Annotated in this window: 97 protein-coding genes, 1 rRNA gene and 1 riboswitch (1 of these 99 running past the window's edge); of the genes, 72 read left to right on the top strand and 26 right to left on the bottom strand. The window is 45.9% G+C overall.

Annotated features, from left to right (window positions below; translation table 11 throughout):
- The 3 genes from rrf to J2X75_RS27805 form a co-directional block, all read left to right on the top strand.
- Positions 1–95: ribosomal RNA gene (gene rrf / locus J2X75_RS27795) — 5S ribosomal RNA — on the top strand; the annotation flags it as partial.
- A 224-nt stretch (positions 96–319) separates the two neighbouring features.
- Positions 320–1,825: an alpha/beta hydrolase family protein gene (locus J2X75_RS27800; protein ID WP_310342462.1), complete on the top strand. Its 1,506-nt coding sequence runs from the start codon at positions 320–322 to the stop codon at positions 1,823–1,825.
- Between the two features lie 336 nt (positions 1,826–2,161).
- Positions 2,162–3,169 carry a ketoacyl-ACP synthase III gene (locus J2X75_RS27805; RefSeq protein WP_310342465.1) on the top strand — a complete coding sequence of 336 codons (1,008 nt, stop codon included), beginning with the start codon at positions 2,162–2,164 and terminating at the stop codon, positions 3,167–3,169.
- A 175-nt stretch (positions 3,170–3,344) separates the two neighbouring features.
- Here J2X75_RS27805 and J2X75_RS27810 read toward each other — a convergent pair whose 3' ends face one another.
- Positions 3,345–5,279, bottom strand: a complete 1,935-nt coding sequence (locus J2X75_RS27810; protein ID WP_310342467.1) for an amidase family protein — start codon at positions 5,277–5,279, stop codon at positions 3,345–3,347.
- Between the two features lie 372 nt (positions 5,280–5,651).
- Between J2X75_RS27810 and J2X75_RS27815 the strand changes: the two genes are divergently transcribed.
- The 24 genes from J2X75_RS27815 to J2X75_RS27930 all read left to right on the top strand — a co-directional run bounded on the left by J2X75_RS27815 (position 5,652) and on the right by J2X75_RS27930 (position 33,006).
- Positions 5,652–7,781, top strand: coding sequence for a DNA topoisomerase III (locus J2X75_RS27815; protein ID WP_310342470.1), 2,130 nt, complete (start codon positions 5,652–5,654; stop codon positions 7,779–7,781).
- Between the two features lie 159 nt (positions 7,782–7,940).
- On the top strand, positions 7,941–8,078 hold the full coding sequence (locus J2X75_RS27820; RefSeq protein WP_167483854.1) for a hypothetical protein: 138 nt from the start codon (positions 7,941–7,943) through the stop codon (positions 8,076–8,078).
- Positions 8,079–8,204: 126 nt separating this feature from the next.
- The gene (locus J2X75_RS27825) at positions 8,205–8,468 is read left to right on the top strand and encodes a DUF1294 domain-containing protein (RefSeq protein ID WP_017690702.1); all 264 of its coding nucleotides are present in this window, start codon (positions 8,205–8,207) and stop codon (positions 8,466–8,468) included.
- Between the two features lie 168 nt (positions 8,469–8,636).
- Positions 8,637–9,071, top strand: a complete 435-nt coding sequence (locus J2X75_RS27830) for a universal stress protein (RefSeq protein ID WP_047840488.1) — start codon at positions 8,637–8,639, stop codon at positions 9,069–9,071.
- 270 nt (positions 9,072–9,341) lie between these two features.
- Positions 9,342–9,443, top strand: a riboswitch (purine riboswitch).
- A 193-nt stretch (positions 9,444–9,636) separates the two neighbouring features.
- Positions 9,637–10,122, top strand: coding sequence for a 5-(carboxyamino)imidazole ribonucleotide mutase (purE, locus tag J2X75_RS27835; RefSeq protein ID WP_310342482.1), 486 nt, complete (start codon positions 9,637–9,639; stop codon positions 10,120–10,122).
- Positions 10,119–11,321 carry a 5-(carboxyamino)imidazole ribonucleotide synthase gene (gene purK, locus J2X75_RS27840; protein WP_310342485.1) on the top strand — a complete coding sequence of 401 codons (1,203 nt, stop codon included), beginning with the start codon at positions 10,119–10,121 and terminating at the stop codon, positions 11,319–11,321. Before purE ends, purK begins: the two co-directional genes overlap by 4 nt.
- On the top strand, positions 11,318–12,616 hold the full coding sequence (gene purB, locus J2X75_RS27845; protein ID WP_036668399.1) for an adenylosuccinate lyase: 1,299 nt from the start codon (positions 11,318–11,320) through the stop codon (positions 12,614–12,616). The genes purK and purB overlap by 4 nt, the downstream gene beginning before the upstream one ends.
- 235 nt (positions 12,617–12,851) lie before the next feature.
- Positions 12,852–13,724, top strand: coding sequence for a phosphoribosylaminoimidazolesuccinocarboxamide synthase (locus J2X75_RS27850; RefSeq protein ID WP_310342490.1), 873 nt, complete (start codon positions 12,852–12,854; stop codon positions 13,722–13,724).
- A gap of 570 nt (positions 13,725–14,294) precedes the next feature.
- The gene (gene purS / locus J2X75_RS27855; protein ID WP_017690695.1) at positions 14,295–14,540 is read left to right on the top strand and encodes a phosphoribosylformylglycinamidine synthase subunit PurS; all 246 of its coding nucleotides are present in this window, start codon (positions 14,295–14,297) and stop codon (positions 14,538–14,540) included.
- A 4-nt stretch (positions 14,541–14,544) separates the two neighbouring features.
- Entirely contained in the window at positions 14,545–15,234 is a 690-nt protein-coding gene (purQ, locus tag J2X75_RS27860) for a phosphoribosylformylglycinamidine synthase subunit PurQ (protein WP_124118546.1), read from the top strand.
- Complete coding sequence (gene purL, locus J2X75_RS27865) at positions 15,212–17,455, top strand: phosphoribosylformylglycinamidine synthase subunit PurL (protein WP_105602022.1); 2,244 nt, start codon at positions 15,212–15,214, stop codon at positions 17,453–17,455. Before purQ ends, purL begins: the two co-directional genes overlap by 23 nt.
- Positions 17,440–18,918, top strand: a complete 1,479-nt coding sequence (gene purF / locus J2X75_RS27870; protein WP_124118548.1) for an amidophosphoribosyltransferase — start codon at positions 17,440–17,442, stop codon at positions 18,916–18,918. Before purL ends, purF begins: the two co-directional genes overlap by 16 nt.
- Positions 18,919–18,921: 3 nt before the next feature.
- On the top strand, positions 18,922–19,365 hold the full coding sequence (locus tag J2X75_RS27875; RefSeq protein WP_310342496.1) for an immunity 26/phosphotriesterase HocA family protein: 444 nt from the start codon (positions 18,922–18,924) through the stop codon (positions 19,363–19,365).
- A gap of 129 nt (positions 19,366–19,494) precedes the next feature.
- Positions 19,495–20,535, top strand: coding sequence for a phosphoribosylformylglycinamidine cyclo-ligase (gene purM, locus J2X75_RS27880; protein WP_310342499.1), 1,041 nt, complete (start codon positions 19,495–19,497; stop codon positions 20,533–20,535).
- Complete coding sequence (purN, locus tag J2X75_RS27885; protein ID WP_310342501.1) at positions 20,535–21,152, top strand: phosphoribosylglycinamide formyltransferase; 618 nt, start codon at positions 20,535–20,537, stop codon at positions 21,150–21,152. The genes purM and purN overlap by 1 nt, the downstream gene beginning before the upstream one ends.
- Before the next feature lie 334 nt (positions 21,153–21,486).
- Entirely contained in the window at positions 21,487–23,034 is a 1,548-nt protein-coding gene (gene purH / locus J2X75_RS27890) for a bifunctional phosphoribosylaminoimidazolecarboxamide formyltransferase/IMP cyclohydrolase (RefSeq protein ID WP_145326175.1), read from the top strand.
- Positions 23,035–23,163: 129 nt separating this feature from the next.
- Positions 23,164–24,429 (top strand): phosphoribosylamine--glycine ligase, encoded by a 1,266-nt coding sequence (gene purD, locus J2X75_RS27895; protein ID WP_310342507.1) that lies wholly within the window; start codon positions 23,164–23,166, stop codon positions 24,427–24,429.
- 718 nt (positions 24,430–25,147) lie between these two features.
- Entirely contained in the window at positions 25,148–26,485 is a 1,338-nt protein-coding gene (locus tag J2X75_RS27900) for a hemolysin family protein (protein WP_310342508.1), read from the top strand.
- A gap of 277 nt (positions 26,486–26,762) precedes the next feature.
- Complete coding sequence (locus tag J2X75_RS27905) at positions 26,763–27,845, top strand: hemolysin family protein (protein ID WP_036606063.1); 1,083 nt, start codon at positions 26,763–26,765, stop codon at positions 27,843–27,845.
- 253 nt (positions 27,846–28,098) lie between these two features.
- On the top strand, positions 28,099–29,049 hold the full coding sequence (locus tag J2X75_RS27910) for a ring-cleaving dioxygenase (RefSeq protein ID WP_397384413.1): 951 nt from the start codon (positions 28,099–28,101) through the stop codon (positions 29,047–29,049).
- A 14-nt stretch (positions 29,050–29,063) separates the two neighbouring features.
- The gene (locus tag J2X75_RS27915; RefSeq protein ID WP_124118641.1) at positions 29,064–29,669 is read left to right on the top strand and encodes an alpha/beta hydrolase; all 606 of its coding nucleotides are present in this window, start codon (positions 29,064–29,066) and stop codon (positions 29,667–29,669) included.
- A 298-nt stretch (positions 29,670–29,967) separates the two neighbouring features.
- Complete coding sequence (locus tag J2X75_RS27920; RefSeq protein ID WP_310342510.1) at positions 29,968–30,858, top strand: alpha/beta hydrolase; 891 nt, start codon at positions 29,968–29,970, stop codon at positions 30,856–30,858.
- Between the two features lie 253 nt (positions 30,859–31,111).
- Positions 31,112–32,404 (top strand): threonine ammonia-lyase IlvA, encoded by a 1,293-nt coding sequence (ilvA, locus tag J2X75_RS27925; protein WP_310342512.1) that lies wholly within the window; start codon positions 31,112–31,114, stop codon positions 32,402–32,404.
- The gene (locus tag J2X75_RS27930) at positions 32,404–33,006 is read left to right on the top strand and encodes a GNAT family N-acetyltransferase (protein WP_310342513.1); all 603 of its coding nucleotides are present in this window, start codon (positions 32,404–32,406) and stop codon (positions 33,004–33,006) included. The genes ilvA and J2X75_RS27930 overlap by 1 nt, the downstream gene beginning before the upstream one ends.
- A 149-nt stretch (positions 33,007–33,155) precedes the next feature.
- On the opposite strand, the gene J2X75_RS27935 is transcribed toward J2X75_RS27930, so the two are convergent.
- Complete coding sequence (locus J2X75_RS27935; RefSeq protein ID WP_310342515.1) at positions 33,156–34,124, bottom strand: hypothetical protein; 969 nt, start codon at positions 34,122–34,124, stop codon at positions 33,156–33,158.
- 316 nt (positions 34,125–34,440) lie between these two features.
- Here J2X75_RS27935 and J2X75_RS27940 point away from each other — a divergent pair, with 316 nt between their 5' ends.
- Entirely contained in the window at positions 34,441–37,596 is a 3,156-nt protein-coding gene (locus J2X75_RS27940) for a stalk domain-containing protein (protein ID WP_310342517.1), read from the top strand.
- Positions 37,597–37,889: 293 nt separating this feature from the next.
- Complete coding sequence (locus J2X75_RS27945) at positions 37,890–38,795, top strand: AraC family transcriptional regulator (RefSeq protein WP_310342520.1); 906 nt, start codon at positions 37,890–37,892, stop codon at positions 38,793–38,795.
- 36 nt (positions 38,796–38,831) lie between these two features.
- Here J2X75_RS27945 and J2X75_RS27950 read toward each other — a convergent pair whose 3' ends face one another.
- Positions 38,832–39,635 carry a DUF1129 family protein gene (locus J2X75_RS27950; protein ID WP_310342523.1) on the bottom strand — a complete coding sequence of 268 codons (804 nt, stop codon included), beginning with the start codon at positions 39,633–39,635 and terminating at the stop codon, positions 38,832–38,834.
- 412 nt (positions 39,636–40,047) lie between these two features.
- Between J2X75_RS27950 and J2X75_RS27955 the strand changes: the two genes are divergently transcribed.
- The 3 genes from J2X75_RS27955 (at position 40,048) to J2X75_RS27965 (ending at position 42,255) form a co-directional block, all read left to right on the top strand.
- Positions 40,048–40,281 carry a hypothetical protein gene (locus J2X75_RS27955; RefSeq protein ID WP_047840502.1) on the top strand — a complete coding sequence of 78 codons (234 nt, stop codon included), beginning with the start codon at positions 40,048–40,050 and terminating at the stop codon, positions 40,279–40,281.
- Positions 40,282–40,535: 254 nt separating this feature from the next.
- Complete coding sequence (locus tag J2X75_RS27960; protein ID WP_310342525.1) at positions 40,536–41,366, top strand: alpha/beta hydrolase; 831 nt, start codon at positions 40,536–40,538, stop codon at positions 41,364–41,366.
- Positions 41,367–41,469: 103 nt separating this feature from the next.
- Positions 41,470–42,255 (top strand): DODA-type extradiol aromatic ring-opening family dioxygenase, encoded by a 786-nt coding sequence (locus tag J2X75_RS27965; RefSeq protein WP_192135986.1) that lies wholly within the window; start codon positions 41,470–41,472, stop codon positions 42,253–42,255.
- A gap of 167 nt (positions 42,256–42,422) precedes the next feature.
- Here the strand turns inward: J2X75_RS27965 and J2X75_RS27970 are convergent, their stop codons facing one another.
- Together J2X75_RS27970 and J2X75_RS27975 are read right to left on the bottom strand one after the other, a co-directional pair.
- Complete coding sequence (locus J2X75_RS27970; RefSeq protein WP_017690673.1) at positions 42,423–42,635, bottom strand: hypothetical protein; 213 nt, start codon at positions 42,633–42,635, stop codon at positions 42,423–42,425.
- 156 nt (positions 42,636–42,791) lie between these two features.
- Positions 42,792–43,334 (bottom strand): DoxX family protein, encoded by a 543-nt coding sequence (locus J2X75_RS27975; RefSeq protein ID WP_091019780.1) that lies wholly within the window; start codon positions 43,332–43,334, stop codon positions 42,792–42,794.
- 338 nt (positions 43,335–43,672) lie between these two features.
- On the opposite strand from J2X75_RS27975, the gene J2X75_RS27980 reads away from it, so the two are divergent.
- The 4 genes from J2X75_RS27980 (at position 43,673) to corA (ending at position 47,954) form a co-directional block, all read left to right on the top strand.
- Positions 43,673–44,746, top strand: a complete 1,074-nt coding sequence (locus J2X75_RS27980; RefSeq protein WP_310342529.1) for a DUF3048 domain-containing protein — start codon at positions 43,673–43,675, stop codon at positions 44,744–44,746.
- Between the two features lie 316 nt (positions 44,747–45,062).
- Positions 45,063–45,683: a DUF47 domain-containing protein gene (locus J2X75_RS27985; RefSeq protein WP_017690670.1), complete on the top strand. Its 621-nt coding sequence runs from the start codon at positions 45,063–45,065 to the stop codon at positions 45,681–45,683.
- 14 nt (positions 45,684–45,697) lie between these two features.
- A complete protein-coding gene (locus J2X75_RS27990; RefSeq protein ID WP_036668387.1) occupies positions 45,698–46,687 on the top strand; it encodes an inorganic phosphate transporter in 990 nt (329 codons plus the stop codon).
- 307 nt (positions 46,688–46,994) lie between these two features.
- A complete protein-coding gene (gene corA, locus J2X75_RS27995; RefSeq protein WP_036668386.1) occupies positions 46,995–47,954 on the top strand; it encodes a magnesium/cobalt transporter CorA in 960 nt (319 codons plus the stop codon).
- 125 nt (positions 47,955–48,079) lie between these two features.
- Here the strand turns inward: corA and J2X75_RS28000 are convergent, their stop codons facing one another.
- The 4 genes from J2X75_RS28000 to J2X75_RS28015 form a co-directional block, all read right to left on the bottom strand.
- Positions 48,080–48,550, bottom strand: a complete 471-nt coding sequence (locus J2X75_RS28000; protein ID WP_307539919.1) for a MerR family transcriptional regulator — start codon at positions 48,548–48,550, stop codon at positions 48,080–48,082.
- Positions 48,522–49,250, bottom strand: coding sequence for an SDR family oxidoreductase (locus J2X75_RS28005; RefSeq protein ID WP_307539917.1), 729 nt, complete (start codon positions 49,248–49,250; stop codon positions 48,522–48,524). Before J2X75_RS28005 ends, J2X75_RS28000 begins: the two co-directional genes overlap by 29 nt.
- A gap of 245 nt (positions 49,251–49,495) precedes the next feature.
- Positions 49,496–50,584, bottom strand: coding sequence for a DNA alkylation repair protein (locus J2X75_RS28010; RefSeq protein ID WP_310342536.1), 1,089 nt, complete (start codon positions 50,582–50,584; stop codon positions 49,496–49,498).
- Between the two features lie 133 nt (positions 50,585–50,717).
- On the bottom strand, positions 50,718–51,353 hold the full coding sequence (locus J2X75_RS28015; RefSeq protein ID WP_310342539.1) for a tyrosine protein kinase: 636 nt from the start codon (positions 51,351–51,353) through the stop codon (positions 50,718–50,720).
- A gap of 452 nt (positions 51,354–51,805) precedes the next feature.
- Here J2X75_RS28015 and J2X75_RS28020 point away from each other — a divergent pair, with 452 nt between their 5' ends.
- Both J2X75_RS28020 and J2X75_RS28025 read left to right on the top strand, forming a co-directional pair.
- Complete coding sequence (locus J2X75_RS28020) at positions 51,806–52,096, top strand: YerC/YecD family TrpR-related protein (RefSeq protein WP_017690665.1); 291 nt, start codon at positions 51,806–51,808, stop codon at positions 52,094–52,096.
- Position 52,097: 1 nt separating this feature from the next.
- Positions 52,098–52,910 (top strand): sirohydrochlorin chelatase, encoded by an 813-nt coding sequence (locus J2X75_RS28025; RefSeq protein ID WP_310342541.1) that lies wholly within the window; start codon positions 52,098–52,100, stop codon positions 52,908–52,910.
- 118 nt (positions 52,911–53,028) lie between these two features.
- Here J2X75_RS28025 and J2X75_RS28030 read toward each other — a convergent pair whose 3' ends face one another.
- Positions 53,029–53,598 (bottom strand): TetR/AcrR family transcriptional regulator, encoded by a 570-nt coding sequence (locus J2X75_RS28030; protein ID WP_310342545.1) that lies wholly within the window; start codon positions 53,596–53,598, stop codon positions 53,029–53,031.
- A 168-nt stretch (positions 53,599–53,766) separates the two neighbouring features.
- Here J2X75_RS28030 and J2X75_RS28035 point away from each other — a divergent pair, with 168 nt between their 5' ends.
- Both J2X75_RS28035 and J2X75_RS28040 read left to right on the top strand, forming a co-directional pair.
- On the top strand, positions 53,767–54,693 hold the full coding sequence (locus J2X75_RS28035) for a ketopantoate reductase family protein (RefSeq protein WP_307539907.1): 927 nt from the start codon (positions 53,767–53,769) through the stop codon (positions 54,691–54,693).
- Between the two features lie 85 nt (positions 54,694–54,778).
- Positions 54,779–55,180 (top strand): DUF4395 domain-containing protein, encoded by a 402-nt coding sequence (locus J2X75_RS28040; protein WP_310342549.1) that lies wholly within the window; start codon positions 54,779–54,781, stop codon positions 55,178–55,180.
- A gap of 95 nt (positions 55,181–55,275) precedes the next feature.
- On the opposite strand, the gene J2X75_RS28045 is transcribed toward J2X75_RS28040, so the two are convergent.
- On the bottom strand, positions 55,276–55,992 hold the full coding sequence (locus J2X75_RS28045; protein ID WP_310342551.1) for an NPP1 family protein: 717 nt from the start codon (positions 55,990–55,992) through the stop codon (positions 55,276–55,278).
- A gap of 525 nt (positions 55,993–56,517) precedes the next feature.
- On the opposite strand from J2X75_RS28045, the gene J2X75_RS28050 reads away from it, so the two are divergent.
- Positions 56,518–57,399 (top strand): diacylglycerol kinase, encoded by an 882-nt coding sequence (locus J2X75_RS28050; protein ID WP_017690659.1) that lies wholly within the window; start codon positions 56,518–56,520, stop codon positions 57,397–57,399.
- A 29-nt stretch (positions 57,400–57,428) separates the two neighbouring features.
- Positions 57,429–59,198 carry a 23S rRNA (uracil(1939)-C(5))-methyltransferase RlmD gene (gene rlmD / locus J2X75_RS28055; protein WP_310342555.1) on the top strand — a complete coding sequence of 590 codons (1,770 nt, stop codon included), beginning with the start codon at positions 57,429–57,431 and terminating at the stop codon, positions 59,196–59,198.
- A 112-nt stretch (positions 59,199–59,310) separates the two neighbouring features.
- On the opposite strand, the gene J2X75_RS28060 is transcribed toward rlmD, so the two are convergent.
- Positions 59,311–60,249 carry a ketopantoate reductase family protein gene (locus tag J2X75_RS28060; protein WP_310342557.1) on the bottom strand — a complete coding sequence of 313 codons (939 nt, stop codon included), beginning with the start codon at positions 60,247–60,249 and terminating at the stop codon, positions 59,311–59,313.
- A gap of 148 nt (positions 60,250–60,397) precedes the next feature.
- On the opposite strand from J2X75_RS28060, the gene J2X75_RS28065 reads away from it, so the two are divergent.
- Positions 60,398–60,988, top strand: a complete 591-nt coding sequence (locus J2X75_RS28065; protein ID WP_310342559.1) for a TetR/AcrR family transcriptional regulator — start codon at positions 60,398–60,400, stop codon at positions 60,986–60,988.
- Between the two features lie 216 nt (positions 60,989–61,204).
- Here the strand turns inward: J2X75_RS28065 and J2X75_RS28070 are convergent, their stop codons facing one another.
- Positions 61,205–62,983 (bottom strand): leucine-rich repeat domain-containing protein, encoded by a 1,779-nt coding sequence (locus J2X75_RS28070; protein ID WP_310342562.1) that lies wholly within the window; start codon positions 62,981–62,983, stop codon positions 61,205–61,207.
- 403 nt (positions 62,984–63,386) lie between these two features.
- On the opposite strand from J2X75_RS28070, the gene J2X75_RS28075 reads away from it, so the two are divergent.
- Positions 63,387–65,351, top strand: coding sequence for an ABC1 kinase family protein (locus J2X75_RS28075; RefSeq protein ID WP_310342564.1), 1,965 nt, complete (start codon positions 63,387–63,389; stop codon positions 65,349–65,351).
- Positions 65,352–65,405: 54 nt separating this feature from the next.
- Here J2X75_RS28075 and J2X75_RS28080 read toward each other — a convergent pair whose 3' ends face one another.
- Positions 65,406–65,612 (bottom strand): DUF2536 family protein, encoded by a 207-nt coding sequence (locus tag J2X75_RS28080; protein ID WP_105602092.1) that lies wholly within the window; start codon positions 65,610–65,612, stop codon positions 65,406–65,408.
- 388 nt (positions 65,613–66,000) lie between these two features.
- Between J2X75_RS28080 and J2X75_RS28085 the strand changes: the two genes are divergently transcribed.
- Positions 66,001–66,975, top strand: a complete 975-nt coding sequence (locus J2X75_RS28085; protein WP_310342568.1) for a tRNA dihydrouridine synthase — start codon at positions 66,001–66,003, stop codon at positions 66,973–66,975.
- Between the two features lie 89 nt (positions 66,976–67,064).
- Here the strand turns inward: J2X75_RS28085 and J2X75_RS28090 are convergent, their stop codons facing one another.
- Positions 67,065–68,120, bottom strand: a complete 1,056-nt coding sequence (locus J2X75_RS28090) for an ankyrin repeat domain-containing protein (RefSeq protein ID WP_310342570.1) — start codon at positions 68,118–68,120, stop codon at positions 67,065–67,067.
- A gap of 252 nt (positions 68,121–68,372) precedes the next feature.
- Between J2X75_RS28090 and J2X75_RS28095 the strand changes: the two genes are divergently transcribed.
- Entirely contained in the window at positions 68,373–68,942 is a 570-nt protein-coding gene (locus J2X75_RS28095; RefSeq protein WP_017690631.1) for an SF0329 family protein, read from the top strand.
- 170 nt (positions 68,943–69,112) lie between these two features.
- The gene (locus J2X75_RS28100; protein WP_310342573.1) at positions 69,113–70,279 is read left to right on the top strand and encodes a cobalamin-independent methionine synthase II family protein; all 1,167 of its coding nucleotides are present in this window, start codon (positions 69,113–69,115) and stop codon (positions 70,277–70,279) included.
- 200 nt (positions 70,280–70,479) lie between these two features.
- On the opposite strand, the gene J2X75_RS28105 is transcribed toward J2X75_RS28100, so the two are convergent.
- Together J2X75_RS28105 and J2X75_RS28110 are read right to left on the bottom strand one after the other, a co-directional pair.
- Positions 70,480–71,055, bottom strand: coding sequence for a GNAT family N-acetyltransferase (locus tag J2X75_RS28105; RefSeq protein WP_310342576.1), 576 nt, complete (start codon positions 71,053–71,055; stop codon positions 70,480–70,482).
- Positions 71,056–71,096: 41 nt separating this feature from the next.
- Complete coding sequence (locus J2X75_RS28110) at positions 71,097–71,864, bottom strand: TVP38/TMEM64 family protein (protein ID WP_091019743.1); 768 nt, start codon at positions 71,862–71,864, stop codon at positions 71,097–71,099.
- Positions 71,865–72,023: 159 nt separating this feature from the next.
- On the opposite strand from J2X75_RS28110, the gene J2X75_RS28115 reads away from it, so the two are divergent.
- Together J2X75_RS28115 and J2X75_RS28120 are read left to right on the top strand one after the other, a co-directional pair.
- On the top strand, positions 72,024–72,716 hold the full coding sequence (locus tag J2X75_RS28115; RefSeq protein WP_307539876.1) for a response regulator transcription factor: 693 nt from the start codon (positions 72,024–72,026) through the stop codon (positions 72,714–72,716).
- On the top strand, positions 72,709–74,052 hold the full coding sequence (locus J2X75_RS28120) for a HAMP domain-containing sensor histidine kinase (protein WP_310342581.1): 1,344 nt from the start codon (positions 72,709–72,711) through the stop codon (positions 74,050–74,052). The genes J2X75_RS28115 and J2X75_RS28120 overlap by 8 nt, the downstream gene beginning before the upstream one ends.
- Before the next feature lie 201 nt (positions 74,053–74,253).
- On the opposite strand, the gene J2X75_RS28125 is transcribed toward J2X75_RS28120, so the two are convergent.
- Positions 74,254–75,789 carry a carboxylesterase/lipase family protein gene (locus tag J2X75_RS28125; protein WP_310342584.1) on the bottom strand — a complete coding sequence of 512 codons (1,536 nt, stop codon included), beginning with the start codon at positions 75,787–75,789 and terminating at the stop codon, positions 74,254–74,256.
- An 81-nt stretch (positions 75,790–75,870) separates the two neighbouring features.
- Between J2X75_RS28125 and J2X75_RS28130 the strand changes: the two genes are divergently transcribed.
- Entirely contained in the window at positions 75,871–76,680 is an 810-nt protein-coding gene (locus tag J2X75_RS28130; RefSeq protein WP_310342588.1) for a helix-turn-helix domain-containing protein, read from the top strand.
- A gap of 2 nt (positions 76,681–76,682) precedes the next feature.
- Here the strand turns inward: J2X75_RS28130 and J2X75_RS28135 are convergent, their stop codons facing one another.
- A complete protein-coding gene (locus tag J2X75_RS28135) occupies positions 76,683–76,886 on the bottom strand; it encodes a hypothetical protein (RefSeq protein ID WP_074093540.1) in 204 nt (67 codons plus the stop codon).
- On the bottom strand, positions 76,887–78,050 hold the full coding sequence (locus J2X75_RS28140) for a glycoside hydrolase family 27 protein (protein WP_310342594.1): 1,164 nt from the start codon (positions 78,048–78,050) through the stop codon (positions 76,887–76,889).
- Between the two features lie 516 nt (positions 78,051–78,566).
- Between J2X75_RS28140 and J2X75_RS28145 the strand changes: the two genes are divergently transcribed.
- Together J2X75_RS28145 and J2X75_RS28150 are read left to right on the top strand one after the other, a co-directional pair.
- Positions 78,567–79,274 carry a DNA alkylation repair protein gene (locus tag J2X75_RS28145; protein WP_310342597.1) on the top strand — a complete coding sequence of 236 codons (708 nt, stop codon included), beginning with the start codon at positions 78,567–78,569 and terminating at the stop codon, positions 79,272–79,274.
- A 222-nt stretch (positions 79,275–79,496) separates the two neighbouring features.
- Positions 79,497–80,669 carry a DUF4317 domain-containing protein gene (locus J2X75_RS28150; RefSeq protein WP_307539860.1) on the top strand — a complete coding sequence of 391 codons (1,173 nt, stop codon included), beginning with the start codon at positions 79,497–79,499 and terminating at the stop codon, positions 80,667–80,669.
- A 222-nt stretch (positions 80,670–80,891) separates the two neighbouring features.
- Here J2X75_RS28150 and J2X75_RS28155 read toward each other — a convergent pair whose 3' ends face one another.
- Complete coding sequence (locus J2X75_RS28155; protein ID WP_310342601.1) at positions 80,892–81,839, bottom strand: AraC family transcriptional regulator; 948 nt, start codon at positions 81,837–81,839, stop codon at positions 80,892–80,894.
- 171 nt (positions 81,840–82,010) lie between these two features.
- On the opposite strand from J2X75_RS28155, the gene J2X75_RS28160 reads away from it, so the two are divergent.
- The 9 genes from J2X75_RS28160 (at position 82,011) to J2X75_RS28200 (ending at position 95,318) form a co-directional block, all read left to right on the top strand.
- Positions 82,011–83,030, top strand: coding sequence for a glycoside hydrolase family 88/105 protein (locus J2X75_RS28160; protein WP_310342604.1), 1,020 nt, complete (start codon positions 82,011–82,013; stop codon positions 83,028–83,030).
- Positions 83,031–83,043: 13 nt separating this feature from the next.
- Positions 83,044–85,224 carry a 1,3-beta-galactosyl-N-acetylhexosamine phosphorylase gene (gnpA, locus tag J2X75_RS28165; RefSeq protein ID WP_310342607.1) on the top strand — a complete coding sequence of 727 codons (2,181 nt, stop codon included), beginning with the start codon at positions 83,044–83,046 and terminating at the stop codon, positions 85,222–85,224.
- A 210-nt stretch (positions 85,225–85,434) separates the two neighbouring features.
- Positions 85,435–86,283: a GNAT family N-acetyltransferase gene (locus tag J2X75_RS28170; RefSeq protein ID WP_310342610.1), complete on the top strand. Its 849-nt coding sequence runs from the start codon at positions 85,435–85,437 to the stop codon at positions 86,281–86,283.
- A 198-nt stretch (positions 86,284–86,481) separates the two neighbouring features.
- Positions 86,482–88,284: a cache domain-containing sensor histidine kinase gene (locus J2X75_RS28175; RefSeq protein WP_310342612.1), complete on the top strand. Its 1,803-nt coding sequence runs from the start codon at positions 86,482–86,484 to the stop codon at positions 88,282–88,284.
- Positions 88,285–88,295: 11 nt separating this feature from the next.
- Entirely contained in the window at positions 88,296–89,870 is a 1,575-nt protein-coding gene (locus J2X75_RS28180) for a response regulator (protein WP_310342614.1), read from the top strand.
- A gap of 175 nt (positions 89,871–90,045) precedes the next feature.
- On the top strand, positions 90,046–91,719 hold the full coding sequence (locus tag J2X75_RS28185) for an extracellular solute-binding protein (RefSeq protein ID WP_310342617.1): 1,674 nt from the start codon (positions 90,046–90,048) through the stop codon (positions 91,717–91,719).
- Positions 91,720–91,854: 135 nt separating this feature from the next.
- Positions 91,855–92,829, top strand: a complete 975-nt coding sequence (locus J2X75_RS28190; RefSeq protein ID WP_127546794.1) for an ABC transporter permease — start codon at positions 91,855–91,857, stop codon at positions 92,827–92,829.
- A gap of 15 nt (positions 92,830–92,844) precedes the next feature.
- Positions 92,845–93,744: a carbohydrate ABC transporter permease gene (locus J2X75_RS28195; protein ID WP_310342620.1), complete on the top strand. Its 900-nt coding sequence runs from the start codon at positions 92,845–92,847 to the stop codon at positions 93,742–93,744.
- A complete protein-coding gene (locus tag J2X75_RS28200; RefSeq protein WP_310342623.1) occupies positions 93,741–95,318 on the top strand; it encodes a glycoside hydrolase family 43 protein in 1,578 nt (525 codons plus the stop codon). Before J2X75_RS28195 ends, J2X75_RS28200 begins: the two co-directional genes overlap by 4 nt.
- 110 nt (positions 95,319–95,428) lie before the next feature.
- Here the strand turns inward: J2X75_RS28200 and J2X75_RS28205 are convergent, their stop codons facing one another.
- Positions 95,429–96,373, bottom strand: a complete 945-nt coding sequence (locus J2X75_RS28205) for an alpha/beta hydrolase fold domain-containing protein (RefSeq protein WP_310342626.1) — start codon at positions 96,371–96,373, stop codon at positions 95,429–95,431.
- Positions 96,374–96,567: 194 nt separating this feature from the next.
- Here J2X75_RS28205 and J2X75_RS28210 point away from each other — a divergent pair, with 194 nt between their 5' ends.
- The 3 genes from J2X75_RS28210 to J2X75_RS28220 all read left to right on the top strand — a co-directional run bounded on the left by J2X75_RS28210 (position 96,568) and on the right by J2X75_RS28220 (position 99,995).
- Positions 96,568–96,897, top strand: a complete 330-nt coding sequence (locus tag J2X75_RS28210; RefSeq protein ID WP_017690603.1) for an ArsR/SmtB family transcription factor — start codon at positions 96,568–96,570, stop codon at positions 96,895–96,897.
- 166 nt (positions 96,898–97,063) lie between these two features.
- On the top strand, positions 97,064–98,839 hold the full coding sequence (locus J2X75_RS28215; protein WP_310342630.1) for a SulP family inorganic anion transporter: 1,776 nt from the start codon (positions 97,064–97,066) through the stop codon (positions 98,837–98,839).
- Between the two features lie 166 nt (positions 98,840–99,005).
- Positions 99,006–99,995, top strand: coding sequence for a phosphotransferase (locus J2X75_RS28220; RefSeq protein ID WP_310342632.1), 990 nt, complete (start codon positions 99,006–99,008; stop codon positions 99,993–99,995).
- A 112-nt stretch (positions 99,996–100,107) separates the two neighbouring features.
- On the opposite strand, the gene J2X75_RS28225 is transcribed toward J2X75_RS28220, so the two are convergent.
- Complete coding sequence (locus J2X75_RS28225) at positions 100,108–101,100, bottom strand: DUF4003 family protein (RefSeq protein ID WP_310342635.1); 993 nt, start codon at positions 101,098–101,100, stop codon at positions 100,108–100,110.
- 71 nt (positions 101,101–101,171) lie between these two features.
- Complete coding sequence (locus tag J2X75_RS28230) at positions 101,172–101,537, bottom strand: DUF6713 family protein (RefSeq protein ID WP_017690584.1); 366 nt, start codon at positions 101,535–101,537, stop codon at positions 101,172–101,174.
- 378 nt (positions 101,538–101,915) lie between these two features.
- Between J2X75_RS28230 and J2X75_RS28235 the strand changes: the two genes are divergently transcribed.
- From J2X75_RS28235 to J2X75_RS28245, 3 genes are all read left to right on the top strand, one after another.
- Positions 101,916–103,295, top strand: a complete 1,380-nt coding sequence (locus J2X75_RS28235; RefSeq protein WP_307539830.1) for an amino acid permease — start codon at positions 101,916–101,918, stop codon at positions 103,293–103,295.
- A 278-nt stretch (positions 103,296–103,573) separates the two neighbouring features.
- On the top strand, positions 103,574–104,476 hold the full coding sequence (locus tag J2X75_RS28240; RefSeq protein WP_310342641.1) for an SDR family oxidoreductase: 903 nt from the start codon (positions 103,574–103,576) through the stop codon (positions 104,474–104,476).
- A gap of 253 nt (positions 104,477–104,729) precedes the next feature.
- The gene (locus J2X75_RS28245; protein ID WP_310342644.1) at positions 104,730–105,725 is read left to right on the top strand and encodes a cysteine peptidase family C39 domain-containing protein; all 996 of its coding nucleotides are present in this window, start codon (positions 104,730–104,732) and stop codon (positions 105,723–105,725) included.
- Between the two features lie 69 nt (positions 105,726–105,794).
- Here J2X75_RS28245 and J2X75_RS28250 read toward each other — a convergent pair whose 3' ends face one another.
- Positions 105,795–108,311, bottom strand: coding sequence for a transglutaminase domain-containing protein (locus J2X75_RS28250; RefSeq protein WP_310342646.1), 2,517 nt, complete (start codon positions 108,309–108,311; stop codon positions 105,795–105,797).
- 303 nt (positions 108,312–108,614) lie between these two features.
- Here J2X75_RS28250 and J2X75_RS28255 point away from each other — a divergent pair, with 303 nt between their 5' ends.
- Together J2X75_RS28255 and J2X75_RS28260 are read left to right on the top strand one after the other, a co-directional pair.
- Positions 108,615–109,034, top strand: a complete 420-nt coding sequence (locus J2X75_RS28255) for an ester cyclase (RefSeq protein WP_310342648.1) — start codon at positions 108,615–108,617, stop codon at positions 109,032–109,034.
- A 129-nt stretch (positions 109,035–109,163) separates the two neighbouring features.
- Positions 109,164–111,542, top strand: coding sequence for a GH36-type glycosyl hydrolase domain-containing protein (locus J2X75_RS28260; protein WP_310342650.1), 2,379 nt, complete (start codon positions 109,164–109,166; stop codon positions 111,540–111,542).
- 186 nt (positions 111,543–111,728) lie between these two features.
- On the opposite strand, the gene J2X75_RS28265 is transcribed toward J2X75_RS28260, so the two are convergent.
- Positions 111,729–112,484: a GNAT family N-acetyltransferase gene (locus J2X75_RS28265; protein ID WP_310342653.1), complete on the bottom strand. Its 756-nt coding sequence runs from the start codon at positions 112,482–112,484 to the stop codon at positions 111,729–111,731.
- A gap of 153 nt (positions 112,485–112,637) precedes the next feature.
- Here J2X75_RS28265 and J2X75_RS28270 point away from each other — a divergent pair, with 153 nt between their 5' ends.
- From J2X75_RS28270 to J2X75_RS28280, 3 genes are all read left to right on the top strand, one after another.
- Positions 112,638–113,300, top strand: coding sequence for a M48 family metallopeptidase (locus tag J2X75_RS28270; RefSeq protein ID WP_310342655.1), 663 nt, complete (start codon positions 112,638–112,640; stop codon positions 113,298–113,300).
- A gap of 253 nt (positions 113,301–113,553) precedes the next feature.
- On the top strand, positions 113,554–113,955 hold the full coding sequence (locus J2X75_RS28275; protein WP_307539816.1) for an iron chaperone: 402 nt from the start codon (positions 113,554–113,556) through the stop codon (positions 113,953–113,955).
- Positions 113,956–114,158: 203 nt separating this feature from the next.
- Positions 114,159–115,343 carry the 5' portion of a glycosyltransferase family 39 protein gene (locus J2X75_RS28280; RefSeq protein ID WP_310342658.1) on the top strand. The gene runs 387 nt beyond the window's last position, so only the first 1,185 of its 1,572 coding nucleotides appear in the window; its start codon is at positions 114,159–114,161; the stop codon falls past the right edge of the window.

Below are 115,343 nucleotides of genomic sequence, written 5' to 3' on the forward strand. Positions count from 1 at the left end.
TTCCACACGTACCCATCCCGAACACGACCGTTAAGCCCTCTAGCGCCGATGGTACTTGGACCGCAGGGTCCTGGGAGAGTAGGACGCCGCCAAGCAATAGGAAGAACACACTTGATGATATCGAGTGTGTCTTTTTTTGTTTATCTAATTTGATCTATGAAAGAGGAACAGCTCACATTTGTTGGGCTGTTTCTTATGACCCTCTCACTTCACTTACACGATTGTAAGGCAATTGCAAGATAGATCAATATTATCAACTCAGTGGCTCCTGTATACTAATCCTATCCATCGATGGGGTTGAATTTCAGGGGGAGTTGGCGTGAGGTTATTTGAAATCCTATTATTCTTCTCTAGTGTATGTTTATTGGCATTTTTGTTCATTCCCAATCAACGTATACGAAGAACAGCTTTGCTCATGACAAGCGGAGTCGGCTTTATTATTTTAGTGATACATTTTCTAGTTGAAGGATACAGGATTCAGCTTGTATTCTTATACGGATTTACGACCCTGATGTTCATGTTTTCTCTTATAAAAGTTGTTCGAACGCAGAAAGGAGTGTGGCCAGCCTCCCGAATTCCTAGAGTGCTTGGTCCCCTTTTTATTGCAATTGGGCTAATCGCTACAGTCTGTTTCCACTATGTGTTTCCGGTTTTTGACCTTCCAGCACCAACTGGCAAGTTAAAAGTAGGCACACAAGTCTTTCATTTCGTCGATCCAAACCGGGAGGAGACATTCGGGGAATCAGAGACAGGCAAGAGAGAATTAATGGTTCAGGTGTGGTATCCGGCTGAAGCTGGCACTGGGAAGTATACTCCATTTATCCCTAATCCCCGAATCTTATCTTATATGGCGGAGAATTATGGCCTTCCCGGGTTTACTTTTCAACACCTGCAGTATGTATCCAGTCATGCTTACTTGGCGACTGAAGTCTCTTCAGTTCAGGGCTCATACCCATTGATTCTTGCAAATCCCGGTTTTGGTTCCTCCAGGTTTCTTCACACGTCACAAGCCGAAAATCTGGCGAGTCACGGATATATCGTGGCAGTGATCGACCACACCTATAATACATTTGCAACCGAGTTTCCGGATGGTCAAATCACGACCAGTACAACCAGCGATTTGTTTTCACCCGAACATGATTACAGAACAGAAAGAGAAAACCGTGACAAGTTGGGAAAAGTGTTAACCGACGATGTGGTGTTTGTGCTTGACCAATTCGAACTGATTCAATCGGGGAAAATTCCAAGTCAGCTAAAAGGGAGGGTGGATGTGGGTCATATAGGAGTGTTCGGTCATTCCATTGGAGGAGCGACGGCCTATGATGCTTCTTACGATCCACGAATAAAAGCTGGGATAGACCTTGATGGAGGACTTTATGGTCTGCATGACAAAGAGGGCCTGCGGAAGCCGATTTTGTTCATGAACTCGGAAAGTGGATACGAAAAATTAAAAATGTTGATCGATCACCGAGTCTACACGGATGTTGAACTTGAGCGTATGGGTAATACAAGAGAGTGGGTGGATAAAGAAAGGAAAGACAAAAAGTTGGAGCTTGATCGGATGCGTAAAACCGTTGCCGCAGGGGGACAAGTTCTATATATCGATAATGCGGAGCATTTAAATTTTACAGACGTGCAGTTCATTTCTCCAATTTTCAAAATTCTGGGTATTACAGGGAAGATTGCGCCCGATAGAGCGAATTTCATTATTAATTCCTATATGCTGGATTTCTTTGATATGTACCTGAAAGAAAAGGGTGGAATCCTAATGAATGGACCCGATAGTCGGTTTCCGGAAGTGAAGTTCATAACCCCACTATTATAATTATGGAACAGGTTGTCGATATTGCGATAACCTGTTTTTTATATGATTTTGTATCCGTTTCTTCAAACGTAGCTAGCAGAAATGTCAATCCCCCATCCCCGTTATTGAGGTTCACCTTAACCTGAAATTTTTAATTCGACTGATGTAACCCTTATATATGGACAAAGTGTCTTTAGAAAGCTCGTAAATAGGGTAATGGTTCAGAAACATCTCTTCACGCGGATAAAAGTAATGCTGATTCCAAGTATAAATTGAGTAAAGATTATAAAAAAAATTAGTACCAAGTACTAATACTTAGTGCTATAATGGTAAAAAACAAGTGAGGTGACTACCGGTATGAATCATCAATCAAAGGCAACCATCACGGCAATGGGGACGTATGTACCGGATCGAATATTAACGAATGCTGATCTGGAGAAATTGGTCGAGACAAGTGACGAATGGATTGTGCAACGTACAGGCATGAGAGAACGGCGAATTGCAGCTGAAGATCAATTTGTATCTGACCTGGCTACGAAGGCTGTACAAGATATGATACGTCGTTATGATGTAAGTGTAAAAGATGTGGATATGATCCTTGTCGCTACAAGTACACCTGAATATGCTTTCCCAAGTACGGCATCCAGAGTACAGGCTAATCTTAAGATCCCACACACGGGTGTACTGGATTTAAATGCTGCATGCGCAGGTTTTACCTACGGACTACAGCTAGCCGACAGTCTGGTGACCAGTGGAATGTACCGCAAAGTACTGGTTATTGGAGCAGAGACATTATCCAAAATTACGGATTACACAGACCGCACGACTTGTGTACTGTTTGGTGATGGAGCGGGGGCCTTCTTGGTGGAGAGATCATCGGGTGCTGAAGGTGACTTTATGGCAGCCATATCAGGTACACATGGAGAAGGCGGTGTACATCTCTATAAGACTGGCTTGTCTTCTGAGATGAATGGTGTGCCTTTGCAGGGTGAGGGATGCCTTGTTCAGAATGGGCGAGAGATTTATAAGTGGGCTGTACGGACGATCCCAGAGCAATTGGATAAGCTGATAACGAAAGCTGAATTAAGCCCTGACCAGATTGACTGGTTTGTCCCGCATAGTGCCAATATGAGAATGATTGAAGCTGTTTGCGAACGTGGTCCGGTTCCTTTGGAACGTACTCTAACCAGTGTAGAGTATCGTGGGAACACATCTGCTGCGTCCATTCCGCTTGCTTTACAGCTTGCAGTGGATGAAGGGAAATTGAAAGAAGGACAGAGTGTAGCTCTCTTTGGCTTTGGTGGTGGTCTGACGTACGCAGGTCTGGTGCTGAAATGGGGCGTGCCGGACAAGGTTCAGGAATGAGTAACATACGACGGTATGCAATACAAAAATAAATAGAGAAAATAAAAGAGACCACCCAAACTTCATGTAGTCATGAAGAGGGTGGTCTCTTTAGTTGGTTAACTCGTTTCAAAAAAAGTGATATGATTGCATCTATTTTTTGTGTTAACCGGAATTGCTTAATCCCATAAACATTTTACGGCGTAAGCTTAGGTGCTTGGCGGTGATGTGTACCTTGTTCGTAGCTGTAAGCCAGCTTGATCAAGGTTCCTTCATCAAAAGCACGACCCAGGAACTCCATACCGACTGGCAGACCTTCTGTTGTGAAACCAGCAGGGACCGTGATTGCCGGGAAGCCGGAGAAAGGACTCAATCGGTTGTTACCACCGGAGTTTTGCCCTTCGCCAATAACACCAGCGGCTTGTGTGGACGTAGGATAGATGATGGCATCCAGGTTATTATCTGCCATAACTTTCAGCAGGGACTCACGTGTAACTTGGGTGCGTTTCAGAACGATGTCCTTGTATTCGGTAGTTTCCAATGTCTGGCGTGCATCCCGAGTTTTCATGGATTGCTCCTGAGACTTGTCGAACTCTCCGGAAGCGATGATTTCGGACAGATTGTGATATGGAGCATCTGCACCCAATGACTCCAGATAGTCATTCAGCTGGAACTTGAATTCATATCCACTAAGGCTTGGGTATTTGTTGATCTCAGCCAAGTTCGGGATAGAAATGGGAACTGCGGTAGCGCCCAGTGACTTCAATTCTTCCACAGCGGTGTTGATGACGTCAGCAACGGCTTTTTCTTCAGCTTTGGTACTTGGGATGAGTTCTGTGGCCACACCGATGCGTGCACCTTTCAGTCCGTTTACATCCAAGAAGTTTGTATAGCTGGAAGGGATTTTTCCAACCGCGTAAGCTGTAGCGACATCCTTTTTATCATATCCGGCTGTAGCATCCAACATGATTGCAGCGTCACTAACTGTACGAGCCATAGGTCCACCTACATCCTGTGTCAAAGCCAATGGGATAATGCCTTCACGGCTAGACAGTCCGATGGTTGGGCGGATACCCACAAGGCTGTTGAAGCTGGATGGGATTCGGATCGAACCGCCAGTGTCTGTACCCATGCCGGCTGCGGCAAAGTTAGATGCAATGGCAGCACCTGTTCCACCGCTTGAGCCACCTGGATAATGGTCCGGGGCGTAAGGGTTAAGCGTTTGTCCACCCAATGAGCTGGATGTCGTGATGCCAAATGCGAATTCATGCAGGTTTGTTTTGCCCAAAATAATGGCGCCAGCTGCTTTGAGTTTCTTCACTTGTTCAGCATCGTGAGCAGGAATGGAGTCTTTCAGACAGATACAGCCTGCGGTTGTCGGCATATCGTTGGTATCGAAGTTATCTTTGACCAGAATCGGAACGCCATGCAGAGGCCCACGAGCACCTTGAGCTGCACGTTCTTCATCCAATTGCTCCGCAATTTGGAGCGCATCGGGGTTCAATGTTAATACAGCGTTTATGCTTACACCTTGATCATCGTATTTTTCAATGCGGTCCAGATATTTCTGAACCAGCTCTTTTGATGTCAGTTTTCCTTGCGTCATTGCGGCCTGGAGATCCATAATGGTTGCTTCCTCCAAGACAAACGGTTTTATGTAGTTATAAATGCGGTCTTTCAGTATGGATAGGTCATTCTCGGTAAGTACAGCGTTTGGAAGGAAGAGGGAATCGGTATAACCTTTCATTAACCCTGCGGTATTTAATGCACCAACAGCACTTGCGAAAGTGGCTTCATCTGGAACATCCTTGAATGATTCGGTAGTCGAATCCAGCTTGAGCCATTGTTGCAGGGCGACCGCAGCATCTTTACGTTGTACGGTTGTGCCGGAGAGTTTGTCCATGGTAAAAGGAACACCTGCAAGTGTTGCCGCTTCTTCCATGGCCTGAACAAATGCTGCCGGAGTAACAGGCGCTTTTCCTTTGGATACAGCAGCTACTATTGTTTTACTTGTAGGCGTTGCCGTTGCGGCTGATGCCGAAGGCACCGTTCCTCCCCATGTTGTGGCAACAACAGCTCCCGCCAGTAACAAAGCCCCACTTTTTTTCAATACAGATCCATGATAAGTCATGCATCCACGCTCCCTTCCTGTGTCTCATTGATGTGTGTTAGCAGCGATTCTGTTTCTATGCTTTTGACACATTGTATAGTTATGTCAGGTAATCTTACAAGGTTTATATTTATCCAAAAAAACGTATACATCAATACTTTACAGTGTTAATACTTATTCATGCTGCTGTTTACATGTACTCAGAAAAACTATTACATATTTTAATGTTAAGAAATATAACATAAATTTGTTATGTTGATTAAACATGAGGTTACAGGATATGAGTAGATTAGGAAGTAGAGATGACAGAGCATACCTTTAGTGTGAAATGATATAATGAAAAGATAGGAATATAAGAGACATAACGTTCTACCAGAGAGGAAGAGATATGAATTGAAGACATTGGTACTCGCAGAAAAACCGTCTGTGGCACGCGAAATAGCCAGAGTTATGGGTGCGCGTGATAAACATAAAAGTTATATGGAAGGCCCGAAATATATCGTTACCTGGGCGCTTGGACATCTGGTTGGATTAGCTGAACCGGAGGATTACGACAAAAAGTATGCAACATGGAATCTGGAGGACCTGCCCATTCTGCCTGAGCGTACGAAACTGAAGGTACTTAAAGAGACCAACCATCAATATAAAGCAGTACAGCAGTTGATGAAGCGTCAGGATGTAGGTGAGCTGGTCATTGCGACGGATGCGGCCCGTGAGGGAGAATTGCTGGCCCGTTGGATCATGCAGATGGCGGGGTGGAAAAAACCTTTTAAACGCCTGTGGATTTCATCCCAGACTGATAAGGCGATCAAAGACGGATTTGCTTCGCTGAAGCCAGGCAGTCAGTTCGATCGTCTCTATGAATCTGCACGTTGCCGTGCGGAAGCCGACTGGATGATTGGACTTAACGTGACCCGTGCGCTAACCGTTCGTTTCAATGCACAGTTGTCTGCTGGACGGGTGCAAACTCCGACCTTGGGCATGATTATGGATAGAGAAAATGAAATTAATAGTTTCCGCTCGCAGGAGTATGAGACGTTAACGGCAGATTTGGGCGATTTTCAGGCTGTTTGGCGGGCAGCAGGGGGAGATTCACGCATTTTCAACCCTCAAGAAACGCAAGAATTGAAGAAGCGGGTAGACGGGCGCAAGGGCACGATTGCCCAGGTGAAGAAAAGTGAGAAAGTAGAGCCACATCCACTGGCATATGACCTGACGGAACTGCAACGGGATGCCAACCGGAAATATGGTTTCTCGGCAAAGCAAACATCAAATGTCCTGCAACGTCTGTATGAACAGCACAAACTCGTGACGTACCCACGTACGGACAGCCGATATCTAACTGCCGACATGACAGCTACGTTGAAAGAACGGCTGGACAGTGTAGCCATTGGACCTTATGCGTCTTTGGCACGTCCTTTGCTGCGCAAAAATCTGAATATCACCAAACGTATTGTGGATGACAGCAAAGTTACGGATCACCATGCGATTATCCCTACGGAGCAGACGGTGCTTCTGAATCAATTGAATCCGGAGGAACGCAAACTGTACGATCTGATTGTGCGTCGTTTTATCAGCCTGTTCTATCCGGCAGCGAAGTACGATTCGGTTGCGATCACGGTTCAGGTGGGGAATGACTCCTTCCATGTTAAAGGTACAACGGTGAAAGAAAGTGGATGGCGTGAAGTATACGGCGGCGATTACAGCGATGATGACGATGACCGGGCTGATGATGCAGCAGACCATGAGCGTGCGCTTTTGCCAGATGTGCAGCAAGGACAGTCCGTGACGGTTCAGCGTTGTCATATTAAAAGTGGACGGACGATGCCGCCCAAACGGTATACCGAAGCCGCTTTACTTTCCCAGATGGAAAAGCATGGACTCGGCACTCCGGCTACACGGGCGGATATTATTGAGAAGCTTGTCAGTTCCGACACGATAGATCGTCAAGGCAACAGCATGCATCCAACCGGCAAAGGAAAACAGTTGATTGAACTGGCTGCTCCGCAGCTGCGTACACCGGATCTGACTGCCCACTGGGAAGCTGAACTGGAGCGCATCGCTCGTGGGCAAGGACAGCCAGGGCCTTTTCTGGACAGCATCCGTTCTATGGCCAAAGAGCTCGTGTCAACGGTGAAAGGCAGTAAAGCAGAATACAAGCCGCATAATGTGTCCAATAGCCACTGCCCTGACTGCAATGCGCGATTGTTGGAGAAGAAGGGTAAGCGTGGCAAGTTTCTGGTATGTCCTACGGAGGACTGTGGATATCGTCGTTCGGCCGAGAAAAGATTGTCCAATCGTCGTTGTGCGCAGTGCCACAAAAAGATGGAAATCAAAGAAGGCAAGGCTGGGCTATACGTGCAATGTCTGCCTTGTGGCATTACAGAAACATTGGATAAGGATAAACAGCATGTGAACAAACGTGATCAGCAAAAGTTGGTTAAACAGTATGCAAAGCAGGAGTCCATCGGTTCCAATCTGGGTGATCTGCTGAAGGCGGCTATGGAGAAAAAGGGAGAGTAACACGCTTGAGGGTAGTTGAGGTAATACTTCGTGCGGTACGAGCCATGCGAATGAATTACTTATGTACTCCAAATAAACTGATTTCTTTCTACTCATCCATGCCAATTCGTATAAGATCCTCCGTTTTCAGGCAACGTAAGCCAAGGAGGTGATACCTATATGCCGCATAACAAACCAGAGAAAATCCATAACCAGCAAAACAAAGACAGTATTCGGGAAGAGAGTATCGCTGTGCGCCCGGACAAAGCAGCCAAAAGAGTACCAAGCCTGAACGGTATTCCAAAACAGGAGTCTTAGGTCAGAGCGAAGTTAGCGTTATTACACAAATTTCTGGTTCCCTACCCGGTGCGTTGAACATGTCTCTGATGAGGACTATAATGGAGACAGGGAGATGTCCCGGGACAGGGGGATCGCTAGAATTATATGCAAACCGGACTTATATTGTGGTTTTTATTTATTAATGTAGTTGGTTATCTGGTGATGTCGGATGATAAGAGGCGTGCACAACAGCGTCGTGACCGTACACCCGAACGGACGTTATTCTTATTAGCATTTATAGGCGGTGCTTTGGGAGTCTGGATCGCGATGTATCGGAAAAGGCATAAGACTAAACATCCCAGCTTCACCATTGGCATTCCGTTGTTGTTATTCTTGAATGCGGTAATCTATGGTTACTTTATCCAATGAACACAGGCATAACCGTTCATACTGTGGTTTCATATGTAAATTCATTCGTATAAATGGTTCATTGTGCTCTGGAACGTTTAAGGAGTTATATGGTTTTGTTAGTTTATTACATGTCAGACCGAAGCTTGCTTCGCGTGCTCTACATATAAAGGAAGGGACGGGATTCACATGTTATTTTCCAAAATATTAGTGGCTTATGATGGTTCCAAAGCTTCAAATAAAGCACTTGATCGTGCGATTGAGCTAGCGAAAGTGTCCCCAAATGCAGTACTGGATGTCATTCATGCTTTTGATTTCCCGCGTGTATTCATAGGTGAGGGGTTGGCTCCACTGCCACCTTCACTTAATAATGACTACTACAATCTGGCTGTGCAGACAACAGATGAAGCGAAAGAACGAATTCAGGCTGCGGGTGTAACGGCCAATGTGGATCTGATTCAAGGAGCGGCAGCGGAAGTATTGCTTGATTTTGCCAAAGAAAATGATTCTGATATCATTATTATTGGTAGCCGCGGACTGGGTGGTATTCGGGAATTTGTCCTGGGTAGTGTTAGTCACAATGTGGTGCAGCATGCTCAGGTTCCAGTACTGATCGTAAAATAATGGATGAAGTGTGTACGCACTGAAAAACAGGAAGCCGGTTGTCTTCGAGAGATTGAAGAGGAGCCGGCTTTCTTTTATGGGATGAAATGGATGGTTAAGCGAATTTAAAGAAGCAATTCCCGAACATTATATTTGTCAATATGTTAAATGTTCGTCTTTAAGTTGACATTAGCTGTAGGGGATTGTTAGAATGTTAGATGTGTCGATCAGGTAAGAATAAGGTCGAGTAGGAACGAAATGTGTAATAAGAGATTACAAAAATGAACGAAGATAGTTTGATAGATATTTGCTCGTATAACGCCGGGAATAGGGCCCGGAAGTATCTACCCGGGAACCGTAAATTTCCGGACTACGAGGAGATACGGCTGAGAGTCGCATGCAACCAGATGCGGACAGCAAGCCCCCTTTTGGCATGCCCAAATGAGGGATACGTATTTCTTGGAGTCCGGTGTCCGGAGAAAATGTGATGTTTTCGCGGGTAGCGGATTTTTTCATTTCACACGTAAAATGAATTCATTAATACCAGATGTAATCAAAAAAGCTCAGACGGGAGTTGGATGTATTCATGTCACTGCAAGTCGCTGTAATTATGGGCAGCAAGTCGGATTGGGAAACGATGAAACATGCGTGCGAGGTGCTAGACGAGCTGGAGATTGGGTATGAGAAAAAGGTGGTCTCCGCCCATCGTACACCGGATTTGATGTTTGAATACGCAGAGCAAGCAATTGATCGAGGATTCAAGGTGATCATTGCAGGCGCAGGTGGGGCAGCACATCTACCCGGTATGGTTGCAGCCAAAACGATGCTTCCAGTCATTGGCGTACCGGTTCAATCCAAAGCATTGAACGGTCTTGATTCCTTGTTGTCCATTGTTCAGATGCCTGGTGGTGTTCCCGTCGCAACTGTGGCGATTGGCAAGGCAGGGGCAACCAATGCAGGATTGCTGGCAGCTCAAATGATCGGTGCTTTTGACCCGGATGTCCAACGTCGCTCTGAAGCTCGCAGAGAGCGCATCAAACAAGAAGTACTCGAAAGCAGTGAAGAACTATGAGTAGTACAGGGAACCAATCCGGTATAGCAGGAGAGCTGAAAAATGTTCTGCTACCGGGGAAAACAACCATTGGCATTCTTGGAGGCGGACAGCTGGGACGTATGATTACGCTCGCAGGAACGGCAATGGGGTATCGATTCGTTACTCTTGATCCCGCTGCGGATGCACCTTGTGGTCAAGTTGCTCGTCAGATTGAAGCTGATTATGACGATGCCAAAGCTGCACTTGAACTGGCTCGGCAATGCGATGTTATTACGTATGAATTCGAAAATGTGGATGCAGAAGTCGCTGGGCTGCTCGAACGTGAGTCCTACGTTCCGCAAGGAAGTGCGCTACTATACACCACACAACATCGATTACGTGAAAAACGTGCAATTGAAGCCGCTGGAGTAAGAGTTGCACCTTATCGGGAGATCACGAGTGGGGATACGATGCTTGCTGCTGTAAGTGAACTTGGCGTGCCATGTGTACTGAAGACGGTGACTGGAGGTTACGATGGCAAAGGTCAACGGGTCATCCGGGAAGCAAGTCAGGCTGTTGCGGCATACGAAGAACTTACGGCTACTGGTGCGGAACTGGTGTTGGAACAATTCATTAAGTTCGAATGCGAGATTTCGGTCGTTGTAGCGCGTAGTACAAATGGGGAGATCAAAACGTTCCCGCCAGCGGAGAACATTCATGTAAATAACATTTTGCATGCTTCAATTGTACCGGCTAGAGTTGCCGCAGATATCCAGATTGAAGCTCAAAAGCTGGCAGCAGCGGTAGCAGAATCGATGAAGGCTGTTGGGCTGCTGGCTGTGGAACTGTTTGTAGCGTCGGATGGAAGACTGTACGTCAACGAACTGGCACCAAGACCACATAATTCCGGTCACTATACGATGGAAGCTTGTGCGACTTCTCAGTTCGAACAACATATCCGTGCCATCTGCGGATTACCACTCGGTGACACTTCGTTATTGAGTCCGGTTGTTATGGTCAATGTGCTTGGAGAACATCTGGAAGGCATTATCGCCAGAACAGGGCAACCTGATGCAGAAGCGATAGACCTCGGTGTGATTCCCAAGCTTCACATATATGGTAAAACCGAAGCCAAAACAGGACGTAAGATGGGGCATGTGAATCTGCTTTGTCAGGATGTTGAAGAAGGATTGCAATGGATTGAACAAACTAACCTCTGGAGGAATACAAATTCATGATTGAACGTTATAGCAGACCCGAAATGAGAGCCATCTGGACCGAAGAGAACAAATTCCAATCGTGGCTGGAAGTTGAAATTTGTGCCTGTGAGGCGTGGGCCGAACTGGGTGTAATCCCTAAGGAAGAAGCAGCATTGCTTCGTCAGAACGCATCTTTTGACATCGACCGCATCTATGAGATTGAAAAGGAAACACGTCATGATGTTATCGCATTTACACGTACGGTATCTGAAAGTCTGGGTGCGGAGCGGAAATGGGTGCACTACGGACTGACTTCCACAGATGTCGTGGATACGGCTCTGGGTTATGTACTGCGTCAAGCGAATGAGATTCTGGAAAAGGATATCGTGAATTTCATTGAAATTCTTCGTGAAAAAGCACTGGCTTATCAGCACACACCAATGATGGGACGTACACACGGGGTGCATGCGGAGCCAACAACATTTGGTCTGAAAATGGCGTTGTGGCATGAAGAGATGAAACGGAACCTGGAGCGTTTCCGTCATGCAGCAGACAATGTACAATACGGCAAAATCTCAGGCGCAGTAGGAACATACGCGAACATCGATCCGTTTGTTGAAGAGTTTGTCTGCGAGAAGCTGGGCACAAAGCCAGCGCCGATCTCGACTCAAACATTGCAACGTGACCGTCACGCAGAATATATGGCTACACTGGCGTTGATCGCCACGTCCTTGGACAAGTTTGCTACAGAGGTACGTGCACTGCAGAAGAGTGAGTTCCGTGAAGTGGAAGAAGCTTTTGCTAAAGGTCAAAAAGGATCTTCCGCAATGCCGCACAAGCGTAACCCGATCGGTAGTGAAAATATCTCCGGTTTGTCCCGCGTCATTCGCGGACATATGGTATCGGCATACGAGAACGTAACGCTCTGGCATGAACGCGACATCTCACATTCTTCCGTAGAACGTATCATTCTGCCGGATGCAACGATGCTGCTGAACTACATGCTGAACCGTTTTGGCAACATCGTGAAGAACTTGACTGTATTCCCTGAAAATATGAAACGTAACATGGAGCGCACCTACGGGGTACCATTCTCCGGTCGCATCATGACAAAGCTGATCGACAAAGGCTTCAGCCGCGAGCAAGCATACGATACCGTTCAACCACGTGCGATGCAAGCATGGGAAGAACAACGTCAGTTCCAGGATATCGTGAAATCCACACCGGAGATCACTGAAGTGCTGAACGAAGAGGAAATCGCAGATGCGTTCAACCCGTCATGGCACCTGAAGCACGTAGATACCATCTTCAAAAAACTCGGTTTGAACGACTAATATATAACTCCTATAAGGCTATAGCGCAGAATGATGGTTTTGCAGGGAACGCAGAGGACAGAAATAAGCTGAAGAAGCGAAGCGTTCGCCTTTATCCCCGGATTTTCACTTTGAAAAAGTGGAATCGAAAAATCTGGGGATAACAGCGATCGGAAGATTGTTCTGTCATCGGAGTGGAGTCCGCACCATCAGGATTCTGATCTTAGCCTTACATCTCCTGAAAGAAGGTGAGCCCATGGCACTGTCCACTGCGGCAGATCTCGTTAAAGCACCTCTGTTATATAAAGGAAAAGTACGTGAATTGTACGATCTGGGTGAACATTTTCTGATCGTGGTTACCGACCGAATCTCGGCATTTGATTATGTGCTGGACCCGGCAGTTCCCGAGAAAGGAAACGTACTGAACAAACTCAGCAGTTTCTGGTTTGAACTGACAGGTAGCATGATGGAGAATCACGTGGTTCATACCGATGTGAATAAACTGGGTGATCTCATCACAGACCCTGAATTGCTCAAAGACCGCATCATGGTAACCCGCAAAGCAGAGCGCATTGATATTGAATGTGTCGTGCGTGGATACATCACTGGTGGGGGATGGAGACAATATGAGACAAGCGGTGAAGTGAATGGCATTAAACTGCCTGAAGGACTGCGCAAGAACGCCAAACTCGAAGTTCCCATTTTCACCCCGGCAGCCAAAAATGATGTAGGACATGACGAGGACATTTCGATGGATCGCATGAAAGAACTGGTGGGAGACGGACTTGCAATGGAGCTTCAGGAAAAAAGCTTGCGCCTGTACGAATTCGCCCGTGATTACTGTGATCAGCGTGGCATCATTCTGGCAGACTGCAAATTCGAGTTCGGCATCGTGGATGGCAAGGTCATCCTGATTGACGAAATCTTCACCCCAGATGCATCACGCTTCTGGGCCAAAGAGAATTATGAACTCGACATCGAGATCGACAGCATGGATAAAGAGCCAGTGCGCACCTATCTAGCTGGAACCGATTGGGACAAGAACAGCAAACCTGACCCACTCCCACAAGAGGTAGTTGAAGCAACAACCGCAAGATACGTCGATATTTATAATCGTTTAACGAGATAATAAAGTTTAACGTTTGAGTGAGCTAACGTTTGAGCGCGGGCTACGGGAAAGTTTGGCTTTCGATCGCTGTTGCCCCCGGAATGTTTTGATTGAATCCTTTTTTCAAAAGGAGACATTCCGGTTGCAAAGGCGAGCGCTTCGCTTCTCTAGCTCAAATCTTTCCCTCCGCCAGTGTTCAAACTGGTGGGTGAGGCAATTAAAGAACAAAGACTTCTATTAAACAGGAAGTCTATAAATAGTAAAACAGTATAGTTACTAAAGTAACGTAAAGACCATTCACCGTTTTCACGTAAATGGTCAGTCTCGACCATTACACACCGTGCAACGTAAAAGGTTTAGGCCTTTAAAAAACGTCGCATGGACTAGCGGAGGGGCGGAATTGTTCTTAAAGGAGCGATAGCGTTCGCCTTTGTCCCCGGGTTTTGACCGCACAGCGGTTCAAAACAATCAAAAAACCTGGGGACAACAAGCGACCGGAAAGAACAATCCGCCCCGGAGCAAGCTCCAACCCCCATTTTTAACAGCATAAAGCATTTATCCCGTTCATTACTGAGGAGGAACATAAGGATCATGATCAAAGCAACCGTATATGTCACTATTAAGCAAAGCGTACTCGACCCGCAAGGCGTAGCTGTTCAAGGAGCCCTGCATTCTATGGGATTCAACGAAGTGGAAAGTGTACGGATCGGTAAAGTCATGGAACTGAACCTGGATACAACAGATCGTGCGGAAGCGGAGAAACGTTTGAAAGTCATGTGTGAAAAGCTGCTGGCCAACACCGTTGTTGAAGATTACCGCTACGAATTGGAGGGTTAATCTCATGAAATTTGCAGTTCTTGTGTTCCCTGGCTCCAACTGCGACATCGACTGTTACAAGGCAGTGGAAGATGCGATTGGACAAGAGGTTGATTATGTATGGCACACGGCTACAGATCTTTCGGCTTATGATTGTATTTTAGTTCCGGGTGGTTTCTCTTATGGTGACTACTTGCGTTGCGGAGCAATTTCCCGCTTTGCACCGGTAATGAACGAGGTAGCGAAAGCTGCTGAACAAGGTAAATATATTTTGGGTATTTGCAACGGATTCCAGATCCTGACGGAAGCGGGATTGCTTCCAGGTGCATTGATTCGTAATACTTCCCTGAAATTCCGTTGTCACGATACGGTATTGAAAGTGGCGAATGCAGATACACCATTTACACGTGACTATGCACCCGGTGAAGAGATTATCATCCCGATTGCTCACGGCGAAGGCAACTATTATTGCGACGAGGAGACGCTCGCGAGTCTGCAAGCGAACAACCAGATCGTATTTACGTATGGTACGAACCCGAATGGTTCCCTGGGTGATATTGCGGGAATCTGCAACGAGGGTGGAAACGTGGTCGGCATGATGCCGCATCCAGAGCGTGCAGTGGATTCACTGCTAGGTTCGGAAGACGGCAAACGTATGTTTACATCTATTTTGAAAGCATGGAGGGATCGGCATGACGCAGCAGCTATCCGCTAAGGAACCGACAGCAGAACAGGTCGCAGAACATAAACTTTACGCACAAATGGGCGTATCTGACAGCGAGTATGAGCTGATCTGTGAGTTCATGGGGCGCAAGCCAAACTACACGGAAATTGGTGTGTTCAGTGTAATGTGGTCCGAGCATTGTGCTTATAAGAACTCCAAGCCATTGCTGCGCCGTTTCCCAACCACTGGACCACGTGTCCTGATGGGACCTGGTGAAGGTGCCGGTATCGTGGATATCGGTGATAACCAGGCCGTTGTATTCAAAATTGAAAGCCATAACCATCCTTCCGCGGTTGAGCCTTATCAAGGTGCGGCAACAGGTGTGGGCGGCATTATCCGTGATATTTTCTCCATGGGTGCAAGACCGGTAGCAATACTGAACTCCCTGCGTTTCGGCAAGCTGGAGAGTGATCGCGTTAAATATTTGTTCGAACATGTGGTAGCGGGTATTGCTGGATACGGTAACTGTATCGGTATTCCTACCGTTGGTGGCGAAGTGATGTTTGATGAGAGCTATGAAGGAAATCCGCTGGTTAACGCCATGTGTGTGGGTCTGATTGATCATGACAAGATCCAGCGCGGTGTAGCTAAAGGTGTAGGTAACCCAGTCTATTATGTTGGGCCACCGACAGGCCGCGATGGTATTCATGGAGCAACCTTTGCATCGGTTGAACTGACGGAAGAATCCGAGTCCCAACGGACAGCGGTTCAGGTCGGTGACCCGTTTATGGAGAAACTGGTGATGGAATCTTGTCTGGAATTGATCGACACGGGCATCGTGCTCGGAATTCAGGATATGGGTGCTGCGGGTCTGACATGTTCGAGTGCAGAGATGGCAAGTAAAGCGGGTAACGGTCTGGAATTGTATCTGGATCAGGTACCACAGCGTGAAGAAGGCATGACCCCTTACGAGATGATGTTGTCTGAGTCCCAGGAACGGATGTTGTTTGTTGTTGAGCCGAAGGATGAGGCGCAGGCGATGGAAATCTTTGAACGTTGGGGCGTAATCTGTGCCAAAGTTGGTAAAGTAACGGATGACGGCCGTCTGAAATTGATCCACCACGGCGAAGTGGTCGGAGATATGCCGGTAACGGCTTTGGTTGACGAATGTCCAGTCTATGACAAACCTTCTTCTGTACCTGCCTACTACGAGCAAAGTGCTTCCATCGACACGCTTCGTTACGACGAAGTGTCGGATCTCGGCGGAGCGCTGAAACAAGTGCTGGCTTCACCAACAGTAGCAAGTAAAAAATGGATTTATGATCAATACGACTACATGGTGCGTACAAGCACTGCTGTTCGTCCAGGTTCGGATGCGGCTGTAGTTACGATTCGTGGCACACGCAAAGGTCTCGCAATGACAACGGACTGTAATGGACGTTATGTGTACCTTGATCCTGAAGTTGGTGGACGGATTGCCGTAAGTGAAGCAGCGCGTAACATTGTATGTTCCGGTGCTGAGCCGCTGGCGATCACGGACAACCTGAACTTTGGTAACCCGGAGAAGCCGGATATTTTCTGGCAAATGGAGAAAGCGGTAGACGGTATGGCGGAAGCTTGTCGTGTGCTGGATACGCCGGTAATCGGTGGTAACGTAAGTCTGTATAACGAAAACGCCAAAGGCTCCATCTATCCAACGCCAGTTGTCGGTATGGTAGGTCTCGTTCATGATACGGATCATATCACGACACAAGCATTCAAATCCGAAGGCGATGTTATCATCCTCCTCGGTGAAACAAAAGCTGAACTGGGCGGTAGCGAGCTGCAATACGCGGTTCATGGTCAGACGGAAGGTCGTCCACCAGAACTGAATTTGCAAACGGAAAAAGCGTTGCTGGGAACCGTGCTGGAAGCTATTCAATCCGGTCTCGTTCGCTCTGCACATGACTTGTCTGAAGGTGGCTTGGCTGTAGCACTCGCAGAGTCTTGTATCAGCGGTAACGTAGGAGCACAGGTGAATGTGGAGACTGCACTGCGTGCAGATCACGCCTTGTTCAGTGAGAGTCAATCCCGTATCTTGTTGTCGGCTACGCCAGAGCAAGCGGGTAAACTTGAAGCATTTGTACGTGAGCGCGGTGTACCTGTAGCTGTGATTGGACGTGTAGAAGGAAGTAACCTGACGATTGAATTGAACGGAACATCAGCCGTGAGCGAACCTGTAGGAGGTTTGGCTCAGGTCTGGGAGGATGCGATTCCATGTCTCATGAACTGACGACAGGACCGTTGTGGACAGGCGATTATTATAATGAAGGGTCCGGCAAGGAAGGACTCGACAAATTGAAGGAAGAATGCGGTGTGTTCGGGGTGTACAGACACCCTGATGCGGCTTCGCTCTCCTATTATGGACTGCATGCGCTCCAACATCGGGGCGAAGAAAGTGCAGGCATGTGTGTGAGTGATGGCAGCCAGTTTAACTATCACCGTGGCATGGGTCTGGTGAAGGAAGTATTCACCAAAGACCTGATGCAGACGTTGACCGGGGATATTTCCATTGGACATGTCCGTTATTCAACAAGTGGTGACAGTAAACTGACGAACGCACAGCCACTGGTATTCAAATACCGTGATGGCGATTTGGCAGTAGCAACCAACGGAAACATTGTGAATGCACCAACGATCCGGCGTGAACTCGAGCAGAGCGGTTCCATTTTCCAAACAACAAGTGATACCGAGGTTATTGCGCATCTGATTGCACGATCCTCCAAAGGGCTTGTGGAAGCAGCAAAAGAGGCATTCCAGCGCATTGTTGGCGGTTATGCATTTCTGATCATGACCAATGACAAGTTGCTCGTGGCTTCCGATCCACACGGACTTCGTCCGCTTACGATGGGTAAGCTGGGAGATGCGTATCTGTTTGCATCCGAGACGTGTGCGCTGGAAACAATCGGCGCAGAGTTAATTCGTGATATTGAACCCGGTGAACTGCTTGTGCTGGATGCAGATGGACTGCATGAAGATCGCTTCGATCATCACAAACACCGCAAGGCATTATGTGCGATGGAATATATATATTTTGCTCGTCCGGATAGTGATATGAATGGTGCGAACCAACATGCTGCCCGTAAACGGATGGGAAGCCGCATGGCGATTGAGTCGTTTGTGGATGCGGACTTGGTTACGGGGGTACCAGATTCCAGCATCTCGGCGGCGATTGGATATGCTGAACAGACAGGTATTCCGTATGAGATGGGTATGATCAAGAACAAATACACCGGACGTACGTTTATCCAGCCAAGCCAGGAATTGCGGGAGCAGGGCGTGAAGATGAAGCTGAGCGCTGTGCGTCGCGTTGTGGAAGGCAAACGTGTGGTTATGATTGACGACTCCATCGTACGGGGAACGACCTCCCGGCGGATCGTGAACATGCTGCGTGATGCAGGAGCAACGGAAGTTCATGTACGCATTACATCGCCACCTTTCAAAAACCCTTGTTTCTATGGCATTGATACACCGGACAGCCGCGAATTGATCGCCTCACAGCTGTCGGTGGAAGAAATCTGTCGTGAAATTAATGCGGACTCCTTGGAGTTCCTCAGTCCCGATGGACTGATTGCATCAATTCAGGGAGATAATCAGGATGATCCCAAGGGCGGGCTTTGCCTCGCATGTTTTGATAATGATTACCCAACCCGCCTCGACTTTGGCGGCGAAGAAAAATTCGGTTGCAGCTGTTAATCCATGCGGATGAGAAAGAGTTATAACGAAGGTGACGTGTTCCTGATTCCGATGAAGGATGGCCGATTTGCGATATGCCAGGTGGTATGCGCACTTAAAGGTCGTTTTAAAAAGACATTTTCGTTTGGCGTGATGAGCATTCAGCGTGACGAAACCGAAAAGTTGGAAGATGGCGATTTTCTCTTCTATTCTTTTGGGAACCGTAGAAGCAACGTTATATTCACTTCTCCGGCCAATATCCGAAACGGATCGTGGAGGATCGTGGGTAACACACCTTTGACGCCCGAAAAGGAAGAACTGAAAGTGTTTCAGTGTGCCGGACATTTATACTGCGGTGATGAGTACCTTCGTAACCTCCCGATAGAAGAGTATAGTCAGTTTAATACGCTCGGCGTAGCCGGGTTTGAATTGGTACAAAACCATCTGTTAGAGATGGAGCAAGGATAGGTGGGTTGGACTTAACATTAACACGATAAAATCTGGAGATAACGGCAATTGGAAGGTTGTTCTGTCATCGAAGTGGTAAGTGTTAATACTCTAGTTCAATTTTTATAAGATACGAAGGGTGTGATGGTTGTGTCCGAAGCATATAAAAAGGCCGGCGTCGATATCGCGGCAGGTAATGAAGCGGTTGAACGGATGAAAAAACACGTGAAGCGTACCTTCCGTCCGGAAGTGATGACAGATCTGGGTGGATTCGGTGCTCTGTTCGGTTTGAACAAAGATAAATACGATGAGCCTGTGCTTGTATCCGGTACGGATGGTGTAGGCACCAAGCTGAAAATTGCATTTGCCATGGACCGTCACGATACCATCGGAATCGACGCGGTAGCGATGTGTGTGAACGACATTGTGGTACAGGGTGCAGAGCCACTCTTCTTCCTTGACTATCTGGCATGTGACAAAGTCATTCCGGAGAAGATCGAAGCTATTGTTGCGGGAATCGCTGAAGGCTGTCATCAATCTGGTTGTGCGCTGATCGGTGGCGAGACGGCGGAGATGCCGGGCATGTACAGTGAAGGCGAATACGATATTGCTGGATTCACGGTGGGTATCGTGGACAAAGCAAAGATTATCAACGGCACAACCATTGCTCCTGGCGACACAGTGATTGGCCTGGCTTCCAGCGGTGTGCATAGTAACGGATTCTCGCTGGTACGCAGACTTTTGTTGGAAGATGCGGGTCTTGATCTGCATGATGAAGTAGCGGAACTGGGCGGTAAGCTGGGTGATTCCCTGCTGGAACCTACAAAGATCTATGTTAAACCTCTGTTGTCCCTGCTCGAAAAGGTAAAAGTAAAGGGTATGGCACACATTACAGGTGGTGGCTTCATCGAGAATATCCCACGTATGTTGCCGAACAACGTGAATGTGGATATTGACTATGGCTCTTGGCCGATCCTGCCGATCTTCAACCTGTTACAGGAAAAGGGTGCTGTCTCGAACCGTGACATGTTCACCACCTTTAACATGGGTGTTGGGCTTGTACTGGTCGTTAATGAAGCAGATGCAACGGAAGCACTGCAACAACTGCAAGCTTCTGGTGAAGAAGCGTACATCATTGGCCGTGTTACTGAAGGAGATGCGCGAGTAACCTTCACGGGAGCGGATGTTTAATGGAGAACTACCGCATAGCTGTATTTGCCTCGGGTGAAGGGACTAACTTTCAGTCATTGGTCGATGCAGTACGGAACGGTGGGCTGAATGCATCCGTAGATCTGCTCGTATGTGATAAACCATCTGCACGTGTTGTGCAGCGGGCACAGGATGCAGGTGTGGATTGTCATCTGTTTACTCCGAAAAATTATGCTTCCCGTGAAGCTTATGAGGCAGAGATCATCGAAGTGCTTGAATCCAAAAAGATCGACTTGGTCGTTCTTGCGGGATATATGAGATTGCTGACTTCGGTTGTGGTGGATCATTACGCAGGGCGGTTGATTAACATTCATCCGTCCTTGCTACCGGCATTTGCAGGCAAGGATGCGATTGGACAGGCACTTGAGTATGGCGTGAAAGTGACGGGTGTGACAGTACATTTTGTGGACGGAGGCATGGATACTGGACCGATTATTGCCCAGCATCCGGTTCCCATTTTGCCAGAGGATACGCCTGAGTCAATCAGCCGTTCCATTCATGCAGCCGAACAGCAGCTATACCCCGAAGTTGTTTCCTGGTTCGCGCAAGGTCTGGTTCAATTAGACGGACGTCACGTCACTGTTAACAAACCGGTTTGATATAAGTTGAAATTTTTTTACACATTAACGGAGAGGACAGAAAAAACCTGAAAAAGCGAAGCGTTCGCCTAAAAGCTTTCTGAAAGAAAGCTGCTTCGGAAGCATAGGCTTATCACCAGATTTTCCCTTTAAGAAAAGGGAATCAAAAAAATCTGGGGATAACAGCGATTGGAAGGTTGTTCTGTCATCGGAGTGTCCCGTGTAAATATCTTGGTTCCACTTATATAACAGAAGTCGAATATTGGTACGCATTTTGTGATATTTCTCGGGAAATAAATCGGCTGTGTTTCGTCAGGAAACGCGAAGTCATGGGACATTAAAGGAGGAGCATATTGTGAGTATCAAAAGAGCGCTGGTCAGCGTATGGGATAAAACAGGCATCGTGGACTTTTGCCGCGAGCTGTCGCAAATGGGTGTGGAGATTATTTCGACAGGAGGTACAAGCAGCCTGTTGTCGAAGGAAGGCGTACCTGTCATCGGAATTTCGGATGTGACCGGATTCCCAGAAATCATGGACGGACGTGTCAAAACATTGCATCCGGCAGTGCATGGTGGGTTGCTGGCTGTTCGTGACAGCGAAGAGCATAAGCGCCAGATGGAAGAGAACGGACTGGATTATATCGACCTCGTTGTCGTGAACCTGTACCCCTTCCAAGATACTATCGCTAAACCCGATGTGACGTACGAAGACGCGATCGAGAACATCGATATTGGTGGTCCTACCATGCTTCGTTCTGCTGCCAAAAACCATGCTTTTGTTAGTGTCGTTGTTGACACAGCAGATTACGGCAAGGTGCTTGAAGAAGTTCGCAGCAATGGAGATACCACTCTCGAAACACGCAAACGGCTTGCGGCAAAAGTGTTCCGCCATACAGCGGCTTACGATGCAGTTATTTCTGACTATCTCTCCAACCTGAACGGTGATCCGTTGCCAGAGCGTCTAACGGTTACTTACGAAAAACTCCAGGATTTGCGTTACGGCGAAAATCCACACCAGCAGGCGGCATTCTACCGCAAACCGCTGGCTGCTCAAGATACGTTGACAACAGCCGAGCAATTGCATGGCAAAGAGTTGTCTTACAATAACATCAACGATGCGAACGCAGCATTGCAGATTGTCAAAGAGTTTGAAGAACCGGCTGTTGTCGCGGTTAAACATATGAATCCATGTGGCGTGGGCATTGGCGCAAGTATCTATGAAGCTTACAGCAAGGCATATGCTGCAGATCCAACGTCTATCTTTGGTGGCATTGTGGCAGCAAACCGCATTATCGATAGCGATACAGCAGGCAAATTGAGTGAGATTTTCCTGGAAATCGTGCTTGCTCCGGACTTTACACAAGAGGCTCTCGATATCCTGACGAAGAAGAAAAACATTCGTTTGCTCAAAACAGGCGAACTGAATGCTGCTCGTAAACGGGAGAGCCAATTCGTAGTAACGTCCATCGACGGTGGTATGATTGTGCAACAGTCGGATGTGCACTCCATTGAAGCGAGCGAGCTGAACGTGGTAACGGATCGTGCGCCATCGGAAGAAGAACTGAAACAGCTGTTGTTTGGCTGGAAAGTAGTTAAACACGTGAAATCCAACGCGATTGTACTTGCAGCCAATGACATGACGGTAGGTGTGGGCGCTGGACAAATGAATCGTGTGGGTGCAGCCAAAATTGCGATTGAGCAAGCGGGCGAGCAAGCAAAAGGTGCTATCCTGGCATCCGATGCGTTCTTCCCAATGGGTGATACGCTGGAACTGGCTGCAAAAGCTGGAATTACAGCAGTGATTCAACCGGGTGGTTCGATCAAAGATGAAGAATCCATCAAAGTAGCCAATGAATACGGAATTGCCATGGTCTTCACAGGCGTTCGTCACTTCAAACACTAGAGCAAAAAAGATTTAATAAGGGGTGTCGCCAGTCATACTTATGACTTATGGTACACCCCCTCTTTTTTAGGTTGTTCAACACGCATTAGCGTAACAAATCCAGCTATGCACGGAGGGGGAACAGAGCGAATGGATATTTTGGTAGTAGGCGGCGGTGGCCGGGAGCATGCAATCATCTGGGCGCTGGCGAAAAGTCCGAAGACAGGCAAGATTCACTGTGCACCGGGGAATGCAGGTATTGCTCAACTCGCTGAGTGTCATGCCATTGCGGTGAATGAATTCGATAAACTAACGGCTCTTGCTGTAGAGCTTAAAGTGGGATTAGTGGTTATTGGTCCGGATGATCCGCTGGCGGATGGGATCGTGGATGCATTTGATTCGACAGGTATTCCGGTATTCGGACCTCGTCGCAATGCAGCAGAGATCGAAGGAAGTAAAACGTTCATGAAGGACCTGCTGCACAAGTACAACATTCCAACCGCAGCCTATGAGAAATTCGACAACTACGAACAGGCTCAAGCATACCTGAATGAACAAACAATTCCGGTTGTCATCAAGGCAGATGGACTGGCAGCGGGTAAAGGTGTGACGGTAGCTTATTCGCGTGAAGAGGCTGATCAGGCTCTGCGCAGCATCATGGTGGAGAAAGTATTTGGTGAAGCAGGTGCCAAAGTGATCATCGAGGAATTCCTCGCAGGGCAGGAAATGTCCATTCTGGCTTTTGTTGATGGAGAGACGGTTCGTCCGATGGCCGCAGCACAGGATCACAAACCTGTATTCGACAATGACCAGGGGCCAAACACAGGCGGTATGGGTACATACTCACCATTGCCACATATCCCTGCATCCATTATTGATGAAGCCGTGGAGACAATCATTAAACCAACTGCCAAAGCGATGGTGTCCGAGGGACGTCCATTCCAGGGTGTATTGTTTGCCGGACTGATGATTTCACCAGATGGTAAACCCAAAACGATTGAGTTCAACGCACGGTTTGGTGATCCGGAAACACAGGTTGTATTGCCACGTCTGAAGAGTGACTTGTTTGATATCTTCTGGGCAACCGTCCATGGCAAGCTGGCTGATATTGAGATTGAATGGAGTGATGAAGCCGCAGTCTGTGTGGTGCTTGCTTCAGGAGGATATCCGGGACCTTATGCCAAAGGTGTAGTCATTGAAGGACTGAACCAAGTAGATGATGCTGTGGTATTCCACGCAGGTACTGCGCGTAGTGAAGCGGGAGACTGGGTTACGAATGGTGGACGAATCCTGGGCGTAGTTGGCCTTGGTGCGGATATTGCCGAAGCTAGAAACAAAGCCTATGAACAGGCGGAGCGTATCCATTTTGATGGTAAACATCAGCGGTCGGATATTGCTGCCAAAGCACTGGTATAGAATGAATATAAGAGCCCGTAAAGATGTATACCGGAAAGGTATTTGCATCTTGCGGGCTCTTTGTTACGTATATAGATGTATCTTGTGCAAATGGCCGGGCTTGTCCATACGGGAAAGAATCTGGGTAAGATGCAAAACGGGATTAAATCAGGGAGATCAGGCATGTTTAGTGCCCTAAAGTAAGGGGTAGTATTTTTATAAATTGGACTATACTAAACATGTGAAGATTATCACATTACGAGGTAATATCCATCATATTATATAAAGTACGTAACATACATAGAGACTAATTTGTGAACATTATACTGTAAGCTTGTGGCAAACCATAACGTGCAACTGGATGGTTGAGCGGGAAACATGGTATACTTTTCGGAAACAGGAATGAGTACGAGGGGAGGTGGATATCTATTGGGTAGGCGATATTGTAAATTGTCCAAATGGCGAATCTAGGTGGAGTTAAGCGAGGAACAATTGACAGCATGAGGGGTAACCCGATTTGAATGGAGAAGTTTCTGCAAGTCATTGACTTCATCTTGAATTCCTGTTTTGTAATTTTACAAGGTCAAACACGTACGACATATACAAATATGATCATTATTCGATTTCATATAAGGCATACGCCATGATGAACGACAAACAGCGCATGAATGGTTAACCTAGTTAACGGATCACGCTGTAACTATCTCTGGAGGTGAATCCCTGAGAACCGGGGAAATCATTGGACATAATTACCATATTGAATATCGTTTTACTTATTATCTTGATTGCATTGACTGCATTTTTCGTAGCATCGGAGTTCGCTGTAGTCAAAATCCGTACATCAAGAGTGGATCAACTGGTTGCGGAAGGCAATAAAAAAGCTGTACTCGCCAAAAAAGTTGTCTCGGACCTGGATTATTATCTGTCAGCCTGTCAGCTCGGTATCACGGTCACTGCTCTAGGACTGGGAGCACTCGGAAAACCGACGGTTGAGAGATTGTTATACCCGGTATTCAATTATTTAGACGTACCTGCTTCGATCTCATCAATTGCTTCCTATGCGATTGCCTTTATCCTCGTCACGTTCTTGCATGTGGTTGTTGGTGAGATGGCACCTAAAACATTGGCGATTCAGTTTTCGGAAAAACTGACGTTATTACTCTCGCCGCCTCTATATTGGTTTGGTAAAATCATGTATCCGTTCATTTGGGCGCTTAATGGAACATCACGTGTTCTTCTACGAGGATTTGGTGTAAAGCCTGCCAAACATGATCAAGCCTACTCGGAGGACGAGATCAAAATCATCATGAACCAGAGTTATGAAGGAGACGAGGACAACAAGACCAAGCTTTCTTATCTGGAAAATGTATTTGTGTTCGACGAACGTGATGCCAAAGACATCATGGTACCCCGTACGGAACTGGTGACGTTAGATCAGGAGATGACCTATGACGATATTATTCCTATATTGGATGAACATAACTACTCACGTTACCCTGTCATCGAGGATGGGGACAAGGACCGCATTATCGGCGTTGTGAATGTGAAAAAGATTTTGCCTGACATGGTTGCTGCAAGATCGTATCAGCTGAGCGAGTTTGTTCGTGAGATCCCATTCGTTTCCGAAGTTACAAGTATCCAGGATGCGATGATTAAAATGCAGCAGGAACGTGTACACATGGCCGTGGTTGTGGATGAATACGGCGGTACTTCGGGAATCATTACGATGGAGGATATTCTGGAGGAGTTGGTCGGTGAGATTCGTGATGAATTCGATGCCGATGAGGTGGCCGATATTCAGGAGACCGGAGAGAATCAATATCTCATTAATGGCCGGGTACTTTTGGATGAAGTGGAGCGGCAGTTCGGGCTTAGCTTTGAAGGAAACGAAGAGATGGACACCGTGGCCGGATGGATTCAGTACCAGAAGGGTGTAGGTGTGGAAAAAGGCGACACGGTAGAACACGGCGATTATGTCTGGACCGTTGTGGATACCGAAAATTACCACATCAAACAAGTTCTTCTGGAGCGGGTAAATGGCGCGCAGGTTGAGGAAGCTACTAGCGATATGGCGTGATGTTGGTTCGATCATGACTGTACTCTAGGGTTGACTGCCTATTTGGCTACTGCCCTCAGAATTTAAATGTTTGACAACGTAGCAGTGTAGGGGACGGAATCGATTCTGAAGAAGCGCAGCGTTCGCGTTTGCAAACCAATTTTAAACCTTTGAAAACAACAATCAGGAAAGTTTGGAGGCAATGGCGATCGGAAGAACGAGCCGTCACCGGAACGTCACTCGTGCAACCTTATTTTAAATTTTAATGGAGGTGAATCCCTCAACCTGAGGGAAATCATTGGACGGAATAATAGCCTTGAATTTATTTTTAGTAGCCGTATTTATAGGTTTGACAGCCTTTTTCGTTGGAGCCGAATTTGCAATTCTTAAAGTACGGATGTCCCGAATCGATCAATTGATCTCTGAAGGGAACAAAAAGGCAGTACTGGCCAAAAAAGTGGCGCACAACCTGGATTATTATCTGTCGGCATGTCAATTGGGGATTACCATCACAGCGCTGGTATTGGGAGCCTTGGGTGAACCTACCGTTGAGAAAATGCTGCACCCGCTATTTGAGCGCATGGAAGTGCCAGCGGCGTTGTCTACCGTGCTTTCCTACGGTATCGCTCTGGCAATCATTACGTTCCTGCACGTGGTTATTGGTGAATTGGCACCGAAAACACTGGCGATTCAGTTTGCAGAGAGAATGACGCTGTTGTTGGCCCCACCACTGTACTGGTTCGGTAAAATCATGAATCCGTTCATCTATGCGCTGAATGGAGCTGCTCGTCTGTTGCTTGGCATATTTGGTGTAAAACCTGCCGGCCATGATACCGTTCACTCCGAAGAAGAGCTGAAGCTGATTATGGCACAGAGCTATGAGAGTGGCGAGATCAACCAGACGGAGCTGGACTATCTTAAAAACATTTTTGCTTTTGATGAGCGTCTGCTTCAGGAGATTATGATTCCACGAGATAAAATTGTTACTTTGAATAAGGAAATGCCGATTGATCAGATCATTGAGACACTGAATCGACATGAATACACGCGATACCCTGTTATTGCAAATGGGGATCAGGCGCATTTTGTGGGCTTTATTAACACAAAAGAAATGCTGACGAGTGTAGCTGCGGGCAGAGATTTCAATATGGAGACATTTGTTCACAATACGCCGAGTTTCTCCGAGCGTTCTCCAATCAAGGATGTACTGATCCAGATGCAGCAAAGCCGTGTACACATTGCAACCGTGAAAAACGAGGCAGGTGCTACGGTAGGTATGGTTACGATGGAGGATATCCTTGAAGAGATTGTCGGAGATATCAAAGATGAATACGAGCACAAAGATTTGGTGAATCCACCAAAAAGAATGAAACTGGTTTAATAAGCAGTAATACAAAAGTGATACAGTATTAGCGAAGTAACGTAATTCTTCTAACTATAAAAGCAGGTTCCGGATGTGATCGGGGCCTGCTTTTTGGTTTAAATCTTAATTTTAAAATAAAAGCTTGCATAATGTAGTCCAATGGATTAATATAAATTTAAAGAATCTTAATTTAAAGATAAATAACGAAAAGCAATAAATAAAAGAAGCAAAAACAACCTATGATACAACTAAAACCAAGGGAGTGGAGATTATGTTCAGAACTTCAGGAATTCATCATATTACAGCTTTTGTAGACGATGCACAGAAAAACGTTGATTTTTACGCAGGTGTGTTGGCGCTCAGACTGGTGAAAAAAACAATTAACTTTGATGCACCAGACGTATATCACTTGTATTACGGGAACGAGCAGGGTGCACCGGGTACAATCATTACCTTTTTCCCACAGCAAAATTCAAGAAGAGGTGTCATTGGGTCAGGTCAGACTGGAGTTACCGTATATGCGGTTCCTGTAGGAAGCCTGCCTTTCTGGAAAGAACGTCTTGCTTCCTTCGACATTCCATATGAAAATAAAACCAGATTTGGTGAGCAGTACATTCGTTTCTTCGACAAAGGTGGTCTGCTGCTTGAACTGGTTGAGCGTGAAGGCGGTCAGCCAAGCAACTGGAGTTTCAACGGTGTGACACCGGAGCATGCCATCAAAGGATTTGGCGGAGCTGTATTGTTCAGCCACGTTCCTGAAAAAACCATGGACGTCCTGGTGAGCAAACTGGGTCTGGAGCAAGTCGGTGAAGAGAACGGACTCCTTCGTCTTCAGGCAAGCGGCGATATTGGTCAGATCATCGATATTCAGTCCACAGGTATCCAGCGCGGGATTGGAGGAGCCGGAACGGTTCACCATATTGCATGGCGTGCCAAAGATTACGTGGAACATGAACAAATTCAGCAGGATCTTGAACAATCCGGGTATCATCCAACGCCAGTCATTGACCGTCAATACTTCAACGCTGTGTATTTCCGGGAGCCGGGTGGTATACTGTTCGAACTGGCTACGGATCCTCCGGGATTTGCACGGGATGAACCAGCAGACAGCATGGGCGAGAAACTGATGTTGCCTGAATGGTATGAACCACAGCGTGAGCAGATTGAACAATTGTTGCCACGAATTGAAGTACGTGAATGGAAAGGAGAGTCCAAATCATGACCACAACCAATACAATGAAACATATCTATAAAGCAGGTGCTCAGCCGGATGCTCCAACAATCCTGTTACTTCACGGCACAGGCGGAACCGAGAACGATCTGATCGGTCTGGCGGAGATGATCGCACCAGGAGCTGGCATACTAGGGGTGCGGGGTAATGTATCGGAGAACGGGATGCCCCGTTTCTTCCGCCGTCTAGCCGAAGGCATTTTTGACGAAGAAGATCTGATTGCTCGTACGGCAGAGCTGGGATCTTTTGTAGATGCAGCTGCGGTGGAATACGGTTTTGATCGGTCCAACGTGTATGCACTGGGTTACTCTAACGGTGCCAACATTGCGGCAAGCTTGATCTTCCATCAAGCAGATGTATTCAAAGGTGCAATTCTGCATCACCCGATGGTACCGCTGCGCGGACTGGAACTGCCGGATCTGAAAGGTCTGCCTGTGTTCATTGGTGCGGGCGAGAACGATCCGATTGTACCAAGACGTGAAACCGAGGAACTTGCTTCGCTGCTCAGCGGTGCAGGTGCCGATGTAAACACGTATTGGGAGCGCCAGGGTCATCAGTTGACTCGTACCGAGGCAGAAGCTGCGGCAACTTGGTTTAAGACACAGGCGTAAGGTAGAGATAGCTCTAAACCGAATATTCGTTCATCCTTGCATTGAGTGATTGTGCAATCTTGCAGGAGCTGCGTACGAAGCAACAAGAAGGTGTATATGAGGGCCAGCCACATATTGGCTGGCACAGTTACCCGATCCAATCATGGATCGGGTTTTCTTTTTGCAGAAGATGTGTACTGTAACTTGATGAAGCAACATGGTTGTCGTAAAGGATGGATTATTCTATAATGAAGTAATTGATAATCATTTTCAATTAGATTCGGTGAAAGATGACTATGCACGTAATCAGGAGGGGAATATGAATCCTAACCCTAGCTCACATACGTTTGGTTCAAGTGCGTTTGTTCAGACCCGCGATGGTCGCAAACTACATTATATGTCCAGGGGAACAGGGGAACTGACGGTGGTGTTTGAATCCGGTATGGGCGCCTCCAGATCGAACTGGGGACTGGTTGCACCAGCCATTGCTGAGCATGCACGTGCTGTCGTGTATGACAGGGCAGGGGCGGGACGAAGTGATGTCGACTCGGCTCCCCGCAGCCTTGAACGCATTGCAGGGGATCTTGGAGAACTGCTTACAGCGCTGGGCCAGGGCCCATTCATTCTGGTTGGACATAGCTGGGGCGGTCCGATTGTACGGGCTGCGGCAGCTGCACATCTATCTCGATTACGTGGCATTATTCTGGTAGATCCATCAGACGAGCATTGCGAAATGTACTTTTCCAAGCTTACTAAAAAGAGCTTTGCCATCAATGGTTTCATTATTCCAATCATGGCGCGTACAGGCTTGTATAAGTTGCTTGGTAGCAAAGCTGGAAGCATTCAGCCTGACGATGTGGCGGCGGATCACCTCAAGGAGGATTTCACTGTACGCGCAGCCAGCACGATGCTTGCGGAGGGCAGAACATTTCTGAATGACATGGCAGCGCTGCTGGAACATCCTCCGGCTCTGGGTAATCTGGAAGTTAGCGTGATCTCGGGTACGAAACCGGGCAAGGGAGAGGGAAAAATCAGACCTGCCCTCATCACGGCGCATCGCCAGACGGTGAGCCAGCTATCCAATGCGAGATGGATTGGGGCCGATCAATCGGGACATATGGTTATATATACAGACCCTCAGGTCATTATCGATGAGATTGTACGAATGATAAATGATGTATGCTCAAGCGCAAGAACAGAACAAAAGTGATACAATACAAAGAAAAGCAGTGCGCGACATTGCTAGATAAGTTGAATTAATGATTTACACGATAACGGAGAGGACAGAAAAAACCTGAAAAAGCGAAGCGTGCGCCTTTATCACCGGACTTTCCCCTTTAGAAAAGGGAATCGAAAAATCTGGGGATAACAGCGATTGGAGGGTTGTTCTGTCATCGTAGTGTCAGTGTAAATAAACTTTAGTTCAACTTATATAGACCATAAAAGCGGAGTGTGGAGACAACATGAAACCAGTTGAACAAGAACCAACGGGAACCACAAGTTCCGGTCGTGCCAGTGTTGGCATGGAAGATATCGTGCGCGCACATCATGTGCTGCGTGAGGTCATAGTAAGAACGCCGTTACAGCGGGATGCTGTATTGTCGGCCAAATATAACTGTAATGTGTATCTGAAAAGGGAAGACCTTCAAGTGGTGCGTTCGTTCAAAATTCGGGGCGCCTATAATATGATTCGCAGTCTGACACCAGCCGAGATGGAGAAGGGTATTGTCTGTGCAAGTGCGGGCAACCATGCTCAGGGTGTTGCTTTTAGCTGTAATGCCCTTGGAATTAAGGGCAAAATCTTCATGCCGAGTACAACACCGAACCAGAAGGTGAAGCAGGTGCGTCGCTTTGGTGGAAACAACGTTGAAGTGGTGCTGATCGGAGATACGTATGACGATGCTTATGCAGAGGCAATGCGTGCATGTGACGAACAGGGCATGACGTTTATCCATCCTTTTGATCAACCGAAGATTATTGCAGGTAATGGTACGGTAGCGATGGAAATCATGGAAAGTCTCGATGAGAATGCCGACTATGTATTCGTGACGATTGGTGGCGGAGGGCTGGCAGCCGGCGTGGGAACCTACATGAAGACCGTGAGTCCAGAGACACGCATCATTGGAGTTGAGCCACTTGGAGCAGCTTCCATGAGTGAGGCGATGTTCCGCAAACAGGTTGTGACGTTGGATGATATAGATAAATTCGTGGATGGTGCAGCGGTGAAACGGGTTGGTGATCTCACCTTTGATATCTGCAATAGTATACTTGATGACATTGTGAAAGTGCCAGAAGGCAAAGCCTGCACAACTATTCTGGAGCTATATAATGAAAATGCGATCGTTGTCGAGCCTGCCGGTTCCTTGGCTGTTGCAGCGCTTGAACAGTATCGTGAGCAAATCGTGGGCAAGACGGTGGTCTGTGTTATTAGTGGCGGGAACAACGATATCGACCGGATGCAGGAGATCAAGGAACGTTCCCTCATATATGAAGGTCTGAAGTATTATTTCATGGTTAATTTCCCGCAGCGTGCAGGAGCATTACGTGAATTCCTGGAGGAAGTTCTAGGGAAGAATGATGATATCACCCGGTTTGAATATACGAAAAAGCATGATAAGGAAAATGGCCCTGCCTTGGTGGGCATCGAGCTGATGTACAAGGAAGATTACCACCCGCTCATTGAACGCATGAACCGCAAAGGTATCGCCTATACCGAGCTGAACAAAAATCTAAATCTGTTCAACATGTTAATCTGATGAAACATTCCAGTATGCAGTCAGATCACCAAGAAACATCTCCTCTGATCAGACCTGCGCGCATAGAAGATGCAGATCAGGTCATTCCGTTACTGTATCAGGCGATAGGAGACATTGCATACGCGCTTGCGGGTGAGGCGGATCATGAGAAGGCGATGCAGATTTTACAGGAGTTCTATGTACAGGAAAACAACCGGATTAGCTATCGTCATGTGACAGTGATGGAGCAGGATGGGCTGATCGCGGGGATTCTGGTGGCCTATGATGGCGGTGAAGCTGATCGTCTGGACCAGCCGATTCTGAATCGACCTGGACGAAGCCGGGATGAGAAGTATGCTTTGGTCAAAGAAACCCGTCCGGGGGAGTATTATCTGGATACTCTATCGGTAAGTGAAGCTTATCAGGGGCAGGGTATCGGCCGGGCACTGATGGCTGCTTTTGAGCAGCAGGGCAGAGATCAGGGTCACTCACAGGTATCCCTGATTGTAGAACGGGACAACGGCCGTGCGCTAATGCTGTACGAACGGCAGGGATATGTCAAAGACGATGTGATTATCATCGGAGGACATGAGTATAATCATATGGTCAAACCGATTCAATAGTGCAGGGAGCTGACGGTTTAGTCAGTTTTGATGATAGAAGCATGAAGAAAACCGCCACAGTAGCGAATCCTGTGGCGGTTTTTGTTGTGGTTATCTGTTGGGATTTAGCCTGAATTTTGCCCGGATATTAACTCTGGGAACGGATTAACTCAATAGTTTGCATAGTCGCTGACCGGCACATTCTGCTCCAGCCATTTCTCCACCGCAGCTGTTTTCTCATACTTCGATTCCTTAACCACGTCCATAAAGGCATCCAGCTTGGTGAGGAATTCACTATCGACGGATGTAAGACGTTGCAAGACGCCATTGTAGCCTCTTTGGGCGTTCGCAACCATTTTGTTCGTGTCATAATCAAACAGCGGTGTATTGTTCAGCCCATAAAAGGTATACAGGGTATAACTGTTTAACAGATTCTGCACCTGCTTGGCCCGATTTGATTTTGGATGCAGCTCCAGGAATCTTTCCTGGCTCAGTGCTCGAAGGAGAATTTCCTGATAGCCAATGACCAGAGCACCGTCATCCGCAGGCATGTTTTTCGTTTCCTTTGTCATGATACTGATGTAGCTTGAGATATCTTCTTTAATTTCAGAGTTATATTTCACGAATGCCGCATAATTCATTATGGGATAGAGGGAGCCTTCCAGCATGACGAGGCGGTAGCCGCTGTCACGGGCTTCTTTTAACAGTGCACGCAGATCAGAGTCCTGGGTACGCTCCATGAGTTTGGTGAAGCTATCATTCAACTTGTAGGCCTTGATCATCTTGTCCTGAATGTTAGGAACGAGCAGACGGTCCGTCATGGCGCTTAGCGCCTTCAGGCGAGCATTCTCCAATTGAAGCACCATCAGGGTGGCGTGATGCTTTGTTACTTTTTTGATATGAGATTCGAGATAAGTATCCGCGGCAGGCAAGCCGTTCTTTTTGTAGAGCATGGACTGAAATGTTTTATATATCGTTGTTGAACTGGCAGTCGTGACTTTGGAATCTGTACTGGAAGAAGCGGCAGAAGCAACTCCGGATAATGGAACGACAGCCGATTGGAGCAGCATGAGGACGGCGGTTGCTGTAATGAAGGTACGCATGCCTTTACGTTTGGCAGATTGAAACGATGATGTCATAGATATGAACCTCCCGTAGTTAAGAAAATGATAGGCGTTGTTCACTAGTCACTATACCTTAACGCAATTGGGGCAGGATGTGGTTGCGGAATGGTGACAAATTCTTCTGTTATTTTTAACTTTTGGAGGGTGGAAGATAGAGGGAGATTTCTGAGAGAATATTTTTTGTACAACTGGAAACTTTTGAGCTGATCGGAACGTCTTAGTTGTGCACAGGTAAATACAGGAATGAATGAAATGAACAACGAATCTATTTCGATGTTAACTACATGCGAGAATGGGGATATGGGATATGAGGAAAGCGGGAGGAAAACAAGTGAAGAAGGTAATGTCAGCGCTGGCTGTATCGGCCATGCTGATGTCCGCACTTCCAACGTCGGTTATGGATGCAGCTGCGAGGATCAGCATATATATTAATGATGCAGAGTTATCATCTGCTCAGGCACCTGTCATGAAAGGTGGACGGGTACTCGTTCCGCTTCGGTCGATTTTTGAAGGATTGGATGCGAAGGTACAGTACACGAACAGAACCAAAACGATTGTTGCAACTCGCGACGATCAGGAAGTTAAATTGACACTTGGTTCCAAAACGGCATACATCAACGGGGAAGCGATATCGCTGGATGTACCTGCGAACACGATTAAGGGCAACACGATGGTTCCAATTCGTTTTGTCAGTGAGGCTTTTGGAGAGAAAGTGTTCTGGAACTCACGTAATCAGCGTGTAGATATCAAGACAACGGCAACACCTCCAGTGGATGAGACACAATATGCTGCATGGAACATCTATGGATCGGTATCTGGAAGTAACGGGGATGGTCGGGACCTGACCGTGAGCTTCACACGTCCAACTTCGGAGAAGGCGGTATCTGCTTACCGGATTATGCTGGTGAAAACTCGCGATGTGAATAGCTTTACAGAATCGGCAGCATCTGCCGTACCTTCTGCAAACTATACATCTGTAACACCGAATGGCAGCAACCCGAAACTGACGCTTAATGCACAGACGCGTGACGTGAACGGGGATTTGCTCAATAGCAATGAAACGTATCGCCTGTATGTACTGACTGTTGGTAACAGCAGCAATAATTATAAAAATGCATTGAACTGGTCTTCCCAGGCTTTGAAGCTCAATATTGTGAAATCCACAGTACAGGCAGTTACAAGTCTGCGTGCCGCAGATATTAGTGACTATGGCGATGGCCGCGATCTGGAGATTAACTTCACGCAGCCGAGCACAACATCGAACATTACGTATTATCGTGCTTTTGTTGTTAAAGCGAAGGACTCTTCTGCATTCAATCTGGCTGCAGCGAACAAAGTGTCCAGTGCAAACTCCACGATCATATACAAAGGAAACAGTACCGCAGTCAAAAGCAAGCTGACTTCTTCGACACGGGATACGTCCGGCGAATTGATTAAAAGCGGTACAGCGTATGTCGTCTACATCCTGTCGGTAAGCACAAATACTACGACAGACAGCAAGCTGTCCGCAGTATCATCTTCACTTACGCTGTCCGTGAACACAGCAACGTCTCCGGTAATTACGCAGGTGAAGGACAACTCGGATTATGGAGACGGCCGTGACATTCAGGTGAGCTTTAACCGTTCATCGGATGAGTCCAAGGTAGCGAACTATCGCATCTTCGTAGTGCGTAACTCTGTAGCCAGCAGCTTCAATCTGACAACGGCAAGCAATCTGTCCTCCAGTCTGTACTATACGGTGAACAAAACAGGCAACAACATTACAACGACATTGCCTTCATCCATGAAGGATACAAGTGGTTATAACGTAACGAATCTGCAAGATTATCGTATCTACGTGATGGCGGTGGGCAATCAGCAAAATGGATACACCAATGCGCTGTCAGCATCCTCCACTGTGCTGAGACTTACAACGAACGGTAACGCTGGAGTCATTAGCAACCTTGCTGTTGTGGATATTGGTGACTACGGTGATGGCCGTGATCTGCGGGTTTCGTTCAACAAAGCTGCGGATGAATCCAGAATCTCTGCCTACCGAGTCTATGTAGTGCGTTCCGCTAATGTGGGCAGCTTCACGCTGAGCGCTGCTAATGCGTCGAACAACTACACTCAGGTGAACAAAACGGGTGGTAACCTGTCCGTTACGCTTCCGAACTATGCGGTAGATACCAATGGTTATACCATTACCAATAACGTTGCTTATCGGGTATTCGTGCTGTCGGTGAATAACAACGGAAACTCCAGTCAGAATGCTTTGTCTGGTTACTCTTCCCAGATTACATTGTCGGCAAACGCGGCTGTAACAGCTCCGAGCAATGTGGTTGCAAGTGATATTGGGGATACTGGAGATGGACGTGATCTGCGTGTATCGTTCACTAAATCCGCAGATGAGACAAATGTGAATCACTATCGGGTGTTTGTGGTGAAGTCCGGTAGCACGTTTAATCTGAACACAGCCAATGCAGTGAACAGCTCCAACTATACGTATGTAAGTAGAACTGGAAATAACCAGACGATTACTTTATCTAATGGTTCGAGAACAGTGGATGGTGACTCGATCCGTAACGATGTAGGCTATCGAGTTTATGTAATGGCTGTGAATAATAATACATCTTTGGCAAATGCATTATCTTCAGCCTCCAGTGTGATCACACTGACTTCAAATTCTGCTGTAGCAGTGGCGAGTAATGTGAATGCAACCGTTAAAGATCAAGGACAGTCTGGAACGCCTTCGGATGTAACAATAACCTTCAACAAAGCAACAAGCGAGACCAATATCTCCAATTATCGTATCTTGATTGTGCCTGCTAGCCAAGTGAGTGGATTCAATACAAGTTCTGCTCTTGGAATTAATTCTTTTATTGAAATCAACAAAAACAATGCAGGCAGTCCGGTAGTACTAAACGGTGGACATCGAGATATTAATGGTAGTGTCCTGGTTCCTGGACAGAAATATAGAGTGTTTGTCTTGTCCGTTTCGGACAGTACGTCACGTGCTTCCAATCTATCTTCTGCTTCCGATGAGTTTAAGATCTTTGCACAAGCAAATGCGGTTCAAACTGCCACTATAACAGGCCTTCAAAATACAAGTACTGTGACTGAGGCAAGTTATAAGCTTATCTTTACTAAACCAACTGCTGAAACGGGGATTTCTGCATACCGACTCTTTATTGTTAAAGGAACAGATAATTTGGATATTACTACAGCAAGCTCTAACACTAGCTACCCAATTGGAAATCCTGCAGCGGTTGAAGTTACTTTAACGAAAACAGCTATAGATTCAACTGGAGCCAATCTGGTGGAAGGAGGCGAGTACAAGGTGTATATTCTTTCAGTTGCTGCAAATACAACAACGAATAAACATACACTTTCAGGCCCATCGGATACATTCAAGCTTGAAAAAGCTCAGCCTACGCCTACACAGGAGCAGACGTCTACTACCAATCCACCAGCCTCAAGTGAGGGGCAAACACCTCCACAGGGCTGAATGTAAAAATTTACACTGAAACAAACTTGAACACTCTTTCCATTCGGAAAGGGTGTTTTCATTATGTCTGGACAACGATCGTCTGGCGTGTATTTCAAACTTGCATGCTTTATGAAAATCTTGTCGCCAAAAAGGTTCCTAAGACCATTGTTACATCGGGAACAAATAATGGATAATAAAGGGAAGTTAGCTATATATAGATCGAACTAAACATTTACACGAAACAGAGTGGCCAATGTAAATATCTTTAGTTCACCTTATGTAGAAGCCTATGAGCCGAAAGGAATGATGGAATGCTTGCATTTCGTTTGACGGGCCTGCCGGATTCCCGGTTGCCGCTGTACCTGTATTGTGTGGGCACGCAGGAAGAGAAAGTTCTGCATAGACCGGATGGATTTCCGGTGTATCAGTTGTTTTTGTCACACGGTGGTGAAGGGCAGTTCAAGATAACGGGAAAAGGATCAAGGACGATGGGAGCAGGGCAGTTATTCATCGTGGAACCCGAGGTTGCACATGAGTATGTGCCTCATTCCAAATCCAAAGGAGAACTTGGTTATATCGGTATTGGCGGTGCATCGGCTGGATCAGTACTTCAATGCGCGGATTTGCTTCTGAACGAGCCGTGCCATATCTCCGGTTTTGAAATCATCTGGTCACGCATGACGGATATCTGGCATGCGCTGGATCAAGGAGCAACGGAGATGTGGAACACATCAGCCCTCATCTACCAGCTCATTTTGGATATAGCACAATCGAAAATTCCATCTAATGTCTATATTGAGGGTGCTGGATCATTGATGGCACAGGACGGCACTGTAACACGTTCTAATCGGGAGTCCGATGCAAGCAAGGATGCACTCGTCCGAGCGGTAGCATTGATGCATACTCACTATCAGGACGATCTGTTATTGAAGCATGTTGCTGACGCAGTGGGTTATTCGGTGCAGCATCTCAACCGATTATTTCACCAGCATTATGGCGTGACAGGGCATCAGTATATGCAACGATTACGTTTGCAGAAGGCTTCGGAATGGCTGGACAAGCATCCACGAGCAAGTGTACGAGAGGTGGCAGAGACCGTAGGCATGGAAGTGAACTATTTTATCCGGATGTTCAAGCGGGAGTTTGGAGAGACACCGGGCAAAGGAATCAAACATCGGAATCAGCTCCAAATGGAAAAAGACCTCACGAGTTCGTGAAGTCCCTTAATCGATTATATAACGTGTTATGCTGTTTTACTTTTGTCCAAATAAAGGCCTTACCGTTGCAAGTCCCACAACTCCGATCACTGTACTCAACCACGGAGCCAGTGCAAATACCGGAAGTTTATCACGCAGTGGATAGCCTACAAACAGCACAAGGACCACGATGACGATGTAGATGATGATTCCCTTAAGGTTAACTTTAGGTACGGTGTTCTTGTCCGCTCCTTCATCGTCCGGTCGCTCAGCAAGACGGCGAAGCATCTCCACCAATGCAATACCTCCAACTGCCGCAACGATCAGGGAGAACAGACTGATGTGTTGGAATGGTTCCGTATCTCCCCCAGTCCAACCCACGAACAATCCCACACATCCTTGAATCAACATGACAAAAGACAAAGCAGCCCAAGCGATCATGGCATACCACTTTGGTGTCCGTTTCACAGGCTCTGGATTCTCAGTTGGCTGTGATTCTACAACGTTTGCTTTCTTTTTAGCTGAAACAGATGGACTATTATCACGGGTTGGACTGGATTTACCCATCTCAACGGCAGCCGTCTTCTCCGGTGCTGTATTTGTAATCCCGAGCTGTGCATGGATGTCTTGTTCCAGATCAGGTCCGTATAACTCGCGAGCGGGTTTGTTATCCCGCTGAGCCTGTACGATTGCTTTTCCTGCGGAGAGTATCCACTCTTCCTGTGTTCTCTCGTCCGCTGGCGCATGACGTGCAATTGTGCTGATCTCGTCATACAGTTTCACATGTTCAGGTGTCATTCGACTCATCTCAGTTATTTGCCGATTCTGTATTTCTTTAAGCTTCTTATAGGAAATCCCCAATGATTGCTCCCCCTGTCTACACACGTTCTGATCTTCCAATTGACTGAAGACCCTGACGGTATTTTAGTATACGGGAAGGGCTCTCGTTTCGCAAAGTCATTCCTTATAAAAAAGCTGCTCATGGTGGACCCATATCCATACACAGGCCAGTATAACACAGGTGCATAACAGCACCAGTTTACCGTGATGTTGAATCCATTCCAGTAGATGTTCCATGAATTCATTCCTTTCGGCAGAAGGATTCCGAGGCATATGCTGCCTATGTTTTTTCGTTTATTTTCCCCCGTTCATGTGAAAAAATACCCTCACGCCTCACAGATCTAACGATTGTGTGAAGTATGCATAAAGAGCAGCCGATTCCATCACAATAGTAGCATTTCCAACAGAAATCCAAGATTGGAGTGTGCTTGTTATGGATAAACAAACAGAATTGACCCGGAAGCTGCTACTGAACAGCAACTCCCGTGGAGTCGTGGACGAGGTTGTATCCTTTGAAGAGAACCTGGAGGATACGGAGTATGCAGAAGAACTGACAGATGGCAATTTGAAGGGAAGAAGTTTCTGGGACAATAGTGATTCGGGTCATGAGCATGAGTGGAATGGACGGGTGGAGACCCACGAGATGTTCCGTAGAAGCTACGAATAACGATCCTGCAACACTTGGTTTGAATTCCAAATGATATCCGGGCCAGCTGTCATCAGCGTGGCTCATTTTTTTGTGCTTATTATCCGATAGAATGTAGATTGGTAGTCGACGTAGAAAGGGTTCTTACTTACGTTGACTTGCAGGGTACGGGATGATAATATATGAATAACATCTTAATACACACTAAACTTATCGGATTATATATATTTAATAAATGGAAGTTAACAGGCTAAGCGTGGAAAGGGGAAATCGGTATGGAACGTCAGATCAGTATCCGTCATGGACAGGAAGAATTAACAGCCACGATTCATTATCCGGTCGTGAAAGATATCAAGGAGGAGAAGAGTCAGCAGCGAGTCCCTCTGGTGGTCATCTGCCACGGCTTCGTTGGTAGCCGGATCGGCGTGGATCGTTTGTTTGTAAAGACTGCACGGGAGCTGGCTGAAGACGGTTATCTGGTCCTGCGTTTCGATTATATCGGTTGCGGAGAGAGCAGTGGGGAGTATGGAGTGGAGGGACTGGAGTCCATGGTGCTACAGACCCGCTCGGTGCTGGATTACGCGGTGAATTGCAGTGATGTAGATCCTACACGCGTTACGCTGATTGGTCATAGTCTGGGTGGTGCCGTTGCATTGCTAACTGCTGTACGTGACAAACGTGTCAAAAACCTGGTTATGTGGTCCTCCGTGGGTTATCCATTCAATGATATCGTGAAGATTACGGGACGGGACGTATACGATGAAGGCGTGAAACTGGGCGCGGCTGATTATCTTGGATACAAATTCACACCGACGTTCTTCGAGTCTCTTGCTGAACAACAGCCATTCCAGGAAGCAGTTAAGTTTAGCGGAGATGTACTCGTCGTGCATGGCACGTCAGATGAGATTATTCCTGTAGACTACGCATTCCTGTATCAAAAGGTATTCTGGATGCGCCAAGAGGGCCGCTGTGATAAGGAGATCATCTTCCAGGGCGATCACACCTTCTCTTCAGGTAAAGAGCGGGAACAGCTAATTACGCGTACCAGAGAGTGGCTGGGCGAACGTCAGAAGATCGAGCAGGATTGGCAGCACTGGATGATATAAGTGGCAGGATTACAACTGTTTGGGGATGTCAGCTTGGAAAAGCGCCTTCTTAAGGGTAAAATAGAGGAGTAAGCATTCTATCCGTGTCTGGAGGTTGGCAGCAATGACATTACCCGCACTTTTCATTGCGCATGGTTCTCCCGCTCTGGCGGTGGAGAGCAATGACTACACTCACTTCTTGAACCAGCTTGGAGACAGGCTGCCGGCTCCGAAAGCCATTGTTGTATTTACGGCGCATTGGGATTGTCCTGAACCGTCCGTGACGATGGATGATACACATCAGACCTTGCATGATTTTTACGGATTTCCTTCTACGATGTATACGATGGAATACCCTGCATCTGGGCAGCCAGATTTAGCGAACGAGATTTGTGCTTTGTTCACCCGCAGCAATCTGGCACATCAGCCGATTCGAGGCCGAGGGCTGGATCATGGCGTATGGGTACCGTTGCTCCATATGTATCCCGAGGCTAACATTCCTGTGATTGCTGTATCTGTAGACTCGCTGCGTACGCCGCAGGAACAGTATGATATTGGCCGAATGCTGGAACAGCTGCGTCATGATGATGTCTTAATCATTGGCAGCGGTGGAACGGTTCACAATTTACGATTGCTGGGCAATACGGATGAACCGCAAGAGTGGGCGGTGGAGTTTGATAACTGGATCGGGGAGCGTTTGCAGCAGTGGAACACAAGAGAACTGTTTCAATATGAGAAAAAAGCCCCTCATGCACGCACGGCAGTTCCGTCGTATGGTACAGAACACCTTGCACCTTTGTTCTACGCCATGGGTACAGCGGATATGTCCCGATCAGCGAAGCGTCTATTCCAGTCTTACCCTTATGGAACGCTCAGTTTGAACTGCTGGCAGTTTGGAGACGGCGTGTAACTTGGAACAGACAACAGCCTGATTATGTTGTTTGAAGCCAGTTGGGTACGGATAACGTGTGTTAATGTATACAATTACAATATATAAACAAAAGAAGGTTCCTGTACACCCTTAATGGGCTATAGGAACCTTCTTTTAACACAAGGACTTATTCATGCAATAGATCTTTATTTGCGGATTTCGAACAATTCACAGTCTGTACGCGAATGATAAGCGAGCTCACTGACACTGGATTGTACCACTACGGTGTTGCTGTCAAAACGGATAATGATGCCACCGGAGTCAATCTGGTGATTATCTTTAAAAACTCGAACCTTATACTTCATATTCATGGCTTCCTGGAAGTCCGCATCGGTCTCGAGACGTCGCTGGGTCGGCATATCGTGTACTCCTTTGAAGTTCAACTTTATTTCATCATAATACGATTTTCTGTGGATGGGCAAGTCAGTCAGGCATTCGGGCAGATTTTTGAAAAGTAAAAAGCCCTGCTCTCCAGGGGGATTGGGAGCAGGGCCGAGAATTCTATGAATGATTGCTTAAGCTGTTTTTTGAGTAGGGCTAATCGTTGGTGTGTCTTTAGGAAGATTACCTTTGTTGTTACGAGTGAACAATCCGCGAAGGTAAGGCAGTACCCAGTGATCCAGACCGATTTTACCTGCATTTGCACCAGCAACCACAAGGAAGATTTCCATTACAACCAGTTGAGCATTCGTGCTTACTGTTCCCGAGAAGAGGAACGCGAAGTTCATGACCATAGCCATCAGTGCTGCTAGTGTAGTGAAGCAACCGAGGATGAGACCCAAACCTACAAGGAATTCACCCAATGGGATAACGAAGTCGAACAGTCCTGCGTTTGGTACTGCGAATTTCTCAAGGAACGTTGCCCACCAAGCTTGGACAGCCGGGTGATCACCTGTTGCTTTTTCTACCGCACCAGCCAAGAACCCGCCAGCTTCGAATCCGCCGGTCAATTTGCTCCATCCGTGAGTCATCCAATCATAACCGATATACACCCGAAGTACTGTTAAAATCCACATTGCTACTTTGTTTTCTCTAAGCCATTGGTTTGTGCTGAACATATGAACCACTCCTTCATGGAATTTAGTGTGTGTTGTTTTTGTTTTTTCTAAGTGATCACCTTTGATGTCTTTATTGTATAGTTCAAAAGTTGTTTTGTTTGTGATTAAAATCACAATCTAGTTCAAATTTTAAGTAAGGTTTGAGAAGTTCACATTTAGGACATATTTTTCTGGCTATATGCTGTTTCAAATGTGAATTTCAAGCTGTATCAAGGCCTTCTAGGCGCAGACAAATCGGATGGGGTGTGATTAAATGGAAAGAAATACGTGAAATGGTTGCCCACATGAGACATATATCACAACTTAGAACCAGGCCATATCGTTCAGGAGGTCCTCTATTGAAGCTTTTTAAATGGAACAAAGCAGCATCGGCTGCATCTCTGTTTATTCTCTCATTAAGTCTTGTTGCCTGCCAAAACCAGGAGGTGTTGCAGATGCCAGTTCAGCCAGAACCGACACCTGCACCTGTACAAGAAGAACACGTGGAGGAATCCAACACGTCTCTCTATACAGCACCTCTGACAGGTCTACCTGTAGATGAAGCGATTACGCGTCGACCACTCGCCGTAATGATTAATAATGCACCCGCAGCTCGGCCCCAATCGGGTCTAAGTTCAGCCGATATCATTCTTGAAGTTCTCGCTGAGGGAGGCATTACCCGCTTCATAGCCATCTTCCAGAGTGAAGGCGGTGCGGAGACAGTTGGACCCGTTCGCAGTATACGTCCATATCTAATTGAGCTCGGCGAGAGTTATGATGGGGTCCTTGTTCATGCCGGAGGCAGTCCGGAGGCGTATTCCATTTTGCAAAGGCAGAAGAAACAGCATATGGATGAAATCTCGAATGGTGGACCTTACTTCTGGCGTTCCTCGGATCGTAAAGCCCCACATAATCTGTATACTTCAGCGGACAAGCTGAGAGAAGGGTCAGATATCAAGGGTTACAGCCATGATTTCAAGTCGCCGGTATACAACTATAACGAAGAAGGCGCGACATCCGCAGGAGAGGCAGTGAAGCAATTCGATATCCATTATTTATTGGATAGTTACCGGGTGACGTATGATTATGATGAAGTTAGCGGACGATATATGAGAATGGTGAATGGCAAGGCAGATCAGGATATGGATAATGAAACTCAACTTGGTGCAGCGAACATCATTGTGGCAGGTGCAGATCACAAGGTCCTCGATAGTGTAGGTCGGTTGTCCGTTAATTTGGAACAGGGCGGGGAAGCCATGTTGTTTCAGAAGGGCAAGATGATTCGTGGGCAGTGGGTGAAGAAGCAGGGAGATATTATACGGTTTGTTCAGGGTGGCAGTGAAGTTGCTCTTGTGCCGGGTAAAACCTTTATCAGCATTGTTCCCAATCAACCGGAATTTTCCAGTCATGTGAAGCTCGCTGTGCAGCAATAAAAGGATGTAATGAAAGAAAACAATGAAACATGTATCCATTTGTCGTCGAAAAGGCATTATATTTGTCCTTAGCGTAAAAAGTAGAATCGTGTCGGTTCTGTATTTTGATGTCGAATTGTAAACGCAGTGTAAAATCTTGACTTGAATTTACCATTATTCCAAATAATTAAGATTCATTTCAGATTAATGTGATAAGAATATAAAAAAGGATCACACCTTTTGTACAAACCATGAAACAAATATGATAAGATATCAAAGGTTGTCATTTCATGTTTCATCGGTTGTCGGCAATTTTTCTCGTAAAGGGGATAGAGCTATGAAGCTTAAGAAGAAGAAGGATATATTTTTTGAGACACTGGAGAATATGGCAGATACGGTTGTTCAAGCGGCAGATTATTTCTCCCAGCATGTTTCCAACCTTCAGGATGTGACTCTTTTTGCTAATGAAATGAAGAAGTACGAGTCGAAATGTGATGATTACGTGCATACGATCATTACAGAACTCAACAAAACATTTATCACGCCGATCGAACGCGATGATATTATGGAGCTGACAACAACACTTGATGACGTATTGGACGGACTCGAAGCAACGGCTTCCCGTTTCTATATGTACCAACTGACAGATCCAGATGATGAGTTCGTCATACAGTTTGCTGAAATTTTGCGCCAATCGGCTTACGAAATTCAGAAGGCGATCCATCTGCTGTCTCAGAAAAAATTGCTCGCGATCCGTGAGTATACCATTCGTTTGAATGATCTGGAAAACCAAGGCGACGAAGTGCTGCGCATGTGTATCAAACATCTCTTCGCTACCGTGTCTGATCCGATTGAACTGATCAAGCGTAAGGAAATTTACGAACGTCTTGAGACAACAACGGATGCTTGTGAAGACGTGGCGAACGTGCTTGAATCCATCATTATGCGTAATTCTTAAGGAGCCAGAGAATAATGGAAACAACGATTTGGGTATTGGGTATAGTCGTCTTCCTTGCACTGGCGTTTGACTTCATCAACGGTTTTCACGACACGGCCAATGCCATTGCGACTTCGGTCTCAACCCGAGCACTGACGCCGCGTCGAGCTATTCTTATGGCAGCGGTGATGAACTTTGTCGGTGCGATGATGTTCACAGGCGTTGCGAAGACGATTGGTGGGAGTGTGACCGACCCCACCACGCTGGATAACGGGATAGAGGTCGTCATAGTCACCTTGATCTCAGCGATTATCTGGAACCTGGTTACATGGTGGTTTGGTATTCCGTCTTCTTCCTCACATGCACTTATTGGAGCCCTTGCAGGTGCCGTGCTCGTTGGCGCAGGATCTGATAAAGTGAAATGGAGCGGATTCATTGATATCGTCGGAGGTTTGTTATTATCACCTCTGATCGCATTTGCCATTGGTTATGTGGTCATGACGATTCTCAAATATATTTTCGCCAAACGCAGTCCGCATAATGTGAACAAAGGTTTCCGTACGGTACAGATTTTCACGGCAGCACTGCAAGCATTCACGCATGGTACGAATGATGCACAGAAAGCGATGGGGATTATTACCTTTGCTCTGGTTGCAGCAGGTGTGCAGGATAATCTGGATGTTCCGCTGTGGGTTAAAATCTCAGCAGCAACTGCGATGGCTCTGGGTACATCCATTGGTGGTTGGAAAATCATCAAAACGATGGGTACCAAAATCTTTAAAATTGAACCGATCAACGGTTTTGCGGCGGATCTGTCAGCTGCATCCGTTATTTTCACAGCAACGTTGCTTCACCTTCCAGTTAGTACAACGCACGCGATCACATCAGCTATTCTGGGTGTGGGCTCCGCGAAACGTTTCTCTGCGGTGAAATGGGGACTTGCTGGACGTATTATTATTACGTGGTTCATTACGATTCCGATTACAGGGGCACTGGCAGGATTATTGTACTGGATTATTTTCTAAAAAGAGAAGTTATCCCGAACAAATTCGGAGTTACCAGACAATCTGTTCATAACTGTGTGAATATCGGGATATGTGGATAAATATACAACCAAAATCAAGAGACGCCTGTGCATGAACGTGTGGACAGGCTGGATATGTGGATAGCCATCCGTGGAATGATAAACCAAAAGAAGATATTCCTGTGGATACAGGGAACTGTGGATAGGGAAATGAGAGAAGCCAACAGGGTTGGCTTTTTTTGTTGTCGAGTTTGAAGGCACCTGTGTACAATAACGTAAAGATACAGGACAAGGATGTGATCTGATTTATGATTCGTACACTCGCCATTACACGAGAACATCAAGTCTCCGTTAACGTACCACTTACACAGCTGGATCTGAACGATTACGCCTGGGTATGGGCCGATTTTAACCAGCCGACGGAAGAGGAAAGCCGTTTGCTGGATACATATTTTCATTTTCACCCTTTAGCTATTGAGGACTGTCTGCATGTGTTGCAGCGGCCAAAGCTTGATTATTATGATAATCTGCAGTTTCTTGTACTGCATGCACTGAACCCGTCCACACTGGAAGCCGAGGAGGTTGACTTGTTTCTTGGATCAAACTTCCTAGTGTCTTTTCATCATGGCGTATTGGAGGAAGTGGATGAAGCGTGGGAGCGCTTGTTGCACCATGCACATGAACGAACCATCTGGGCGCGAGGTCCGGTGGCAGCAGCCTATACGGTGATGGACAAGCTGGTCGATCATTATTTTCCGTCTTTATTTGCGATTGAGGATGAACTGGCTGAACTGGAGAACCGGGGTGGACAAGAATCGGTTGAAGACTTGATGAACCAGGTGTTTGATCTGCGGACTCGATTGCTGAAGCTTAGAAGAACTGTAGTACCGATGCGGGATCTGCTCTATCGGGTGGTGAACTCCCAGCATGTGCAGCGAACAGGTGAACATACGGCTTATTTTACTGATATCTATGACCACTTATTGAAGCTGACGGACATGATTGAAGCCGATCGGGAGATGACCGCTGACCTGCGCGACAGTTATATTTCCCTGAACTCCAACCGGATGAATCAGATCATGAAGACACTCACGGTGATTACGACTGTATTTATGCCGCTCACACTGATCGCGGGTATTTATGGCATGAACTTTGCCTATATGCCTGAGCTTCAGTGGAAATTTGGGTATGGTGCGGTGCTGCTGTTAATGTTTGTGCTTGGCGGGAGTATGGTGGCCTGGTTTGTGAAGCGCGGTTGGTTTAAGTAGGGCAAATGGTGTCTGTTATCAAAATGTATATAATGTAATAAGCGATGATCTTTTTGGCACATGTGGATGCACAAAAAAAGATCATCGCTTATGGTCTCCAAAATTCCAGCAGGCTGCTGGATGTTCTAGAATTTAGCGTCACAGTGAGGGTCATCAAGATCGGGATGTTCTGAAATCTCCCGGTAATGCTGGAGCTTATACGTTATAATGTCTGAGGTTTCATGCAGTCTCGATATCTCCTGCTGAATTTTACGCTGATGCTCTTCAAGGATGGAGTATCTCGTAGACAGAGTTTCAGGTCCCTGTTCAGATAACTCTCGATAGTGCTTCATTTGTTCTATGGTCATCCCGGTGGCCTTGAGCCTTGTCAAAAAAATAATGCCAAGGATATGATCCTTGCTATATTGTCGATGCCCGTTTGCTTTTCTCTCTGCATAAGGTAGTAGGCCTATTTTTTCATAATATCGGATGGTATCTTCAGTTAAACTGGTTAGATTGGCTGCTTCCCGGATGGAAGTAACGATGTCTGGAATGTTCTGCATGAGATCAGACTCCTTAGTATTGGAATTACCAAGGTAGTTCTCCACCGTTTCCATGGAATCCTCCTGAGGGCCCATTTTCATCCAGGACAGCTAACTTAACAACTATAGCAGCTGCTTGCTTCACGGTGCCTAATCCTGTGAAGCCGTTCAGGTCGGTTGCTGTAAAGCCGGGATCAGCAGAATTGATCTTGAGCGGTGTGTTTCTGAATTCTTTGGCAAGCGTAACGGTGAACATGTTAACGGCTGCTTTACTGCTGTTGTAAGCGAGTAGGTTAAATTGGGCATGTTCGTGCGTGGGATCGCTATTATATGCAAGTGAGCCGAGGCCACTTGTCAGGTTGACGATTCGGCCTGCAGAGGATTGCTGTAATAAAGGCAGCATCGCCTGAGTAACGGAGATCATACCGAAGAAATTGGTGTCGTAGGTTTTCCGAATGTCCTCCAGAGAGATCTGACTGGGCGGAGTGGCCCCTCCAGCAGAGATTCCTGCATTATTAATCAACACGTCCAGGGAGCCAAACTTTTGCTTAATCTGACTGACAGCTGCCTCAATGGTAGCTTGGCGGGTTACATCAAGCATGATTGAATGAGCCTCGATATTTTTGTTAACCAGAAGTTGAGCTGCTTCCTCGCCTTTTAGTTCATTTCTCGCTCCCAGGAGAATGACATATCCCATTTTTCCTAACTGCAGAGCGGTTTCAAATCCGATTCCTTTGTTGGCCCCGGTAATTAGAGCGTACCTTTTCGTTTGCATCTGTTATTCCTCTTTTCATGAGTAATGTATAAGCCTGTGGTGGTGATCTCCGAATGGTACAACTTGGAGTGTGCTCCAAGTCAACAGGGGAATTTAGAAGAAGCAGATCGGGACGGGAGCGCACAAATAACCGAATACCCGTCTGTATCAGACTTTTGCATTCGGTTAAATATGTTTTTAATGATATCCACATGTGAATAAGTTTTCGCTGAAACGAGCTGTGTATAACTTACGACGTTTTCCTGTTACTCCATTTCAAGAACAAAAGAAGTTGTAGCTGCTTCTTTGCCATTCACAACAATCGTTAACGTATGCAGTCCAGCATAATATTTTCTCGTTGTGATGATTTTGAACGATTGTTTAGTGGCTACCTTGGTTCTGCCTGTTGGGTACATTTTATCGGAGCATTTGAATCGTTTAGGGGCCTGTTTGCCGTTTGCCTTCATATAACCCATCTCATATTCAATTCGCAGCATCTGTGACTCGCCGCTCTCATTAACGACATCAAACGAAAAATGAAGATCCTCGCCAATGCTAATCGTATCCTGGACAAGCTGAAGCTGCTCAATGTGAATCGAATCCTGCTCGTTATAACCAAAAAGACTTAGTGCTTTGCTATGTCCTTTCTTTAGCAATGACCTGCTGGCATGCCGGACAATCCAGTCTGTGTGTACATGTTGTCCGTACCAGGTCGTGGCCAGATCCATAACCAGTTCAGGGTGGTCCTTGGAGATGTCATTCAGATGATTGGCGACACTTTTGCGAACATAGAGGGACTCGTCCTGTTTCAATGCATGCAGAATCGGAAGTACAGGTGTTGGATCAGTGATAAAGTTCTGGAGTTTGGCACCCCATGGCAAACGTGGCCGGCTGCCCTCACTGGCAAGTCTGCGGATATGCTCGTTGTTGCTCTCTGCCCACGCCATCATATGTTTCATCGTTTGGATTGGATAATGTTCAATAAACGGGCGTACCGCGAACTCCGAGCTGGAATAAGGTGTGAAGAGGGCCAGATACTTCATGGATAACTCGTAATCCTCTGGGTCAAGTCCGTTCACTTCGATAAAATCCGGTACAAATAGATATTCAACGCCTCGCATCATTGGGGCGGCTTGTTCGATAATATGTAATGCTTCCTCATAATTGTCCGGCAGTACCTGGGTCAAAGCCAGTGTGATTCTGCGAATGCGCGCTTTGAATTCCAACTGTTCCCAGCCTTCAGCGAAAACCAATTCATGAAATTGCTGTGTATCCAGCTTAGGGTAGAATTGGCGTAACTGTTCGCTGGTCCGATCGATTAATGCGGGAGTGTATTTGTCTTTGATAAGTTCCATGGTCCGCCTCCTTTAGTTACTATCCAGTATACCTCAAATTACAGAAATAAGAACGTAAGTTCCTAAAATTTATTTATATAAGGATGAACGGTGTTAAGGCACCCGCCTTCTGTAAGGGGGTGCCTGAATTTTCTTAACCTTTGCGACTTTTGGGACGGCGCTTCGTGGAATTGGATTTGCGGCGGACTGGAGTTGTATTGCGGCGACGTGGAACCGTTGTTGTTTTGTTCCGACGTTTACTTTTGCGTTTCCGGGGCGGCGTATATTCTTCATAGTCCGCATCAGCTGCGCTTTTATTCGTTTTTCCTTTTCCAAAAGGCAGAATGCCCATAACGAGTTTCATCATCGGAGCCATCTGCTGGATGCCACCAACGACCTTCTGCATTTTGCCTATTCCACTCATGATTCCATCAATTCCGCCGAAGCGGTCGATCATTCCTTTTAACTCACCGATGTTGGCTAACGAAAAGCCGGTACTGCCAGTAGCAGGCGCCGTTACCGGAGCTGGGGGAACAACCTGAGCTGCACCTCCATAAAAGTTCCCGCCAGCCACACCCTGCCCATAGGGTACGACTGCAGAAGCTTCGACTTCACCAAAGCCCGGGTAGTGTGGTTCTACGCCAGGATACATCGGTTGAATTTGAGTTTCATTTAAAGACCGCGGAACCACACTGGGCGGCATATAGGCAGAAGTATGTGCCTGCCGATGAGCATGAGAAGACGGACGCTGCCCTGGTGCTGGCTGGCGGTGATAATAATGCTGTGGCATGAACGATCACGTTCCTTCTATTGGATTTCGGAATTGCGTTCCATGAGTTGCATGACAGATGTACATCATAGACCCTTGTGGAACTCCCTTTTGTTATACTGTATGTCATTCGCGGAGAGACGGCGTAGGCGGGTATCCCGGAAAACGGGATATTTGCGGATTTGGGCGCATGCAAGATGGCAGGTTCACGAAGAGTAAAATGCAGTTTAGACACAAAATTGTAACATTTAGGAGGGTTGAAATCCTACATAAGCAATCGGATATATACAGGTGAAAACTGGGAAATAACGCGGTAATTTCGCCCGATGTACGCGAGGGGAGGACAATAGTACCATTTGTAAGCGGTAACATGTATTTTTATTCTGTAGTGCGTGAAATCGGTAACGCTTGAAATACCAACTCAGGGTGAGTACAATGTAGGTACACAGTAACCGCTAGGGGATGATGATGAAATGCAGCTGAAAAAGCTAAATGATAAAAGCATTGAACAACTATTCGAGGCTATTTTGACGCTAAAAGATATTGAAGAGTGTTATGTTTTCTTTGATGACCTCTGCACAGTTAACGAGATCCAATCCATGTCCCAGCGGCTGGAAGTGGCTCGTATGTTGGGTAAAGGCAATACGTATAACCAGATTGAAGCAGAGACAGGTGCGAGTACAGCTACAATTTCACGTGTGAAACGCTGCCTGAATTACGGCAATGATGGTTATAAAATGACGCTGGAACGCCTGGGACGCTAACATGAAGAAGCGGGGTGTACTCATCATCAGTCACGGTTCACAGGAGCAGACCTGGGTGGAATCCGTCGATGACGCGATCTCCCGGTTGAATCTGCCTATTCCGTTACCGGTTGAAGCCGGTTTTCTTGAACTTGTGGAAGGACGCCTGATCCAGGACGGTATCGACCGACTGGAAGCACAAGGCGTAACCGATATTCTGGTCGTACCTCTATTTGTTTCGTCCGGGAGTACACATGTGGATGAAATTGAATATGCCATTGGTGCAAAGGAAACGCCTGATCGCGAAACGGATCTGGAACCGTTCGATGTGAAGGCTCGGGTTCACTTCGGTTATCCAGTGGATAACGATCCGGATATTGCCGTGATGGTGTGGGACAAGGTCCGATTACTGTCGCAGCAACCGGAGAAGGAAACGATCCTGCTTGTAGGCCATGGGAGTATTCATGATGGTTTTCGTGAGCGTTGGGAAGCTGGAATTTCTTCCCTTGCAGAGCTTGTACAGGAAGTTAGTGGTGTAGCCCATACGGATTATGCATTGCTGAATCCGGAGAGTGTGTACGACAAAGTGAAGTACTGGAGCGAAGAGCGGGGGAACCGAGTCATTGTGGCGCCGCTGTTTTTGAGTGCCGGTTATTTCACGAGGAACGTTATCCCGGATCGGCTGCAGGAGCTGGACTATGTGTACAGCGGTGAGACACTATTGCCACATCCATTGCTTGGGCAGTGGCTGGAGCGCCAGATCCAGATTTTGCTGGAGAGATGTAATGAGGTTAAAGCTTCTTCATGGAGTGATCGCTTTGGCATAGGTATGTGATCACATCGCTCGCAGTAATGTCGCATCAAGTGATTTGAACTCCATAGCTTCATAAACAATTAAACCACGTCGAAGGACGTGGTTTTTGTTTGTTGTAGATCACTTGAAAGAGATTGGGCTATCCATTAATGGGTGCGTGCAATTGCAGATGTAGCTCCAGTAAACTTATTAATTGGTCAACGATCTCCTCGGCCGGATAAGGCATGGAATTCATAATCCACCACTCCAGGAGGCCCACAGCAGCGGAAGCAAGAAACTGTATGGTAATCTCTTTTTTCATACCTTCCTGGATGCCACAGGCATCCATCTGTTCCTCCACTCCCTGGACCAACAATGTCATCAACTTACTACGGAATGCCGGAATACCTTTTTTGGTTAGAAGTGTGGTATAGGTAGTGGCATGCTGTTCCAGATAACGGAAAGTTCTGAGCAGCGCATCCTTGGCCGTAACGGGTGTTGTAGTAGAGCTTTCGATCATACAGGCATCCAACAACTGCTGCAAATAGGTCTCAATGCATTGATCCAACAGGTCGAACTTGTCAGCGTAATGCAAATAGATGGTTCCTCGGTTTACATTAGCCCGATCAGCAATATCGTTTATCGTAATTTGCTCGAAATCCTGTTCCTCCAATAACCCCACAAAAGCTTCGATTATCGCCTTTCGTGTCTTGAGTACACGTCTGTCCATGGCCCCTCCTATGATGGTTTTCAACAATAAGCAATCATTCGTTGATTATTCAACAAAAACGGATATTTTAACGATTGAAGCACAGTAGGTGCTTTGTTACTCTTATTTTATCAACAAATGTTGATAAAACAACAATTATCTATAAAATATGAAATAGAGGGATAACCAATGAAGATATTAGTGTATGGTGCGGGTGTTTTGGGCAGTCAACTGGCGCACGTTCTGGTGCGTGGTGGCAATGATGTCACTCTTCTGGCTAGAGGGAAGCGAGCGGAAGAGCTGGAGAAGGATGGAGTCGTCATCCGGCATATGTTTCAATTCAAAACGACAGTTGATCCGGTTCGGGTAACCAGAACGTTGGAAGTGGATGACCAATATGATCTTATTTTTGTTGTCATGAAATATAATGATTTTCCTTCTGTGTTACCTATTCTGGCAGACAATCAGAGCAGCAATATTGTGATTGTGGGAAACAACGCAGATGCACGAAGCATGCAAAACTTTTTGGAGGAAAACAGCAAGGTGGCAAAACAGGTCGCGTTTGGATTCCAGGTGAGTGGAGGGAAGCGTGAAAAGGACCGCATGTTATCGATCGGTGGAGGTGGCGGACAAATGGTGATTGGCAGTCTGGACGGTGATATCAACTTTAAACCTTTGCTGGATCAAGCTTTCCAACATGTGAAATACAAGTTGAATGTTCTGAGCGATATTGATGCCTGGCTGAAAAGCCATATCATCCCCATTCTGATGCTTAATGCGGTGAGTTTTAATGAGGAGCGTGAGTTGATCAAGTTGGACGGGAACAGAAAGCAAATCCAACATATGATTGGGGCGATGGATGAAGGCTTTAGCGTTCTTGAAGCTATGGGCATAACGATTATACCGGAGATTCAGGCTAAAATGATTCGCAAGCATCAACGGATGTTGTACCTTCTGTTGAAGATCTATAGTGTGCTTCCAATTCATAAGCTGATTGCGGGTTCTTTTGGAGAGATTGAGGCGTTAAATAATGCATTTACCGATTGGAAAAAGACAACAGGCACCCCGACTCCCCATTGGGACGTGCTGAAAAGAGATTTTACTATCCTTAGATGAAGTGTTGCTCATTAACCCAATACCGACTACAATAAAACCAACTAATAAAATGGGGATAAGGTGATATACAGTGCGGGAAGTGCCCATGCGTTATGTGAAAGCAAATCAGGTCGGTATTGTATTGTTTGTTTTACTCTCGTTTGTGTTCAATCCAATTGTAGTTCTGGGAGCGCTGTGGAGCATTCAGGTGGTTGGTCTGGCTTCCAGTGGCAAGCTTAATCTGTTTGTGCAAATTGGGAAAGCTGTGTTGACTGGTAAAGGTACAGAGACGCAGGCGGTGGAGCTTCAGCGATTCAACAATATTCTGGCGGTACTCTTCCTGTCTCTGGCACTCATCTCGTTCTCGCTTGGCTGGGTAGGCGCAGGTTATGTATTCTCCGTTATGCTTCTCGCGGCTGCAAGCGCGGCGCTGCTAGGTTATTGTGTAGGCTGCACCGTCTATTTCTGGTATAAACAGCTGCGTGCAGGGCGAAAAATCGGATTTTGAGGTTGGCTAAAGAAGTGATACAGGTATCCGGGATACTACGATAACTTCATAAAAAAATCCCCTTCAAGTGAACTGTTCACTTGAAGGGGATTTTTTTATCTAAACCAGGCTTTGTTTAAATTGTTGGTAAAATTGTTATCGTTGAAGGGCACGTTGGCGCTACCGAAGTTTGTCGTGTTGAGTGCATTTCGTGCCGCAGAAGTCAGATCGTCCCATCCGATTAAAGGCTGAGTTCCGCCAACAGCGTTAGTAACGCCAAGCTCATGGTTTAGTGGCCAGGTACTATTATATGAAATCAACGGATGATTACCTTGTGTATTGGTATTGCTCGGTGTGACGTTGGTGAACTGTCCGTGACCGGAATAGGCGATGGAGAGGATTTGGGGATTGGCCGCTGCCGGGTTATCTACCCACACGACGATTCCTTCCCAATCGTGACGATGGCCGAGTCCGGAAGAAGGGGAGTCTTTGGGGAAATACCACGAATACATGATGGCCCACACCCCATTGTGCCATGCGGAGCGGGAGTAGATCTGCCCTGTACTTGAGCTACAGTTCCCATTCGATGACCCGGACGTATTCAAGCCAGCGCTGGTATTGCCCTGTTGATCCACTGCGGGAAAAGGCACACAACCATGATAGACCTTCAAAAACGGCTGAAAACGCTTGGCTGCTTGTTGCATTACGGTGACTGGTGTGACTTCCTGGAATCCGACAACCTGGTCATGATTAATTTCTGCTGCTTCAACAACGGTGACCCAAGGAATACATGCCATAAGAAAGACCAGGAGCATTAACACGATTTTTTTCATATACACTTCTCCTTCAAGGGTATGATGTGGTGCTAAGTTGAGGGTTCACTAAAACTATATTGGAAAAAGGTTTATGTTATTTATCTTTTCATCTTAAGAATTGTAAATTTGTAGCATATCTATGTCATAATCGTATGAAGATCATCGAAATCGAAGACTAATTCCTGTCCAAGCGGGCAGAATGGTTGATTAATGAGACTATTTTACATAAAAGGTAGTGGGGAAGATTCAGGATCGGTGCGTGAGGTTTATTGGATAATGGATGGATTAGTGGGTACCTATATGAAAAAATATACTTATGGATTACAGGCTAGGACATCTTTACATTTGATGATATGATAGGAGTTAAAGGCTTTGGAATGAGACGGAATTCCTGATGCATAGATATAGGTAAGACGAAAGATTAGAGCAACATTAACGGAAGTTCATTATTGTGTAAAAAATATGCCCTTTTGTGGACTGATGCAACGTAAGAATATGAGGTCGTTTAGACTCATGGATAATGTGGAATAGGTGGCGTATGAGATGAAAAAAGCTCGCTTAATATATAATCCGACCTCAGGCCGGGAAGAAATGAAGAAACGTCTGGCTGATATTTTGCAGCGTTTGGATCAAGGTGGTATCGAAGCTTCATGTCACGCAACAACGGGTGAAGGCGACGCAACCCGCGAAGCTGAACTCGCGATTGAACGCGGCTATGACATGATTATTGCTGCTGGTGGAGATGGCACGTTGTACGAAGTGATTAACGGTATGGCCGAGCGGGAGAACCGTCCTCCGCTGGGTGTGTTTCCTTTGGGAACGACAAATGATTTTGCGCGTGCACTGGGCATTCCGAGACAGTGGGAAGATTACGTGGATCTGGTCATTAACCAGCAGCTTCGTCCGCTCGATCTGGGCAAAGCGAATGATAAATATTTTATCAACATCGCCGGCGGTGGATCATTGACTGAACTGACCTATGAAGTACCGAGTCGTCTGAAAACGATGATTGGGCAACTGGCCTATTATATGAAGGGTATTGAGAAAATGGCGAGCCTGTCTCCTCAGGAACTTATCATTCGCGCCGACGGTCAGGAAGAGATTCATGATGAATTCATGTTATTCCTCATCGCCAATACCAATTCGGTCGGGGGCTTCGAGAAGTTGGCTCCGGGTGCAACCATTGATGATGGTCTGTTCGATGTGATCGGTGTCCGCAAATGTAATCTGGCTGACATGATCCGCCTTGTAACGCTCGCGCTGCGTGGGGAGCATCTGAACGACAAAAAAGTGGTTCATTTCCAGACGAGTCATATGGAAGTTACGTCCCCGGGTTATGTGCAGCTGAACCTCGATGGAGAGTTGGGCGGGACATTGCCAGCAACATTTACGAATTTGCGTCATCATCTGATGTTGTATCGTTAAAATATTAAAAAGAAAGAAGTGAATGTACGTTGTCTAATACGAACCGCAGCGGTCGTGGAAAAAACCGCCGGAATTCGGCTGCCTCTCAGGGGCAAGGGAACGCTTCAGCGTCCCGTCAGCCAAGTCAATCATCTCGTCCATCACCACGTCAGCAAGGAAAAGAGGTGCGGCCACAAGGCGCATCTCTTTCTGCCGTTCGTCCAAAGGGGAGAACGCGTGAATCTGCACCAATCGAAGGGCTGCCCGTTAGCAAAAATGAAGAGACCGTCATCGACATCATTGGCATGAACCATGACGGTGAGGGTGTAGGTCGTGCGAATGGATACACGCTCTTCGTGCAGGGTGCGCTTCCGGGTGAAACTGTGCGTGTGCGCGTGATGAAAACCAAGAAGCAGTATGGCTACGCCAAACTGCTGGAGATCGTGAAGGCAAGCCCGGATCGTGTATCCGCGCCTTGCCCGATCTATGATCAGTGCGGAGGCTGCCAGATCCAGCATATGAGCTATGCCGGACAGCTTGCGTGGAAACGCCAGTTGGTAGTCGATAATTTGCAGCGGATTGGCAAGTTGAACGTGATGGTGGAGGATGCAGAGACGTTGGCATCCAATGTGCAGGATGATAAAGAGGGAGCCGAACAGCGTGTGCAGGATGACGCTTCAGTTGGTGAGGCGAATCAGACAACTGAACTGGCTACTTCTGAAGTGCAAATGATCGGCAGCAATCGCATTCGCCTTCGTCTCGAAGGTGTCATGAACGAAGAAGATGTAGAACAGGGCATTCGTGTACTGCCTACGATGGGCATGGACGAGCCATGGCGCTATCGCAACAAGGCACAGGTACCAATTGGCGTTACCGAGGGTGGTCTGGTAGGTGGTTTTTACGCTAAAGGAAGCCATCGGATCATCGATATGGAGAGCTGTCTCATTCAGCATGAGCACAATGACGAAGTGGTTGCGAAGGTGAAGGAGATCGGCAGTCACTTTGGAATTAGCGCATATAACGAAGAGACAGGTCGCGGCCTGCTACGTCATGTGGTCGTGAAGAAGGCGTTCCGTACAGGCGAGATGATGCTTGTTCTGGTTACGAATGGTCGAGACATTCCGTACAAAGACGAATGGATTGGCAGTATCCGTGAAGCGATTCCGCATGTCGCAAGCATCTGCCAGAACGTGAACAAGAAGCAGACCAACGTTATCTTTGGCGATGAGACCCGCGTTCTCTGGGGACGTGATGTAATCTATGACTTTATTGGCGATGTCCAGTTTGCGATCTCTCCGCGTTCGTTCTACCAGGTGAATCCTGTGCAGACGGAAGTACTGTACGGGAAAACGGTAGAGTACGCCGGGCTGACCGGCAAAGAAACCGTAATTGATGCCTATTGCGGCATCGGTACGATCTCTCTTTTCCTCGCCCAACATGCGGATCAGGTGTACGGAGTGGAGATTGTGCCTGAAGCCATCGAAGATGCGCGTAGCAATGCCATGTTGAACGAAATGCGTAACGTGAAGTTCGAAGTTGGTGCCTCAGAGGACGTTATCCCACGCTGGAAAGAACAAGGCATCGAGGCCGACGTGATCGTTGTCGATCCGCCGCGTAAGGGCTGTGATCCGCGTTTGCTGGATACGATTTTGGAGATGAAACCGGAGCGCGTGGTCTACGTGAGCTGTAATCCGAGTACCTTGGCACGTGATCTTCGTGTGCTGGAGGATGGCGGATATCGAACGGTTGAGGTAACGCCAGTGGATATGTTCCCGCATACAGTACATGTGGAGAGTGTAGCGATGTTGGTTAGGGTGTAGTGTTTTGAAGCTACATTTACCTGTTTTAATATAGCTAATTTGCCCGAGGCTTCTAAAGCTCGGGCTATAATTGTTCAAACCGAAGTCATTCATTCAGCGAAAGGCATTCAGTTTATCCGTTTTCAATGGCTTGGTGTTGTTCAGTGATTTCTAATGCCACAGTAAGACGTGGTAAAGGTATGCCTAACTTTTTTGCTTCTCTCACAACTTCAAGTACCGCAAAACCGGCTTTACTATTGTTGTATTCAATGAAAAGTCGTGGTAAGCTGCCCTTTGCAAAAATAACCTTGTTAAACAGCGTGCCGAGAAGTGCTGGTGGAATCTTGGTCAACAGTAGAGTGATCGCGTCCATCTTTGCGCCTCTTGCTTTAAGTATAGGGGTCATTTCCCGCATACTCTTACCGACATTTGCGAATGAGTCACTATGATTCAAGACGGCTGGGAAACTTCCTCGTTTTAACACCTCGGTCTCCATCGCCGCATTCATGGCAAAATGATTCCATAGCCAGCTTTGCATATCTTTTGTCCAATTGATTTTAAAATGGGCGCTTTCAAATAGTTCTTTGACCTTGTTGTTTATCTGTTCCGTGCCTACCCGTGGTTTTTCCAGAAATATCGTTTTTAAAAAGCCGCCCCTAAGCTTATTGTCCTCAATGCCGCCTCCTGCTCCTGGGAACCCAAAGACAACATTGTTCATAGACAAGGGCAAGATCGATGATTTTAAATCCTGCCAAATATTATTGAATATTAGGATAGGGGTGTTACCCGCGGTAGTTGATAGTAATTGTGCTGCTTCGGGAAGTTGCTTCGTGTTGACACTTGCAATAATGAGATCGTAATTTGGGCTTATCTCCTCATGCAGTTTGATGTTCCAGCTTTCTTGGATGAACTGTTTCCCTCTTCGTGCGTCCCAAATTTCAAGCGCTATATGACTTCCGAGGGTTTCTTTTCTCCCTTTTCTAACGTAAAACTCAACGGTATGCCCTGCCTTTTCAAAAGCCCAAGCATACTGGGTCGATATGACACCTCTACCAAAGAATAAAATTCTCATATTACCTCCTGAAAAAAAAAATCAATCCTTGTTGATGATCCAACAACGTGTTGTATAATGTTATTGTATTGATTCACTTTACGATCATCAACCATCAGATTTTTAATATCTGTCGTATAATTGATCGAACAGCAGACGGAGGCAAATAATGAAAAAGCAACCTGAAATTACGGACAAAACAAGGCAGACATTTATAAATGTATTCTGTGATTTATATAGTCGAAAACCCATCGAAAAAATATCCATACAAGAGATCGCTAACCAATCAGGATATAATCGGAGTACATTTTATCAATACTTTACAGATATCTATGAGTTGTTGGACTGCGTTGAAGAGCGTGTTTTGAAATCCATTAACGAGGAAATGGCAGGCAGAGAGTTTTCTACACATACGTTCCAGGATGCACTTCAATGCTTGGAAAATGCAGAGGACATTTCAGTTCTGAAGGCCCTTTTGGGAGACTATGGTTCTGTTCATTTTGTGGAACGCTTGAAAAGAGAAATTCCCTTTGAGCGATTAATTGTGGATTTTCCAACAGATGATGTCTTGGCACCATATATCATTGAGTTTTACATTTCGACATTAATATCTATGTTTCGTCTTTGGATACGCAACGACAAAGACCTATCGTCAGAAGAATTGGTCAAGCTGATCGATAGCCTATTTGCAAAGGGGATAACACCGTATCATATCTTTGGCGCGGTCAATCCGAAGCGCTCTGATCTGAATAAAAAGTAAAGGGACGAGGAGAAGGAGAATGAGGGCTTGACTGTAACAGAATCCCTGATACGAGGGTCGCTTGCCTAATTATTTTTGCAAGAGCCTTTTCTGGAGTGCCTACAAACAGATCATACAGATATCCTAGCGAAAAACAGTAAAGAGGAGCATTTGCTCCTCTTTACTTCAATAACTATAGTAGTCTAAAACTCCTCACTCCATCATCCCAAGCGGTAATTAATACACATGCACATCCGTACCAAGCACGGATTTGTTTTGTACGGAATTACCGGATAGATATACCTTTTGCAGATTAGGCAGCTGGCTTAGGCTCTCGATATTGGAAATGGCATTGTTCTCGAGATGAAGCTCTTCTATGGCCTGCCAGTTACTCATAAATTCGAGAGAAGCCAGATTGTTATCTTGCAGAGTAAAGGAACGTAGAGCCGACATGTTGGCAAAGTAAGGCATCATCTGGTCAACTTCAGTAACAGAGGTATTGTTTATGCTGAAATATGGCTGCTCTAAGGTCAAATGTTCAAGCACGCTGTTCTCCGCGGCCGTTTTTTGTTCAAAGTTCAGCCTGCACTCGGAGCACATCAGAGATTTGACCTGCTTTAAACGAAATAAAGCATCGCTCTCCTTATATAGTGAAGAGTCGTAAATGTTCAGAGTCTCTAGACGAGGCAAGCCGTCCAGGGCACCAAGATGGGTTATTTCATCGATCTCCCAGAGCGAGATTTCCTCCAGTTTTGGGAATTTCCCCAGCGCAGCCAAGTTCAATTCCCCGCTTCCGCCACGGAGCGTCAGACTGGTTGTAGCCGGGGCCTTTAGCCCAGTGAGAAAGGAGCTTGGAATTTCCACTCGCCCCACATTAGGCAATGTCAGCGCTTCTGCTTTCTCGTAGTAACCGGACAACGTTAATTCCCGCAGAGAGGGCAGACTGTTTATGACCTTTACCGAACTAAGCTGACTTAGAGAAGCCAGACGTAGTGTAGTAATGGAGGCCTTGTCGGCCAAGGGCTCCAGGCTTGAGAAGTTTACGTTTTCGAGATCAAGTGTTTGTAGAGCAGGCATATTTTGTACAAAGTCGATGGACTTTACATTCGTTAAAAAGGATAGCTGAAGCTCCTGAAGCTGGGTCAAGGCGTACAGCGGCTGCAGGTCTGTGGTTTCACTGTAATGTATGGATAAGGATGACAGCCCGGTCATGGAGGACAACCATCCCAGTTCATCGACAAAGGTGAGCGACAGGGACTTGAGCGGCAGCTTGTTCAACAGAAAGAAATCCGTTACAGATTCATCCACATAGGTAATGGATAACGAGCTCAGATTAGGAAACTCCAGCAGCATGGCCAATTCCTGATTGCTGCGAAGCTGAGTGGAAAGCTCCGTAATTTTAGTCTTGTCTCCAAAGTAGCCCGAAAATGTACTGAAGGATTCGTTAAAAGCGCCTCCATAACTTTTTAATCCGGACATATGGGCCAAAGTGGTTTGATCCGTCTGGGAGATTTCATAGGTATTCGTCAGGTCCAATGCCGTCAGTCCCGTAAAGGCTTCAAAATCTCGCTGATCGATCTCCTGGCCATTCAGTTTCTTGTCCTGAGTAACATAAGTGATTTTCTCGGCCTGTTCATCGCTGAAGGGATCGGAGAGGCTATATGTAAACGTCCACTGATCATTCTCCGAATACTCTACAGTTAAATAGCGAAGACGAGCCAATTCCTCCTCTGTCGGCAGGGCAGATCCTTTATCGAAGATATCTCGCAAAAAGGAAAGAAGAACCTCGCTTTCGGGCATCTTTCGTACAGGCAGATTGGCTTCTGTTTTTGAATAGGTGGAGCTGTTGCTATAATAAAAATATGTACCGATGGCGCCTGATATGACAAGCAGCAGGACCAATAACAGCCTTAGGGGGATGGAGACGGAGACGGACGGCTTCGGCGTCGCCTCAGGAACTGTCCCGTGGTAATGATTAATGGTCTGGTCTACGTAATAGACATGATTTTGCTTCAATAAAAGCTCTGTTTCACAATAGGGACACTTTAAAACTTCATCCTCCTTGTATTCAATTCTTCCATTGCAATTGGGACAGTTTAACGGGATAAACGCCACGAATGTCCTCTCCTTCATTTCATTATGATGTTCATAAGATCATGCTGAACGGTGATCTGACTTCATTATACCTTGTGAATTTACGTTTGATGAGAGAAAGAAGTTTCACATAGCGAAGGAGTAGGGAATCCAGCTCCTTTTTGATCTTCTTTAAGTAGGGCAGAGGGGAGGCATTAGACATCATCAAGCGAACTGCTGCCTTTACCGGGACGGTTTATTTATGTTTATTGAACGCGAGGGTGAGTATGTTATATTGAGGAGAGGAAAATCAAACGATACCATTACATAACAGGTGGGATGTAAGATGTTCTTTTTTATTACATTGCTCGTGTGCTTTGTTGTATTCATGTTGCTGACTTCGTTCTTCAACAGAAAACATAAAGTTCTAATCTCGTTAGTCAGTTCGCTGGTAGTGAGTACGCTGCTTCAGGCTCTGGAGCAATTTTACCTAAGCGGTATTTTAGTGGCGTCGTTTTTGGTTTATTTTATAATCGGAAATATCAGCACTTTAAAAAGCAATCAGCTTAGGCTAATCTTGGCGGTATTATTCAGTACGTCCATAGTAACACTGGTGCTCTCGTTTACATACTTCAATCAAACCACAGCTCCACCAGATGCCGAGATTCTTAGAGTTATGTTTATGTACTACCCTTTATTAGTTGTGTTTATTGCGTGTTATATCTACATGCTCCTAAGCCTGTTCAATTTTAAAATGTTGCAAGCCGCCAATCCGTTCCTCTATATCTGGAATAAGGTTCGTGCTTTCAGACGGATGATGCGTTTGTTCTGGATTATTTCACGTAAAGGTTTGACTCATTTGATTCAGCAGGATCATGCCAAGTTACCCTTTGCGATTGCTGAGGTTCTGGATAACATGGGCGGCGTGTTTGTTAAGTTTGCTCAAGTGTTATCGACCAAAAAGGACATGCTGCCTGCGAACTATATTCAAGCGTTCTCCAGTCTGCATGATCAGGTTAAACCGCTGAGCCAAGATGAACTGAAAACAATCATTGACACTAGAATCGGAAATATGGATGAAACCTATGAATCCTTTGGGATGGAGCCGATTGCTGCGGCTTCGATCGGACAGGTTCATCTGGCAAAGCTAAAGTTAACGGGCGAGAAGGTTGTTGTTAAAATTCTAAGACCTGACGTGAAGCAGAAGATGACAGTGGATTTGGATATTTTGATCCAGTTTGTCACATGGCTGTCCGAACGCTCTATCAAAATCAAGAGACTTGGGTTAATCCAGTTGGCCGAAGGATTCAAACAGAATTTGCTTGAAGAAACAGATTTTGATATCGAGGCCTTAAATACGAATCTGTTACGAAAAGCCTTCCAGGAACATGATATTCAGATCCGTGTTCCTAAAATCTACGCCGAGTTCTCAACGAAACAGGTGCTCACCATGGAATATATCGAAGGAACCAGCTTCACAAAAGCGGTGACAAACGACGTGTCGGTGAGGGTGATGCACGCATTTTTGGATCAAATTCTGATGATTGGTATCTTTCATGCGGACCCCCATCCTGGCAACCTCATGCTTACTTCTGATGGAGAAGTTGCTTTGATCGACTTTGGTTCAGTGGGATATCTAACGGATGAGGAACGAGAAGGCATCTTAAGCTTCCTGATGGGTTACAGCACTAAAGATACGAAAGAGATGGCGCATGGCTTAACGCGAGTCTGTAAGGAAGGAGATTTACTGGATCAAAAGCTGATTGAACAACGCCTTAACCGTTTGTTAGCAGAAGCATCTTTCTCACCAGACCCGACAAGTGTCATGATGAAACGTATGATGACCCTGATCACGGATATGGGGATGTCCTTAAAACCGACCATTGCTGGTGCATTCAGAGCTATCATTACGCTGGATGGTACGTTGTCATCTGTAGATGATACCTACTCTTTATCTGCAGCAAGCCAGTCCTACGCCAGCCATATGGATAAAGGGCAGATGGTTAAGGAGCGCATAAGCAAGGTCAAGGACCAGATTACGGACTACATTCCTAGATTATTGGAGCTGCCTATTCTAAAGGAAAATAAAATTACGATTGCTCGTGAGCAAAATCATTCATTGAATGATGTTATAGGCACGTTAACGGTGGGAATTTTTACGGTAATCTGTATGGTTGTTATGCTCGCAAGTTTTGTAGTTCAGAGCGAAGTCATGCGATTTCTACTTGGTCCATTATCCATATCAGGCTTTGGTGTAGGGATGACCATTTTGAGCGTATCTGTAATTAAACATTTGAAGCCTAAGGTGTAGTGTATAGATAGATCAGGATGGATGAAACAATCGTTTAATTTTTTATTAATCAATTCAATCTACGGCAAAATGCACGACTGCACTATATAACATTTTGGTGCGAATAGGATCAAATGTTACTTGATGTTGGACTTGCTTCACACGCAGCATCAGCGCTTTATTGATTTCAATTCGTTCTTCAATCACTCGCGCCAGTTCATGAAAGTCATAAGCCTGCAAGCATTCGACTTTATCTTTAATTATATCCAGTGAGATTTCCATATTAAGTCATGCCTCCTCCAAATGACGATCTGCAGGTTAAATACCTGCCGAGCTTCATTTTAGAGGAGCTTTTCCAGTTCGGCAAGAGCAATCGGGCTGAAAATCTAATAAAGACGTGATAAAATCGGGAAAGGGCAATTTCGAGATCATCGAACTTTCAATAATTTGAAGATCCAATGGAAGTAATAACAGATACTGTTGTTTGAACAAAGTTACATTTGCATGGTATAAGTGAAGAAGAAGCTAGGACACCATAATGTGAAATTGCAACGAAACTGCGAATGATCATGTAAATGATAGGCAAGCAGATGCATGAGTTACGTAAATTACTGTTTTTACTATTAATGAGGACAAAGACTGTCCTGGAATGTATAGAGGAGCTTTTGAGATGACAAAGGAAAACTTTTGGCGTGATTTACCACGACCATTTTTTATACTGGCACCCATGGAAGATGTGACGGATGTTGTGTTTCGGCATGTCGTAGGTGAAGCGGGAAGACCGGATGTGTTTTTTACGGAGTTTGCGAATACAGAGAGTTATTGTCACCCGGAGGGGCACCATAGTGTGCGAGGGCGTCTGACTTTTACAGCGGACGAACAGCCGATTGTGGCTCATATCTGGGGAGATAAACCGGAATTCTTTCGTGAGATGAGTATCGGTATGGCGAAAGAAGGATTTAAAGGCATCGATATCAATATGGGTTGTCCGGTAGCGAATGTAGCCGAGAATGGAAAAGGAAGCGGATTGATCTGCCGGCCAGCCCTTGCGGCGGAGATTATTCAGGCGGCGAAAGCCGGGGGGCTGCCGGTCAGTGTGAAAACGCGTCTTGGATTTACTGAGGTCGATGAATGGCGCGACTGGTTGACCCATATTTTGCAACAGGACATTGTGAATCTATCTATTCACTTGCGGACGAGAGAAGAAATGAGCAAAGTAGACGCTCACTGGGAACTGATTCCGGAGATTAAAAAACTTCGTGATGAGATAGCTCCTAATACATTGCTGACGATTAATGGGGATATTCCTGACCGTGAGACGGGCCTCCGACTAGCTGAGCAATATGGTGTGGATGGCATTATGATAGGACGCGGTATCTTCCAGAATCCGTTTGCTTTTGAGAAGGAGCCGAAGGAACACAGCAGCACGGAATTGCTTGATCTGCTACGGCTGCATTTGGATCTCCATGATCAATATTCCGAGCTTGAACCGCGTTCGTTCAGCCCGCTCGCCCGTTTTTTCAAAATCTATGTTCGTGGCTTCCGCGGTGCTAGTGAGCTGAGAAACAGCTTGATGAACGCCAAAACCACTTCTAAAGTACGCGAATTGCTCAATGAGTTTGAAAGTAATGAACAGGTGGAGTAAGGCCGTAATCATGGATACGGAGTATGATTCAGGTAGATTTAATAAAAAAAGAAGCGGTAACTTTTCCGCTTCTTTTTTTGCTTTGCTGTTTAACGCGTATACTCTGGCTTCTCTATTGCGACTGGCTGAGGATTGGCAAGCACCCATAATACCGCCAACTCGGATAACCTGGCAGGCGCATCAAAATCGTATCCATTGCGAAGTCTGCTGACCAAATCTGCTGCCTCTTGGAGAAGTGCAGGAGCTAGTGGCGTACCAGAGCCCAGGTGACGAATCAGTGCATCCAGCATCTTGCGATACTCCGCATCCCAGTTTCCACCGCCATTATCCAATACTTCATGGGACACACGTCCTGTGATGCGGATGACCTCTCCCTGCACCGTTTGAGCGTGGCCCTGAGCCGGAATGAGATATTCCCACAGCTCTTGGTGCTGTTTGGTCCAAGTGGTTGCCTTTACCTGAATGGGGGTATTCCCATCGTGCATGATCCGATTCACTACCGGCTCGACATCAAATAACTTGTATAGTTTAATCAGCGCGTCTGAAACTTCATCGACCTTGTCCTTATTGAACTTCTCACGGACGAATTCAAAATCCTTACCGATCCGCTTCACCGATTCTTTCATTTCCGGGGTGACCGATGCTCCGGCAACCAGCAGAATTGCGGCAATCTCTGCCAGATTGACTATATCGCTATTCTGGCAATTGACTAAGCCCTTGGCTAATGGCGTATTTCCCTGTTTATTTTCTACGTTAATCGTAGCGCCTTGGTTTACCAACGCTTGAACCACTGTGGTTCTATATCCACTGACCGCTGCATGTAACGGTGTTTCATTTTGGTAGTCCACAGCGTCCAGATCTGCACCTAATTCAAGGAACAGGGGTACATTTCCTGACCAGTGTGAGGCATGGGCATGTAAGGGCGTGCGTTGATATTTGTCGCGTGCATTAATATCTGCCCCTTGCGCTACCAGCCAGCGGACCAATTCATCCGATATTTGACGAAAGCTGAGGGTCGTACCTTTGCTGTATCCCCCACGGGCATCCCATTCGCATTGCTCGAAAACCTCTTTTACGGTAGCGATATCATTATCTTTAACGAGTTTTTCCATATGAGCAGGTAAGGTTGCTTTCTTCGTAGCCATTACACTCTTCCTCTCTTTTGTGAATAACAACGTATGTTCCAATGGTAGGCTATGACAATTTAATAGTAAGTAGATAATTTTCTGCAATTTTATCACATAGGGGAATTTAAAACCAATAACTGGGTTTCTTCCATCGTCAATTTGTTTTGCTATGTTATAATTTAGGTGAATGTTGATACTGGAGCCGGATTGAAAAATATTTGAGATGATCACCGCAATTTATGCGGTAGGCTTTTGATAATAGGAGGATTTATGTCCTGGAGTAAATTGAAGCAACAACTGGAGAGTTTTCTTAGTCCCGCGTTAGTTGGAAGGGTGGAGTACCGTGCTACCAGCTATCGCTATTCACCTGATAAATCAGGCAATTGTTATATTACTGTAGATAAAAAAAATGTACTCAACATGAGTGATACTACAACCCCAATCCGATGGTATCAGACAGAGCAGGAGATCAAGAGCGATCCGGAGATCATGATTCCTGTGAGCGATGAAGAGATTGAAGCTATCAGAAAAGATTCCAAAGGACCCATTCCCGAGGATCGTCTTCAAGTCATGGCAAGAAGTAGAAAAATCTCCGTACATGCCAAAGAACTGTTGTTGGCTCAGACCGCACTCAGTAAATCGAATTTTACCGTTGCAGCTACGACGTATTTATCCACTTCTATAGAGGATAATCTGGAGAGCAAGGATATCTTGTTTAATATTCTGGCTCTAATGGACAGAAGAGTTGGCAAAAAGCGAATTCTGAACATGTCTGAGCAGGTCAAATTAAAGCATCCTGCCGTTCAGTATTTTTATGAACTGCGTCGTCGTACGGTGTGAAATTGAATAACATTCACGGATAGAGGTACACTGTGTCGGTGACGGTTTCACTGAAATCTGCCTGACAAGTGGATATAGCTTTTAACTATAACCAGTTATGGTTTTTAAGTATCCCTTCTAACTGCTCTCAGCGTGATATGATCATTGTATACAACGAGGGGGTTTTTTACATGACTGATAAGTTCCAGATCGTAGGAAGTTTATTGCGGCCGGATGAGCTGCTGAAATATAAAACGCAAATTGAACATAATGATGATATCCAATATCCGTTCTATGAAAACTACGAAGGATATGAAAAGTGCGAGACGGAGGCTATCAAACAAGTTGTCGCTAAGGAAATCGAACATAACTTGTCCGTTGTTACCGATGGAGAATTTTCCAAATCGATGTGGCATCTGGACTTTGTATGGGGATTTGGCGGCGTGAAGCGTTACATCGCGGATCACGGCTATTTCTTCAGAGATGTGGACGGAACTTCGAAATATGAAACACGCAAAGATATTGGACTGCGCATCACTGATAAATTGAGTGGAAAGAACCATCATTTCATTCAACTGTTCCAACAACTGCAAGACACGGCTGGCGAGCAACAAACGAAACTTTGTGTACCGTCTCCTTCCCATATTTTCGGTGAGCTTTCCTGGTCGGATAACATTGGTGGAACGGATTCTGTATATCAGAATATACAGGAACTCAAAGAGGGTCTTGTGATCGCGTATAAGGAATTCGTGGAGGAATTCGCTGCAGTGGGCGGTAAAATTCTGCAATTCGATGATTGCTTGTGGGAGCTGTTTGCAGACGACAACCCGAACTCTCCTTTTACAGGGGAAAATATTAATCAAGATGAAGTAAAGGGTCTCGCTACCGAATTCATTGATATTAATAATACCGTGATTGACTTTGGTCATAGCCTTGGTTTGAAAATGTGGACACATAACTGCCGCGGCAATTATGATTCCCGCAACATGGGTGGTGGATCGTATGCCAAAATTGCGAATCTGTTCCTGAAGCAATTGAAGTATGACCGTTTCTTCCTGGAGTGGGATGATGATCGTGCGGGTTCAATTGAAGCTCTGGAAGTGTTCAAGGACAGACCGGAAACGGAAATTGTACTGGGTCTGTTGTCATCCAAAACGAGTACACTCGATGATGAAGCACGTGTTGTCCGTTTGCTGGACGAAGCTTCCAAAATCATCGATAAGGATCGGCTGCTGCTGTCTCACCAATGCGGCTTTGCATCTTGTGATGGCGGTAATGAATTAAGCGAAGCTCAGCAATGGGCGAAGATTGATCAAGGGCAGAAGATTGCAAAGCAATATTGGGGCAGCACGATCTAGGATTTAAGCTGAATGTATTGTGACCTTATAAACACAATGTTTGATCAATAGTGTTATGCACGATAATGAAACGGCGACTTTTCCTCTGGAATCTATCCAGGGAGAAGCCGCCGTATTTGTTGTGGAACGTACACATGGTTAGGTTCTCATGTCTATAACTTTTTTAAACTAATGATGACGCATAGGCATGTCTTTCTTTATTACTGCGATTCACGCTGAGCCAGCCATTCCTTTTTCAACAAAGCATATTGATACGTATTCTCGTATTTCGGTGTGCCGTCCTCATTTTTGACAAATGAAATGAACTCCATAAAAAGACCTTCCCGGCGCATGCCCAGCTTCTCACACAGTTTCTGAGAACGGAAGTTATCATCCTCGACATAGGCGTACAGTCTTCTTATTCCCTGTTCCATAAAGAGATTTTCGATGAAAGCATTGGCGCTCTCACTGGCGTACCCTTTCCCTTCATATCTGCCATTAAAATTCCAACCAATACTATACGTATCTGAATTCGAATCCTTATCCGTATCGGAATCACGATCTTCCCTCATACCAAACAGCTCACCGATCAGCTCGTTACTGTCTTTCAGGCAGACCGCGATGTGGGAATCGTCACTGCTTCTTTTTGCGACCTCTGTCTCCGCGTCTTCCAATGTTAAAATTCGTTGATCCATAAAACAATTCACTCTGGGATTTGCCGTGTATTCCAATAGTCCGGCTGCGTCCGTTACGGTGAAATTTCGCAGGATTAATCGATTGGTTTCAAGTGTTTGCATAAGATATACCTCCGGTTTTCATATCAATAGATTGGCTATGTTCATGTTGTATCTCTTTTTATTTTACGAGACTCCCTATTCGTACTATAACTGGGTATAGCCTTGGGTTTGGCTTTGGCTTTGGTACTGTCTGACCGGGAGAACAATCCCACCAATTTCTCCCTATAGATATAACCGAGTACAAACCCGATTACAGCGATAACAGAAATAATAATGGCGATTGTGTATTGTTGCATATGAATTGTGGACCCTACAACGGTAGATGCGATGATCCACGGCAGACGACCAACGATAAGGATCGTGAAGAACCTAAACGAACTAATCGATGTAAGTGCGGCGACAAATACAAGCATGTCTTTGGGCAAGCCGGGAATTACGAAAAAGATAAATAAAAAAGCGGAGAACTTCTTTTCATCATGAATTAACGACATCCACTTATTATTTTTCTTTTGCATTAGTCGTGAAATATAGGCGCGACCGATATAACGGGTGAAATAAAAGGCGATCGCTGAGCCTATAATCAAGCCTATTGTAGTATACAAGGACCCAATTGTAACCCCATAGATATAACCGCCTGCAATCTGTACCACTTCACCTGGAATAGGTGCAACCACGATCTGAAGAATCTGGAATAAAATAAACATGACCGGACCCCAATGGCCTGTTGAATGAATATACGCTCTGAAATTGTCCATGGAAGACATGATTTTAATAATGGCAGGAGAATAATACACCAGTAAACCAATGGACAACATGATGAACAGACCCAACAATATGTTAATCATTACTTTTTTCGAAGTTTGTGGCATTCCTGACGACCCCTTTGTGTAATAACTTCTACATATTTACAGTATAAGACGAAATTATTAAGAGATACCTACATAACTTCTGAAGAATTCTTAAGTCGATTGTATTTGCTGGTAGTCGCTAATAGCGCATATTATACTGAAATTAGACGGAGGGATCAGATGAGCAAGAAAATTCTAATTGCTGATGATAACAGTGAAATTCGTGAAATTGTAAGGATTTTGTTAGAGAGTGAGAATTATGAAGTGATTGAAGCGATAGATGGTCAAGATGCGATTGATAAAGTGAACGAAGAGACGGATCTCATTATTTTGGATATGATGATGCCCAATAAATCGGGGCTGAAGGCGTGTCTGGAGATTCGTGAAAAAACAAGCGCACCGATCCTGTTTCTCACAGCGAAAACGCAGGATTCTGACAAACAATTGGCCTTTTCCTCAGGCAGTGATGACTTTTTGTCCAAACCCTTTTCCTATACAGAACTTGTTTCGCGGGTGAAGGCTTTACTGCGGAGATATTATATATATCGGGGCAAGGAGAAGACCGAAGAAAAGGACCAAATTATCATTAAGGATCTTACCGTCCATCAGGATTCAAAAGCCGTGTTTGTTGGGGAGAAGGAGATTGCTCTAACTGAAATTGAATATCAGATTTTGCTGCTGTTGGCTAAGAAGCGACGAAAGGTATTCTCGGCAGAAAATATATATGAGAGTGTTTGGGGGCAACCCTATTTTTATACGTGTAATAACACGGTCATGGTTCATATTCGTAACTTGAGAGGCAAACTGGAGGATGACCCGCAGAACCCTAAATATGTGAAGACCGTTTGGGGGAAGGGGTACAAAATTGAATAGATTATTAATCGGAAAAAAGCTGAAGATTAAACTGGTTCTGGCGGTTGTCATTTCTTTGGTCATTTCCATAAGTGCACTCGTTATTTTACAAGTTGTTGGCGAGACTGTATTGGATAGTTATTTAAGCAAATCCACTTTTGTAGAGAACAGGCAGCAAGATGCGCTTGATCGATTCGAAGCATTTGTGGATAATCAGAACGTGTCAACCCGTAATCATGAGCAACTGTCTGCTTGGATAAGACATGAGCGCTACTTAAATCTGTATATTTTTGCAAAAGACAAATTGATATTTTCCTCCAACACGGAGATTGATCCTGCCATTAATGAAGAACTGTTAACTCAATTCGTGCCATCAAAAATACCCATCACCACCATCCATTTTGCGGATCAGGATGCCCAGATATACTTGGTTAGCTTTTATGAGTATCAATACTACAACCTCATTCTGATTATTGGTGTTTTCATAGCGGCCATTGTGTTCCTTGTTTCCTTTCTACTGATGATTAATAAGAAAACATCTTATATTGGCGTGCTTGAACAAGAGATCAAAATACTCGAAGGTGGAAATTTGGATTATTCGATTACGATATCGGGAAAGGATGAACTGTCATCTCTGGCCCAGAGTATTGATGAGATGAGGAAATCATTTGTGGAGCGGCTGGGCAGCGAGGAGAGGGTCAGGATGGCCAACCGTGAATTGATCACGGCGATTTCCCATGATTTGCGAACACCACTCACGATTCTATTAGGATATATGGATATCATAGAGCTCAACAAATATAAGACACATGAGGATCTGTTGCAGTATATTCATAATAGCCGGGAGAAGGCCTATCAGATCAAAGTGCTGTCGGACAAACTATTCGAATATTTTACGGTATCCTCTGCCGCTGAAGAAGAGGAAGTAGAGTTTGAAATGTATGAGGGCAGAGCGCTTATCGATCAACTCATAGATGAGCAATTAGTGGTTTTGGACGATATAGATGTGCAGGTTCAGACAGATGCACATCATGAGGAGTTTTTGCTGGAAATCAATCTGGTCGCCATGCGTCGCGTAATGGATAACATATTTTCAAATATTCGAAAATACGCCGATCCAGTGCATCCCGTTCATATCCAGATTTCTTTGAAGCAACAATGGGTCATTCTTGAGGTAGAGAATAAGATTAAACGTGTTGGCAAAAAGAATGATAGCAACGAAATCGGGCTCGTTAGTTGTCAGAAAATGATTCAGCAGCACAACGGGACGTTGACGGTGTCACAGGAAGAAGATATCTTTTCACTACAGATTACGCTACCTGTCATCTTCAACAAACCAACTCAGACTCATATATAACGTATCTCTTGAAATGATACTGATTGTCTTCCGTGGGATTTCTCTGGCTGTCTGATTTTGTTGTTACCTTAGACTGCTGTAGTGGAGAAGCTTGCTAATGGGCATGGGCGAATGAACATCGCTCTACCATTCACACTATACAAAAAGAGCCATGCGACAGCATGGCTCTTACATATATCGTGAGAGGGCAAGCCTCATGTTTTAAACAACAGGTTCATTCTGTTTCTTGAAATATTGTTCAATTAGAAACGCGAGCATCGGTCCGGGCTCAGCCTTCTGTAATTGAGCCTGATCGCCAAATTCCATGAGATACGGCTGTTCCGTAGTACAAGGAGTCCAATGAGGCATCAGCTTTCCGGGGGAGTCCGAACCGTTTGGATCACCTGTAGCAATAAAATTGGATAAATAATTACACATCTGGCGAGCCAGATCATAATGCTTGCCTGTGAAAGGCCGCCAGCATTTGGCGAGTGTTTCGAAGAAGAACCACAGATCGACGGAGTGAAACGTGCCTGGCTGGTCCCAGCCCGGAATCTCGGCGTCGAAGTTATAATAGTAGAGAGGCGTTTCAGACGGGTGACCGCTGTTCGCGCGGATGGCGAGCAGAATGGCATGTTGGATCATGCGGACCGATGCTTGTTGCAAAGCATGTTCGATTTGGCTGGTATCAGCCTCGCATAGCTGCAAAAAGGCAGGAGCATCCTCGCCAAACAACTCCACAGCCATCTGCTTCAGTTCTTCCAGATTGGCTGCGGCGGGACGGGTCCAAAATTCGGAAGATGTATGCCCCAGCATTACGGGTATCGCCTCGCGCTCCTGCTGAACAAAACGAGTAAACGGATCGCCTGCGCAGAATTGTTCGTCGATGACGGTTCCCCAAAAGCTTTTGTATTCGAGTGCTTTGTCACGGAGATGTTCAGCATCCAGTTGTCTCGCCTCAGCCAGGGAAGACACGCCAAGGAAGCCGAAAAATTCAACCCCTGCTTGCTCTGCATCCCTTAGTGTGGAACGGACAGAAGGCACGTGGACCTTCGGGTATAACTCGGTAGCTATACCGCTCATGATGACGGCTCGCTGGAACAAGCCTTTATTTTGCGGAGAGGTCATCTGGCTAAGTACACTTCCTCCGCCTGCCGACTGTCCGCCGATGGTGATCTGGTCTGGATCACCGCCAAAGGCGGCAATGTTACGTTTGACCCACTGGGTACCTGCTTGCTGATCGAGATGACCAAAGTTGGCGGGTGCATGGGGGGATTCGGCACTAATCTCAGGATGGCACAGGAAGCCAAAGGCATTCAGCCGATAATTAATTGTCACAACGACAATACCTCTACGAGCGATTCGCTCGCCATCAAATTCCATTTCGGCCGTATGGCCGACTTGCAGGCCCCCGCCAAAATACCAGACAAAAACAGGTAGCTTCTCGTCCGTGCGCTTGGCTGGTGTCCAGACATTCAGATACAGACAATCCTCGTCCATGGGCAGGTCGGGATCAACGGCCCATTCGCGAGTATAGATATTGTTATCATCAATGACTGTTGGGGCTTGCATGGAGATGGGGGCAAAATCAAAAGCTTGCAGTACACCTTCCCAGTTCGACTGTGGCTGCGGAGCTCGCCAGCGGTTCTCACCTACAGGAGGTGCGGCAAAAGGAATTCCCTTGAAGCTGGTAATCCGCGGGTCCGCCGCGGGCAGTCCTTGCACTTGTCCATGTTCTACCGTAACCATTCTAAGCATACAACATTCTCCTCTCTGGATTTAGCGTGTAAGCGTTACCGTACATCTGATCAACGTGGCATTAGAAAGGGGGAATCAAGGTTGAATCCGATTTGGCATGAGAGCAGTAGAGCCAGTAATTTGTATTTTATCAGCGGTGGTCACAAGCCGGCCAACGCTCACCAATGGGGGCCAGGTGTGCGTGACGTTTACGCACTGCACTATATTATCCGTGGCCAAGGGACGCTGGAGACGGGGGGCCGCGTTTTTCGGTTAGTTACGGGTGAAAGCTTTATCATATTTCCGCAAAAGGAGATTTATTATTATCCAGACCCGCAAGATCCATGGGAGTACGTCTGGGTGGAGTTTAGCGGTGAGGATGCCGTGCGGTTGCTGGGGCTGACGCAGTTCTCAGAGGTACAACCCGTGGTGTCGATCTCACCGGAGACACTGCAGCCTTTTTTCCACCTTGCCTGGAACGCGGGTGCATCATCCTATGAATTACTGCGGGCGGATGCACGTTTGCGTCTGCTGCTCTCCTACTATATGGAGTATTATCCGAAAGAGCCGCAGGTGGACGCCAAGGATTATGTCTGGCTGGCGAGAAAGTACATCGAGCAGAACTACTGGAAGCCAACATTGACCGTCACGGAGATCGTAAAGGCAGTTAATCTGGAGCGTAGTTATTTGTTTCGTCTGTTTAAGGCAGCAACCGGCAAGTCTGTTTTGGAGTATATTACATCCTGTCGAATCGAGCGCGCCTGTGAACTGCTGAAAACGTCGGGCCTGCCGATTCAATCGGTAGCCTATTCTGTCGGATACAATGATCCGTTATATTTTTCCAAAGTATTCAAGAAAGCAACTTCACACACGCCAACGGCGTACATGACGCTCCACCGGACGAAGGTATAACGTTAACGGAACAGGGCGCAGTTCCCGGACTCTCGGAAATAACGGATCAGCTTCTCAATAGGCTCGCGTCCACAGTTCAACTTCACTCCTATACAATCGATGCACAGAAATTGCTGGGCAGAGCGCGAGATCAATTTGAGGTAGATGCCCACATCGTCTGAAGAGAGCGGGACCTGACACGAGGTGCACAGGCGATGTTGAGCCATCTATTTCACCAGTTTGGCACGCACAACTAAACAGTCATGTGCTGCGACAACGGGAGCGAAGCGTTCACGGAATACGCCAAGCTCTTTATGTTCCCAGCAGTCATACAGGGACAGGGCATAACCGGCAGCGTAAGGCAGACCCATATCCCAAAATTGCAAAGACAATTCCCGCTGGCTGTCACTCAGGTTGAAGAAACCAATAGCTAGATCTCCATCTGTGAGAACCTTCACCAGCATAAATACATCGTCTGTGTGAAACCATTGCGGCTCTGGTTTAATGCGGTAAGCTCCGCGCGCTTCTACATCCTGATTGATAGCGATCAGGTCAGGATTCAGGAGAATATCCTTTGTGATCTGGTTGGCTTTGCGCACGTCGCATCCGATCATTAATGGGGAACCCATCATGGACCAGAGTGAGAAGTGGGTTTTATATTCGATGTCGTTGCATCCGCCGATGCTGCCAATATAATCATTGTTGCTTCCACCATACATACCTACAATCAGCATATCCATGTCGTTATGGCAGAAGGAGCCGGTGTAGCTTTGTTTTCCCAATTGGGACAGGGCAAGTTCCTTCACTGAATCCCAATTGTCGCGGATATCCCCGGTAGAGCGGTACATATGAGCGCCCGATTCCCGAATCCAATCGTATACATCGTCGGCCCCCCAGTTGCAGGCGGAGAACAGGATATCGCGTCCGCAGTTTTTGAGCGCAAGGCTCATCCGTTTGTACAGCAGCTCTCCTGAGATATGGCGCGGCTTGAAGCAGTAATCATACTTCAAATAATCAACGCCCCATTCGGCAAAAAGGGCAGCATCCTGGAATTCATGCTCAAAGCTGCCTGGATACCCGGCACATGTATGCGTACCTACGCATGAATACATTCCGAACTTTAGTCCTTTGCTATGAATATAATCAGAAAGCGCTCTCATTCCACTCGGGAATTTCTCCGGGTCCGCCACTAGATTACCGCTCGCATCACGTTCCTTCAGGCTCCAGCAATCATCAATGACAATATACTCGTAACCAGCGGCCAGATAACCTTCCGATACAAACACATCAGCGACATCCCGAATTAATTGTTCGTTAATATCCCACGTAAAGGTATTCCACGAATTCCAGCCCAGGGCAGGGGCAAAGCCTAACACTTGATTGTTGCTCATGCTCTCGCATCCTTCCTCATCTCGGTTTGGTTAACAACACTAAACTGAACATAAACGATGAGCGACGTATCCTGCCATAGCTTAACGTTGCTTGGACATGGACATATGTTGCTCCGCTTGTGCTGGGGGAATCAGCTCTTCCAATCAGGCTCTCGGCAGGTATTTAGAAGTTGCCAGTAGAAGCATAAGAAAGGAAAAATGTCTGTCTGCGAAGAAGTTATATCTATCTTTTCAGGGATCTGTGCGAAACAATAGTATAGATGTTATGATCGGTGATAGTGCTCCAACAGGTTGTCAGAGCAACAGGGAAATTTGAATAGTATTCAGTTCTTTTAGGAAAAATACCCCAGTAGGGAATCCCTCATATGAATGGTAATAATCTCGCCGGAATGATTTTGCATATGGCAGAATAGTTCGAATTGGATAATGTACGATTTTGCATCGGTTTTTCGTTAAACATAAGTGTCTGTTTGATATGATCAGATATATAATTTATAAGATTGGGAGTGTTGCCAAATGAATCTAAATGAAGTGATGCAGGAGCTAGAAGCGCTGGGCAAAGAACGAACGAAAAAAATCTATATCTCCAATGGTGCGCATGAACCGTTATTTGGCGTGGCAACCGGTGCGATGAAACCAATGGCGAAGCGGATCAAAAAGGATCAACCTTTGGCGGAGCAACTATATGCAACGGGGAATTATGATGCGATGTACTTTGCGGGCGTGATTGCCGATCCTCAAGCAATGACGGAAGCTGATTTTGACCGTTGGATTGACGCTGCTTATTTTTACATGATCTCTGACTTCATCGTAGCCGTCACATTGGCAGAGACGGCTATTGCTCAAGAAGTTTCGGATAAGTGGATCGCGAGCGGAGATGAGCTGAAAATGTCAGCAGGATGGAGCTGTTACTGTTGGTTGCTCGGCAGTCGAAAGGATGCTGAGTTTTCTGAGAATAAACTAACGGAGATGCTGGAACAGGTGAAAAAGACGATTCATGAATCTCCGGAACGAACGAAATATTCGATGAACAACTTCCTGTATACCGTTGCAACATCCTATCAACCGTTACACGATCAGGCGGTAGAGACGGCCAAGGCCGTGGGACCTGTCGAAGTGAACAAGGATATGCCAAAGAGCAAGCTTCTGAATGCCTCCGAGAATATCCAAAAGGCAGTGGAAAAAGGGCGGACGGGCTTCAAGCGCAAATATGTAAGATGTTAATCGCAATCACTGTAATAGACTAGAACATCAGGAGATTTAACACATGCAGGAGGTGCTCGTATGAATGTAGAGAGTGTCTCCCTTTTTGTGTTGTTATGAATATCACGTACTTGGGTAACTGAAATCTAGTAACCGTCAAGCTACAAGTTAGTCAACAAATTTTCTGTCGATCCTTTATACTAATAAAGCCAGAAACATATCTAAGGAGTTGCCGAATCCAATATGAATAAAAAAGAAGTCGCGCATATACGCAAGCAGTTTAAACTCGATCACGATCTACTGAATATTTACGATATCCTCAACGTGTATATTACGAAGGAAACCAACGAGGTCTATCACTGGGAGCGTCATCCGTTCGAACTGGTGGACAGAGAGAAGCAGGAGCTGTACATGGGCAATTTCAAAAAATTGCTGACAGGTGATTTGGATCAGAAGTTGTTTGAGTTGAAGTTCCAGGAAGCGGCGGAGGACCCGGCACAGGTACTGCTTCACCAGGCTCTGGTAACAGGTGATCCGGATGAATGGCAGGATCTGATGCTGCTGCTCGTGGATCGAATGTTGGTGGATACGAAGTTTGAGCGGGACATGGTAGCTACGTTTGTGCGTGGACAGTATTATCTGCCGACCAAGGCTAGAAACGAAGCCACGGAAGAGAGTGAGAAGAATGAGGTGTTCGCCCATCCGTTCATTCTGTGCAGCGTAAATTCCACGGAGAAGCAGCGGAAAACACTCTTGTTTGATTACGTGGAGAGAGAATTCAAATACAACATTATTGTCGATCCGATTATCAAATTAAGCACGCCAGAGCAAGGATTCCTGTACCCTAGCGTAACGGACAACTACTCCGATGTGAATCGTGTTCTATATTGTACAGGGAAATCCAATTTCCCGGATCCGCATTTTGTTGAAAATGTATTAAATGGAGAAAGATCCGTAACCGCACTGGAAGAACGGGCGATCTTCGAAGATATCGTGAAGGAAGTGGCCGGTGAACAGCTCGATTCAGCCACCATTGCACATGTATATGAGGAGATTAACCGAGTCATCGAGATTAACGAAGAGTCCCATGAGGAAGAACCTCCGAAGCTGGATTATAAAGATCTGGAACGTGTACTGACTGCAAGCGGTATAGAGGATCTGACAACGGAGAAAGTAGAACGTGCCTTCGAAACGATCGTTGACAACAAGAACTATGAGATGAAGGCGACCAGTGTTATGCCGAAGTTTACGTCCAAGTCCATTAAGATCGAGACCAAGGTTGCTACAATTTCGGTTAGCCCGCAAGACCTGAGATATGTGAAACAGGTGAATTATCAAGGCAGACGTTGCATCATGATTGAAGTGGACGAAGATGTTGTGATTGAAGGGTTTACGCTCACTACGGAGACGCTTTAGACGATTTGTGATAAATAAATAAGTATCAGTATAAGGGTCGCGTGGAACGGCCATCTATTTTTAAAAAAAGCCCAAGCCTAAGGTGGATTGCCCCCTTAGAATAGACATTGGAAAACCCCCTGGGTTTAACCGATGAAATTCTAGGGGGTGCAATCCATCACGACTTTCGGGCTTTTTTTTACCTTTTTTTATGAGTAGGGTTATGACTCATTGCACGTAAATTCATACCCACCCCGTGAATTCCAATATCGACGCTTTTGCAGACTGGGCTTCTGTTTGAGCCCCTTTGCGCCAGGCTTTAGGTGATTCTCCCATCAGTTTGGCGAAGCAGCGGTTAAAGCTGGAGATGGATCGGAAGCCAACTTGCTCGGAGATTGATAGAATGGACGCCTCGGTGCTTTTTAATCGTTTGCATGCCTCTTCAATCCGGGTACTGTTCAGAAAATCAAGCGGCGTGGTTCCCATAATTTCATGGAACTTGCGGCGAAAATGCGTTGTACTCAGATGACACAGTTCAGCGAGGTAATCGATGGTCACAGGCATCATATAGTTTTTGGTGATAAACTCCAGCACCGGTGAGATGACCAAGTCACCTTGGAGGTCTCGTTCCCGTTCCTGATCCTGAGATGACAAGCGCTCGCTGCTCGCATGAATTCGAAGCAGTTCGATATATAGAGACATCAACAAGCCGTACGCGCTCTCCCGATAATAGGGAGACTGCTGCTTTATCTCTTCTACCGCTGATGTTGCGAGTGTGTGAATTTTGGGATGCTGTTCCTTATTCAGAATGCAATTGGTTCCCTGAATCGCCCATAAATTCGGTTCAATGTGAGTTTGTGCTGTTTTGAGCGAATGGCGGAAGAGTTCTTCCGGTGAAAAAAAGATATAAGCCCACAGGCTGGCGTTATTAGGTGAACTGTACGTGGTATGCGGAAGATAGCGGGGAATGAACGTGACATCGCCTGCCCGAAAAGGCACAGATTCTCCTTTAATCTCCATGATTCCTCCATCGGAATAACAGATGCCAATCTCCATGTGGTTATGGAAATGAAGATGCTCACTCTTGATATCGGATATTCTCCAGCGGTCTCCACTGAGTAACAGGACAGGGAAATCAATGGGCAGACTGTAGTGACGATATTCAATGACAGGTTTCTTCGGTTTGGGCATTTTCGAGGACTCCTATGTATAAATGATTGAAATTGCGCAGTTTTGTTATGAATATGCTTAGAATGAGACTATTTTACTGCGTACAATGGAATAAGTAAAGCGTTTACAAAAATGGACGGACACCTCTCAGGACGCACTTGGGGGCGTGTGCGCAGGGAGAGGGGAATAACAATGCTTCAAGTGAAATATGACCGGGAACAGATTCTACACGTAATCGAGAACGTTACCAAGAAAACACTGGATATGGATCTGACATGGGATTGGCCAGGCGGGGTGGCTTATTATGGTGTATCCAGAGCCTATCAAACGACAGGCAACCAAGAGATTCTGGACAGGCTGGTGAAATGGGCAGACGAATATATCGAGCTGGGTCTGCCAAGTTGGACGGTAAATACATGTGCCATGGGTCATGTGCTCATCACTTTATATGAAGAAACCGGAGATCAGAAATATTGGGATATTGTTCTCAGCAAAGTCGATTATCTCCAGAATCATGCGCTTCGCTTTGGAGACAACGTGCTTCAGCATACGGTATCCGTCTCCAATGATTTTCCGGAACAGGCTTGGGCGGATACCTTGTTTATGGCGGCATTTTTCCTGCTCCGTGTAGGTAGCAAATTAAAAGATGAAGCCATGATTCAGGATGCGCTGAATCAGTATTACTGGCATATCAAATACCTGCAAGATCCGAGCAGCAGTCTGTGGTATCACGGTTATAACCATATCAACAAGGACCACATGTCCGGATTTTACTGGGGGAGAGCGAACGCTTGGGGCGCCTATACAATGTCTCAAGTGAAACCGCAACTGAAAGACTGGTATCTGTATCCGCAGTGTATGGATGTAGAATGTGCACTTCGCGATCAGTTGGCGGCTCTCAAGCTGGTGCAGACCGAGAATGGCTTGTGGCGTACGGTTTTGGATGACGAAGATTCGTATGAAGAAGTATCGGCTTCCGCGGGTATTGCAGCAGCCATGATCAATAACGGCAATCCACTGCATACCAAATACGTGCAAAAGGCACTGGAAGGTATCCTGAACAACATAAGCGAAGATGGACGCGTGCTTGGTGTATCTGGCGGTACGGCGGTGATGAAGGATCGGGATGGCTATCGCAATATTCCAAAAGACTGGATTCAGGGCTGGGGTCAGGGCCTGGCACTCGCTTTTCTGTCCGATATGTTGAGATAGGGAGGGAACCACATTGTTCAAACCAACCAAAGGCTCCTTTACACTACCGGGAGAATCCGGTTATGAGGCACTGACGCTGGAACTTGCCGATCGCTGGGGTGCCGATGTGATCCGTGACAGTGACGGTACAAAGTTGTCCGATGAGATTATCAATGCCGGATACGGCATCTATTCAACCATTTGCATTATTCGGGATCATAATGAGTGGGCATCCCGTAATCTGGATAAACTGCAGCAATGTTTTCTCATTACGAATCCTAAGGTCGCTGTGCAAGATTATGTATCCATCTATCTGATGGAGGACTTCTTCGCTGAACAATTCAGGGTGAATGATTCCAAAGAAGCGTTTAAATATTGGCAAGTTTATGATCGAACGACTGGGGAAGAGGTACCTAGAGGACAATGGAATTATGAAAGGGAATCTGGCAATGTTGTCATTACCGGTGTTGCTCCTTGGCATAAATACACGGTGAGTTTCATGGTCTATCGGATCTGGGAAGAAATCTCCATGTACAATCATACGACGAATAATTGGGATAAAGAGCATCTGATGCAGATTGACCCGATCTATACGGAGACACAAACCTATCTGCTGGATTGGATGGAAAAGTGGTGCCAGGAACACCCGGAAACAACCGTTGTACGTTTTACGTCCCTATTTTATAACTTCGCCTGGATCTGGGGCAGTGATGAGCGGAACCGCCATCTGTTCTCGGATTGGGGTTCATACGATTTCACGGTAAGTTCGAGAGCACTGGATCTGTTTGCTCAGAAATTTGGGTATTCACTCTCAGCCGAGGACTTTGTAAATGGCGGTAAATATCAGGTCACTCATATGCCTGCGGATCAGCGCAAACTGGACTGGATGGCATTTATCAATGATTTTGTCATTGAATTCGGCAAGAAATTAATTGATATTGTGCACAAACATAACAAGCTGGCGTATGTCTTCTATGATGACAGCTGGGTGGGAATGGAGCCGTACAATGAACGCTTTGAGGAGTTTGGATTCGACGGCATGATCAAATGTGTGTTCTCCGGTTATGAGGCTAGAATGTGCTCAGGCGTTAAGGCTGATACCCATGAGATTCGCTTGCATCCCTACTTGTTTCCAGTTGGCTTAGGCGGGCTTCCTACCTTTAAGGAGGGAGGAGACCCTACCCTGGATGCGAAGAAATACTGGATTAATATCCGGCGTGCGCTGCTGCGTGAGTCGATTGACCGGATTGGATTGGGTGGATATTTGCATCTGGTTGAGCCTTACCCGGACTTTGTGGATTATATCGAGAAGATTGCCCATGAATTCAGGGAAATGAAAGAGCTGCATCAGGCTGGAAAGCCTTATCAGATCAAAACAAAGGTAGCCGTGCTGCATAGCTGGGGCAAGTTAAGATCGTGGACCTTGTCTGGTCATTTTCATGAAACACATATGCATGATCTGATTCATGTGAATGAGGCATTAGCCGGGTTGCCTGTTGACGTGCAGTTTATTGATTTTGATGATATTCAACAGGGGGCATTGAAGGATGTAGATGTCGTCATCAATGCCGGCTCTGCAGGTTCAGCATGGAGCGGTGGAGAGCATTGGAGTGACCACAAGTCTGTGGACATATTGACCCAATGGGTGTATGAGGGTGGTACCTTTATTGGCATTAACCAGCCTTCCGCAATGGACGGGTACGACAGCTATTTTAGAATGGCGCATGTGCTTGGAGTGGATGAGGATACAGGCGCCAGAGTTGTCCATGGAAAATGGTCGTATGAGGTTAATGATGAGTATGGTTTGGTGCCTGAGGGAGCCAGCATACTTCCGAAAAAGAACATTTATCTTACTGATGGATTAGCAGCTGTAGTGAGTGAAACGGATGGTCGAATCACACTGTCCACACATGCTTTTGGAAAAGGAAAAGGGATCTATTTACCTTCCTTCGAATTCAGCTGGGAAAATACAAGACTACTTCTGAATTTGATTCGATTTGCGGGCAATGAATTCCATGAAACAAAGTACATCACGGATAACTTGTACACCGAGTGCGCCTACTACCCTGAGAGCAACATATTGGTTGTGATCAATAATAGCGATCAGGTTCAGTCCACGACGATCAGTACAGAGCATGGAAAACAGACCATGGAATTGGACCCGTATGATACGGTGATCACCAAAATAGGTTTAACAAAATCGGTATCCCCATAGAATGATGACTCGATAGACCGTATCCCTTAACTAGGGAGCGGTCTATTTTAGTTATTAGGGCGTGTCTGAAAACTCCGAAGGAAGAAGATTTTATAGTACGGATATTACTGTATAGTGTTAACACTATTTAGTAGAATATTTAAATAAGGATAGGGATCATGAGCCCTAATATATTATTGTTTTCATCTTTTGAAAGGAGAGAATGCCCTAATGTACAGTTATAAAATGTTGGACAAGATAAGCATGGAAACACTTCACGAGGCGTTTGTGGATGCGTTCTCCGACTACCAGGTTAAAATGGATTTGCCTTTTTGGAAGTTTCAACAAATGCTCCAACGAAGGGGTTATCACTCCGAAATATCTATGGGAGCCTTTAAGGATGAGAGAATGGTCGGATTTGTTATTAATGGACTTCGAAGCTGGAATGGAAAGACAACTGCATATGACCTTGGGACAGGCGTTGTAAAAGATTGCAGACGGCAAGGCATTACAAGCGATCTGCTCTTAAATATTCAAAAGCTGTTAAAAGAAAAAAATGTAGAGCAATATTTGCTGGAAGTCATCCAATCCAACGAATCTGCAGTTCAGCTGTACAGTAAACAAAACTTCAAAATTCAAAGGGAATTTTCATGTTTCCAGTTGCAAAAAGATCAATTCATACCGCAAACGACCTGCACGGTGGAATGTGTGGAGAGAATCGATTTGGAGCAGTTTAAGGAATTTTGGGATGTGGAGCCCTCCTGGCAAAATTCAATTGATTCCATCTACGCTGTACCGGAAGCTTTTATCTATGTCGTTGCACGTCAGGATCACAAAATTGTTGGCTATGGCATTATAGATCAAAAAAAAGGTGATGTTCCACAGCTTGCAGTGAACCAAAATTATCGGGGTAAAGGTATTGCAAGCAGCATCCTGACAGAGATGGTCCAACGCACAGAATCGCCTAGAATCAGTGTCCTCAATGTGGAGTCTCATCTGAAACCGATGCAAGATTTCCTCCTGGTCAAATCAGGTTTTGCATATCATGTGGGCCAGTACGAAATGCTCTTGAAATTATAACGTGATCGTCGTTTCGACTTAAGATCAGATCCGGTTCATACGAAAATATGTTGGTGTTAGTGTCTGTCTTGTTGGGCCAGTTGAACGGGAGGTTGATTAAAGGCTTCCCGGAAATCCTGGATTACAGTATCCAACCCATCCTGTACTCGTTATAATAATGTTGATATATGACATGGTTAGAGGAGACAAAGACATAACATGAGCCGAAAGACATACTGTAAGCGTATTCAGTTTCTGGATGATTGGAGTCTCAAAACCAAGTTGTACATATTGTTCATTTTTTGTGTGCTGGTCCCGGTCCTGGTCACAAATACCGTGTTTTACCAAAGCATCAAAGGTAACATTGAAGAGAAGGAGCATAGCCGATTCAATGAAATGCAGCAAAGGATCAAGTTCAACCTGCGGAACAGTATAGACAATAGCTTGTATGTGTCCAATTTTCTCTATACCGATGGAACGCTGAACCGGTTCATGGAGTTCAAGTATCGCGATCAGGAAGACTATTACTCTGCCTACTATGATATGCTTAGCAACAACAATCTGGTCAGGTACTATTACAGCTACCAGCAGGTGAATCAAATTACGTTTTATGTTGGCAATGATACCTTCGTCAATGGAGGAAACTTTATTAAGCTGGATGATGAGGTGAAGAAAAGTGATTGGTATCAGGCGCTGATGAACACGAGTGACCATATCATGATCTATTCGTATTTTGACAAACAGCAGGCGGAGATGTCGCAAAGTCAGGGAGGACGCAAAGTAAGCATTATTCGTAAGCTGGATTACTTTGGGGAGCAGCAGGTTGAAAAGGTGTTAAAGGTTGATCTGGACTACGCTTTCATTAACAAATCGCTTAAAAATGAGGGAGCAAATGGGAAGGTGTATGTCGTTTCGGATGGCAGGGTCATTTTCTCGAACGATTCAAAAATGAATCAGATGCGCAAGCCATTTAATCTGATTGCAAACAGTCCAATTGACCCTGTTCAATCCATGCAATCGATTCCCGTCGTATCCGAGGATTGGCAGATTGTCGTCAGCACGGAGAAATTGGACGTTCTGTCGGAGATTGTTAATTCCAAGCTTAATTTGACTTTACTAATCATTCTTAATCTGTTGGTGCCGACACTGCTAATCTGGTTGATATCCAGATCACTGGTCATCAGAGTTGATCGGATAGCAAAGCACCTGGATCAAGTGAAGCATGAGAAATTTGAGGTGATATCGGGACCTGTGGGCAAAGACGAGATCGGCAGCCTGACCCATAGTTATAATATGATGGTCATTAAGATCAAGAACCTGATTGAGATTGTGTTTAAGGGTCAGGTGGAGCGGCAAGCCCTTGAGCTCTCCAAGAAGCAGGCGGAGCTGAAAGCCCTTCAGAGTCAGGTGAATCCCCATTTCATGTTCAACACGCTTGAAACGATCCGTATGAGGAGTTTGATCAAGGACGAACTTGAAACCTCCGATGTCATTCATAGACTGGCACTGCTGTTACGTCAGACGATCAATTGGGGCGATGATCTGATTACAATCGCAGAGGAAATCAATTTTGTGGAGAGTTATCTGAGTATCCAGCAGTATCGCTTTGGTGAAAAGCTGCAATTTGCAATCCGGATCACAGACGAATCCATTGCTGCCATGATGATACCTAAACTAACCGTTCTCACCTTTGTGGAGAATGCTTGTATCCACGGCATTGAGGGGACGTCGAATGATGGGGTCGTGGAGGTATTATTCGAAATTCGAAGTAATGAACTGTACATTTCCATTCGAGATACCGGAGTTGGTATGGATCAGGACAAGCTGGCCTCGCTCCGCAAAATGGTGCAAGATCCGAGTATGGATCGGATGAGCGAGCTTAGCAGCATTGGTATGATGAATGCATATATTCGGCTTCGGATGTATTTTGATGATTTCGTTCAGGTGCACATATTCAGTGAAAAGGGGAAGGGAACAACGATTGGCATTCAAATTCCTCTTATGCAGGCATCCCAAGAATAAGGAGCGAGGATATGATCAACGTGCTGATTGTGGACGATGAGCCATTTATTCGCCAAGGTCTCCTATTGTTAATTGATTGGGAGTCTTACGGATTTCAGATTTGCGGTCAGGCTTCTAATGGCATGCAGGCATTGGAGTGTATACGCGCTATACAGCCCGATCTGGTGATTTCCGACATTAAGATGCCGGAAATGGACGGATTACAGCTTGCCAAAACCTTGTACGAGCAATATAGCGGTGACATCAAGCTGATTCTTCTAAGTGGATTCTATGAGTTCGGATATGCCAAGCAGGCGATTAAATACCAGGTGGATGACTACATTCTCAAGCCTATTGTGAAGACCGAACTGGTTCAGGTGCTTGAGGAGTTCAGGGATGCATTCAATGCGCGAATGGAAGAGAAGCGATATCAGCAAAAAAAAGATCGGATTATTATGGCCCAGCATATGCAGTCGATCTTGCTTGGGGTGGCCGAGGAGGAAGCTGTTACGAGTCTGCAGCCCCACTATCAAGATGCCGGCATACTGCGTTGCATCCTGATTGAGGCGGAAGCCGGTCCAGATCAGGGAACGGATTGGTGCGCTCGTGTTGAGGCATGGGTGGGCAAGCCCTTGCCGGGACAAATTTTGAAGCCGTTCACAGGTGATAAAAATGCGGTTCTGCTCATGGTTACGGACCTGATGGTGAACCGTGAGGCAGTGACCTTGGAGCAATATTTGACCCGATTACATGCCGATCTGAGCCATGGTCAAGAGGCGGCTATTGCTTGTTATGTCGGGAAGGAAGTACATGAGTTGGAGGCGCTGCACGAGTCTTATCAATCCTGCGGCATAATGAAAAGCTTACGTTTCTTCACCACTTGCAGGCCCATTTATTACTTCGAACTTATGGATACGACCTTATTTGTTAATCGGCCGGGACAGTTCGAAAAACAATTGTTTGATGGGCTAGTCAAGTGTATTGAGGAACAGCAGACGGATGAGTTATACAGTCATGCAAAGGCCATTTTTCAATTTTTTCTGGATGAGCGAATCGAGCCGGGCATTGTTCGCATTCACTTGCATTATCTGGCATACACTTTGCTGGATCTCGTGAATAACGATACGGTTACTCCAGATTCCGGGCTGATGGAATCGACTTTTCTGAAGGTGAACTACGCGATGTTATCCATGGAGGAAAACATTGAACATTTATGCGAATTCTCGCTCATGTGCGCAGAGAAACTGAAGGAGCAGCAAAAGTCAAATGCGATGGGCGTATTAGCCAAAATTGAGGCCTTCATTCACGAGCATTACAGAGAAAATATCAGCCTGAAGTTGCTCGGGGAGCAGTTTTACATGAATAGTGCATATCTGGGTCAGATTTTCAAAAAGCATTACTCGATCAGCTTCAGTGATTATTTGAATCAATTGCGTATTGAGGAAGCCGCCCGGCTGTTGCGCAGAACAGATCAAAGAGTATACGAAATCGCAACCATGGTGGGATATCGGGATTCCGATTACTTTATTAGCCGGTTCGAGAAACTCATGGGGGAGACTCCTGCACAATATCGTAAAAGTGCCCATGCTGCGTACTCTCTTGATTAACATCCTGCACTCCTTGACGGAGCGGCGGGATATTTTTTTTCGCAGATGCTGGAATTAGTGGGATTCCATCTATAGTTTATCCCGTTGAGAGGGGCATGGAAGCATGATAATTTTAAGTCAGCCTTTGGAAAGCGCTTTCCAAAAAGCTTCTGTCAATATAATCGATGGAGGGGTCATGATGAAAAAGGATGTTAGAAAAAGAATCAAGTATAGTGCTCTGCTCGCTTTAATACTGGTCATCGCACTCACTGGATGTACACCGGGATCTTCCTCGAAAGGGGAAAAGACAGCAGATGGAAGGGAATTGAAACAATTTTCCGCATTTTTTGCCGTACCGGGAAAAATTGCGCCTGACGATAATCGGGTGTTAAAGGCTATTGAGGAGAAAACAGGCGTCAGAGTTACGATGGACTGGCTTACAGGCCAAACAGCCAAAGAGCGGATTGGTGTACTCATTGCAGGCGGCGAATATCCCGATTTTATCGATGGGAGTGATGGTACTCAGCAACTGGTAGCAGCAGGAGCGTTAGTACCACTTGAGGATTACATCGATAAATATCCAAACATCAAAAATTACCTGGGCGAAGACTGGAAGAAGATGAAAAATACGACGGATGGACATATCTACTTCATTCCTCAATTCGGCAATATACAAGAAAAGTCGATGAAAGTATCCCATGACGGAGAAGCATTCTGGATTCAGAAGGCCGTATTGGAGTGGGATAATTATCCGACAATCAAAACGCTTGACCAATACTTCGACTTGATTGAACGATATAAAGCAGCTCACCCGACCGTTGATGGTCAGCCAACAATTGGATTTGAAATTATCTCCTATGACTGGCGTTATTTCGCACTGGAGAACCCTCCGCTCTTCATGGCTGGTTATCCTAACGAAGGCGCAGCCATCGTTGATAAAGAAACGCTGACGGCCAAAAACTATAATACCATTCCGGAAGCGAAGGTATATTTCAAGAAAATTAATGAGGTATATCATCAAGGCCTCGTCGATAACGAAACCTTTACAGCAAACTATGACCAATATATCTCCAAAATTTCAACCGGACGTGTGCTGGGCATGGTGGATCAAGGATGGCAGTTCCTTGACGCCGAGGCATCACTCGTGAAGCAAAAATTGTATGACAAAACCTATGTACCGTTGTCCATTACACTTTCCGAGGATGTTAAAGGGCGTTATCAGAACAATCCAATCCTTAACGTGAATGGTGGCCTGGCCATTACAAAGAGCTGCGAGGATATCGAGGGAGCACTTCAATATATTAATGATTTGCTGGACCCTGAGATGGAGGTATTGAGAACCTGGGGGCAGGAAGGCGTGGATTACCAAGTCGATGACAAAGGCGTGTTCTCCAGGAATGAAGAGCAACGTGCGAATTCCAAAGATCCGGACTGGGTGCTGGCAAACACGGGAAGCCCGTTGGTCTATTTCCCGCATCATGAAGGCATGACCGCTGACGGGAAGAATGCCCTTGACCCTAAGGAGCAGCCGGAAGAGTACCTTGCCACATTGAATGACATCGACAAAAAAGTGCTGAAGGCTTATGGATATACGAAGTTTACCGACTTCCTTGAGCCTGCGGAGGAAAATGAACCGTGGTTCCCGATCTATACCTATAATTTCGAACCAAATAAACCGGAGACCATCGCCAGACAGAAAATGGACGATGTAAAACGCAAATGGCTGCCAAAAGTGATTATGACTTCACCAGCCGAATTTGATAAGGCTTGGGAAGAATATCAAGCCACGCTCAAGGAAAGCGCAGATATTAAAGCGTATGAAGATGCGCTGACGGAAGAAGTTCGCAGACGTATGGAACTGTGGGGATAAAGGCCTCTCACACAGAAAGGCTATGGGGAACCCCGTAGCCTTTCTTACACGCTAGATTGGGAGATTGGATAGGAATGGAATCGATTCACCCAGACTGGGTGATATAGATAAACTCGTAAGCAAGGAGAGAAAAACATGGTCAAAAAGGAGCTGCAGCCTTCGTTAAAAACCAGCCATATCCCAGCGGGAACAAGCTGGATCGGGTACAACCTGTCCAGAATGAAAAGTCAGCGACAATTAATGTGGATGTCATTTCCGTTTATTGCGTTTATCGCTATTTTTGCGTATGGACCATTATGGGGCTGGTTGATGGCGTTTCAGAATTATAGACCCGGCATTGGTTTTATGGAGCAGGATTGGGTGGGGGTGGATCATTTTCGAACGTTATTCACGGACCCTACATTTTTACGTGTCATTCGCAATACGCTGGCGATGAGCCTGATCAGTCTGTTTCTGGGATTTGTCGGCTCGATTGGTCTGGCGCTCTTATTGAATGAACTGCGAATGGTATTGTTCAAACGCGTGGTACAGACGGTTTCCTATCTTCCACATTTCCTGTCGTGGATCATCGTAACAGGTATTGTTGCGAATGTATTATCAACGGAAACAGGAATAGTGAATGTGCTGTTGACGAAATTGGGCCTGATTGATGCACCAATCAATTTTTTTGCCGAACCCAAATACTTCTGGGGGATTGTAGGTCTGTCCAGCATGTGGAAGGAAATTGGCTGGGGCACGATTATTTATCTGGCGGCCATGGCGTCGATTAATCCGAGCTTGTACGAGGCAGCTTCCATCGACGGAGCCGGCCGCTTTCGCAAAATGTTTAATGTCACGCTTCCAAGCATCAAACCAACGATCATTATCCTGCTTATCATTAACGTTGGTAACGTACTGAACGCGGGTTTTGAGATTCAATACTTGCTGGGGAACGGACTTGTGCAGGATGTATCCGAGACGATCGACATTTTTGTTTTGAAATACGGGATTAATCTCGGCAACTACTCACTTGCCACCGCAGCAGGCATTTTCAAAAGTGTGGTCAGTCTGGTGCTCATATTTATCGCCAACGGGATTGCCAAGTCTCTTGGTGAAGAGCGATTGATATGATAAGGGGGCAGAGCTGTGAAACGATTTAGCAGAAAACGAAGCTTGGGTGACTCTATTTTTCCCATCACCAATGGCATATTTATGTTGCTTGTCATGGTTGTTACGTTATATCCTTTTTTAAACACCATTGCCGTATCTTTCAATAACGGGCTGGATACGATCCGCGGGGGGATCTATCTCTGGCCGAGGGAATGGACGCTGCAAAATTACGTCTCCGTATTCCAAAACCCGAATCTGACACAAGCCGCATTTGTTTCGGTCGCCAGAACTGTGGTGGGAACGGTTGTACAGCTGTTCTGTACAGCCATGCTGGCCTATGTGCTGAGCCGCAAGGAGTATATGTTCAACAAATTGGTCACAACGCTGTTTGTCATGACGATGTATTTCAGCGGCGGCTTAATTCCGGGATACATGCTGATCAAACAAGTGGGGCTGCTGAACAGCTTCTGGGTATACATTATTCCCGGGTTGATCGGGGTGTTCAACATGATCGTCATTCGTACCTACATTCAGGGACTGTCCGAGGGATTGATAGAATCCGCGAAGATGGATGGAGCCGGAGATTTTCGGATTTTCATGCGTATCGTGCTTCCGCTGTCCAAGCCGGTGTTGGCTACAGTCGCTCTGTTCATTGCTGTAGGTCAGTGGAACTCCTGGTTTGACTCCATGTTGTACACGGCGGGAAATCGGAATTTGACCACCTTGCAGTATGAGCTGATGAAATTGTTATCCTCTGCGACCTCACAGGGGGGAACCGTCAATGTGGATTCATTCAAAAATGTAACCAACATGGTGACGCCTGTATCCATTCGGGCAGCAATCACGGTTGTAACGGCAATGCCAATCGTTTTACTGTATCCGTTCTTGCAAAAATACTTTGTGACTGGACTAACCATTGGAGGGGTAAAAGAATGAAGAATGCAAATCAAAGCGAACAATGCACGTTTAACAATCCGATTATGCCCGGATTTTATCCAGATCCATCCGTATGCCGGGTGGGTGAAGATTTTTATCTGGTGACATCAACATTTGCCTATTTTCCTGGCGTTCCGATCTTTCAGAGCCGTGATCTTGTAAATTGGAAACAGATTGGCAATGTGCTGGACCGCCCTTCACAGTTGAATCTTCAGGGAGCAGGCCATTCACAGGGGATATTCGCTCCAACGCTTCGGTATCATGAAGGCACCTTCTATATGATTACAACCAATGTATCACATGGCGGCAATTTTGTTGTAACCGCTACCGACCCGGCTGGGCCATGGTCTGATCCTTATTTTATTGAAGGCGCAGAAGGTATAGACCCTACGATTTTCTTCGATGACGGCAAAGCCTATTACCTTGGTACACGTCCTTGCTCTGAGGGAGTTCGTTATAATGGCAATTGGGAAGTTTGGTTGAGAGAGCTTGATTTGGGCAGTATGAAGCTGGTGGGAGACAGTTACGTTCTGTGGCGCGGGGCGATGGTAGATGTCATCTGGCCGGAAGGCCCGCATCTGTATAAGATCGATGAATATTACTATTTATTGATTGCAGAGGGAGGCACAGGGCCAAACCATGCGGTGACCATTGCTCGTAGTAAAAGTTTGACCGAAGGATACGTCGGGAATCCGAATAATCCAATCATTACACATCGCCATTTGGGTAAACGTTACCCTGTTGTTAATGTAGGACATGCCGACTTGGTGCAGGCTGCAAACGGTCAATGGTTCATGGTCATGCTTGCTTCGCGTCCATATGGAGGGAGCTATAGCAACCTGGGACGGGAGACGTTCCTTGCTTCTGTTGTTTGGGAGGACGGATGGCCTGTTGTCAATGAGGGCCGCGGAATCCTGGAGGAGCAGGGCACGTTGGATTTGAAGCCTGTTCCGGTAGAACCGCAACTGCGTTTTGACCATTTTGACAGTGATCGTCTGGGCTTGCAATGGATGTTTCTGCGTAATCCCCAGGAAGACCTGTATTCATTAACCGAACGAAAAGGATACTTGCGGCTGAAGCTAAAACCGCAAACATTAAAGGAAAAAGAAAATTCCAGCTTTGTTTGTCTGCGTCAAAGGCATATGGATTATGTCGCAGCTACAGCGATGGAATTTGTGCCTGGAAATGAAAACGAAACGGCTGGTCTTGTCGTCATTCAGAACGATCTGTATCACGTACGGATTGAGCGTGCTCTGGCGGAGAAACAGCAGGTGCTACGTGTGCTGACCTGTATAGATGGTCAGGATACCCACATTGCGCAAATCGCACTGGAGGGTGATGTATCGCAGGTATATATCAAACTGGCCGCAACAGGTCAGCAACTAAACTTCTATTACAGCACAGATGGAAGTCAGTATCATCTGGTGGCGGAACAGGTGGATACAAGCAGCTTGAGCACCGAAGTAGCCGGCGGCTTTGTTGGCTGTTGTATCGGAATGTTTAGCAGTAGCAACGGGACTTCATCGGATCAGGTAGCGGATTTTGACTGGTTTGAATATGGTTCATATAAATAATATTTAGATGACAGAATAACAGAAAGAAAGCTCAATCCGGTGGCGGTAGTCCAGGGATTGAGCTTTTTTTCCGTTCTTTTTGCCAAAGGGCTATGGGGAGGCGTTACAGTCTATTGTCCAGCTTCATGTGCTGAGCTTTTTATGATGTTAACTATTTTACGCTGAGCATCCCTGGCTTCCGGAATCGGATAGAGGACAAAGACATGGTTCATTTTGGGGTAAACGTATGTTTGATGATCGATTCTTTGATCCGTCAGCAGCTTGTCGAGCTTCATATTATCAGGAAACAAGCCCTCGTGAGTCCCGATAAAGATACTGATTTTGCCCAAACCGGCGAAATCTCCGTAGATTGGACTGATTAACGGATCGTTCAACGGTTTGTCAGCTGCCCAGATCCGCCGGATGACATCATACCCTTCCACAGCGAGCATAGGGTCGCGGGTCTCGTAATCAAATATGACCGGATTGTCCAGCACCATATCCACACAAGGTGATAACAAGATGATATCTTTGGGCTGCGGGAGATCATGCATCTTCAGATAATGGGCCAAGGCTAGGGATATGTTCCCGCCTGCGGAATCCCCCATAATGGTGAATTGTGCCGGGTCGTCCACAGAGGCGAGCAGATCCCGGTATAGATTGAGCAGTTTCGGATACGTGTGCTGATAGTTAAAATGCGGAACCTTTGGATAGATGGGAGCAACAACTTTGGCATTCAGAGCCTGAGCCATGCGGTCCATGAATTTCCAGTGTAAAGACAGCGGCTGGTGTGTATGCGCCCCGCCATGAATGTAGAGAATGACCCTCTGTTCACGGGAATGCTGATCGTTTAAGGTGAACACCTGCATGTCTTCATGAGAGCGCTCTTTAATGGAAGATGACAGTTTTGTTTTGCCCAACGTATACGGTTTAATGTTTTCCAAGCCCATATGATCCAGGTGTTTGCGGGTAAGCTCGCGTGTTGAAAAAGAATTCTTGGTATCTAACGTTCCGATATATTTCTCGAATAGAAAGCTCGTCAACGAGCGTTTGTGATTATGGATATACATGTTCATTGAGGAATCACCCTTCCTGATGGAGGTCAGATATACGATCTGTGGAGACTATAAGTTAAGTATAAAGGTTAAAGTGTACTTCAAGGTCAATCTTAATTTTTCCATCAAACCGATTACGGTTAGAGTAAAGCATGGTACCCGTTCTATGTTATGATATTTGCATCTTCAAAAGTTCGATTGAAGGGGCATAGCGTATGAATCAGAGCATACAACAATTTAAAGCGGATTTTTTCAAAGCGTTGGCACACCCGATGCGGATTCAGATTCTGGAGTTGCTGAGTGAAGGAGCCAAAAACGTGAATGAACTGCAAAGCATTCTGGGATCGGAAGGCTCTGCCGTTTCACAGCAACTGGCTGTACTGCGTAGCAAAAACGTTGTCCACGGAATAAAAGAAGGGACAACCGTCACTTATTCGCTGCGTGATCCGCTGATTAAGGACCTGTTGGCAGTCACCAAACAGATTTTTGACAATCATCTGGTTGATGCCATTTCCATGCTGGAAGATATTCGTAAAGAGTCCTGACACAATAAACAAGAGCAACTGGGTGTAATCACCGGAGGTTCTTGTTTTTTTGTGTTAGGTTCCTGCTGGGATTGTGCTTAATCCGATTGACAGGACGTATGCAGGGGAGTAGTCTTTTAAATATATTCAAATATTCAAATATATGAAGAAAAGAAGGTTTTTGTGCATGAAATGGATGGGGAGATATGCAGGGTACAATGCTGTCGCTTTTCGCAAGGATCTGTTATCGGGACTGATTGTAGGTATCATTGCGATTCCACTCGGTATGGCTTTTGCCATCGCTTCCGGGGTCAAACCGGAGTATGGATTGTATACCACAGTAATCGCAGGGATTCTCATTTCCTTGCTGGGTGGGTCCAAGTTACAGATTGGCGGGCCAACGGGGGCATTCATTCCGATCCTATTTGCCATTGTGATGCAGTATGGATATGAGAATCTGCTGATCGCCGGAATGATGGCCGGTTTGATGCTTGTACTTATGGGCGTATTCAAGCTTGGGGCATTAATTAAGTTTATTCCAAGGCCGGTGACTATCGGTTTTACGGCAGGGATCGCCGTCATTATTTTTAGCGGACAAATTACGAACTTTCTGGGACTTCGAGGCATCGAGAAACACGAGGATTTCTGGTCCAATATGAAAGAAATCGGGATGCATATCTCGACGATTAATATATACAGTGTGCTTACAGCTGGAATCTGTCTGGCTGTTCTTCTGCTTGTGCCCAAGTTTGCACCAAAGGTGCCTGCATCACTGGTGGGGCTGGTTCTTTCGACGGTAGTCGCGGCGTTCTTTTTTGAAGGGCAGGTGGCTACAATTGGTTCGTCCTTTGGCGCCATACCTAACTCCTTGCCTCAGTTTCATATGCCTGAGATCACTTGGGAGCGTATTGTGAACTTGCTGCAACCCGCTTTTGTCATCGCCATGCTGGGTGGAATTGAATCGCTGCTATCCGCAGTTGTTGCCGATGGCATGACCGGAAGTCGGCATAACAGCAATCGAGAGTTGATTGGGCAGGGGATTGCTAATATGGTGACGCCGTTGTTTGGTGGTATTCCTGCAACAGGAGCGATTGCACGCACAGCAACAAATATCAAATCCGGCGCAGTATCGCCATGGTCTGGCGTGATTCACGGTGTGGTGGTTTTGCTGGTACTTGTTCTCTTTGCGCCATATGCATCCCACATTCCTCTTGCCAGTATGGCTCCCGTTCTCATGCTGGTTGCCTGGAATATGAGTGAACGAAGATCCTTCGTACATGTCATGAAAACCAAAACGAGTGATTCACTCGTTCTGCTGATTACCTTTTTGCTGACCGTATTTACAAGTTTAACAACGGCTGTAGAGGTTGGGTTAATTCTGGCAGTCCTTTTATTTGTTAAACGCATGAGTGAGATGTTGAAGGTTGCCAAAGTACTGCCCGATCCCGATCATAAACATGAGAAAGTCATGGCCCACATGGTTCGGGAAGGACATGACTGTCCGCAAATAAGCCTGTATACAATTGAAGGGCCACTGTTTTTCGGCGCAGCGGATATGTTCGAGAAGTCGGTCATGGATTCAATTCATCGGCGACCGGGCATTTTGCTGTTGCGCATGGGTAAGGTACCTTTTATGGATACAACAGGCGAGGCTAACCTGGCGAGTTTAATCAAGCATTTTGAACGGTCGGGCGGAATTGTATTGTTATCGGGCATACAAGAGCAGCCGCTAGAGATGTTGAAACGAACGGGTCTGTTAGAGCGTTTAAATCCTGCCCATCGTTTTGAACATACTGGGGAAGCCATTAATTATGCGTTACAGCATTTAAACGAGGAGAGATGTAGGGGATGCAAACATTTTGCCTTTCGTGAATGTGCTGCATTGTCGAGTGCTGGCATCGACCCAGAGTGTAATAACCTGCTGAAATCTGGGAAGCGGGTCAATGCAAGCAGTTCTGTATAATCCACTCAAGAGAGAGGAAACTTGGAATTCCAAAGATGATGCACCCGTTTGAAATATATATTCTGGAAAATTAATGAAAAATAGACTATGTTATAGGTTGATAGGTGAATACGGTTACATCGTTCATCAGATGAGAAATAATCATATAAACTGGAGGAGTATACATATGTCCATTCAACCGACTGCTTTACGTTCAGTGCTTAACCCCAGGTATCTGGAGTCTGCATTGAGCAATCAGTATGACATTGGAACATGGGAAGAATGTTTGTTTTGGCTTAGAGGATTGAATGATACCTACCGGGTTCGCACGTCCAGTGGCATGTATATTCTCCGGATCTACCGCACTGAAATTACGGAGGCAGATGTTCAGTATGAGCTTTCGTTATTGTCTCAACTGAAGAACGTTCTAGGTTCTGCGGAACATACCGACATTGGAGAATACATCGAGAAGAAAGATCATACGGGATATACGGTGTTGGAGGCTGCGGAAGGCAAGCGGGTTGCTGTGATGTTTCGGTATATTGAGGGTACGGAGAACAACCTAGAGGATGAGGAGTCTTGTTACGCCTTTGGTCAATCTGCCGCTGAATTGCATGAAGCTATGGATCAGGTGAACATGGAGCTGCCACGATATGAGCTGGATCTAAAGTTACTTATTGACGAACCCCTTGAGCGAATTATCCACTATATCGGTGAGAACAATGAAGCAGCAGCATTTCTCCATACGTTTGCCACAACGTTAAAAGAACGCATCGTTGCCACTTCCAGACAAGACCTGGACTTTGGTCTGTGCCATGGCGATATGCATGGGAATAACAATGTATTTCAACAGGAACATCAGTTCATCCATTATGACTTCGAGTGGGCAGCCAAAGGCTGGCGTGCCTATGATTTAGCTCAAGTGAAAGTTCGAAAAAGACAGTCTGATGAGCGAAAAGCAGCATTATGGGATGCGCTAATGGCAGGGTATCGTTCAGTCAGAAGCTTCTCTGCCGAAGACGAACAGGCGGTTGATCTCTTTATTATCGCTCGCCGATTCTGGGTGATGGGTCTGGATGTTGCTTTTATCGAGAGTGATACGGGTGCGCTGGACTATGGTTCGGATTGGCTGGATAGTTTCGTGGAAGAATTCCGGGATACGGGGATTATATCCTAGCAAATGATGAATATTATTTAGGTGTAGGTTTGAATGTTTTAAGACCCTTCCGAGTCAACTTGAACTCGGGAGGGTCTTTTTCATCTTATATTAAAGGTAACAGGGGCACTTATTAGTTGGATGATGATGAAGAAGCGGCAGCAGCCGATGCTGCGGCAGCTGCGGCCATGGCGGCCTGCTGGGCAATAATAATGTTTGTGATGCTGGTTGAGATGGTTGTGGTTAGAACACCGTTGCGCAGATCCTCTACATGTTGTATGGCTACCAGAGCAGACGAGAACAGGAGCAACTCCTGTTTGTCGATTGACCAGGCACCGAAGCCTTTTTGAGTCCGTAACCAGTCATTTGTTTCCGCGACTTCATCCACTAATGAGTCTCTGTCCGAAGGCAGTAGAGAAAGTATCCCAAGAGAGGGTAATGTGTACGTTTTATCCATTCGAAGATCCCTTTTGCGAAAAGCTTCATTTAAGGCAATCACTCGAGCCCCTGCATCCGGGACATCTTCTCCAAGAACCAGGACCTGTGTTAACGCCTGCACACTGTTTCTGGAAGAGAACTCCGGTTTTAATTCGCCATAAAGTTGTTCCATACGTGCCACACCGGTATCTACTTCGAGATCGGAAAGGGCTAACATGGCAGCGAAAATGTAGTCATCCTGTCCAGTGAGGAAACGATGCTCTGCTTTCATGCCGTCATAAAATAATTTGGCCCGCTCCACCGTAGGCTGAAACTGGTCAGGTGATGTCTGATTTGCGATCTGATAGGCGGCAATAACCAGATAATCGGAGTTGCGGAACTTGATCTCTTTCATCAAATCATAGACATGCAGGGTGTCTGCCAGCTTCGTCTCTTCATCCGTTGTAAGGGAGAGCATGGCAGCAATGCTAATGGCCGAATTACCTCTGAATGAAGAGAAGAGTTTTGTGTTTTGCTTAATCAACTCATGGCTTTGACGAATGGCTTCCCCATCTGCTGTTTTATTCTCCGCTGCATAGAGCAGGGCAGCCAGACGGTGCATCATCGCATGTTGCCATTTGAACGACTTCTTGATGATCTGGGTGTTGGAAACAAATAATTCAACTCGTTCTGCATGATGCTGCTGCATAGGCACACCTCCATAATCACTGTTATTCTACAATACCCTTCCGGCTTCCTTCATTTCGTCGGTGTAACAGATTAGATGATTAGGAATATCAAATGAATTAAAGCGATTATTCCCATAGGGTAGATCAATGATCTGGAGAACCCGTTTTTAAATTCATTTCGAGGATGTTTTTCGAAAAAGAAGTGTAATACGGTATGTATGATGAAAAAGATATCCAGCACCCAAAATGTAATGGTCTGATACGAGCTAAAAAGAAGAGAGAGGATGATGGTATACATAGGCAGGTGAATCCAAGTGAAATACCTATAGGCTTTATCATCTTCCATATCTTTTAATACCATAAACAATTTCCACTCGGACCGCCTGATGGCATCCATTTCGTGAAGCAGAAAGAGAGACAGGTTAAACAAAAATAAGACCAGTAAAAAGTCAGGCATGTAAAGTCTCCTATTATTCAATTTAATAAAAGCAGGTCAATAGCGAACAAGTCACTTGCGGTATAGCGGTCCAAATATACAATACGTGAGTTGTCCTTTGGGGGTTCCAGTAGCCTCCCTGTGGAGTCATGTATAAGAAAGTCTCTGTCACTTTGCTTACACAACGCTACAGTGAATTGTTTATTGAACTGTCTGCCATATTCATTAAGCGGTTATCCTATACCTATATGTGTAGTGAATCCGTTTCCTCACATTCCTTGTTGTATTTCTGCGGCACATCTCGTACAATTTGGTGAAGTAATTCTGCATTGCGTTAATGTGAATGTGGAGGTTAAAGATTACATCAGGAAGCTGTACACAAGAAAAGGGGAGAATCGTTTGGAATCAAAGCAACTATCTAGAGGGCTAAAGCCCCGCCATGTAGAGCTGATTGCACTCGGAGGTACAATCGGCGTTGGTTTGTTCATGGGATCGGCAAGTACGATCAAATGGGCAGGTCCATCCGTGCTGCTGGCTTATTTATTGGCTGGTATCGTTATCTTTTTTGTCATGCGCATTATGGGGGAAATGTTGATTCAGGAGCCGGTCACGGGTTCGTTTGCAACATTTGCTCACAAATATATTAGTCCGCTTGCCGGATTTCTGACAGCCTGGAGTTATTGGTTCCTGTGGGTTACGGTAGGTATGGCGGAAGTTACGGCGATTGGCATCTATGTCGGGTATTGGTTCCCGGATATTCCGCAGTGGCTGCCGGCACTTGCTGGGGTGCTGATCATTGCGGCAGCGAATCTGGCGGCTGTGAAGTTCTATGGGGAATTTGAATTCTGGTTTGCGATGATTAAGGTGACCGCTATTGTAGCCATGATTGTGATCGGAACAGGTCTGATCTTCTTCGGCTGGGGGAACGGAGGACAGCCAATCGGGCTGTCGAATCTGTTTAGCCATGGCGGATTCTTCCCTGGAGGCATCAAAGGTTTCCTATTTGCACTGTGTATCGTAACGGCTGCGTATCAGGGGGTGGAGATGGTTGGCATTACAGCAGGCGAAGCGGAGAATCCGAAATACACCTTGCGTAAAGCGATCAAAAACATTGTGTGGCGTATTCTTATTTTCTACGTTGGTGCCATATTCGTTATCGTAACCTTGTACCCTTGGAACGAAGTAGGAGAAACGGGCAGCCCGTTTGTACTTACTTTTGCCAAAGTCGGCATTGTTGCTGCAGCGGGGATCATCAACTTTGTGGTGCTCACGGCGGCCATGTCGGGATGCAACAGCGGGATCTACAGTGCGGGACGGATGTTATACACACTGGCTGAGAATGGGCAGGCACCTGCCTTTTTCAAAAAGCTGTCTAAAGGCGGGGTTCCCCGCAACAGTATCGTCATCACAATCTCCTTGCTGCTGATTGGGGTTGTGCTGAACTACCTGATGCCGGACTCCAAATTGTTCCTGTACATCTACAGTGCAAGTGTTCTTCCGGGTATGGTTCCATGGTTCGCGCTGGCGTTCAGCCAGTTCCGATTCAGAAAGCGTTGGGACAACGAGATGGCAGATCATAACTTCAAGTCCAAATGGTTCCCGATCAGCAATTACATTATCATCGTGTATCTGATCCTCGTCATCATCGGTATGGCGTTTAACCCGGATACTCGCTTGCCTCTGGTTGTTGGAGCTACGTTCATGGCCATCGTGGTGGCTGGTTACTTCGCATTTGGCATCGGAAAAAGACAACGGATAGATGGCGGCGAAGATCGCTAGTCTAATATTCAAAAATCAACTTATATCGTAATATCATACATGCATTCCTTGAAACGATTGGAGAACCTGAGGGTGATTCAGCGTCATTCAGGGAGTGCATTTTATTTCTTAAAATGGTATGGGGTTAGGGGAGATTCAATGTTAGACGGTTGTCAGGGAATCTGGTTAGCTTAGTTTAAATAACGCCCAACTCGGTTACAAAGGAAAGAGTGCAACATTTAAGAAAACAACTTCTGTGATCGTATTGATCAATATAAATAACCAAGGAGGAATTGAACATGGCTAATCAAGATCAGCACACCATGCAAGACCCAACGACACAATATCCGAAGGCTACACCGGAATGGAAACAGCAACAGGATGAGCCGGGGCTCCAGCGTGAGATGACCCCTGTTCCCGATGCGGGTGAGAAAAGTTATAAAGGCAGCGGACGTTTAACGGGACGCAAAGCAGTTGTGACCGGGGCTGACAGCGGAATTGGCCGGGCGGCAGCGATTGCGTTTGCCCGTGAAGGTGCAGATGTTGTTCTGGCTTATCTTCCGGAAGAGGAAGCAGATGCGCAAGAAGTTGTGAAGCTGATTGAGGAAGCCGGTCGCAAAGCAATCACGATGCCAGGTGACCTGAAGGATGAGAAATACTGTGAAGAACTCATTGAATCTGCGGTAAAAGAGCTTGGCGGGATTGATATCCTCGCTAACGTGGCAGGTAAACAGCAGTTTGTGGAGCAGATTGCGGATCTGACCACCGAGCAGTTCGATGCGACGTTCAAAACAAATGTTTATTCCATGTTCTGGCTCTGCAAAGCAGCTGTGAAACACATGAAACCGGGCAGCTCCATTATCAACACATCATCCATTCAGGCGTACAAACCTTCGCCAATCCTGCTGGATTATGCGACAACGAAGGCAGCCATTAACACGTTCAGCAAAGCGCTGGCGCAACAGGTGGGTAGCAAAGGGATTCGTGTCAATGTTGTTGCACCAGGCCCGGTATGGACACCACTTCAGGTCGTGGGTGGACAACCAGTCGAGAAGCTGGCTGATTTCGGCTCCAATACACCGCTTGGTCGGGCAGGACAACCTGCCGAGATGGCTCCGGCATTTGTGTTCCTGGCAAGCCAGGAATCCAGCTATGTGAGCGGCGAGACACTGAATGCGAATGGCGGTACGGTTAGTCCGTAAGGTGTTAGATAATCCGATTATAGTATCAGAGGATACCATCTCCATAGTGGGGGCGGTATCCTCTTTTTTTTCGTTAGGATGAGAGAAATAAATATTTTTATATATGAAAGCGTTCTTATATAAAATGGGAAAGGCACATGGTAATATATTCAAGAACATGATCTTCGCTCCCAGCTCTGAGAGTGCGTTGCTTATACAATGAATCTGTTCAGATCAATACACTATGCCTAGGAATCGAAGGAGGAATTCTGTAATGGCCAAGAATGTACTTAAACTAGGTGACCCTGTCATAAGCACGTACACATCATATGGGACATTAACATCCGTTATGCACGAAGATTTATGGCCATGGATTTTCAATAACTTTATACAAATCAGGTATGCACATGGATGGGGAATTTTTTCGTTTGATTCTCATCAGTTTCTGCTAAGTACCTGTCCGGGAATTTCCTTTTACAACCTGCCGCAAGAAATTGTAATTAGCAAATGGGGAACATCACTTAAGCAAGTGATTACGGAAGCGATAGATATGGGGTATTATCTATATATTTATGCAGATAGATACTACCTTGCGTGTACAGACTATTATCAGAAAGAACATCTCATGCACGAATTATTGGTGTACGGGTATGACCTGGATCAAAATTTGATATACATTGCTGATAATCTTGATGATGGTAAATTCATACAAACCGTATGTAGTCTGGATGAACTTGAGAAAGGCTACTGGACCATGTCTAATGAGTACAGTTTTTGGACAGAAGTGAGATTTCTCAAGCCTATCCAGAATATCAATTATGCAATTCATGTGGAGCAGATTATTACGGCAATGGAAAACTATCTTAACTCAAGCGAGACATATGACTTAGTGAGAGATCAGAAATACGATTTTGGAATGCAAGCCATTCAACGCATCTTTACCGACATTGAGCAGGCAGCCCTAGTTGGAGAAGCATTGGATTCACGAGTCTTTCATCTTTTGTATGAACATAAGCTACTAATGGAGTTACGTTTATCTTATTTAATGGAGAAATCAATCATTGATCGAGATGAAACCTTTATGGAATTAAGCACTGTTCTGAAACAGGACTACTTTAAATTGAGAAATATAGTTCTGAAATACAATATAACGCGTGATGCAAGTACACTAAATAAAATAAATGAGAGATTGCGAGAGAATCTCATGAAAGAGAAAGCATTTATTTCTTCTTTTATTACGAGATTACAACAGGTTAAATCAATGGTTTGAAGTCATCTAACAATAGAAAAAAATCCCCTTTGCTTGTGAAAAAGCAAAGGGGATTCCTGTGTAACTAAGTTACTTCTGCTCTGGTTTCGGGTCCAGAATGGCATAACTGCCAAGCGTGGCTAATTGTGCTGTATTCAGAAGGGCTTCATCGACCGCAGCGAGGGCTTCACCGGCAGCTGTCATCAACTCATCAGAGTCCACAGGTGAGGCAAAGCGGAGAACAACCCGGTTCTTTCCTTTTTTAAGTTCACTCTCAGCCTTGGTTTTGTACTCATTAATAGATGCGACTTCGAGATCATTCTGTACATAATAATCATTGGCATCGCTCTCGCCATTAAACATCGCGAGCTCGGAATCAAGCCAATAATCTTGATCCGCTATCGTTTTCTGACTTGCAGCAGTCTCATCGTTAGCATTGTACAGGAAGTATGGGATGCCGGAGTTCGTCAGGTTGTTGGTGGCATCGACATGGAACCATTCATTTCCGATTTTGACCTTGTTCCATGCATGTGGGACGCCGCTGGAAGCGCCTGTTACAACGATGCTTTCCAGTCCCGAGAGATCCGAGAGCAATTTGTAAACGGAAGCATAGCTGGCACATACCCCAACACCTTTGACCAGAATACCGTATGTGGTAAACGAGTCATTGAACTGCGGATCGACATTTTTGAAGTTGTTCTGCTCCGCATTTTCCAGCGCCGCATCATCATACTTCGCGTTATCGTTCAGATAATCGTAGATGGCTTTTCGTTTCTCGTCTTCGTTCATGCCATCCTTGATAATGGAAGCCACCACTTCGTTCGCTTTAGCAATAATCTCATCTTGCTTCTTCTGGATACTACTAGCCGATTCATTATAATGAATCGAAAGGGTAAGCGTACCATAGTTGTATTCGAAACCTTCCACACCAAGAATCAATGGATTCTGGTACATCACTTTCAGAACAACATCTGAGAGTGTCGTGAAATTTTGAGCTTCGGGGAAAGCTTTTAACGAAATTTTATCTTGTGCCGCAATCATGTTTTTGGCTAAAACTTCTTCCAATGCGGAATCTGCATTGATCATTGCATCACCTGTAGCAGGCTGAGGCACGGTTTCCTGGTTACCTTGTTCTACATTTTGCTGTGTATTGGATTTCTGTTCATCTACCAGGTTGTCTTCTACAGCTTCAGGAGCTGGAGCAGTTGCTTCATTGGAAGCTTCCTCAGAAGCTATATCTGAAGAATTATCATCGGAAGCCTCAGTAGATAGAGGATCAGTTGCATCTTCTGACGTCCCAGTATCGGTTGTAGACTCTGTAGTTGGAGTTTCCGAAGTTGTTGCTTCTTCTTCTTTTTCCGTTGCAGACGCAGGTGCATCATGATTGTTGATGATCGTTGGCACATCAGGCGCAGGGACGTAAGTTGTGTCATTCTTCGGTTCCACCAGTCCGTTGCTGGAATCGGCTACGGTTTGCTGAGCAAGTCTGTCCAGGTCTGCTTGAGTCACATTTTCTACGCGCACGTAACTTTTCAGAGCTGTTCCTTTAATATGAAAAGGAATATTCGTTTCATTGAACTCTGAAATCTCTACGCTTTCGGTATCATAAACAATGGTTTCACGGGCTAGAGATCCGTCATTGTACTCAACTGTTGTCTTCTGAGGAAGTACATCTATATTCTTTAATTTCTCCCTATACAATTGTTCTTTCAGAGATGTTGGTAACTGGGAAGCAAGCGGAGCTGTAGGGACACCTCTGCTAAAATTGGATTCTTTGCCTCCACCGATTGCAGTGACGTAATATTCTCCTCGTATACCATTGTTCTGAGTGGTAGTTATCATTTCATTATAAGTGCCTAGCCCGCCTTTTCCATCTCTCAAAAAATCATTGAAAGACGTCTCTGTTGTTACCGCAATATCTAAAGGCAGACTATTACTGAAAGCATCCTCTGCGCCAGTTAGAGGTACATTTGTATCAAAGTTGGTTAGGTCAGAACGTTTATAAATTTTATATTCGGTGGCACCTTCAACCTTGTCCCAGACCAACTTGAACCGTCTGTCTTTGTCAATTTCGTATCTTAAGTTGGGTACAGGTAACTCTGATTTCACTGTAAATGGAATAATGATGGGTTGATCAAGCAGTGTTAGCTTCTCAGCATCCGGATCATAATTCAGGCGAATGTAATAGATTGGGGCACCACCCCAAGAACTTTGATCCTTGTTCATCATGGAATCTGAACTTAAAACACCCCACCCAAGAGGTTTAATGGAAACACTATTGTCGTTTGTTTCTGGAATGGCATATACATCGCTTGCTTTGAGTGCTTTAATATCGGTATGTACACTAATAATGTCACTAGCTGACAGGTTACTTTTACGTAAATCTGCCTTAAACTTGAACGTAAATTCTTCATCCTGAGCTACGTTGTACATCGGCATGATCGCTGGTTCCGATTCGGAGCCGTATTTCTGCTTCAAACTTAAAATGGTAGAACCTTCTACGACTTCGGTAGGATTATTCTCGGACGGACTGCTTTCCTGCTCAGTACTCTGGCATCCAGCCAGTAACAGGGTTAGTGCAAACATAATGAAAAAAAGACGTTTCATGATACACCGCTTTCTTGTTTTTCTGAGTTGCTCTAATGGCTACGTTCTACACACCGAAAGATTATCAGATATGGTTAAAACCCTTACTCAAACCTCTTAACGGACAAACCTCCTATTAATTTCCTGATATCCTTTGCTAGTTTATGGTCATATTGACGCATTGTCAAGGTGTGAGGGTAGGTTTTAAGTCCTGTAGAACAATAGAACAGTTGTAATTCCGTAGCGTGTGTTCCATGTTAGAATACAAGAATTACTACATATTTATATATAAGCGAAACAATTGAATAGACTGGAGGGGCTCAGATGACAGCAGAACAGATTGTCAGAACCTTTTTTGAAGAGGTCCGATCAGGCCGAAATCCTGATTATGCAAGCAGCGTGATGGCGGAACAGGTACTGGCTCATCAAGTGATATCCGAAGATGAGGTCACGGTCACCCGAACACCTTCTGATTATGCAGATCATGTGCGAGAAATGATCGAAGCTTACGGGGAATTTTCATTCGAAATTCAAGAGATGCTGACGCAAGGTGATAAAGTCTATGTGCGCTGGAGACAAACGGGTACCCATATTGGCGAAGTGGACGGATACAGTCCAACCAACCTCCCGGTGATTGAAATTGCGAGTGCGGTATACCGAGTGGAAAACGAACGAATTGCAGAGTATTGGATTCAGATCGACAGGATGGGAATCGAGAAACAATTGGTACGGAATCGGAGCTGATTTTTTCAGCTCTTTTTTAGTTTTTGATTTTCTGTAAGCGTTCCCGTGTTATAATGAACCAAGTTGTATACAAGTTACCTAAAACGTTTTCTGCCTTTTGACTTCATAATCTGAAAGCGAGGTTCAGTGATGATTAAAGCAACGGAAGATAATCAGTATGTTGAACTAACAAGCCCGACAAGTTTACCGAAGGCATCCGGATTTCTTTGGAATGAAAAGATGATGATTCATGTGAATTGCCGGGGGTACGCGGTGGCCCAATTCATGCAGCCCGAACCTGCCAAATATTCGTACGCGCCCAACCTGGAAGCGAAGACATTCATGCAACCGGAGCAGCCATACTATGCCCACCATCCGGGACGGTTTGTCTACATTAAAGATGAAGTAAGTGGCGAAATCTTCTCTGCCCCGTATGAACCGGTTCGCAAGCAGGCGGATAGCTATACGTTCGCTGTAGGCAAACATGATATTCATTGGAAAGTGATTCAGGACGACATTTGCATCGAGATGTCCCTGCGTCTGCCGAAGGAAGATGTTATGGAGCTGTGGCGTGTAAAGGTAACCAATCTGTCTTCGAGAAAACGCAAGCTGAGTATCTACCCGTATTATACAGTCGGTTATATGTCATGGATGAACCAGTCCGGTTCCTATGTGGAAGAGTTACAGGGCATTGTCTGCTCGGCGGTTACACCGTATCAGAAATATCAGGATTATAGCAAAATCAAAACCTACAGCGACAAAACCTATCTGCTTGCAGATCATCAACCGATCGCATGGGAAGTGAATCAAGAGAGCTTTGAAGGCGAAGGCGGACTTCATAATCCTTCCGCTCTTCAGTCGGAGACACTCGCTGGCGGAGATGCGCGTTATGAGACACCTGTGGCTGTATTGCAATACAGAGTAGATCTGGAAGCTGGTGCTGAGCAGGCCTACCGATTTATCTTTGGCCCGGCTCATGATGAGGCAGAGATTGAAGGCATTCGTCAGCATTATTTTGTGAAGCAGAATGAGGCAGGACAGGATGGTTTCACCGCAGCCGAGCAGGAGTATGCTGAGTATATTGCGGAAGGGCAAGGAAACATCCAGATCGAGACACCGGACAGCTGGCTGGATAATGTCGTGAATCACTGGCTACCTCGTCAGATGTATTATCACGGGAAAACAAACCGTCTATCGACCGATCCACAGACCCGGAATTATCTGCAGGATAATATGGGGATGAGTTACATTCAACCGCAGGTTGCGCGGGCTGCGTTCCTGACTGCATTGTCACAACAGCATATTAGCGGCGCCATGCCGGACGGAATTATTTTGCACCCCGACGCAGAATTGAAATATATTAACCAGATTCCTCATACCGATCACTGTATCTGGCTTCCGGTCTGTATGAAGACTTATCTGGATGAAACAAATGACTATAGCATTCTGGAGGAACAGGTTCCTTTTACAGACAGTGAACAGAAGGTTTCCGTACTGGAACATATGAATCTCGCGATGCGCTGGTTGATCCACGAGCGGGATGCGCGTGGGTTGAACTATATCAATCAGGGTGACTGGTGTGATCCGATGAACATGGTGGGATACAAAGGCAAAGGCGTATCCGGCTGGCTGACCATTGCAACGGCTTATGCATTTAATGTTTGGGCAGATCTTGCTGAACAGGCAGGGCATGCCGAGGTTGCAGCGGAATTCCGTCAGGAAGCCAATCAGACCAATGCGGTAGCGAATGAGTATCTGTGGGATGGGGACTGGTATGCGCGCGGCATTACGGATGATAACGTAGTGTTTGGTGTAAGCAAGGACGTGGAAGGACGCATCTATATTAATCCTCAGAGCTGGGCACTTATGAGCGGTGCTGCGGATCAGGAGAAACAGGAGAAGTTAATCCGTGCCGTAGAGGAGCAATTGGAGACGCCATATGGTATTGAGAAGCTCGCGCCGTCTTTCACAGCGATGCGGGAAGATGTAGGCCGTGTTACGCAGAAACATCCGGGAAGTGCGGAGAATGGTGCCGTGTACAATCACGCGGCGGCGTTCTATATTTACGCGTTGTACCTGGTGGGCGAGAAGGAGAAGGCGTATCGTTTGCTGCGTAAAATGATTCCGGGTCCTGATGGCGAGGATATTCTCCAGCGGGGTCAGCTACCCGTATTTATCCCGAATTATTATCGCGGAGCTTATCGTCAATTCCCACGTACAGCTGGGCGCTCCAGTCATCTGTTCAACACCGGCACAGTACCTTGGGTGTATCGCTGCCTGATCGACGGATTGTTTGGACTGCAAGGTCACGCGCAAGGACTTCAAGTGCGTCCGCAGTTGCCAGAAGATTGGAACGAGGCATCGGTTACGCGGTTGTTCCGCGGAGCTGAGCTGCATGTAAACATGAAGAAGGATGCAACTGTCCAGGCGATTGAAGTGCATGTTGACGGTCAACGGATTGCAGGCGACATCATCAAGAATATACAAGCCGGCATGAAATATGAGGTGTTAGTGAAGCTGCCTTTGTAGAAAGAGTACGGAGTAGCTGATAAACGGTGTGAAGAGTTTTGGACAATCACTAAGAAAAATTAAAAACTGCCTTTCCTTTATAGAAGGAGGGCAGTTTTTGCTTTCAAGATGTTGTTTTGAATGAATCTGTTTGTCAGACTGAATATGATGAAAGAATTCACAAGCTAAGCTTGATTAGCAAACACTCTATTCTTTGACTCTGTACCAATAGCTATAGATCTCGGAATAACCCAGCTTCGCGTAGAGCTTTAACGCAGGTACATTATTCGCAACAACTTGCAGATAACTGGACGTGGCGCCATTCTCTTTTGCCCAATGCAGGAGGTGAAGGATCATCTGTTCAGCAAGTCCCTGATTGCGAAAGTTAGCGTCTGTAATGATGTCATACAATCCAATATAGCCACGTTCGATGACACCAAATCCACAAGCGACGACTTGCCCGTCAATTAACAGCGAGATGAAACCTGCCTTTGTCCGGATATTGTTCAACATAAGTTTCGTCGTTTCCCGTTGCAGATCATTCACCTTGTTCAGTCGGCAAAAGTGATCCAGCCACGCTGTGGTCAACTGTTCGTCAATCTGTACAGCTTGGTGCACAGGCTCTTTGATCTCTTCCAGACTCCGAGTCTGGATACGGGTCAGATCGACAACGCCATACCCTTTTTCTTGCAAAAGCTGGTCGAGATGATCCGGCTGAATAAACGGCGTGATTTTGAAAATCGTACTTAACTGATTGGAAGCATAGATACGCTCACATTCCTCAATCTTTTCATGCACATCCAGAGTTGAATAGTGGATAGGTTGAACGGAGTTGGCACGTTTGGTATATCCTTTGGCAAAACGGAGTACCCACCCGTCATACAGTAAGGTGGACAAGGGCTGCCAGTGATTAAGGGATAGTTCTTCAATGGTTTTGTATTCTGAATCTATGGTATGCGTCATATCCAACCTCCGACTTTATGATTAAATAATAATACATAATAATGTATAAAAATACAACGCGGATAGATATATCGCCAAACAGTATGCATTATGGTCGGAGATGGTATACAATTTGATTTGGTTGAATGAATAACTTCAGAAGCGGAGCGCATTATGTTAACGATAGAGATGCAAGGTCATAACATTAACTGTCATATCGAATACGGCAAACGCAAGAAAGTTTCCATCACGATGGACTTGCCTTATATGGTAACGATCAAAGCACCCAATGGTACCAGTGAAGACATGATCCGGCAACTTGTGGAGCAGCATGGAGATGTAATTTTGAAGAAATCCGCTCTGATGCAGCGGGCGCTCGATGGTCCTCAAGCCAAGGAATACGAAGACGAAGGCAAAGGGAAGTTTTTGCTTTTTGGCAAGGAACACGCATTACATGAATTAATTTCTGTAGAGGGACTTACAGAAGAAGAGCTGCGAGCGAATCTGAAGAAGTTTTATTTTGCCGAGTGTAAACGCATGATTGGGGAGCGCATTGGACGTTATCAGCAGGAGTTGAAAGTGAAGCCAAAGTCGATAGAGATTGTAGATTCCCCCACCAAATGGGGCAGTTGCAGCTGGGATAAAAAGCTTACGTTCAATTATCGCCTGGCGATGGCGCCACTGGAAGTGATGGATTATGTCATTATTCATGAACTTTGCCATATTCACCACATGAATCATGATCGCTCCTTCTGGCGGCGTATTGGCAGTATCATGCCGGATTACAAAACAAAAGAAGATTACCTGATGCGAAATGGACGGGCCATGACGTTGTAATTTCAGGCTTAAGCTTTCACTTGGATACGATAGTTTCCTCATTATCATTCGTGAAATCAGCGAGAGTCCCACTGTTGCAGTGAGTGCTTCGCGGATTTTTGTTGTGTCTATCGATACAGTACTTTCAAGTGATGGGATTAACATTTCAAATTGCATGAAAATAGCTGTCCCGCTCGTCCATTTGAAGTACAATATAAGCAAATATGCCCGTACCACGAATTCATTGCTATATCCGTGGTGGAAGGAGTCCAAAATGGCTGAAAGTAACCATTATTCGGTGCTGGTAGATGAATATATCTCGGAGTTTGCACCCGATGTACAGGTGAGATTACAGGCGTTAAGACAGATTATTCGCGAGTCGGCTCCGAACGCCGAAGAGAAGATCAGCTACAAGATGCCCACGTATGCGCAGCATGGGAATCTGGTTCATTTTGCTGCATACCAGCATCATATCGGGTTTTATCCTGCTCCAAGTGGAATTCTGGCTTTCAAGGAGGAGCTCTCCAAGTATAAAGGCGCCAAGGGATCTGTGCAGTTTCCGCTGGATCAGCCATTGCCGGAGGATCTGATTCGCCGGATTGTGGAGTTTCGGGTGAAAGAAAATGTGGAAATCGCGCTGGAAAAGAAACGCAAAATTAAAAAGGCCGAGAATTGATCTTCAACAATTAGCTAATACCCTACCCTATACTTTCAAAAGAATGGACATATAGACCGTTACCTTATCGAAGGGACGGTCTTTTTCTGTCTGTATACACATGCCGATCTGTACCGATTGCAAATGATACTTCCTTTCAGCGATTTTTCAGCCAGAGCGATTATAATACTCACGGAATCCTGTAATGGAAAAGGAGTTTTGGCATGTCTAAGATGCTGCATAAGTCGTTTTATCTCATTTTGCTCGTGTTTGTTGCGGTGTTTATTGTTTCGTCCTTGTTGGTTCGGGCACAGTACAACTATGCCTTGTATGGGGACAATCCTATTTTGGGCATGCAGCAGTGGAGTGTTTTTCTCCCGGTCACTCTTTTGCTTCTTGGTTCAGGTGTCGGGTTATATGCTCTATGCCTGAAACTGAACATATACAGCCCAAAGGTTGTCATTCCGATTGTGCTGTTCTGCTCTCTGGCCCTTCAGATCATCATCATTTTTGTATTTCCGAGAGTACCCACCGATGATTCGCAGACCGTTCTGTCACTTGCCATGAACATGCTGTATGACCAAGACTACTCTTCGTTTGAAACGGGTGGTTATCTGCACATGTTCCCGTTTAACTACTCGATCGTGTTGTACCTGAAAACGCTGCTGTACCTGTTCCCGGATAACTATCTGGTCATCAAACTATTTAATATTTTGTTTTCAACGTTAACAACGTTCATGATTTATCTTATTTATAAACAAGTGAATGACAGATCCATGGAACGTGATTACGGTGTGTTGATCTTTGCAGCGACGTACCTGCCTTCCCTGTTCCTGAACAACCTGATCTATAACGATGTGATTGCCACAGCATTTCTGACATCATGCCTATACTTCTTAATTCGTTTTGTACGTGAAAAGTCTTGGAAAACAATCGTCATTGCCGCCGTTTTTCTGGCAATGGGCCACTACTTCCGAAGCATCGGCGTAATCGTGCTAATCGCTGCCATTATGTATATCCTGTTGAATATGTGGAGCATCGGAATGAAGAAAGTCATCATTTCCATCGGTGTGCTAGGTATGTTGTTTAATGTACCAACCTGGACTCAGAATGCGGTTCTTGAATCCTCCGGTGCAGTGAGCGAACCTGTTGGAGAGAATGCGGCACCGGTCTATATGTGGCTGAATATGGGGATTAATCTGGAGCGCTTTGGCTTCTGGGACAATATGGAGAGTTATCAGATCTATCAGAGGCAGGCCAACTACAATAAGGCTGAAAGCGCAGATTTGTTCAAACAAGAGATTGGCAACAAGCTGTCTGAAGCAAGTGCGAGTGAATTGGTGCAGATGTATTACAAAAAGATTATATGGACCTGGACCGAAGGGACATACCAGATGGACCGCTACGGA

Source organism: Paenibacillus sp. 2003 (assembly GCF_031455635.1).
GTDB lineage: Bacteria > Bacillota > Bacilli > Paenibacillales > Paenibacillaceae > Paenibacillus > Paenibacillus amylolyticus_B.

Coding starts and splice junctions, on each gene's coding strand:
- corA (WP_036668386.1), top strand. CDS start 46,995: ATGATTCGTACACTCGCCATTACACGAGAACATCAAGTCTCCGTTAAC.
- J2X75_RS28180 (WP_310342614.1), top strand. CDS start 88,296: ATGATCAACGTGCTGATTGTGGACGATGAGCCATTTATTCGCCAAGGT.
- J2X75_RS28060 (WP_310342557.1), bottom strand. CDS start 60,249: ATGAGAATTTTATTCTTTGGTAGAGGTGTCATATCGACCCAGTATGCT.
- J2X75_RS28205 (WP_310342626.1), bottom strand. CDS start 96,373: ATGAACATGTATATCCATAATCACAAACGCTCGTTGACGAGCTTTCTA.
- J2X75_RS27875 (WP_310342496.1), top strand. CDS start 18,922: ATGCGGATGAGAAAGAGTTATAACGAAGGTGACGTGTTCCTGATTCCG.
- J2X75_RS28075 (WP_310342564.1), top strand. CDS start 63,387: ATGTTCTTTTTTATTACATTGCTCGTGTGCTTTGTTGTATTCATGTTG.
- J2X75_RS28115 (WP_307539876.1), top strand. CDS start 72,024: ATGAGCAAGAAAATTCTAATTGCTGATGATAACAGTGAAATTCGTGAA.
- J2X75_RS28225 (WP_310342635.1), bottom strand. CDS start 101,100: ATGCAGCAGCATCATGCAGAACGAGTTGAATTATTTGTTTCCAACACC.
- J2X75_RS28175 (WP_310342612.1), top strand. CDS start 86,482: ATGAGCCGAAAGACATACTGTAAGCGTATTCAGTTTCTGGATGATTGG.
- J2X75_RS27935 (WP_310342515.1), bottom strand. CDS start 34,124: ATGACATCATCGTTTCAATCTGCCAAACGTAAAGGCATGCGTACCTTC.
- J2X75_RS28145 (WP_310342597.1), top strand. CDS start 78,567: ATGAATCTAAATGAAGTGATGCAGGAGCTAGAAGCGCTGGGCAAAGAA.
- J2X75_RS28010 (WP_310342536.1), bottom strand. CDS start 50,584: ATGGAACTTATCAAAGACAAATACACTCCCGCATTAATCGATCGGACC.
- purB (WP_036668399.1), top strand. CDS start 11,318: ATGATTGAACGTTATAGCAGACCCGAAATGAGAGCCATCTGGACCGAA.
- J2X75_RS28260 (WP_310342650.1), top strand. CDS start 109,164: ATGATTAAAGCAACGGAAGATAATCAGTATGTTGAACTAACAAGCCCG.
- J2X75_RS28105 (WP_310342576.1), bottom strand. CDS start 71,055: ATGCAAACACTTGAAACCAATCGATTAATCCTGCGAAATTTCACCGTA.
- J2X75_RS28160 (WP_310342604.1), top strand. CDS start 82,011: ATGCTTCAAGTGAAATATGACCGGGAACAGATTCTACACGTAATCGAG.
- purE (WP_310342482.1), top strand. CDS start 9,637: ATGTCACTGCAAGTCGCTGTAATTATGGGCAGCAAGTCGGATTGGGAA.
- J2X75_RS27965 (WP_192135986.1), top strand. CDS start 41,470: ATGACATTACCCGCACTTTTCATTGCGCATGGTTCTCCCGCTCTGGCG.
- J2X75_RS28200 (WP_310342623.1), top strand. CDS start 93,741: ATGAAGAATGCAAATCAAAGCGAACAATGCACGTTTAACAATCCGATT.
- J2X75_RS27805 (WP_310342465.1), top strand. CDS start 2,162: ATGAATCATCAATCAAAGGCAACCATCACGGCAATGGGGACGTATGTA.
- J2X75_RS27825 (WP_017690702.1), top strand. CDS start 8,205: ATGCAAACCGGACTTATATTGTGGTTTTTATTTATTAATGTAGTTGGT.
- J2X75_RS28065 (WP_310342559.1), top strand. CDS start 60,398: ATGAAAAAGCAACCTGAAATTACGGACAAAACAAGGCAGACATTTATA.
- J2X75_RS27915 (WP_124118641.1), top strand. CDS start 29,064: ATGAAACATATCTATAAAGCAGGTGCTCAGCCGGATGCTCCAACAATC.
- J2X75_RS28100 (WP_310342573.1), top strand. CDS start 69,113: ATGACTGATAAGTTCCAGATCGTAGGAAGTTTATTGCGGCCGGATGAG.
- J2X75_RS28215 (WP_310342630.1), top strand. CDS start 97,064: ATGAAATGGATGGGGAGATATGCAGGGTACAATGCTGTCGCTTTTCGC.
- J2X75_RS27810 (WP_310342467.1), bottom strand. CDS start 5,279: ATGACTTATCATGGATCTGTATTGAAAAAAAGTGGGGCTTTGTTACTG.
- J2X75_RS28135 (WP_074093540.1), bottom strand. CDS start 76,886: ATGGCTCAACATCGCCTGTGCACCTCGTGTCAGGTCCCGCTCTCTTCA.
- J2X75_RS27955 (WP_047840502.1), top strand. CDS start 40,048: ATGGATAAACAAACAGAATTGACCCGGAAGCTGCTACTGAACAGCAAC.
- J2X75_RS28030 (WP_310342545.1), bottom strand. CDS start 53,598: ATGGACAGACGTGTACTCAAGACACGAAAGGCGATAATCGAAGCTTTT.
- J2X75_RS27975 (WP_091019780.1), bottom strand. CDS start 43,334: ATGTTCAGCACAAACCAATGGCTTAGAGAAAACAAAGTAGCAATGTGG.
- J2X75_RS28040 (WP_310342549.1), top strand. CDS start 54,779: ATGCGTTATGTGAAAGCAAATCAGGTCGGTATTGTATTGTTTGTTTTA.
- J2X75_RS28025 (WP_310342541.1), top strand. CDS start 52,098: ATGAAGAAGCGGGGTGTACTCATCATCAGTCACGGTTCACAGGAGCAG.
- J2X75_RS28005 (WP_307539917.1), bottom strand. CDS start 49,250: ATGCAAACGAAAAGGTACGCTCTAATTACCGGGGCCAACAAAGGAATC.
- J2X75_RS28015 (WP_310342539.1), bottom strand. CDS start 51,353: ATGCCACAGCATTATTATCACCGCCAGCCAGCACCAGGGCAGCGTCCG.
- J2X75_RS27970 (WP_017690673.1), bottom strand. CDS start 42,635: ATGCCGACCCAGCGACGTCTCGAGACCGATGCGGACTTCCAGGAAGCC.
- J2X75_RS28140 (WP_310342594.1), bottom strand. CDS start 78,050: ATGAGCAACAATCAAGTGTTAGGCTTTGCCCCTGCCCTGGGCTGGAAT.
- purL (WP_105602022.1), top strand. CDS start 15,212: ATGACGCAGCAGCTATCCGCTAAGGAACCGACAGCAGAACAGGTCGCA.
- ilvA (WP_310342512.1), top strand. CDS start 31,112: ATGAAACCAGTTGAACAAGAACCAACGGGAACCACAAGTTCCGGTCGT.
- J2X75_RS28090 (WP_310342570.1), bottom strand. CDS start 68,120: ATGGCTACGAAGAAAGCAACCTTACCTGCTCATATGGAAAAACTCGTT.
- J2X75_RS28265 (WP_310342653.1), bottom strand. CDS start 112,484: ATGACGCATACCATAGATTCAGAATACAAAACCATTGAAGAACTATCC.
- J2X75_RS28000 (WP_307539919.1), bottom strand. CDS start 48,550: ATGGAAACGGTGGAGAACTACCTTGGTAATTCCAATACTAAGGAGTCT.
- purF (WP_124118548.1), top strand. CDS start 17,440: ATGTCTCATGAACTGACGACAGGACCGTTGTGGACAGGCGATTATTAT.
- purN (WP_310342501.1), top strand. CDS start 20,535: ATGGAGAACTACCGCATAGCTGTATTTGCCTCGGGTGAAGGGACTAAC.
- J2X75_RS28020 (WP_017690665.1), top strand. CDS start 51,806: ATGCAGCTGAAAAAGCTAAATGATAAAAGCATTGAACAACTATTCGAG.
- J2X75_RS27830 (WP_047840488.1), top strand. CDS start 8,637: ATGTTATTTTCCAAAATATTAGTGGCTTATGATGGTTCCAAAGCTTCA.
- purD (WP_310342507.1), top strand. CDS start 23,164: ATGGATATTTTGGTAGTAGGCGGCGGTGGCCGGGAGCATGCAATCATC.
- J2X75_RS27910 (WP_397384413.1), top strand. CDS start 28,099: ATGTTCAGAACTTCAGGAATTCATCATATTACAGCTTTTGTAGACGAT.
- J2X75_RS28125 (WP_310342584.1), bottom strand. CDS start 75,789: ATGCTTAGAATGGTTACGGTAGAACATGGACAAGTGCAAGGACTGCCC.
- J2X75_RS28035 (WP_307539907.1), top strand. CDS start 53,767: ATGAAGATATTAGTGTATGGTGCGGGTGTTTTGGGCAGTCAACTGGCG.
- J2X75_RS27945 (WP_310342520.1), top strand. CDS start 37,890: ATGCTTGCATTTCGTTTGACGGGCCTGCCGGATTCCCGGTTGCCGCTG.
- J2X75_RS28275 (WP_307539816.1), top strand. CDS start 113,554: ATGGCTGAAAGTAACCATTATTCGGTGCTGGTAGATGAATATATCTCG.
- J2X75_RS28050 (WP_017690659.1), top strand. CDS start 56,518: ATGAAAAAAGCTCGCTTAATATATAATCCGACCTCAGGCCGGGAAGAA.
- J2X75_RS28245 (WP_310342644.1), top strand. CDS start 104,730: ATGGCCAAGAATGTACTTAAACTAGGTGACCCTGTCATAAGCACGTAC.
- J2X75_RS28095 (WP_017690631.1), top strand. CDS start 68,373: ATGTCCTGGAGTAAATTGAAGCAACAACTGGAGAGTTTTCTTAGTCCC.
- J2X75_RS28080 (WP_105602092.1), bottom strand. CDS start 65,612: ATGGAAATCTCACTGGATATAATTAAAGATAAAGTCGAATGCTTGCAG.
- J2X75_RS28185 (WP_310342617.1), top strand. CDS start 90,046: ATGATGAAAAAGGATGTTAGAAAAAGAATCAAGTATAGTGCTCTGCTC.
- J2X75_RS28155 (WP_310342601.1), bottom strand. CDS start 81,839: ATGCCCAAACCGAAGAAACCTGTCATTGAATATCGTCACTACAGTCTG.
- purQ (WP_124118546.1), top strand. CDS start 14,545: ATGAAATTTGCAGTTCTTGTGTTCCCTGGCTCCAACTGCGACATCGAC.
- J2X75_RS28045 (WP_310342551.1), bottom strand. CDS start 55,992: ATGAAAAAAATCGTGTTAATGCTCCTGGTCTTTCTTATGGCATGTATT.
- J2X75_RS27920 (WP_310342510.1), top strand. CDS start 29,968: ATGAATCCTAACCCTAGCTCACATACGTTTGGTTCAAGTGCGTTTGTT.
- J2X75_RS28150 (WP_307539860.1), top strand. CDS start 79,497: ATGAATAAAAAAGAAGTCGCGCATATACGCAAGCAGTTTAAACTCGAT.
- J2X75_RS27820 (WP_167483854.1), top strand. CDS start 7,941: ATGCCGCATAACAAACCAGAGAAAATCCATAACCAGCAAAACAAAGAC.
- J2X75_RS28255 (WP_310342648.1), top strand. CDS start 108,615: ATGACAGCAGAACAGATTGTCAGAACCTTTTTTGAAGAGGTCCGATCA.
- J2X75_RS28270 (WP_310342655.1), top strand. CDS start 112,638: ATGTTAACGATAGAGATGCAAGGTCATAACATTAACTGTCATATCGAA.
- purK (WP_310342485.1), top strand. CDS start 10,119: ATGAGTAGTACAGGGAACCAATCCGGTATAGCAGGAGAGCTGAAAAAT.
- J2X75_RS27850 (WP_310342490.1), top strand. CDS start 12,852: ATGGCACTGTCCACTGCGGCAGATCTCGTTAAAGCACCTCTGTTATAT.
- J2X75_RS27930 (WP_310342513.1), top strand. CDS start 32,404: ATGAAACATTCCAGTATGCAGTCAGATCACCAAGAAACATCTCCTCTG.
- J2X75_RS27960 (WP_310342525.1), top strand. CDS start 40,536: ATGGAACGTCAGATCAGTATCCGTCATGGACAGGAAGAATTAACAGCC.
- J2X75_RS28085 (WP_310342568.1), top strand. CDS start 66,001: ATGACAAAGGAAAACTTTTGGCGTGATTTACCACGACCATTTTTTATA.
- J2X75_RS27985 (WP_017690670.1), top strand. CDS start 45,063: ATGAAGCTTAAGAAGAAGAAGGATATATTTTTTGAGACACTGGAGAAT.
- J2X75_RS28210 (WP_017690603.1), top strand. CDS start 96,568: ATGAATCAGAGCATACAACAATTTAAAGCGGATTTTTTCAAAGCGTTG.
- J2X75_RS28220 (WP_310342632.1), top strand. CDS start 99,006: ATGTCCATTCAACCGACTGCTTTACGTTCAGTGCTTAACCCCAGGTAT.
- J2X75_RS28190 (WP_127546794.1), top strand. CDS start 91,855: ATGGTCAAAAAGGAGCTGCAGCCTTCGTTAAAAACCAGCCATATCCCA.
- J2X75_RS28250 (WP_310342646.1), bottom strand. CDS start 108,311: ATGAAACGTCTTTTTTTCATTATGTTTGCACTAACCCTGTTACTGGCT.
- J2X75_RS28170 (WP_310342610.1), top strand. CDS start 85,435: ATGTACAGTTATAAAATGTTGGACAAGATAAGCATGGAAACACTTCAC.
- J2X75_RS28110 (WP_091019743.1), bottom strand. CDS start 71,864: ATGCCACAAACTTCGAAAAAAGTAATGATTAACATATTGTTGGGTCTG.
- J2X75_RS28230 (WP_017690584.1), bottom strand. CDS start 101,537: ATGCCTGACTTTTTACTGGTCTTATTTTTGTTTAACCTGTCTCTCTTT.
- purS (WP_017690695.1), top strand. CDS start 14,295: ATGATCAAAGCAACCGTATATGTCACTATTAAGCAAAGCGTACTCGAC.
- J2X75_RS28240 (WP_310342641.1), top strand. CDS start 103,574: ATGGCTAATCAAGATCAGCACACCATGCAAGACCCAACGACACAATAT.
- J2X75_RS27990 (WP_036668387.1), top strand. CDS start 45,698: ATGGAAACAACGATTTGGGTATTGGGTATAGTCGTCTTCCTTGCACTG.